Source organism: Schaedlerella arabinosiphila (assembly GCF_003885045.1).
Lineage (GTDB): Bacteria > Bacillota > Clostridia > Lachnospirales > Lachnospiraceae > Schaedlerella > Schaedlerella arabinosiphila.
In genome coordinates, this window is sequence record NZ_RHJS01000002.1 from 2,074,351 (window position 1) to 2,189,693 (window position 115,343).

A 115,343-nucleotide genomic window follows, 5' to 3' on the forward strand; every position below is an offset into this window, starting at 1 on the left:
GCTTTCTGATTTACCAGCTCTTTTAACCGCTTATCTGTTGTATAGATACCTTCAATACGGTTAGATGCTCCTGTACTTTGAATCATAGCCACTTCCAGCAATGTTTTTAATTCGTCCTGATTTGCCTCAAAGAATAACTCCTGTTTTCCTTTATGTTCATGAATACTGGCAATCATTTGGACAATTTCTGGTGTTAATAATTTTTCAGGCGTTTTTCTATAATCAAATATCCTCATATTATTTACCTCATTTCTAAAATATCTGCATCATTTTACCACAAAATGACGGAGATTCCAATACAATGACGGAGATATTTTCTTGTACTTATCCTTTACCACATCACGCAATGCTTCATAGAATTTTCCTCCAATTCTTTTTCAATCTCCTTACTAAGTATTTCCAGTTATTTACTCTTAAATCACAACATGTTATAATGAGTATGCCATTCAACGAGTAGCGAATTGCGATTACAGATGCCTGCATCTGTAATATAAGAAAATTGACCAGACAGGTTAGCTACTCCTATCTGGCCGTTTATGACAGGTATTCAATTATGAATATGTATTTACCGAAACTGCTCCTCCTTTCACTTACATTCACATATCCGCGCAGATACAGTGTCCCATTCTTGGTCAATGAATTAGGATAACCACCAGAAACGCCCTATTTATCAGCATTTCCTGTGTTGTCCTTATTATAACTCACTCACATTCCCTGGATAATCCCTCCTGTTTTGTCGAGCAGTTCCTGATCCGTCACCTGAAATACGATCCCCTTATTGACCTCCTTAGGTTCCGGGTCCACGCCGTTGATCATGACCGAGTATTCCCGGATCTCATCCTCCAGGTAGCAGCGGATCACCGCCTCCCCGGTCCGGATCTCCTCCTTCGAAGCTACCTGCACAGGAATCTGTTCCCGGAACAGGTCGTCGATCTTATCCACGGCCCCGTAGATCCCGGCTTCCGTATTTTTGTCAATGCTGCCCAGACGGTTGAAGGAATTGTATACGATCAGACCTTCCATGCTCCCTGGGATTCCGTATTCGCCCTTGAGTATGGAGCGGATGCTGGTCTTATACAGGCTTCCGTCTTCTATTTCCATCAAAACATTGGTATCCGCGTCATGGATTCCATGCCCCAGTGCCCCGAACCTGCTGTTCTGGTTGAGAAAGGTGATGGTGCCCAGTCCCTGCACGTTGTCCCGGACCCAGATACCCAGCTTATAATCGTTGGGCGCGTTTTCCACCGCCTCCAGACGCACGTCCATGGTCTCATCCTCCCTGCGCAGGGTCAATACCACCTCTCTGTCGGTCAGATTTTTCAGAACCTGGATCAGGTCATCCTTTCCGGTAACATTTTCCTGGTTGATTCCTACGATATAGTCTCCGGATTTTACGAGATTGTTGGCCGGATCATGCTCCTGTCCGTCCACGCCTTCAATGGTCTGCGTATCCAGGACTAAAACGCCGTCCGTTTCCATATAAATGCCCACAGGCATCCCTCCCACCAGGACCGTATCCTCCCCGATCTCAATGGTGCTGACTTCCTCCTGGGGAATATAGCCTGCCGCAGCCCATCCCAGGCACCCGGAAGCCAGCAGCCCGGCGAAAAATACGGCCCCCAGGATCATGCTTTTGATTCCTTTGTTCTTCATGCCGCCATACATCCTTCCTGTTCTCATTTTCTCACGTAAAGATTCCATTTATACCCAAAGCTGAAAAATTTTTGTATCCCTTAAATTATAGGTTTTTGCATACAAAAACGAATACCGCACAGTTTTTGGTATCCGTTTTTCAGCTTTGTCATTATTATATGGACTCAGGAAAGATTTCACACTGGTATTCTTATTCACAGATTTCCTTTTTTTTCAAAAAAAATGAGAACAGCGGCATCTCCCCGCCGGGAAGCGGCGGCGTTTTTTTACATCCCGAAGGGTTATGAAAAGGAGACTGCCGTCTTTCTTTTGATGGCAGTCTCCTTCTGTGCGGAAAAATCCGCACAGTCTGGAATTTTTTTATGCTTCAGCTGCGGCCCGTGCAGCGATCTCTTTTTCCTGTACATCGGACGGAGCCTGCTCATATCTGGCAAATGTATATTCGTAGGTTCCTCTTCCGCCGGTCATGGAGCGCAGGATCGTGCAGTATCCGAACAGTCCGGTCATGGGGATGTCGGCCTCGATCACCTGCTTGCCGCCTGCGATCGGGTTCATGCCCAGTACGCGGCCGCGGCGCTTGTTCAGATCTCCCATGACATCTCCGGTATAGCTGTCCGGAACGGTCACCTTCAGCGATACGATGGGTTCTAAGAGTACCGGCGACGCTTCCATGAAGCCCTTCTTAAATGCCTGGCAGGTAGCGGTCTTGAACGCCATCTCCGAGGAGTCTACCGGATGGTAAGATCCATCGTAGAGAATCGCCTTCACGCCTACAACCGGATATCCGGCCAAGGGACCCTTCACCACGGAATCCTGAAGGCCCTTTTCCACTGCCGGGAAGTAGTTCTTCGGCACTGCGCCGCCGACTACGACCTCTTCAAATACATAAGGCGTCTCCAGATCTCCGGAGGGTTCGAATTTCATCTTCACGTGGCCGTACTGTCCGTGTCCGCCGGACTGCTTCTTATACTTGGTGTCCACGTCGGAATTTTTGCGGATGGTCTCGCGGAAGGCAACCTTCGGTGTCTCCAGGACAATCTCCGCTTTGTATCTGGACAGCAGCTTGCTGACCGCGATCTCTAAGTGCTGGTCGCCCATGCCGTAGAGCAGGGACTGGCGGTTCTCACTGTCGATGACCGCCTTGAGAGTCACGTCCTCCGCCATCATACGCGCCAGGGACTGAGATACCTTATCTTCCTCTCCTTTGTTCTTAACGCGGTATCTCATATATGTATACGGTACGGAATACTCGGTCTTTGTATACAGCACCTGTGTATTCTTCGTGGAAAGCGTATCGCCTGTCTTCGTATTTGCCAGCTTCGCGATCGCGCCGATATCTCCCGCAAACAACTCGCTGACCTCCGTCGGCTTGTTGCCGCTCATGATATACAGCTTGCCCGGCTTCTCCTCTGCCTCGCTGGTTGCATTGAAAAGAACATCATCGCCTTTGAGTACACCGGAGCACACCTTTACGAAGGAATATTTTCCGATAAACGGATCCACCATTGTCTTGAATACATAAGCGGTCTTCGCCTTGGAGAAATCGTAATTGCCTTCGAAGATATCGTTGGTCGTCCGGTTGATTCCCGCACAGCTTCTCTTGTCCGGGCTTGGGAAGAAACGCACGATGTCGGACAGCAGGTTCGCAACGCCCTGGGCCTCAATATTGGAGCCCATTGCTACCGGCACGATGTCTCCGCCCATCACTTCGGTACGCATGGCCGCGCGGATCTCTTCTACGGAAAATTCTTCTCCGCCGAAATACCGCTCCATGAACTCTTCGCTTGTCTCTGCCACCGCTTCCATCAGGGAATCACGCAGGGTCTGGAGGTTCTCCTGGCAGTAATCTGGGATCTCGCATTCCTCTCTCTGGCCGATGCCGGTATATCTTCTTCCCGCGTTCTTGATGATGTTGATATATCCGACCAGCTTCTCGTTCTCACGGATCGGCTGGAAATGGGGCGCGATCTTCTTGCCGTATCTTGCGGTCAAATCTTCCACAACCTGACGGAAGCTGGCATCGTCCACGTCCATCTCTGTCACGTAGATCATACGGGGCAGATGGTACTTCTCGCAGAGTTCCCATGCCTTCTCCGTGCCTACCTGCACCCCGGCCTTGCCGGATACCACGATCACCGCCGCGTCCGCCGCGCTGACTGCTTCCTCTACCTCCCCGACAAAATCGAAGTATCCCGGGGTGTCCAATATATTGATCTTGGCCTTTTCCCACTCAATCGGCACGATGCTTGTGCTGATAGAAAATCCTCGCTTCTGCTCTTCCTTATCAAAATCACTGGTCGTATTGGACTCGGAAACCTTGCCCATACGCTTTGTAGCTCCGGATACATATAACATTGCCTCCACCAGGCTCGTCTTACCGCTGCCCCCGTGTCCAAGCAATACTACGTTTCTGATTTCATCCGTTCTGTAAACCTTCATGCTGCTGCCTCCTTGTTTCTATTTTATGCGCATCTGCCCAAGAATCGTCCAAACCTCCTCTGTACATCCGCTATCCGTACAAATTCATTTTATCTTTTTCTTACCACAGCCGTACACACTCTGTAAATATTGTACTAAACTTCTGCCCTTATTACAACTCTTTTATAAATTTTTCACATATTTTCTACATCTTTTTTCTTTTCCCTCCTTAAAACCCCCTCTTTATCGTACTCCCTTCTCCCCCCACTTCCTCATATGCCGCCCCCCGCCGCCTACATTCCCCACAGCTGCCGCCGTTCCCGGTAAGCCGGAAAACAGCTCCGTCAAAAAGAATGGTCCAAAGGAACCTCTCAAACAACGCCAGCGCTTAACGAGGTCCTTTCGAGTTTAGCACTGCTGCGTTGTTTGCGAAGCGAAAGCGGGGTGACGCGGACCATTCTTTTTGACGGAGCGTCCTCCCCCCGCTCCCCTCAATTCGGCGCAACTCTCCCTTTACTTTTACGATTTAAAATGCTAAAATATTTGTGGTTTTTCATTTCAAAAAAATATAAAGAGAGGATAAAACATGCACGTAAAGAAAACAGGTTTCATCGGCCTGGGCCTGATCGGCGGCTCCATTGCTAAAGCCATCCGCCAGTATCATCCCGACTGTGAGATCCTCGCATTTGATAAAAATAAAGAAACACTGGCCCTGGCCGTACAGGAGGGGATCATCCACACCTCCTGCTCCTCCATTGACGACAATTTCCGGGACTGCGATTATATCTTCCTGTGCGCTCCGGTCTCCTGTAACACAGCCTATCTAAGCCAGGTGAAAAACGTCCTTGGCCCGGACTGCATCCTGACGGACGTGGGAAGCGTCAAGACCTCCATCCATGAGAAGGCGGCCCTTCTGGGGCTGGAAGACCATTTCATCGGGGGGCATCCCATGGCCGGGTCGGAAAAAAACGGATTTGTCAACGCAAAGCCTCATCTGATCGAGAATGCCTACTATATCCTGACCCCTTCCGCAAAGGTGTCCGAGGAAAAGGTGCAGGCTTACCGCGCTTTCGCAGAGTCCTTGAAAGCGCTGCCCATCGTTCTGGACTACCGCCGGCATGATTATGTGACCGGAGCCATCAGTCATCTGCCCCACATCCTGGCGGCAAGCCTGGTGAATTTTGTCCGGGAGCACGACACCCCTGAAGAGCTGATGAAGATGCTGGCAGCTGGCGGCTTCAAGGATATTACCCGCATCGCTTCCTCGTCTCCCGTCATGTGGCAGCAGATCTGCCTGAAAAACAGAGAACATATTTCCCAAATATTGGGGGAATTTATCCGGACTTTGACAGAGGCGAAAGAGGCGGTGGACCAGGGGGCGGAGCAGGCGCTCTATTCCATGTTCGAGACTTCCCGGGATTACCGCAATTCCATGCCTGAGTGTTCCTTCGGGCCGATCAAGAAGCAGTTTGCCGTATACTGCGACATCATCGACGAGGCCGGGGGAATCGCCACCATCGCCACCATCCTGGCCAGCAACATGGTCAATATCAAGAATATCGGCATCATCCACAACCGGGAATTTGAAGAAGGGGTGCTGCGGATTGAATTTTATGATGAGGATGCCTCTGCCAAGGCAACCACGCTGCTGAAAAAACACCGATACATCGTATATGAGGTGTGAATTTAGAAGATCAATACAGAAAGGATCAATGCATTATGGAATTAACGAATATCACCGGTTTAAAAGGAGAAGTCACGGTACCCGGAGACAAATCCATCTCCCACCGAAGCATCATGTTCGGTTCCATCGCGAAAGGCACCACCGAGGTACACAATTTTCTCCAGGGGGCGGACTGCCTGGCCACCATCGACTGTTTCCGCAGGCTGGGAATCGAGATTGAGAACAAAGAGACCTCTATCCTCATACACGGGAAGGGACTGCACGGCTTAAGTGCGCCGGCAAATCTTCTGGATGTGGGGAACAGCGGCACCACCACGCGGCTGATCTCCGGGATTCTGGCCGGACAGCCTTTTGATTCCAAGCTGTCGGGGGATGAATCCCTGAACTCCCGTCCGATGAAGCGGATCATGGACCCTCTGCGGCAGATGGGGGCCAATATCTCCAGTATCCTGCGCAACGACTGCGCGCCGCTCTTCATCACCCCTGCCCGGCTTCACGGAATCCACTACGATTCTCCGGTGGCCTCCGCGCAGGTCAAATCCTGCATCCTGCTTGCCGGACTGTACGCGGACGGGGAAACCTCCGTGACAGAGCCAAGCCTGTCCCGTAACCATACGGAACTGATGCTGCAGGAATTTGGCGCAGACCTGCGCTTGATCCATGCCCTGGACGGCAGCACAAAGGCTACCGCTCTGATCCGGCCCTGTGATGAACTGTATGGGCAGAAAATCACCGTGCCCGGGGATATTTCTTCGGCCGCTTATTTCATTGCCGCTGGGCTTCTCGTTCCGGATTCTGAGATCCTGATCCGAAACATCGGCATCAACCCGACCCGGGCCGGCATTCTGAATGTGTGCGAGGAGATGGGGGCTGATATCTCGCTTCTGAATCAGCGGAAGGAAGGGGGCGAACCGGTTGCCGACATCCTGGTGCGTACAAGTCGGCTGCACGGAATCACGATCAAAGGAGAGATCATCCCTACTTTGATCGACGAGATCCCCATCATTGCGGTCATGGCTGCCCTTGCCGAGGGAACCACCTTCATCCGGGATGCGGAGGAGTTAAAGGTCAAAGAGTCGGACCGCATCGAGACGGTCACCGACAACCTGAAAGCTATGGGATGCGACGCCATCCCCACCGCAGACGGTATGGTGATCCGGGGCGGCAGACCGTTACACGGGGCGGCCATCCACACCCTTTTAGACCACCGGATCGCCATGGCATTCAGCATTGCGGCCCTGACGGCAGAAGGGCATACCAAGATCCTGGACAGCCATTGCGTGGACGTGTCCTTTCCGGGATTTTATGATACATTTGAGAATCTGCTGTAGTGCTTTTGCAGCCTTGAACACCTGCTGCGGACAAGCTTTCCGCATATGACGGTATATAAAAAAACCTGCCGGCGGCAGGTTTTTTTATATATCTTACAGACATCTGCGCAGGGAAGCGAATCTGCTCTTTGCCTTGATATTGTGATCCGCTGACAGCTTCTGCATCCACTGCCTGTCCTCCTCCTTGTACGGTTCCTTCCAGAACCGTTTGATAAACTTGATAACCTGGCTTTTCAACGACCAGTTCAAATCTGACGCAAGGTTCACAGCGTTAAAATCATCTACTGTTTGAAGTTCATCCGCCTCCCCCAATAAATACCGCAAAATCAATAACTCCGCAAATGTAAAAGGCATCACCTCATACTCGAGCTGCAATAAAGACATATAGGGCCCGCCTGGTTTGATATCATCTGTGACAAGGGAATAGGCACCGATTGTCTGCGCAAGGGAAATTGCATATACCTCTCCCAGATCACCAGTTCCGTACAACAGCCGATTTTCATCCACATTGTTTTGAAACATTTTGAGTACCGATTGACTTTCTACGCTTCGAATCTGTTCATAAATAAATACACCCTCTTCAAAAAAATCAAACAATATCTGCTGGCGGCCGGCACGGTAGAGATGAATCATCACATTCGTATCCAACGAGGCTTTCAATCTTCCAGTCCTCCTATCAGTTCATCAAGGTCGTCATCTTTCTGCCTGCGGCAAACCAGTTTGTCACTGATATCTTCCATTGTCAGATGGCAGCAGTCCAAAGCCTTTTCAAGCGTCTCTCTTGGGATGGCATTGTGGTTATAATTATAGATCACATAATCTATATACTCATATGGAATCTCAATTTCCCTGGTGATCTCATTTAAACGTCCATTTCCTCCGACACACCGCAGGAGATTCCCCACACGTGACTGATTTCGCTCATTATCCAGCCTGACTCTTTCATCACAGCCGATCTTCCCCAGGTTCTCCAGACGATTCAATGCCATATCAAAGCTTACATGGAACTCAGACATCATCCTTGCTATGTCCATTGCGGACAATCTGTTTTTCCTGAATTTTTCCACTTCCAGATCCAGGAATTTGTCTACTTCATCTCCTGGCATCAATAAACATGCCGCAAAATAATTGGCCTCCTGTTCGATTTTATCCGTACTTTTTCCCGATATCGTAAATGCATCATCTATACATGACACCGTACTTTCCAGATGGAGAATGGCATGCCCAATCTCGTGTGCCAGTGTGAAAATCTCTCTCGATAAGCGGCTGCATGTATTGGTAAAAATAATCGTATCCGCTTCTCTTTTCAGGACAAAACCAAGATCGGCCTCCCTGCCGAGGGGATATCTCAGCAATTTGCAGCCGAATCGGTCGCATTCTCTGAATAAATTGATAATTCCATAACGGCTGACTTTACATTTTTCACGAAAAGACTCTGCTTTGATCCGTATTTCCCTTTTTCTATGATTTTGCATAACAGCTCCTTCTATATCTCCGTATCATGCTGCAGTTTCATATAGAGATGCTTGTTTGCATAAAACAGGTCCAGCATATCGAATATTTTTTGTGAAGACGAATTTTCAGAGCCCCCTCGATAGGCAACGGCCGGAGGTTCATCCAAAACCCTTGTGATATCTCCAACTGCTGCATCCAAAACCGCTGCAATCCGGGAAAGCAGCTCAAGCGTAATTTGATTCGTTCCTTTCTCAATGCGGGCATACTTCTGCCTGCTGACTCCGATCTGTTCAGCCATCTGCTCCTGTGTGAGATGCTTTGCATGTCTCAATGCCTTGATGCGGCTTCCTAATAATGCATTCATTGGATTCCCTCCATTCTTCCTGTAACCAATTTACATATCATTTTTACCGCCCTCTGTAATTTCATTGTATCACCAGATCGCTCTTTGTCAACCAAAATGTTATAAAACCATAACATTATATTCCATATATGGACTGAATTTAACGCAAAAGTTCTTTTGAGCTACCAGAATCACGTGCATTCCTCCAGCATTTCCTGTACAGTCTTTCCGTAAACCGGATGCCGCCGATAAGGGGCGATTTCGCAGAGAGGCTCCAGTACAAACCGCCGCTTGTGCATCTCCACATGTGGAATGCACAGCTCGTCGGATTCCAGAATCAGGTCATCGTAAAAAATAAGGTCCAGATCCAATGTGCGCGGCCCCCAGTGTATGATCCGCTCTCTCCCCGCCTCCTGCTCGATCCTGTGGAGTTCCTCCAAAAGCTCCTCAGGCGTCAGCAGCGTGCGGAGACTGAGACAGGCATTCAGGAAATCCTCCTGCTCCGTCATACCGTAGGGGGCAGTCTCATAATACTTGGAGACCTGTTCCACCGCCCCCGTACAAGAGGATCTGTCCCCTTCCTCTCCATTGTTCTCCCCCCCTTTGGCCGGAAACAGCGGAAGGGAATCCAGAGCCTTCACCGCCTGATCCAGATACGCCTTCCTGTCTCCCATATTGGAGCCCAGGGCGATATATGCCCTGTGCCACTGCCGCAGGATTTCCACGGAAACCGTTTCCAACGGAAGGCCAATGGGCGCCCAGGGCTTTTTCACCTCCAGCCGCACCTTTTCCAGGCCTGGAATGTGAATCAGCAGTTCTTCCGCCAGGCATTCCGCCGCACGTTCGATCAGCGAGAATGTATGCTCTCTCATGAACATATCTATGAACCGGCAGACCTCCCCGTAATCCGTGGACGCGCTCAACGCATCCGTTTTCCCCGCCCTTCGGGTATCCGTATACAAAACCGCAGACACCAGAAACTTCTGTCCCAGTTTATTTTCCTCCGGAAACACGCCGTGCCTTGCAAATACTTCCAGATTTTCGATTTTTATTTTGTCCATCTTTCCTCTCCCTCCCCCAAATCCTTTCCTGACTCCCTCTGTTTTACAGGTCATGTACCCGCAGGATCGCTTCGGTCATTTTTACCGCCCGGGCATTTGCCTTCACATCATGAACCCTGACAAACGAACAGCCGCTTTGCACGCCCATCACCGTTGTCACCAGAGTTCCCTCTTCCCTCTCATCTGCAGGGAGATCCAGAGTCAGTCCGATGACCGACTTTCTTGAAGTTCCCAAAAGCAGGGGATACCCCAGTCGATTCAATTCCCCCAGGTTTTTCAGCATTTCCAAATTCATTTCATAGGTTTTTCCAAAACCAATGCCCGGGTCCAGGATGATCTGCTCCTCCCGGATGCCTGCTGCCTTCGCCAGATTCACAGATTCCTGCAGATCCTCAAGAACCTCCGGAAGAAACGCCCTGTACTCTGCCTTCTCCCGGTTGTGCATCAGGCAGCAGGGTACGCCGTATTCTGCGATTAACCGGCCCATATCCGGGTCATATTTGAGCCCCCAGACATCGTTGACCAGATCCGCCCCCGCTTCCAGGGCGGCGCGGGCCACCTGGCTTTTGTAGGTATCTACAGAGACCGGCACGTCAAATTCCTGTTTCAGCCTACGGATCACAGGAACCACACGCCGGATCTCTTCCTCCTCTGTGATGCGCACATGTCCCGGCCGTGTGGATTCCCCTCCCACATCCAGAAGATCCGCCCCGTCTTGAAGCATTTCCTCCCCGTGCCGCAGCGCATCGTCCAGATCCTGAAAACGCCCTCCGTCTGAAAAAGAGTCTGGGGTCACATTGAGTATCCCCATAATATAAGTCCTGTGTCCGGTGTCAAATGTTTTTCCGCCTATCTGCATCCTGTTCTCCTTCCGGTATGGTTATCGTGTATTTTTTCACTGCCGATACGATGGAACGCCCCTGTGTATCGAAAACGGTCAGGTTGGTTCATCTTTAAATCAAACCATGGAAATTGGAATTTTTCCTGCCGGCATCCCAGCTGCATTCCTCCTGTGCTTTGCATGCAAAACAATTCCGCGACAGCTTGTCGCTTGTATAGATCAGCTTCTCCAGCGCCTCCATGCCCTCCCGCAGCCTGCGGTGTCCCAGGACGGCCCGGAGTATGGAAGCCTTCTCCCCTTCCGAAAAGGCGTCCCCTGCAGCTTCGTTTAAAATCACCTCCGCGATCTCTGCGGATGCCTTTTCATGAGGAATCCCTTCTGTGTACTGGCGGTATTTTCCGATATCATGCAGAAACGCAGCCCCGTAGATCACCTCTTTGCGGATTCCCAGCTTCTGCTCCAGGTTCTGGATGTAGGCGATCCGGGCCACGTCCAGCAGATGCCCGATCTGGTGGCAGCAGAAGATCCTTTCTTTTTCCGCCTCGGCCAGTTTCTGATAGTATTTTGCATACAGCGGATGGTTCCAGATTTTCTCAATTACATGCATTTTGCAGCCCCCTTTCTCTTTCCTTTACCTGCTGCACCCAAGCATTGCGTAAAATGTATGTACCAGCTCCGGCTCCTCCAGAAAACAGCCTCGTTTTGCAGCTGTCACGGTCCTGCTGCCGGGCTTTTTGATGCCCCGCATGGTCATGCACATATGCTCCGCCTCAACCATCACCATGGCCCCCTTCGGGCGGAGCTCCTGCATCAGCGCATCCGCAATCTGCCCGGTCAGCTGTTCCTGGATCTGGGGCCTCCTGGCATAGACCTCCACAGTCCGGGCCAGCTTGCTTAAGCCCACTACCCGCCCGTTCGGAATATAGGCGATATGCGCCTTCCCGAAAAAGGGCAGCAGGTGGTGTTCGCAGGTCGAGTAAAATACAATATCCTTTTCCAGCACCATCCCCTGCTCCTCAGCCTGAAATGTTTTCTGAAGATGGGTCTGGGCCGTCTCTTCCAGCCCTCCGTAGAGCTCCTCACACATTCTGGCGATCCTCTCGGGCGTTTCTGCCAGCCCTTCCCGCCCGGGGTCCTCTCCGATCCCTTCCAAAAAGAGCCGCACTGCCTGTTTTATCTTCTCCTGATCCATCATGCTTCCTTCCTCTCTCCTTACAGACACTTTGGGAAGAATCTGTAAAAGAATGAATCCTTCACAGTTCCTTCGGAACAATCCTCACTGCACAATTTCCATAATCCTGCCCAGATAGGACAGAGACCCAAACGCCAGGATCACATCTTCATCCCCTGCGTCTTCCATGGCTTTCTCCACCGCCCGGTCTATGTCCTCCATGGCCAGAACCCTTCCTCTGCAATAAGGCTCCGCCGCTTTTTTCAGTTCCTTTGCAGGCAGGGTGCGCCCTTCCTCCGGCAGATCCACCGTGTAGATCCTCTCTGCCAGCGGAGCCATGATTTCCGCAATCTTTTCATACTCTTTGTCCCGAAATACCCCCATAATAAACAGCAGTCTCCGACCGGGAAAATACCGCTCCATGGAGTCTTTAAGCCACCGGGCCCCGTCCGCGTTGTGGGCCCCGTCCACGATCCATACCGGGGCTTCCCTGAGACAGGTAAACCGACCCGGCCACCTGGTTTTCTCAAAACCTCTGCGCAGATCCTCCTCCCGGATCTTGATTCCTTCGGCAGTCTCCACTGCCCGTACGGCTTCCCATGCGGTCACCGCGTTCACCGCCTGACAGGCTCCTGCCATGCGGATGTTCAGATTTTTCAGGCCCCCCAGGGAAAGGGTCTGCCCCCGGTAGCCCTCCTGCGTGACAGCCCCCTCCTCCGGCTTTGCAAAGAAGATCTCACAGCCCTGCAGCGCGGCCTGCTTTTTCAGAACCATTTGTACCTCCGGCTGCTGGGGCGCGGATACCACGATACAGCCGGGCTTGATGATGCCTGCCTTATGCTTTGCGATGGCCTCTGCCGTATCTCCCAGAAAGCCCATATGGTCCCGGCTGATGGATGTGAAAACAGCCACTGCCGTATTCCGGACAATGTTGGTGGCGTCCTCTTCCCCACCCAGCCCGGTCTCCAGCACCACAAACCGGCACCGCTTTTTTCTGAAATACAAAAAAGCTACTGCGGTCTCAATCTCAAACACAGTAGGGCCGGACAGCCCTCTTGCCTCCATACGCACAATAGCTTTCTGAATTTCTTCAACCAGTTCTGCAAATTCCTCTTCCGGAATCCATTGTCCATCTATCTGAATCCGCTCCAGATAGGATACTACAGTCGGTGAAATATATCTCCCGGTCCGAAATCCTGCCTCACTGAGAATCGTAGAAATAAAAGCAAGCACAGACCCTTTTCCGTTCGTCCCCGCAATATGTATGAACCGGAGTTCCTCCTGAGGGTCTCCCAGCTCATGCAGAAGCTCGCGAACCGCATCCAAGCCAAGTACACTTCCGTATTTCGACACTTCGTCCAAATATACCCTTGCTTCTTTATAGGTCACGTTAAAGTCGTTTCCTTTCTTTATGTTTTCCTTGCGGCAGCAGTTTTCATGTCAGAAAAAAAACTGCTGCCGTCAAACATCATATCACTTCCCGGGGAATCCTACAAGTAAAACTTGTTCTCCCTCTACTTTCCGGCTTCCCCTCTCCGCCGTGCCAGCTCCGCTACATTTGCCTCCACCCTCGCCTTATTCAGCGGGTAGATGAACAGCAGTGCAAGGGCCACCGCCCCCAGGCCCACGGCCGGAATGATACAGGAGAGGCTGAAAATCCCTGACGTGACCCTGGGATCAAAGGCGGTTGCCTGGGTGTACCCGATCAGGCTCAGAAGCCCTCCGATCATCCCTGAGGAAAACGCCTGTCCCAGCTTTCTTGCAAAGGAATACACGGAATAGATGGTTCCGTCCTCCCGTACCCCGTTTTTGATCTCCGCATCGTCGATCACATCCGTGATCATGGCCCAGATCACGGTGTTAAAAAATCCAAGCCCCACATAGGCCAGTGTATAAAAGGCCACATATACATAGGGATTCTCAGGTTTAAGCAGGAGGCACAGCAGATACATGGCCGCCCCGAAGGCACAGGATACCACCGACAGCTCTTTTTTGCCGAATCTTGCGGACAGCTTGGAGGCCAGCGGCGCGCAGACTGCCAGCATCACAATGCTGCCCGCCATGGCGGATGCGGACTGGGCGGCGGCGGAGCCGTAATAGTTGGGAAATACATAGCCTGCCATTCCCTGCATGCCCAGCATCCCAAGGAGCAGCAAAACGGCGGCGGCGATGATCCCCAGCAGCGCCCGGTTGGTGACCAGGCTTTTCAGCAGTTTTCCGACCTCCAGCTTCTGGTTGTTGGCCTCCACCGGAATCCGTTCCCTGACCAGCCGGAAGCAAAGCAGATAACAGACAATCGCCAGTATGCTGAACGCCCCCGCAATGATCGTCATCCGCGGGCCGGAAAGGACCGTATTGCCGTTCACCACCACATAGGCCGCCGCCGGAGTCCCTACGCCGATCACCAGGCCGGCAAGCGTGGCGCCGATGGTCCTCCAGGTGGAAAGCTCCGCACGGTGCTTCGGATCCGCGGAAATGGCCGAGGCCATGGAACCGTAGGGAATGTTGATGGATGTGTAGAAAATAGATCCCCACAAGATGTAGGTGATCGCCATCCATACGATCCGAAACCCATAGGACATATCCGCAAATGCGGACTGGTAGATCAGAAAGGACGAGATGGCCACCGGTCCGCACATCCGCTTGATCCATGGCTTGAACTTCCCGTCATTGGTGGGCCGGGACCGGTCCACGATCTGCCCCATCGTCACATCCGTCACCGCGTCCACAAACCGGGCGGCCATCATCAGAAGCCCCACCACTGCGGCCGGCACCCCCATCACATCCGTGTAGAATTTCAGCATAAAGGAGGAGGACAGGATAAAGGTAAAATCATTTCCAAAGTCCCCGAACATATACCCCAGCTTATCCTTCATGCCGAACGGCTCTACCGCCGTATTTACATTCTCCATATCGTTTCCCCTTTTCTCGTGAAATATCGCTTCTATGGCGCATTTCCTATATTCTGTGCAGAATATGCGAAGATATACGCTTTTCTGTTTTGCGTTAAAAAAAGCGCGGGGCCGCGGCAGCAAAAAAGCGCATGGCTTCCATTTTGGTTCCATGCGCTTTTCTGCTGTTACTTCGACTGAAAAATGATTTTGCTGATGATGGGAAATCCCTTACTTTCGGATCTGTCCATTTCCAAAGATAATATATTTCGTGGACGTGAGCGCTTCCAGCCCCATGGGCCCCCTTGCGTGAAGCTTCTGCGTGCTGATCCCGATCTCCGCCCCGAATCCGAACTCAAATCCGTCCGTAAACCGTGTGGAGGCGTTGACGTAAACCGCCGCCGCGTCCACCTCGTCCTGGAATTTTAAGGCATTGTCATAATCCTTTGTAAGGATGGATTCCGAGTGTCCGGTGTTGTACCGGTTGATATGCGCGATGGCCTCCTCCAGGGAATCTACGATCTTCACGGAGATCACCGCGTCCAGATACTCGGTTCCCCAGTCCTCTTCTGTGGCGGGAACAATCCCCGGCAGGATCTCCCTGGCCCTTTCATCTCCCCGGATCTCTACCTGATGTGCGTTCAGGCGTTCCGCGATCAAAGGCAGCGCTTCCTCTGCGGCGGCCGCGTGGATGACCAGGGATTCACAGGCATTGCAGACTCCCATGCGCTGGGTTTTCGCATTTTCGATGATCTCTGCCGCCCTGCCGATATCCGCGCTGGCATCCACGAAAATGTGGCAGTTTCCGGTGCCTGTCTCGATCACCGGCACGGTGCTGTTCTCCACCACATTTGCGATCAGGCCGGCGCCGCCCCTGGGGATTAAGACGTCAATATACTGGTGCAGCTTCATCATCTCACCCACCGTCGCCCTGCTGGTATCCTCCACCAGGAGGATGGCGTCCTGGGGCAGGTTTTCCTTTTCCAGGCCCCCTTTTATGACCTTCGTGACAGCCAGGTTGGAGTGGATGGCGTCGCTTCCGCCCCGCAGGATCACCGCGTTTCCGGTTTTGAAGCAGAGCCCGAAGGCATCCGCCGTCACATTGGGGCGGGATTCATAGATGATCCCCACCACCCCCAGGGGGACTCTCTTTTTTCCAACCCGCAGCCCGTTGGGACGGTTTTTCATGCTCAGTACCTCGCCGATGGGGTCCTCTAAGGCCGCCACCTGCGTAAGCCCCTCCGCCATGTCACTGATCCGCTGTTCAGTCAGCCGGAGACGGTCGATCAAAGACTGCTTCACCCCTTTTTCCTTTGCTGCCTTTAAATCCTTTTCATTTTCTTCCAACAAATACGCGCTCTGTGAACGAAGCTCCCCTGCTACCGCCAGAAGCCCTCTGTTCTTCGCCTCCGTACCCAGCTTCGCGCACAGCCTTGAGGCATCCTTCGCGCGGATTCCAAGTGTCTGAATATAGCTTTCCATCTTTTTGCGTCCTTCCTTTCTCCTGATCCGATGCTTGCTTTTTACAAAAGTATGTCGTCTTAGGATGATCTCTGATTCTCTGATTTTCTGGCTTTTTTGGACTGCCTCCGAAACTGGGCCCGCTCCGGTGACAGCTCGTCTTCCACGGCTTTTCCATGCTCCTTCGATAAAAACAGGGTTCCGATCTTTTTACCGGCCATGATGTCGTTGATGGCGTAAATATTATCCCCGCTTGCGATCACCATATCCGCCCCGGAGCTGGTGACGATCTTGGCCGCGTTGACCTTGGTGGACATACCTCCGGTTCCGAAATCGCTGGAAGCCCCCTTTGCCATGCGCTCCAGCTTCTCGTCGATCCTGACCACCGTATGGATAAAACGGGCACGGGGATTCTGTTTCGGGTCATCGGTATACAGCCCTTCAATATCCGACATCAGGATCAGCAGATCCGCCCCCACCATCTCCGCCACATTGGCCGCCAGCGTATCGTTGTCGCCGAAGTTGCCGTATGCCAGCTCATCCACGGAAATGGCGTCGTTCTCATTGACGATGGGCACCACATTCATGCGGAACAGCTCGTCAAAGGTGCGCTTCGCGTTTTTGCGGCACTCTTCGTTTGTCACCGACTCCTTCGTCAGCAGAACCTGCGCCGTAAGCTGGCTGTATTCGTTAAACAGCTTTTCATAGATCATCATCAGCCTGGCCTGGCCCACCGCCGCGCATGCCTGCTTGGCCGCCTCCGTGTCCGGCCGTTTGCCGAGCCCGAGAGCCGCCCTGCCGACTCCCACCGCGCCGGAGGAGACCACGATCACTTCTTTTCCCTTGTTCCTGAGATTGATCAAGATCCGCACAAATTTTTCCAGCTTCTCCAGATTGATATTTCCCGTTTCCTCATACGTGATCGTGGTAGTACCCACCTTGATCACGATTCGTTTCTTTTGCCGTAAGATTTCTTTTCTGTCCATACTCTCTCCCAATTGCCGCCGTATTTTTTAAACTGCTTATCGCGCGTTCATATAAATCCGAAAGATGTCCTCCTGATCCAGTTTTTTCACGCAGCCGATGGTCCTGCCGCCGTCGAAGCTGCATTTCCTGGCCAGCTCACGCACCTCTTCTTCCGTGGGGTGTACCCCAAGCTCTTCCAGGCTGGTTGGCATCTCTATGGAGCGGTAAAATTCCTCCATGGCCTGTACGCCCTTCTCAGCGGTCTCCATCGCATTCCGGGTATCTTCCACCCCCATGACCTGTACGGCAAACCTGGCAAACCGCTCCGGCCTTGCGTCCATCACATATCTTGCCCAGCTTCCCCATACGGCCGAGAGCCCGGCTCCGTGGGCCACATCGTACATCCCGCCCAGCTCATGCTCCAACTGGTGGGAGGCCCAGTCTCCCCCATCCGTGCCGCAGCCTGTGAGCCCGTTGTGGGACAGGCTTCCCGCCCACATCACTTCCGCCCTGGCTTCGTAATCCTTTGGATTCTCCAGCAGTATTTTCGCGTTTTTCATCACTGTGCGGATCAGGCATTCGCTGATCCCGTCTGTCAGTTCCATATTGTCCGCCTGGTTCAGATAGCGTTCCATGGTATGCATCATGATGTCCACACAGCCGCTTTCCGTCTGATAAGCCGGCAGGGTCATGGTCAGCTCCGGATTCATGACCGCAAACCTGGGCCGCACGTAATTGCTGTTGCAGCCCCTCTTCACCCAGCCCTCCTCCTTTGTGATGACGGAGGAATCGCTCATCTCGGAGCCTGCGGCGGCAATGGTCAGAACCACGCCCAGCGGCAGGCACCCCTGGGGCGCACGTTTCTTGGCATAAAAGTCCCACACGTCCCCCTCATTTGCCATCCCGTATCCGATGGCCTTTGCGGAGTCGATGACGCTGCCCCCGCCTACGGCGAGAATAAAATCTACGGATTCTTCCCTGCAGAGCCGGATTCCCTCATAGACAAGTGAAAGCCTCGGATTGGGCACCACCCCGCCAAGCGTCACGAAGTCCACCTCTGCTTCTTCCAGCGCCGCGCAGATCCTATCTAAGAGACCGCTTTTTTTCACGCTGCCGCTTCCGTAGTGCACCAGCACCTTTTTGCATCCACATTCCTTCACCAGCTGGCCGGTCTGAAGTTCCGTTTCTTTTCCAAATACCACTCTCGTGGGTGTGTAATAATGAAAATTTTCCATCTGTTTTCTCCTGTTCTTTATAATCTCAGATCTGTCCACAGGACAGTATCCGTGCCCCTATTGAACCTCGATCTGGCACATCTTCATGGCACCAAGGGCCTGTGCATGGCTCTCCGGCGTCACCCCGGCGCAGCATGCCTGATCCACAATGACCGGCACCTCCGGCAGATATGCCTTGAAAAGCAGTGCATTGGAGATCACGCAGATATCCGTACAGAGCCCCACCAGGGTAATGCTCTCCACCGGATCACCCGACTCCTGATCTGCTTTTAATCTCTGCCCCAGCTCCACGCTTCCGAATGTAGGCTTGTCTATAGGCTCTTCCGTGAGCAGCTCCCGGATCTCCGGGCAGATCTCCCACCCCTTTGTCCCCTTGATGCAATGACTGACCGGAAGCTTCCTTCCCTCCTGGGTATCCAGATAATTCTCTTCATGGGTGTCCCTGGTGGCGATCACCCGTCCGTCAAAATCCCGGATCTTCCGGGCCACCCGGGGCACGATCTCCACTGCCTCCGGCGTCCCAAGCGCGCCGTCAATAAAATCATTCTGCATATCCACAACTACCAAAATCTTCATGGTTTCCTCCTCTCTTAAAGCCAAACCGTATTCCGGTTTCAGGATCGTCTTTCCTGTTTTTTTGTGCCCAGCCTGACCTCTTCCATCTGTTCTGCCGTCTCCTTGTCCAGCCATTCGAAGAGATAATTCTTGCCCTGTCCCGGCCGCTCCAGGTATTCTCTGCGCAGCTCCCGGTTCACCAGCTCCACCTCCTCCTGCAGCTCCTTTGCGGAGAGCAGGCTGCATCCCTGTCCCCGGATAATGACCTGCTCCGTGCCGTCTGAAGTGGCAACGGTCACATGGTACTTCCTCCCGATCTCATGGGCCGTCTTCTCTATATACTGGTCCGCAGTCTCTGCTTCCTTTGTATATACCACATATATATTATGATACCTCTGCACCTCGCCCGGAAATCCCTCCAGCCTGTATGCGTCGAACACCAGGATTACGGTACACTTTTTCGCTCCCTGGTAATTGGACAGGACATCCATCAGCTTCCCCCTTGCCCCGTCAATGCTGGTTTCGGCCAGCTCCTTAAGATCTTCCCATGCAAAGATGATGTTGTATCCGTCAACAAGAAGGTATTCTTTTTGTTTCTCCTGCTTCTTTTGCGTTGCCCGCCGGCTCTGCGTCCCCGGTGAATCCTTTTTCGCATGTGCAGATGCATGTCTCCCGTGTTCCTTTGCATCCGGGCTTTTCCCTGTCCCGGCATACGAAACTTTCTTCTGTGCCTGGGCCGCTCTTCTTCTGGACGCTTCGGCCAAACGGTCCAGTTCCCGCTCTTCCTCCGGCGACAGAGTCAGCTCCCGCGCCGGCCGCCCTCTGGGAATCCTCTCCACCTCAGTCCCTTTTGGGCCCTCCTCTTTCTGGAGCACGCTTTCCAGATGCATATACTCCTCCACCTGGTCCCATTGTACCACAAATCCGGCTCCATGGGCGCAAAATACGGAACCGGTGGGATTCTCCGTATCCCGTTCCGAATCGTAGCCGATTCTCTCCACTACCGCCTCCTCATCGTGGCAGGGCAGATAGCCCTTCAGGCTGCAGAAAAGCCTTCCCCGTCCCTTCGTATAGGCGGCCAGCTCGGTCTGGTAATCCCGCATACAGACCACCGGGGCAATCCCCTCGATGACCGCCGTCTCCCCGTCCTGTTCCGGCGTGCCGAAGGTGCCGTGCATCCGCTGGAGATCCGACAGCGCGCGTCCCACCGAATCCTGGGGCACCTCCAGCCGGTAGTCGTAACAGGGCTCCAGCAGAATGCTCCTTGCCTTTTTCAGCCCCTGCCGCACCGCCCGGTACGTGGCCTGGCGGAAGTCCCCGCCTTCGGTGTGCTTCTGGTGGGTGCGCCCGGACGCCAGGGTGATCCGCATGTCCGTAATGGCCGAGCCCGTCAGCACGCCTGCATGCTCCCGTTCTTCCAGGTGGGTCAGAATCAATCGCTGCCAGTTCCGGTCCAGCACGTCCTCACTGCAGGCAGAAGCAAACTGCAGGCCGCTCCCCGGCTCTCCCGGTTCCAGCAGCAGATGAACCTCCGCATAATGCCGGAGGGGTTCAAAATGCCCCACGCCTTCCACCCGGTCCGCGATTGTTTCTTTGTATACAATGTTTCCCGACCCAAATTCTACGGGAACATGAAACCTGTCCTGGATCAGGCGTTTCAATATCTCGATCTGCACCTCGCCCATAAGCTGGGCGTGGATCTCTCCCAGCGCCTCATTCCATGCAATATGCAGCATGGGCTCCTCTTCCTCCAGCTGCCGGAGGTTTTTCAGCATCACATGGACGTCGCAGCCCGGCGGAAGCTGAATCTGGTAGGTCAGCACCGGCTCCAGGATGGGCATGCCGGACTCCGCCTCAATTCCCAGTCCCTCCCCGGGGTAGGTCTTTGTCAGACCTGTCACGGCGCAGACGGTACCCGCCTGTACCTCCTCCGCTGCCTCGTACTTCGCGCCGGAATAGATCCGGATCTGGTTGACCTTTTCCTCCCAGAAGCCGGTCTCCTCCGCTGGCCCCGCCGCTTCGGGATACGCTTCCGCTGTCTCTTTCGGCTTTTTCTCCTGGTTCGGCCTGTCCGGCGCGGCAGTGCTTCGGTTGGTCAAAAGATCCTTCACCCGCAGGCTGCCCCCTGTGACCTTCAGATATGTAAGGCGGTTTCCCTGGTCGTCCCTGGATATTTTATAGACCTTTGCCCCAAAAGTGTCCGGATAGGAGCGCGCAGGAACATATCGTTCAAATCCCCTTAAAAATTCCTCCACCCCGGTCAGCTTCAAAGCGGAACCGAAAAAACAGGGAAAGCATTTTCTTTCTAAGATCAGTTTTCTGATCTCTTCATCCGCTACCGTTCCCTGTTCCAGAAACGCGTCCAGCACCGTCTCGCCGCACATGGCGATATTTTCATAAAAGGCTTCCAAGTCCCCGTCCGAAGCTTCACCGGCTCCATCTATCCCCGCTGCCTTTTCATCATGGCTTTCCTTTCTGGTTTGAGGACAGGCGCTGAAATCCACGCAGTTTTCATCCAGCCTTTTTTTCAGTTCTTCCAGAAGCTTCCCTGCGTCTGTCCCTTCCTGATCCATTTTGTTGACAAATACAAATACCGGGACCTGGTACCTGGAAAGCAGCTTCCACAGCGTCTGTGTATGCCCCTGGACGCCGTCCGCCCCGCTGATAACCAGGATCGCCGCGTCCAGCACCTGGAGGGTACGCTCCATCTCCGCGGAAAAATCCACATGGCCCGGCGTATCCAGAAGGGTTGCCTCCATCTCCTCCAGCCCTAAGACCGCCTGTTTGGAGAAGATCGTGATCCCTCTCTCCCGCTCCAGCGGGGAGGTATCCAGAAACGCATCCCTTTTATCCACGCGGCCCAGTCTCCGGATCGCCCCGCTGACGTAGAGCAGCCCCTCCGAGAGGGTCGTCTTGCCTGCGTCCACATGGGCCAGAAGCGCCGCGCATACCCTTCTTTTTGATTGATTATGAGATGGTTCTGCCATCGAAAATACCCCTTTCTGTGGCCTATAATTTAACCGATTGATTCTCCTTTTTGAAAACCAACCGGTTATAGAGCAGCGTTATTTTACCCCTGTATCGGACATTTGCAAAATATCGTTTCTATCATACCACAGGCCCTGCCTTTTTTCCAGTGCTGTTCAAAAGAATCAGGAGTAAATTTTCACTTTTGGAAAAAATTCTGTATATGGTTCGTTTCCTGTTTCCATCCTTCTCACTTTTATGCATTTTCATTGCGCGAATCGTATATTTATACATAATATTGTACATATTATGTATATTTTTATTTTTATTACATTTTCTCTTGCATAATTATAATTCCTGGTGTATAGTATTGGATGTTAATGCAAATGAGATTACATGAAAAAGATAAAAAAGGATCAGGAGGCTGTAAAAATGAGCAAAGAAAAAGTTGTATTGGCATATTCCGGCGGTCTTGACACAACCGCGATCATCCCATGGTTAAAGGAAAACTTCGATTATGAAGTCATCTGCTGCTGCATCGACTGCGGGCAGGGCGAGGAACTGGACGGACTGGAAGAGCGCGCAAAGCTGTCCGGCGCTTCCAAGCTGTATATTGAGAATATCATCGACGAATTCTGCGACGAGTACATCATGCCCTGCGTCAAGGCAGGCGCTGTCTATGAAAATAAATACCTGCTGGGAACCTCTATGGCCCGCCCGGTCATTGCAAAACGTCTGGTAGAAATCGCCCGGAAGGAAAACGCCTCCGCCATCTGCCACGGCGCCACCGGCAAGGGCAATGACCAGATCCGTTTTGAGCTGGGAATCAAAGCGCTGGCTCCGGACCTGAAGATCATCGCTCCATGGCGTATGACAGACGTATGGACCATGCAGTCCCGGGAGGATGAGATCGCGTACTGCCAGCAGCACGGAATCAACCTTCCCTTTGACGCAAAGCACAGCTACAGCCGCGACCGCAACCTGTGGCACATCAGCCACGAAGGTCTGGAGCTGGAGGATCCGGCGCAGGAGCCCAATTATGACGACCTGCTGGTACTCGGCGTGTCTCCGGAAAAAGCGCCGGATGAAGGCGAATACGTGACCATGACCTTTGAAGCCGGCGTTCCGAAGAGCTTAAACGGAAAGGAAATGAAGGTATCCGAGATCATCACCGAACTCAATGCCCTGGGCGGAAAGCACGGAATCGGAATCGTGGATATCGTGGAGAACCGTGTGGTCGGCATGAAGTCCCGGGGGGTTTATGAGACTCCCGGCGGAACCATCCTCATGGAAGCACACCAGCAGCTGGAAGAACTGGTGCTTGACCGCGCCACCTACGAGGCGAAAAAGGATCTTGGAAATAAATTCGCACAGATCGTCTATGAAGGAAAATGGTTCACTCCTCTGCGGGAAGCCATCCAGGCATTTGTGGATGTGACACAGCAGTATGTGACCGGCGAAGTGAAGTTCAAGCTGTACAAGGGCAACATCATCAAGGCAGGCGAGACCTCCCCCTACTCCTTATACAGCGAATCCCTGGCAAGCTTCACCACCGGAGATCTATATGACCACCACGACGCAGACGGATTCATCAACCTGTTCGGACTTCCCTTGAAGGTCCGCGCAATGAAGATGCAGGAAGCACAGAAATAAGGTTCATTCTACAGGACAATTCAGAAACAGAGTCAAAGACCGCTGATTGGGGCGCCCTCCGCAGGGAAGGCGCCCCAAAGTCTGCCCGCGGATCTTTCACCTTGCTTCACAAGACCTCCTTAAGAACCCTGAGCGCATTTTCCGACCAGATCTTATCCATCTGCCGTTCCGTGATCCCCTGCTTTTTCATGGCTTCCCAGACCTGCTCCATGTCCGCTGGGCCCCGGAGGTATCCGGTCACACTGCCGCACACGAATCCGTCAAAGTCCGTTCCGATGGCCGGCAGCTCTTCCCCTGCCGCGTCGATCATATGGGCCGCATGGCATGCGATGTCCTGTACCGTCACATTTTGGATCTCCTCCCTCAGAAATACAGGATAAAAATTCAGCCCTGCCACACCCCCTTTTTCCGCCAGCGCCCTGAGCATATCATCCGTCAGATTCCTGGGGACATTGCACAGCGCCCGGACGTTGGAGTGGGATGCCACCACCGGGGTCCTGCTAACCCGGATACAGTCCCAAAAGCCCCCGTCTGACAGGTGGGATACATCCACAAGCATTCCCAGCGCGTTCATCCGCTCTACCATTTCCAGGCCGAATGCTTTCAGCCCCCGGTTCATCATCTCACTGTCCCTGCTGTTGGGATACCCCAGGCAGTTCTCATAATTCCAGGTCAGGGTGATCAGCCGGATTCCCTCCCGGTACAGTTCCTCCAGCCGTTTCGCCCGGCCGTTGAGCACACCGCCCTCTTCCACCGTCGCAATGGCCGAGATCCGGCCCAGCCTTACGTTTTCCTGGATCTCCTCATAGCTTCGGATGCCCCGAAGCTTCTCATTCTCCTCCCGGCGAATCCGCCGGATCATATCCAGAACCGCCCCGTATGCCAGATCCCACGCCTCCGGGCTGATCTGCCGGTGTCCGGCGTTCCAGACCGGGGGCCCCTCTACATAGTCCTTTCCGTTGGCAAAGCACGCGAAAAACTGGATCATCGTCCCCGCCTTCTCCATGCCTTCCATATGTACGCACAGATGATTTTCCAAAAGGCTTTCCCCGGCTTCGCTTTTCTGAAGTTCGCTGATCGTATCACAGTGCATGTCAATGAATTTTCTCGTCATTTTTTTAATCCCCCTTCATTTCCTGTCTTTTTCCTCATACTTGTCTTACTTCTTTATAGGCTAATCCAGATTATGTATATTTTTTCCCATTTATACATACGCTAAGATACAAAAATATCATCAATCAGTATATCACAAAAAGGAGCGCTTATGAAACCCAAAATCGGAGTCGTTGTCTGCGGCTTTATTGAAAACAAACAATTTGTGACCAATGCGTACATCCAGTCGATCCGCTATTCCGGGGGCATTCCTCTGATCCTCCCCCTCATCCGGTCCGACCAGGTATTGAAGGAATACGCCGCGCTCTGCGACGGGTTCCTGTTCTGCGGCGGAAATGATATCACACCGCTGCTGTTCGGCCAGGAGCCGAAAAAAGGAAACGGGCAGACCAACATTTCCCTGGATCTGTTCCAGATCCGCCTCATGAAGGAGGTGCTGAAAACAAACAAGCCCGTATTCTCCATCTGCCGCGGCATGCAGGTATTCAACGTGGCCTGCGGAGGCACTATTTTCCAGGATATCTCCCTGCAGCCCGGAACCCATCTGGACCATATGCAGCAGTCCGACACGCGAAGCGAGGTCAGCCACAAGATCCACGTCCGGCCCGGAACCCAGTTAAAAAAATATGTGGGGAGCCTGGTGTATGTAAACAGCTATCACCACCAGACTTTAGACCGGATCGGGAAAAACCTGACGGTCTCCGCCGTCGCCACCGACCAGACCGTGGAGGCCATCGAACTGCCTTCCCATCCCTTCGCCATCGGCGTACAGTGGCATCCCGAATGCATGTACCGCACCTCCTCCGATATGCGGGAGCTGTTCGGCAGCTTTATTCTCTGCGCCACCCACGGCGGCGCTGTGTCCGCCGAGTGACCAAAAAAAGAAGAAAGAGGGGTGAACCCATGTCCGAATTATCCGTACTGGATCTGCAGAACCTGTACCATCTGATCGGCGGCTGCGACACTGCCTACAGCAAAATGACCGACTATGCGTCCCAGGCCGAGGACCCGGAGATCAAAAAACTGTTCCAGGACGCCGCAGATTCTGCCATGCAGAACAGACAGGAGCTGATGAAGTTTTTATAAATACAAAAAAAGAGGTGATGCGAATGAATGAAAAAACCATGGTTTCCGACGCCCTGGCCGGAGTAAACGGGGAGTTGAAAACGTTCGGAGACATCATACCCCGGACAGAAAACGCGGAATTGAGGCAATGCCTGAAACAGATACGCAGCCGGTGCGAGCTGTCCCAGGAGAGGCTTTACCAGGCTGCCAGGGAAAAGCACTATTACGGCCCCTCGGCCAAAGCCACACGGGATGAGATCGCCCACGTAAAGTCCCTCCTGACCCGCCCCGGGATGCATTGAACCGGGGCAGAAGCCCCGCCTGTTCTGCACGCGGCGCTTCTCAGAACAAAAAACATCTCCCCCAATGGGACGGTGACGTAAGAAAACATTTATGTGTTTTTCCTCTGGTGCACGGAAAGGCCGATATACAACAAAAACCATCCAATACAATGAACTAAGAGAATCAAAATATCTTTTACCGCTGCTGTCCCGCTGCCTGTTGACAAGTCCATAATCCCCTCGAATGTTGCCTGCGAGGGGACAAGGTAGCAAACTGCCAAAAGAAGCGGCTGACTGATTCCTACAAGAAAGCTCAAGATTGGTACAGCCATAAACAGCAGCATCACGATTTTGATATAAACCACGCCGACCATCAGCCCATTGGAAGCTCTGCCAATGAATAAGCCTATCAATGCTGCCACAAATGCGGAAAGCACAATAAGCACCAGCATAAGAGCCGCATTTTGCAGAGAAAGCCGGAAGCAGATACAGACCGTAATCATGGAGGACAGGCCCCCGCAGATAAATCCAACAAAGAGCTTTTGCATGATATATTGGCTGTGGGTCATCGGCAAAATCTCGTTGATAAACGCAATGCCGTCCTCCTTTTCAGAAATCATGTTCATTGCGTTAAAAGTGCATCCCATAAACATAGCGACAATCAATGTAACGGCAATGAACATATCTTGAAATCCAGCCATCACATCGGGACGCTCTAAAATGTGAACCTTTGTCTGTCCTGCGGTATTTCGCTGTTCGTACAGGTCAGGGAGCGTGTCAGCGGTTTGGCGAAATATATCCAACTCGTCGCCGGAAAGAATTGTCTTGATGCTGCTTCCATCCGTTTCCACACCGATTAGATTTGTAGACGGCTCTTTGACTGCGTCCGTCAGTTCTTCCATCGTCGGATAAGCTGTCACCGTGCCATATTGTTTCAGCCATGTAACGGTTTGTATCGGCAAATCGCCTTTCAGAACCCCAAAATGCAACTCGCCCAGCGTAGAAAAGTCGATTGCACCGACAAAGTTCAAAGCTGCCGCAATGACAATGGGTAAAAGAAAGGTCATCAGGCAAAACTTGTCATGCAACACACTTTTCAGTTGGTAGCGTAAACCTTTCATATTCAGCCCTCCTTTCCCATTTCTCTGAGGAACACGCGCTGTACGCATGCGAATAATACAACAATTGCAGCCAGACACCCCAAATAATAAGCAAGGCTATTCGAGGAAGTTCCAAAGTAAGCGTTTTTCAGGCCCATATAAATATGATAAAATGGATGAACATAAATCCAATCCAGCTTTACCGCCGTATTTGCAGCCAAGAACACAGGCGTTGCAGCAAAAATGGCAATCAGAAGATAGGCCAATGTAAACTGTCGGAAGTCTTTTAGAAGCAGGGCGCAAATCAGACCGGTCAAGGCCATAATCAAGGACAGAAATGCCGTTTGAAGCAGCACCCCAGGCAATATAGATGCGGTATCCAAAACTCCAACATTCAGCACGGTGAGCAGTATTGCAAAGACCAGGTCGGACAGCAGAAAGACTGCCAGTTTGGACAGGATAAACAGATGTTTTCGCAAAGGCAAAATGGCATGAACACGGATAACGCCCATACTTTTTTCCTTAAACAGCACAGCGGCAATCCCTAAAAATCCGACTGCGGCAATTTCAAAAAACAGCAGTTCACAGGTGATCTCTTTCCTTGCCTTTTGCTCCGGCGTATTGGAGCCAATCACCTCGGCGCTGTAATGCCCTGACGGCTGCAGAAGAGAAAGCGCGTAGTCGGCCCGGTGGCGGTCCGCATTCTCTGTCCCCTCATAGAATACAAGCTGCGGCTTTCCGGCGCTGGCATCAATGCCGACACCATTTGTATCATCAAGCAAAACTGCGTCAAGTGTTTCTTTTGAAGAAACTTGCTGAACCAGCGTGGAAACCGTTGTCTGGGTTCCTGCCGGGTCATACAGGTACACGTTGTACAGACTGGCATCCATGAATTTGATATATCCAAAGTTCACATACAGCGTGTAAAGAACCAAAAATCCCAACGACATGAGGAAGAATTTTCCGGAAACCATCATCCGGCAATCCTTTTTGAACAGAGAACAAAGGCTTTTCCACATCAAGACAGCCCCCTTCCCGTATAATGGATAAACATATCCTCCAATGTCGGTTCCTGCGAATGGATACTGATCATCTCGTCATGCGCAAAAGGAATACCCGCTTCTAATTCCGGGGCCTCAATCGTCTTTTCTTCCCGCCTCCCCTGATACAAATAGTCGATTACAACGCGGTGACTGCTGCCTCGCTCTTTCAAATTTTTTGGAGTGTCCAGCGCCTTGATTTCGCCGTCCGCAATAAATGCCACCCGGTCACACAGCAAATCGGCATCCAGCATATTGTGGGTCGTTAGAAATACCGTTGTACCTTTTTTACGTTCCTCCTCAATGATCTTGCGGAACAGGACCGCGCCGGAGGGGTCGAGCCCGCTGGTCGGTTCGTCCAGAAACAGCAGCTTGGGATTGCTGATCAGTGCCCGTGCCATGCTTGCCCTCTGCCGCATCCCCTTTGAGTAAGACGAAACCGGCTTTCTCAAGAAGTCCGGCTTAAATTCCAATTCCTCCAAGACTTCCTCAATACTGCGTATCTGTTCTTTCGGATAGAACGAAGAAAAATATTTGAGATTGTCAACGGCGCTTAAATTGGCATACAGATAGGGAAACTCAAATAAGACGCCGATCTTTTGAAAAAACTCCTGCGTGTGTGCAGACAAAATATCCTGCCCGAACAGCGACACCTTGCCGCCATATCCTTTCAAAATCCCGGTCAGGATTTTTTGGGTCGTTGATTTCCCGGAGCCATTTGGCCCCAGGAAGCCGAATATTTCCCCATCTTCCACAGTGAAGTCCAGGCCGTGCAGAGCCTGTTTGTTTTTGCCGTAGTAGAAAGTCAAATCCTTTACTTCAATCATTCATCATCCCCCCATTTCTCGTGCTGCTCCTTTTTCTTTTCCTGCTCCCGCTTGCTCCACCACTTCATAAACCGGATCTTGAACGGGACAGAGATTGCCAGCGCCGCCGCGATCACAAGCCACCAGTACCATTCCAAACCTAAAAACGCCATAAAAATCACCTCCTTTGTCTGTGAGGACTAACCGCCCTCTTGTTGAGGTAAACTTATAAAAATGCGGTGAAGTCGGTGTGAGGCCGGTGTGAAATCGGCGTGAAATCTTCAAAAACAGCTCTGCCTTTCGCGCTGTGATTCGCCCCCGCTTTCTGCTTTTGGGCGCAAAAAAAGCCGCAGACTTTTTTCAAAATCTGCGGCATAAGCCGGGGCTTCTCTTCTTCAATCTCTCTGTCGATCCTACCGGAAATACGCTACGCCGGATTCAAAGATCTTCATATCCTGTTCCCCGTAAATATTGACAGCAACGGACGGGCCGCGGCGCTCGGAGTGGGCCATCTTGCCCAGCACCCTTCCGTCCGGGCTGGTAATTCCCTCAATGGCCTGATAGGAGCCGTTGACATTCCATTCCTCGTCCATGCTGATGACGCCCTGGGGATCGCAGTACCGGGTGGCAACCTGGCCGTTTTCAAATAATGTTTCCAGCAATGCGTCATTTGCCACAAACCTGCCTTCCCCGTGGGAAGCCGGAATCGTAAATACGCTGCCCGGCTTCACCTGGGCCAGCCATGGGGACTTGCTGCTCACCACCTTGGTATAGACCATCTTGGAGATATGCCGGCCGATGGTGTTGTAAGTCAGGGTCGGGGAATCCTCGGTCTGTCCCACGATCCGTCCATAGGGCACCAGCCCCAGCTTGATCAGCGCCTGGAAACCATTGCAGATGCCCAGCGCCAGACCGTCTCGCTCATGCAGCAGCTTCTCCACCGCTTCTTTGATCCTGGCATTCATAAATGCCGTCGCGAAGAATTTCGCGGAGCCGTCCGGCTCATCCCCGGCGCTGAACCCGCCCGGAAACATGATCATCTGCGCCTGGCCGATGGCCTTTTCAAATTCCTCCACAGATTCCCGGATGCCCTGGGCGTCCAGATTCCTGAACACGCTCGTGATCACCTTCGCGCCTGCCCGCTGGAATGCCTGCCCGCTGTCATATTCGCAGTTCGTCCCGGGAAATACCGGGATAAATACCGTAGGCTGTCCGATCTTATGGCTGCAGATATGAACCTCCCCGGTTCCGTCATAGAGCCGATCTTCCAGCACCCTTTCTTCGGAGGCCGCCGATTTCGTCGCAAATACCGGCTCCAGCGTCCCGCTCCAGGCGCGGACTGCCTCCTCCATGGAAATCTCTGTATTTCCATAGGAGAAGCCGTCTCCTTCGGTGACTTCCCCGATCACCGTATAGGTAATCTGCAGGTTGCCCACCTGACCGTCCTTCACCTCCGCGATCAGATCTCCGAATGCCGGAGCAAAGGCATCCCTGGGGTCCAGGTTATGCTCGATCTTCACGCCCAGCTTATTTCCAAAGGCCATCTTGCTGACTGCCGCAAGGACGCCGTGGCGATCCAGGGCATAGGCGGACACGATCCTGCCGCTGCGGATGTCCTCCGTAAACTTCCCGTACTGTTCCATCACCTGTTCATAGACCGGTAGGTCATACCCGTCCCTCTCAAGCCGCAGCCAGACCAGCTTATTGCCCGGGGTCTTTAGTTCCGGCGTGATGAGATCCGTTTCCACCGCCATATCCACCGCGAAGGACACCAATGTAGGCGGCACGTCAATATCCTGGAAGGTGCCGGACATGCTGTCCTTTCCGCCGATGGACGGCAGGCCGAATCCAAGCTGCGCCCGGTATGCCCCCAAAAGCGCCGCGAATGGCTGGCTCCACCGCTTCGGGTCCTCGGTCATCCTGCGGAAATACTCCTGGAAGGTGAACCGGATCTTCCGGTAATCCCCGCCCGATGCTACGATCTTCGCAATGGACTCCGTCACCGCATAGATGGCCCCGTGATAGGGGCTCCAGCTGGACAGATAGGGGTCAAATCCATAGCTCATCATGGACACGCTGTCCGTGGTTCCGTTCTGTACCGGCACCTTGGCCGCCATGGCCTGGGTCTCGGTCATCTGATACTTTCCGCCGTGGGGCATGAACACCGACGCCGCGCCGATGGAGCCGTCGAACATCTCCACCAGCCCCTTCTGGGAGCACACGTTTAAGTCGGCCAGCATGGACAGCCATTTTTCCCGCACATCCGCCACCTCTTCCCGGACGAAGAGGGAGCCTTCCTTTCCCGGAATCTCCACTTCCACGTCGGTCTCCTGATGGGCTCCGTTGGTATCCAGAAAGGCCCGGGAGAGGTTGACGATCTCCGTTCCCCTCCAGACCAGCACCAGCCGCGGAGCCTCGGTCACCACGGCTACCTCGGTGGCCTCCAGGTTTTCCTCCCCGGCATAGGCCAGGAATTGTTCTGCATCCTTGGGATCTACGACCACAGCCATCCGTTCCTGGGATTCGGAAATGGCGATCTCCGTTCCGTCCAGGCCCGCGTATTTTTTCGGCACCTTGTCCAGATCCACCCGCAGTCCTTCCGCCAGCTCCCCGATGGCAACCGACACGCCGCCTGCCCCGAAATCGTTGCACTTCTTGATCAGACGGCTGACCTCCTCCCTGCGGAAGAGACGCTGGATCTTGCGCTCTGTAGGAGGATTGCCCTTTTGTACCTCCGCGCCGCAGGTCTCGATAGACTCCTCGGTATGGACCTTGGAGGAACCGGTCGCTCCGCCGCAGCCGTCCCGCCCGGTGCGCCCGCCCAGAAGGATGATGATATCTCCCGGATCCGAGGTCTCACGGATCACCGCCCGTCTCGGCGCCGCCCCCATGACCGCGCCGATCTCCATACGCTTCGCCACATAATCCGGATGGTAGATCTCCTTGACCGTTCCCGTGGCCAGGCCGATCTGGTTTCCATAGGAGCTGTATCCTCTGGCCGCCCCCTGGACCAGCTTCTTCTGGGGAAGCTTGCCCTTAAGCGTATCCCCGGCCGACACCGTAGGATCTGCCGCCCCGGTCACACGCATGGCCTGGTATACATAGGTCCTTCCGGAAAGCGGGTCGCGGATGGCGCCGCCCAGGCAGGTGGCCGCCCCTCCGAAGGGCTCAATCTCCGTGGGATGGTTGTGGGTCTCATTCTTAAAGTTGATGAGCCACTCCTCCTCCACGCCGTCCACCTTGATGGGAACCACGATGCTGCATGCGTTGATCTCGTCAGACTCCTCCTGATCGGCCAGCTTCCCTTCCTTTTTCAGCTTCCTCATGGCCATCAGCGCCAGATCCATCAGGCAGTGGAACTTATCCTCCCTGCCGGCAAAAATCTCGCTGTGATCCTTTACATATTGCCTGTAGGTATCCTCAATGGGCTCCCTGTAATCCCCTTCGCCGAAGGATACGTTCTTTAACTCCGTGGAAAATGTAGTATGGCGGCAATGGTCGGACCAGTAGGTATCCAGCACGCGGATCTCGGTCATGGACGGATCGCGGCGCTCCTCTCCGAGGAAATAGGTCCGGATATGGAGAAAGTCCTGAAAGGTCATGGCCAGCCCCAGAGAATCGTAGAGCGTCCTCAGTTCCTCCTCCTGCATGTCCCGAAAGCCCGAAAGGATCTTCACATCCTCCGGCTCCTCAAAAACCGCAACCAGCGTGTCCGGCTTCTCCAGGCCGGTCTCCCGGGAATCCACGGGGTTGATGCAGTGGTTTTTGATAGCCGCAAATTCTTCGTCCGTCACCGTCCCCTGGATCACATAAGTGACGGCCGTGCGGATGACCGGTTTTTCATCCTCTTTGATAAACTGGATGCACTGCTCCGCGGAATCCGCCCTCTGGTCGAACTGCCCCGGAAGATACTCTACGGAAAATACCCGGTCTTCCTCCCCCACCGGAATCTCCTCCCGGTACAGCAGATCCACCGGCGGCTCCGCAAAGACTCCTCTGCACGCTTTTTCAAAGGATTCCTCTGAAACATTTTCCACATCATAACGGATCAGCACCCGCACCCCTGTCACCGTGCGGATTCCGAGATAATGCCGGATTTCATGCTTTAACTCCTTCGCCTGCACGGCAAAATCCGCCTTTTTCTCCACATATACACGCTTTACATTCCCCATATCGTTTCTCCTCCTTCATTTTTCACAAATTCTGCCTGAACGTTTCCTTTTTTCCTGCCCTGAAGGCTGCTGCTCTTACCTTGCAGCGCTTTGTTTTCTGACCCTGACCATACAGAAGATGCTCAACGCCAGACAAATGCCCAGCCCTGTCAGAAAGAAGCCCCCGATCCGAAGCACCATGTCAAAAAACAGGCCCTCCGGCAGCATCCGGATCATGTAGTCCGTGGCCGGGTCAAACAGCCACAGGTCATTGTCAAAAAAGATCTCATGGAACTTCGTAAACACCGCGTTGAAATCCCTTGCCACGGCGATTCCCAAAAGCAGGATGCACACTGCCAGAACCCCCAGCGTCGCCTGAAAACTTCCCGCCAGGGTCTTCCACATGTCTTTTCTGCATACAAATGCCAGCAGCGCCAGAGCCGCCGCCAGCACGGCCGACGCCCATCTGCGCAGGGAGAGGCCGCCGAGAAAGAGCACCTGCACGTCCTCCATGTGCAGCCGGTCCTGTTCATTGAAAAAATCCTGCCGGACACCTTCCACCGTGGTCACCACGCTTAAGCGCTCCCTGTCCCCTTTGAGATATGCCATCATCTCCCGGGTCACATACATGGCGTCCTCCATCTCCATATCCAGAGCTTTCAGCACCTGGTATTTTGTGTACTCCCGTTCGTAAACGCCGAAGTCCAGATACATTGCCGCCTGGAAGCTGCTGATCAGCAAAATGACCACCGCGGCGGCAGAAGCCGCCACCCCTGAAATCCACCGTAATCCGTTCATGTCCTGCCTCATTTCCTGTGTTCTGCCGTGTGTTCCAAATCCTGTGCCTTATAAAACGGCCGCATGGCCATAATGGGATGCCCTTGGGGTATACCTTATAAAACGGCTGCATGGCCATAATGGGGTGCCCCCGAGTATGAGATACAAAACGTATGCCGCCCCCGCAGCGGTACGCAAAATCCTCTGAATATCCCGCCAAACGGGGCATTCAGAGGATTTTTCCTGCCGTTACTCTATCGTGGCAATCCGCATCATGTTGCTTACCCCGCCGATCTCTTCCCGTACATTCGGTGACGGCATCCCTGCCGTAAGGACTACGATATCTCCCGTGTCCACAAACTGTTTTACCTGCGCAAGCTCTATCGCACCGTTACATACATCATCTGTTGTGCTGAATTCCAGAGATTTCAGCGGAGTGACCCCCCAGTAAATGGACATCCTGCGCAGCGCCCTGTCGCTGGGCGTCACCCCAAGGATCTCCTGCCTGGGTTTCATGTTGGATACATACCGTGTTGTGGCTCCGGACACCGACGGCGTAATGATACATTTTGCATTCAGGTTTGCCGCCGCCAGCACGGAGGAATACCCGATTGCCGTGGAAACGCTGGATTTAAGGTGGTCTCCCGCCTGGGCCAGCAAAATGTCATAATCCAGATGTTCTTCCGCGTTCTTTACGATGTGGACCATCATCTTCAATGCCTCCAGCGGATATTTTCCCGCAGCCGTCTCGCCGGAGAGCATCACCGCGTCGGTGCCGTCATAGACCGCATTGGCAACGTCCGTCACCTCCGCACGGGTGGGACGTGGATTGCGGATCATGGAATCCAGCATCTGGGTCGCCGTGATCACGGTCTTGAAGTTATTTTTACACTTCTGAATGAGCATCTTCTGCAGATAGGGAAGCTCTTCCGCGGGAATCTCCACCCCTAAGTCTCCCCTGGCTACCATGATCCCGTCCGCAGCCCGGAGGATCTCATCAATGTTGCGGATGCCCTCCGCGTTCTCAATCTTGGCAATGATCGGAATATACTGTGCGTGGAGGGACTTGAGATAAGCCTTGATCTCCAGGATGCATTCCGCGTTGCGCACAAAAGAAGCCGCAATGAAATCAATATCCTGCTCCACGCCAAATTTGATATCTTCCTTGTCCTTCTCCGTAATGGCCGGAAGCCGTACCGGCACGTTGGGGACATTGATTCCTTTGCGCTCTCCTAACTCCCCTCCGTTGAGGATGCGGCAGACAATGTCCTTCCCGTCCTTTTTCACCACTTCCAGCTCGATCAGACCGTCGTCAATCAGTATCTTCTTTCCCCGGTCCACATCCTCTGCCAGACCATCGTATGTGATGGATACCTTCTGGGCGTCCCCAGGGATATCCTCGGGGGTCAGCGTGATCATAGCGCCGGCCTCCAGCTTTACCTTTTTTGCGTCCTTCAATACACCTGTACGGATCTCCGGTCCCTTTGTATCCAACAGGATCGCCGTATTCGAATGTTCCTCCTCCCGGATCATCTTGAGCATGTCCATCCTGGCCTTCTGTTCCGGATGGGTTCCATGTGAAAAATTAAAACGTGCCACATCCATCCCGCCCCGGATGATGCTGCGCAATACTTCCTTGTCGTCCGTACTCGGACCCATAGTACATACAATTTTTGTCTTTTTCATTTCAATCTGTCTCCCTCTTATTCCAAGTGTATTCTGCCGGATCGGCTGCACCGGGCCGCGGGTTCACTGCCGAAAACACCGCAGACGCGAACCGCGCCGCGGCTTTTTTAGTACCGCAGTACGCCCTGGCCGCCAAGACAGCCTTCCCCGGATTGGCTGACATCCTGATTCTGTCCGCCGGAATCAGCCGGTTCTTCATAAACCGGCTCTTCATAGACCGGCTCCTGGTATACCGGCTCTTCATAGACTGGCTCCTGGTATACCGGCTGCTCATAGTACTGCTGTTCGTACTGTGTCTGAGCCGCCGTCTCTGCCTGGGCCTGGGCCGCCGCGGCCGCCTGGGCATCTTTTTTCGCCTGCTCCGCCGCTGCCTCCGCTTCCGCTTTCTTTTGCTTTTCCGCAGCCGCCTTTGCCTGCTGCTGCGCTCTCAGCGCAAGCGCCGTCTCTTTCGTGCTGATCTCTTTTCCTGAATCCGCACTCGTATATTTTACAAATCCTACTTCTTCTTCAAAACACAGCTCTGCCTTTTCCATATCATCCAGTTCAAGACCTGTGATTTCGACAACCCGGCCGTCCTCATAGGACAGGCTGATATCATACGTTGTCCTGGCTTTTTCGCCCTGTTCGGAATCCGCTTTTCCGGGAGTATAATACATGCATATTGTTTCCTCTATGCCGATCTTCATATCTTCCCCCAGAAGATTCTCAGACGCCTCCTCCCCGGAAGATGCCTTCACCGACAGGCCGGTGATCTCACTGCCGGTCTGGTTGGTCAGCAATAACCGAAGGGCGTCCCCGGACTCCTCTCCGATGGTCCTGTACTCTGACTTTTCTTCCTGTTCCACCTCCTTACCGTCATTTATCTCAGTTTCCGGTCCTTCTGTTTTCTGCGTTCCATCTTCCTTTTTTCCGCATCCAAGGACCAGGCAGGCTGCCGCAATTACCAAAATTTTTGTAAATATCCTTTTCTTCATTTGTTCCTCCGAAATTCTCATTCCCTTTTTATAATACAGCCATGACCGGACATCCCGCCTGCTTTAGCGGCTCCGGATTGGGGCTGAAATTTTATCCTTTTAGTTCTTCTGTCCCTACGATCGTCTGGGTACTGCCGTTTACCAGGATGATGTCCAGATTCACCTTCCCCCTAGGCAGGGACGCCTGTCTTAAGTATAGCTGATATCCGTCGTCATTCCAGCCCTCTTCTTCCCTGGAGGAAGTAAGAAACGCCTCATAGGTCACAGACTCCCCGTTCTCCGGCCGGACAGACACATAGACCCGGGAGTCTTTCTGTGTATATTCCGAATCCAGCGTCCCCTCCACCACATACCAGGAGCCGTCTTCCCGGACGGACACCGTCGTATCTGTGGCCGCTGCCCTGAGCTCCTCCAGAACTCTGACCGGCCCCTCCATGACAGGGGGCTGCTCCGCAAAAAACGAAAGCCTTCTCTCCACCCGTTCCACCACCACATATTCCGGATGGTACTTGTCCAGGTTGCTCAGGTTGTAGGGAACCAGACGGGAAAAATATCCGTATTCAAATTCATTTGCCAGAATGGGGAGCATGGAATTTCCGAATGAATCCCGGAACATCAAAAGCCTCCCCTGCCCGTTCGGGTTGATCGTCTCGATCCAGTCCTCCTCTGTATCCTCCACGTCATTGACATAGGCATAGATGGGAATCCGGTCATAATATACATTGTCCTCCGGCTTTGCGGCCACAGAGTAAAGCATCTCCGCCAGATCTCCTGTGTGCTCCTTTCTGACCTCCCAGGAGTCGTAAGCAGAACCGTCGTACTCCCTGTCAAGCCCGTCCAGCAGCTTTCTGCAGACAAGCAGCGCCCCCTTGTTGTTCCAGTGGGAATCCCCCTGCAGATACAGGCATTCGCCGGATTCTTCAAAGATCTCATGGAGATCCGCATAATGAATCCCCGCCTGCTTTAGGAGGGGCGTCAGACGGGTATGGTTATTCTCCCCGCTGCGCAGGTAATTTGACGGCATATGGCTGTCATACACGGAATTTTTATTGGGGGCGATGGTGATGAGAAACCGGCTTCCCCTGTCCTCCACATACTGCTGCATCAGGCCGATATTGTGAACCGCGTTGGCAAGTCCCTTTTCCGACATCTGGTTTCTGCCCAGGTAATCGTCCAATGTTCCGGTATAGTAAAGCCAGCCGTCCTTCCCCACCAGCACCTGGTCCGAGGCCGATACGCCCAGCAGCCTGCCCCGGATCAGTGCGTTGGCTGCCACCAGCTCCTGCCGGAACGCGAAATGATCTTCAAAATAGCCTCCCATCTGGGACAAATAGCGGACGTTCCATGTTCCGTCGGACCGAAGCCTGGGAAACCTGGCCAGCTCTTTATTCTCTGTTGTCTCATTCGAAGCCGCCACGCTCATCCCCACAAAGGGAAACGCCGCAAGCATAAGGACGGCCGCTATATAGATCAGATACCATCTCTTCTTTTTCATCGTCTCATACACTTTCTGCCTGATTCTAAAACCGGAAGTAGATAAACGGATTGTAGGTGCCCCCGGACAGGCTCAGCATACAGAGCACAAGGAGGGCAATGCTGCATACATAAGCGCTGGGATTCCCCACTCTGGCCAGGATTTTCTCCCAGCGCCCGGGCAGCCTGCTTCTCAGGCTTTTCAGCGGGCAGGAGGCAAACAGGCAGATCACCAGTACAAGCACAAGCAGCGGGTTGATCTGCTGCAGGGCAAAGCCCATGGTATCCCTGCCGGCCGGCAGTCCGGTGAACATCTTCCCGATCAGGGCCGCTCCCTGGGACAGGGTATCCGCCCGGAAGATCACGAACCCGGCGCAGACTACCAGCATGGTATAGACATGTCCCAGCGCCCTGGGCAGTCTTTTCACCGGAAGTATCCCTTCCAGCAGCAAAAACAGGCCGTGATACAGCCCCCATATGACAAAGGTCCAGTCCGCCCCGTGCCACAATCCGGTACAGAAGAACACGAACAGCTTATTCACATACGTCCGCGCCCTCCCTTTTCTGTTGCCGCCAAGGGGGATATACAAATATTCTTTAAACCAGGTGGACAGCGAAATATGCCATCTGCGCCAAAATTCCTGGACACTGCAGGAAATATACGGATAGTTGAAATTCTCCTGAAACGTAAATCCGAACATGCGGCCCAGCCCGATGGCCATATCGCTGTAACCCGAAAAGTCAAAATAAATCTGAAACAGATAGGAGACCGCTCCGATCCACGCGGCCAGAGCGCCGACCTGCGCCAGCTCTGCCGCAAACACCGCGTCCGCGGCCAGGGCGGCCGTATTGGACAAAAGCACCTTCTTAGACAGCCCCACGATGAACCTGCGAAATCCCTCTGCAGTCTCCTCCAGGTCAAACGTCCTGTTTGAGATCTGCCGCTCGATGTCATGATATTTTACAATCGGCCCGGCGATCAGCTGCGGGAAAAAGGAAATATAGAGCAGCATATGGGCGTAGTTCTTCTGCGCCTTCACCTGCCCCCGGTATACATCGATCAGATAGGACAGCGCCTGGAATGTAAAAAACGAAATCCCGATGGGCAGACTGACCCGAATCAGGGGAAACTGCGCCCCTGTCAGGCGGTTGCAGGTATCGATCAGCATATCGGCATATTTAAAAATGCCGAGAATCAGAAAATTGGTACCCACGGCCAGGGCCAGAACCGGCTTTTTCTTCCCTGCCCTCCCGATCCACAGGCCGTAGAGATAATTCAGGCTCGCGCTGCCCGCCATCAAAAGGACGTAGACAGGCTCGCCGTATGCATAAAACAGTAAACTGCTGATGATCAGCAGCGTATTCTTTGCGGGCATGGACGGCAGCAGGTAATACAGCAGAAACACCGCCGGAAAAAACACGCAGAGAAATGTCAATGAACTGAAAACCATAGCCGCTTCTCCAAAAAGTCCCTCCCAGAGGGCCTCCCCGCTCTGAGGAACCCTCCTCTTCTCACTTTACATGCTCATGTGTAAACAGATGCTCCTGGCAGTACTCATAATTCCCGTTGCATTTGGAACAGAACCGAAATTCCAGCCCGGGGTCGTCCAACTCCGTCTTCCCGCACACCGCGCACCTGTGCATGGCCCCGCCCGCATAGGTCATATGGGGACGCGCCTGCTTCTTGAACTTCCGCTTTCTCGCCTGCTCCTTCGGCGTGTAGGGACGCATGTTCCTGCCGGACAGGAAAAACAGGATAAAGTTCAGAAGGGATGCCACGATGGCCGTCCTTGTCATCCAGTTGCCTCTCACCAGATCATACAGGATATAGGCCACATACACGTAGGCCATCCACTTGATTTTGATCGGCAGCACGAAGTACAGCATAAGCTCCATCTCCGGATAGCTTGCCGCAAATGCAAGGAAAATGGACATATTGATATAATACGTACTGAAAAAAACGCCGTATCCTACCAGATCCGTACCGAAAAATACGGCCAGGATAAACGCGCCCAGCACGGTAAACAAAATACCGGAAAAAATATAGACATTGTAACGGAAAGTCCCCCAGGTCCTCTCCAGGGCCGTGCCGAGCTGATAGTAAAGCAGCATCATGATCACGATCGTCAGAAGGCTGCCGCTCGGCGGCACCAGCACCCAGGACAAAAGCCTCCAGACCTGTCCCCTTAAAATATAGGCCGGCTCGAGAGTCAGCCACGAAAGCAGCGCGGGCTGCATGAGTGAAGTCATATACCCGATCACATAGCCACCGATCAGATACATGGTCAGGTTTGGAATTGCATATCTGCCGAATTTTCTTTCTAACTTATCCAACCAATTCAAAAGTCTTCTTCTCCTCTTTTCTATTCTTCGAATCCATCATGTATAATTCTACCGTCAGGAGGCGTTTTTGTCAAATATATGTTATGCTTTTTCTGTTAATTTTGTATAAAACTCCCAAATAGTTTATATGATTTTTCAAAAAAATTCAATTCCTGCCGAAAACGTTCATCACTTTTACGATTGTGTTTTTTTTCAACATGTCGTATAATGTAGGTTGTTGTCGTGTAAAAAGCAACATTTAATAGGAAATAACTGACATAAAATCTTTATAAAAGAGGATGTGGAAATTATATGAATTTGAATGACTTATACAGCTTGGGGATCGATATCGGTTCCACCACCGTCAAGATCGCGGTACTCAACAGCAGCCGGGAAATCCTGTTTTCCGATTACGAACGGCATTTTGCCAATATCCAGGAGACCCTGTCCGACCTGCTTGGGCGGGCCCTGTACGCCTTAGGCTCCATCCGGGTGTCCCCGGTCATCACCGGAAGCGGCGGACTGACCCTCGCCACCCATCTTGGGGTACCCTTTGTGCAGGAGGTCATCGCCGTTTCTTCCGCGCTGCAGGACTATGCGCCCCAGACCGACGTAGCCATCGAACTGGGCGGGGAGGATGCGAAGATCATCTATTTTGAGGGCGGCAACGTGGAACAGCGCATGAACGGCGTCTGCGCCGGGGGTACGGGTTCCTTCATCGACCAGATGGCGTCCCTCCTGCAGACCGATGCGTCCGGCCTCAATGCCTATGCGAAAAATTACAAAGCCCTCTACTCCATCGCGGCCCGCTGCGGCGTATTTGCCAAATCGGACATTCAGCCGCTGATCAACGAGGGCGCCTCCAAGGAAGACCTGGCGGCCTCCATCTTCCAGGCCGTAGTCAACCAGACCATCAGCGGCCTGGCCTGCGGCAAGCCGATCCGGGGGCATGTGGCCTTTTTAGGAGGCCCGCTGCACTTTTTATCGGAACTGCGGGAGGCTTTTGTGCGCACCTTGAAGCTGGACGACGAGCATACCATCGTCCCCTACCAGTCCCACCTGTTTGCCGCCATCGGCTCCGCCCTTAACGCAAAGCCCGAATCTGCAAAGGTTCCCTTGCGTGAGCTGCAGGAACGGCTGGCAGGCAAGATCCAGATGGAATTTGAAGTGGACCGGATGGAACCGCTGTTTGCATCCACCAAAGAATACGAGGCGTTTATCAGCCGCCACAACCGGCACCAGGTTCCCATCAAGGACCTTTCCTCTTATAAAGGAAACGCCTTTTTGGGTATCGACGCCGGCTCCACCACTACAAAAGCCGCGCTGGTGGGCGAGGACGGGACCCTTTTGTATTCCTTTTATCACAACAATGAGGGAGATCCCTTAGGCACCACCATCCGGGCCGTCAAGGACATCTACAGCCAGCTTCCAGAAGATGTCCGGATCGTCCACTCCTGCTCCACCGGCTACGGGGAGGCGCTGATCAAAGCCGCCCTTCTGCTGGACGAAGGGGAGGTGGAGACCGTTTCCCATTACTACGCGGCGTCCTATTTTGAGCCGGACGTGGACTGCATCTTAGACATCGGCGGCCAGGACATGAAGTGCATCAAGATCAAGAACCAGACCGTGGACAGCGTGCAGCTCAACGAAGCCTGCTCCTCGGGCTGCGGCTCCTTTATTGAGACTTTCGCAAAATCCCTCAATTATACGGTGGAGGATTTTGCCCATGAGGCCCTGTATGCCCGCAACCCCATTGACCTGGGAACCCGCTGTACCGTATTTATGAATTCCAAAGTCAAGCAGGCCCAGAAGGAAGGGGCCGAGGTTGCGGATATCTCCGCCGGGCTTGCCTATTCCGTCATCAAAAACGCCCTGTTCAAAGTCATTAAGGTGTCCGACGCGTCCGAACTGGGATCCCATATCGTGGTCCAGGGAGGAACCTTTTACAACAACGCGGTCCTTCGAAGCTTCGAGAAGATCGCGGACTGCGAAGCCATCCGCCCGGATATCGCCGGCATCATGGGCGCTTTCGGAGCCGCTCTGATCGCCAGGGAGCGTTATACGGAATGCGAAGGCACCACCATGCTCTCCATCGAGGAGATCCAGGCGCTGGAGTACTCCACCACCATGACCAAGTGCAGGGGCTGCACCAACAACTGCCGCCTCACGGTCAGCCATTTCAGCGGAGGAAGACGGTTTATCACCGGAAACCGCTGCGAGCGCGGGCTTGGCAAGGAAAAGCCGGTGAACCAGATGCCCAATCTCTTTGACTACAAGATGAAGCGCTATTTCGGATATACCCCGCTGGAAAAAGAGGAAGCCGTACACGGCGCCATCGGGATTCCGCGGGTGCTCAACATATATGAAAACTATCCCTTCTGGTTTACGTTTTTTACAAAACTGAAGTTCCGGGTGGTGCTCTCCCCGGCTTCCACCAGAAAGATTTATGAGCTTGGGATCGAGTCCATCCCCAGCGAATCCGAATGTTATCCGGCAAAGCTGGCCCACGGGCATATCCAGTGGCTGATCAACGAAGGCGTAAGGCATATCTTCTATCCTTCCGTTCCCTTTGAGCGAAACGAATTTGAGGACGCCAACAACCACTACAACTGCCCCATCGTCACCTCCTACCCGGAGAACATCAAGAACAATATGGACCCCATCGTAAAGGGAGAGGTGGATTTTATCCATCCGTTTCTGAGCCTGAAAGACGAGGAGACCATCTCCTACCGTCTGGTGGAAGAGCTGGCAAAGAAGTTCTCCCTCTCCGAGGAGGAGATCCGCGCTGCCGTGCATGACGCATGGACAGAGCTCTCGGCGTGCCGGGAGGATATGCGCAAAAAAGGGGAAGAGACGGTTCAATTCCTCAAAGACACCGGCAATCGGGGCATCGTGCTTGCCGGCCGGCCCTACCACATCGACCCGGAGGTCAACCACGGGCTGCCGGAGCTGATTACCTCCTACAACATTGCGGTGCTGACCGAGGATTCCGTGTCCCACCTGCATGCGGTGGAGCGTCCCTTAAATGTGATGGACCAGTGGATGTACCATTCCCGACTGTATGCGGCGGCAAATTATGTAAAGACAACGGACAATCTGGATCTGATCCAGTTAAATTCCTTCGGATGCGGGCTGGATGCGGTCACCACGGATCAGGTGGCGGAGATCCTCACCAACTCCGACAAGATTTACACCTCGCTGAAAATCGATGAGGTCAACAACTTAGGAGCCGCCAGAATCCGCGTCCGCTCCCTGTTAGCCGCGATCCGCGTCAGGGAACAGCGCAATACAAAGCGGAACATCTGTCCGGCTTCCATTGAGAAGGTGCCCTTCACCAAGGAGATGCGCAGGACTTATACGATCCTCTGCCCCCAGATGTCGCCCATGCATTTTGAACTGCTGGAGCCGGCGTTCCGGGCGTCCGGATACAACATCGCGGTGCTGCCCAACGACAACAAGCAGGCTGTGGATGTGGGATTAAAGTATGTTAACAACGATGCCTGCTACCCCTCCCTGATGGTGGTGGGACAGATCATGGAGGCCATCCTGTCCGGCAGGTATGACACCGACCACCTGGCCGTGATCATTACCCAGACCGGAGGCGGCTGCCGTGCGTCGAATTATATCGGATTTATCCGCAGGGCGCTGAAAAAAGCCGGATACTCGCATATTCCGGTGATTTCCCTGAACCTGAGCGGGCTGGAGGAGAATCCCGGCTTCAAGCTGACGCCTGTCCTGGTACTGCGCGGAATCTATGCGCTGGTATTGGGGGACATCTTCATGAAATGCGTCTACCGGATGCGCCCCTATGAGACGGTACCCGGAAGCACCAATGCCATGCACCGGAAATGGGCGGACACGGCCAAACAGTATCTGGCCCAGGCTTACCCTTCCCGGAGCGGCTTCAAGAAGCTCTGCCGGGATATCATCCGGGATTTTGACAGCCTGGAGGTTTTGGATACTCAGAAGCCCCGTGTAGGCGTGGTGGGCGAGATCCTGGTGAAATTCCTTCCCGCCGCGAACAACTACCTGGTGGAGCTTTTGGAAAGCGAAGGGGCCGAAGCCGTTGTCCCGGATCTGCTGGATTTCCTGATGTACTGCTTCTACAACCAGAATTTCAAAGTATCCCATCTGGGAATGGAGAAGTCCAAAGCGAAAATCGGAAATCTCGGAATCAAGGCGCTGGAGTGGTTCCGCGCCCCTGCCACAAAGGCATTTGAGGAGAGCGTTCACTTCGCGCCTCCCACTCCCATCGAAAAGCTGGCCGAGATGGCTTCGGGGATCGTCTCCCTGGGCAACCAGACCGGGGAAGGATGGTTTTTGACCGGGGAAATGCTGGAACTGATACATAGCGGTACGGAAAATATCGTGTGCACCCAGCCCTTTGCCTGCCTGCCCAACCACGTGGTGGGAAAAGGGGTCATCAAGGAGCTTCGCAGGCTCTATCCCCAGTCCAATGTGGTGGCCATCGATTTTGACCCGGGCGCAAGCGAAGTAAACCAGCTCAACCGGATCAAGCTGATGCTGTCCACGGCAAACAAAAACCTGGAGATCGACTCCGGCAGCCGCAGTGAGGAAGGCGGACCCGCAAAAGACGCGGACCTCTCTTCTTTTCCGCTGAAGAAAAATTATAATTACGGAAGGCTGTAGGATATAAGAAAAGAGTTTAGCCGAAAGAGAAAAACTGCCGGGAAATCACACTTGCATCCATGTGTTGATTTTCCGGCAGCTTTTTAATAGCTTCGTATATGGTCCGACTCTTCCTCCTGGGTATTTTCAATCTTTTTGATCACGGCATAGTATCCATAATCGTCATTGACCCTGATGTATACCCTGTCATTCACCTTATGCCCGATGATGGCTTTTCCCAGCGGGGATTCGATGCTGATCAGCCCATTCAGGGAACTGCCCCGGATGGAGGTCACCAGCCGGTAGACTTCCGTCTCGTCATCCTCCTCGATATAGAGCTCTACCGTATTGTTGATTCCCACCTCGTCCTCCCTGGAGCTGTCATCCACGATCACCGCGTTTTTCAGCATCCGCTCCAGATAGCGGATTCTGCTCTCGTTCTGGTTCTTGTCCTTTTTGGCCGCGTGGTACTCAAAATTCTCGCTCAGATCGCCGTGCGCCCGCGCTTCCTTCACCGCTTCAATGGCGGTCTTTCTGACCACGAGCTTCCGGTGCTCTATCTCCTCTTCAATCTTCTTTACATCGCTTTTTGTCAGTCTGTCCTTCACATTCTTCTCCATTCTGCTGAATCACTGATTGTTTCCTGCACTTCTTTCTAAGTATAACCCATAAAAACCGTTCCGGGCAAGTTTTTCAGGAAAAAAAGTGCGCCGTATAAAAATCGGGAATCCCGGGCATCTTTTATTTTAGAGTTCCCGCTGTGATTGTTACAGTTCACGGCCCAACCGGCCGCGAACTGTAACGCATCCAGCCCATTGAAAGGTCGCCTGACGGCGAGGGGCTGGATGCCCGCCCCATCACTGAATTGGCCGGATGCCGTGCAGCAGGTGCACGACACCGTATGAACAGTAACCTGTGATTCGCATTGCCTTACAGTTTATACCCTGTCAGACCCTGAATCGCACCGGGTTCACATTTTATTCACATATTATTAGCACTCACCTATTGACAGTGCTAATAATATGTGCTATAGTTCTTATAGAACAAAGATAACAATCATTTTCAAATTACACATGGAGGGATGACATATGTTACTGCCAAGCAGAAATTTTATCGACAACTTTTTCAACGATCCGTTTTTTGAGAGACCTTTCGAACATGCCGCGTCACAGATCATGAAGGCAGACATTCATGAGAATGACAACAGCTACCTGGTAGAGATGGAGCTTCCGGGATATAAGAAGGAAGATATCAAGGCGGATCTCAAAGACGGCTATCTCACCGTCACCGCTTCGAAAAACGAGACCAAGGAAGAACATGATTCCAGAGGAAAGTGCATCCGCAAGGAGCGTTATACCGGCTCCTGCAACCGCAGCTTCTATGTCGGCAAGGAGCTGACACAGGAGGACATCAAGGCCGCATTCTCCGACGGAGTCCTTCACTTAAGCATTCCAAAGGAAGTTCCGAAAGCCATCGAAGAACAGCCAAGATATATCGCAATCGAGTAATACAAAAAGTGACTGCCGGGAAACAGGTTGTGTATAGATTCCCGGCAGTCACTTTTTGAATGCAATGTATGAAAAAAACGGAAGGGAGCGCTGTGTCTCCATTCCGTTTTTTTGTACATTTCTGACCATACTTTCTTTCGTATGTATTATTTCTCCACACCTGCGTTCTTATAATATTCTTCGAACATTCCATTGATCGCGCTGTGCGTATCATCGCAGATACCCGGAAGAGCCTTGCCCCAGGAAGCTGTTGCCTGCTCAAAGCCTTTTTCTACCGCATCCTGCATCTTTTTCATCTTAGCGGGATCGTCTCCTGCAAGCGCCTTCGCCATATCGAAAATTCTCTGGGAGGTCTGCTTTACTCCCCAGTAACCATCCTCGGAAATCGCCTGCTGAGCCTCTGCCTTTGTCTGTGCATCTACGGTAAAGTTGCCGCTTGCGATCTGACGCCAGAATGCGTCGCTGCCTGCTGTAAGGCCGGTGATCCCCTGCTTGTTGAATGTCTGCATCATCATATTGGTGAAGCGTGACATCTGGTTGTCCAGATCTGACTTTAAGCTTTCTACCAGAGCTGCCCTTTCGGAATCGCTCATCTTGCTTGTAACCTTTGTATCAGCGCTGAACTCTGCACGGTCTGTATTCGGAGCTGCCGCACCTACTGCCGAAGCATCTGCTGATCCATCCTTCTTCTCTGCAGCAACCTTGGAAGCTGCAGCTACATTATTGGCATTCACATACGCGTAATTATTCTGGATATTCTGATAATTCTCACCGATTTTCACTTTATTTCCTCCTTTTCTTTTATTAGGAAAACCAATTATTATCCTCTGTTAGATATATCGGCGCAACCCCTGAAAAGTTAAGAAAAATCTGGTATTTCGGCTAAATCCTTCCGTTTCCCCAGAAATATTTTAGTTTCTCCTCCAGGTTTCCCAGCCTGCAGGTCTGTATCCTGCTCCATTCTCTCGGAAATGTGCCCTGGTACTGGGCTCCCAAAAACCGCTCATCCAGCAGAAGGATCACCCCCCGGTCCTCCTCCGTGCGGATCACCCGCCCGGCAGACTGCAGGACTTTATTCATACCGGGATACAGGTAAGCATAATCAAAGCCGGACAGCTTCCTGCTGTCAAAGCAGGCACGCAGGATCTCCCGGTCGTTGCAGACCTGGGGCAGCCCCGTCCCTACGATCACGGCTCCGATCAGGCGGTCTTTGGTCAGGTCGATCCCCTCCGAAAAAATCCCGCCCATCACGCAGAAACCGGCCAGGGAGTTGTCCCGTTCCTCCTCAAAGGTCTCCAGGAAGATCTCCCTCGCCTCCTCCCCCATGTACTGGGACTGCAGGACACATTCGATGTCGTCCTCCTCCGCCGCTTCGCCCCGGAATGCTTCATACACATCCTCCATGAAACGGTAGGACGGGAAAAAAATCATGTAATTGCCCCTTTTCGCCCGGATCGTCTCCAGAATATACCGGGCGATCCTGCAGTACATCTCCTTTCCCCGCAGGGTGTATCTGGTGCTCACGTCGGTTCCTAAAAGGAGCAGCCTGTTTTTTTCAGGAAACGTGGATTCTGCATAGACCGCGTAATCGTCCGTTTCCACGCTCAGCAGCTTTTTATAATAATGAATGGGAAGCAGTGTGGCGGAAAAAAATACCGTGCTGTTCCCCTGTTCCAGATACTTCTGAAGGTTCGCCGCAGGGTTCACGCACAAGAGCTTTAGCTTGAAGTGCCCCTGCCGTTCCAGTTCCGCATAAACCGTGTAATTTTCATCCAGTATCTCATAGATATTGAGAAAATCACGGACCTGGAAATAGAAATCCAGCACTTCCTCCCGCTTCCCCTGATCCTGGCATTCCTCCAGATAACGCTCCAGTTCGGCGAAAACGTTCATCAATTTTAAAGAGACATGGGACACACTGTCCACAACCTGACAGCCGCCTTCCCCTTTTGCGAATCCGGGATTCTCCTGCAATCCGGCGGCTTCCTTCATCAGAATGGTATAATTTTCACATTCCCGCTTCATCTCCAGAAGCTGCCTGTTGCACTCTTCCAGACGTTTTGCCAGCACGGGGGCCTCTGTTTTCACAAGCCGCTTGATCCTTAAGACCTCCTCTTTATAGATCTCGGCGCTGTACATCTCCCGCCCCCGCTCCACCAGATTGTGGGCCTCGTCGATCAAAAAGAGATAACCGCCCTTGTTTCCTTCCGAGAAAAACCGTTTCAGATGGGCATTGGGGTCAAATACATAATTATAGTCACAGATCACCGCATCTACCCAGAGAGACACATCCAATGCCATCTCAAAGGGACAGACCTGATACTCCTTTGCCTGGGCTTCCAGCACGCCGCGGGTCAGCTCGCAGCCCTTATTGATCAGGTCGAACACCGCGTCGTTGACCCGGTCATAGTGCCCCTTTGCGTAAGGGCATGCGTCCGGGTTGCACTCCGTTTCCTCGCAAAAACAGATTTTTTCCTTGGCGGTGAGCGTGATCACCTTAAACTGCAGTCCCCGGCTGCGCAGCGTCTGAAATGCCTGCTCCGCCACGGTTCGGGTGATGGTTTTCGCCGTCAGATAGAAGATCTTCTCCCCCAGCTCCTCCCCCATGGCCCGCACAGCAGGAAACAGGACCGCCATCGTCTTTCCCACCCCGGTGGGCGCCTGGATGAACAGCTTTTTCTGACGCAGGATCGTGCGGTAAACGGAAGCCGCCAAATCCCTCTGCCCCGCACGGTAGGGAAAGGGAAATTCCGTCCTGCGGATGGACGCATTTCGTTCTTTTTTCCAGGCGATCTGAAATCCGGCCCATTTTTCATAGGCATGAACCAGATCCCCAAACCATCCTTCCAGCTCTTTCAGCCCGTATTGCTGCCGAAACCGTTTGATTTCTTCGGTCTCCAGGTTGCAGTAGGTCATCTGCACGCCGACCGCGTCCAGTCCGTTCTGGGAGGCGTATATGTATGCGTAGCACTTCGCCTGGGCCAGATGGACTCCCACCGGCTCCCGCACCAGCTCCAGATCCCGCATGACGCCTTTGATCTCGTCAATGACCGTCTGCCCCTCTTCCGTCAGTATCCCGTCCGCACGCCCCTCCACCTGCAGAATAAAGCCCTCGCAGGGGCATTGTATTTTCAGCAGAACCTCCGCACGATAAGCAGAACCCATCCGCCTCTGGATCTTGCGGTGAATCCTGCTCCCCTGCTGCATGGCGTCGCGTTCCATGCTGCCGGCCATACGGTTGTCAATGTCCCCCTCCCGCAGAATAAATTCCACCAGGTTCCGGACTGAAATTTTCACTGTCTGTTCCATGTTTTTTTCCCGCGTTTTCGTCTCTTAAGATTCCTTCTTCCTTCTTTCTGCATTATACCACAACTGTGATATGGATGTAATTTTTTTCTTCGATCATTTCCTGGGCAACCGTGATCTCCCCATCCGCTTTTTGGATCAGGGACTTAACGCGCGCAAGGCCCGCCCCCCGCCTGCCGGTTTTCGAATCCTTGGTGGTATAGCCGTTTTCAAAAAAACGTCCCAGCTCTTCGAAGGGAAGCCTCCGGTATTCATTGAGAATCTCGAATACCGCCTTGTCCTCCCGGGAATCCAGGAAGATTTTCACCCGGCCGCCCGCTTCCGATGCCGCCTCGTAGGCATTGTCCACCAGCACCCCCACGATCTCGATCAGGCTGTGCTCCGACGTTCTGGATAAAATCTGCCAGTTGCGCACCTCCGCATCGGTATCCACATTTTCCGGCGCGCTGACGATCTTACTGTACAAAAATCCGGCCAGCACCTTGTCGCTGATCCGCAGAAGCGGCAGAAACTTGCTGGCGCTGTCCCGGCGGATCTCCAGGATATACTGGGACTGCTTTTCCACCAGTTCCTCGTAGTTGTCCACCGTCAGATGCATATTCAGGATCGCGTTGATATGGTTGTCAAATTCATGCTGCCTGGCACGGATCTCCTTCACCAGCTCTTCCAGCGGCTGAATATAGAGACGGTACATCTTCAGTTCCTGTTCCTGGTTCCGGATCAGGTCGCTGCTCAGCTTCCAGTCCACGGCCCCCCAGATGATCCCGGTCATGACCAGGATAAACACGATGATCATTTTCACATTCAGGGTGCCGCTGAACATCAGGTCCGTCACCAAATACAGACCGATCACGAGAGATATGGTGCACAACGTCCTGTATAAAAGCTTACTTCTGTTTTTCCCCATATAAGATCCTCCTGACTTCCGGCTTGAAGGTAACTCCGATATCAATCCATTCTGAAGATCCCTCCACCTGGATCACCTGGTTGACCAGATCATAATACTTTACGGCGCTGCGGTTCACCACAAAGGTCCTGTGGCATTGAAAAAACATCCCCTCCGGCAGTTTTTCCAGCAGCTTGTGGATGGACAGGTAGGGAACCTCGATCTGTTCGTTTTTCAATTGGAGGCACACCCCTCTCGGAATGGCCCGGCAGAACATGATCTCGTCGCAGAAAATCTTATAATTGACCCCGTTTCTCTTTACCATGATGGAAGGCCGCATTCCCGCATGCAGATGGAACAGAACCTTTCTGACGATCTCCTCCACCTCCGACTGGACATAGGGCTTTACCACATATTGGTAGCAGTGCAGCCTCCGGTATGCCTCCATCTCCAATCCGGCTACGGAGGTGATCATGACCAGAGGCGTAAACTCATACTGCCGCATGCTTCGGATCTCCTCCGCAAACCGGATGCCGGAGGTATCCCCGTCTTTTTCCGGTTCCAGATTCACGTCCAGAAAGAATAAATCAAAAGAAACGGTGCTGCCAAGCAGCAGCCTGGCTTTTGCCAGGTCTGCCGCCGCATCCACCGTTATTTCCGCGGATATGTTCTGCAGCATTTTTTTCAATGCCGTCCGGCTGGTGTTCTCATCTTCCAGTATCAGTATTCTTGCCATGCTAACTGTCACTCCGGTTTTGCAGCGTCGATGTGGGCGACTTCTGCGATAGTCTTCGTCAGTCCCGCGATTCCCTGCAGTTCAGAGGGGATGATGATCTTCGTTGCCTGGCCGTCGGCCGCCTTCACAAATGCTTCCAGGCTCTTGAGTGTCAAAACCGCCTGGTCCGCACCCGCTGCCTTCACAAATTCGATACCTTCTGCGGTGGCCTTCTGCACCGTGCGGATTGCTTCCGCCTGACCTTCCGCCTCCCTGATCCGTTTCTGTTTCTCTGCCTCTGCCTTTAAGATCGCAGCTTCCTTGGATGCCTCTGCTTCCAGGATCACAGATTCCTTCTCACCTTCCGCAACCAGGATGGTAGACTTCTTCTCACCTTCGGCGCGTAAGATAGCTTCTCTTCGTTCACGCTCTGCCTTCATCTGCTTCTCCATGGCATCCTGGATGGCTTTCGGCGGCATGATGTTCTTCAATTCCACACGGTTGACCTTGATTCCCCATTCATCTGTCGCAATATCCAGGATCGTCCGCATCTTGGTATTGATGGTCTCCCTGGATGTCAGTGTCTCATCCAGCTCCAGGTCGCCGATGATGTTACGCAGGGTCGTGGCCGTCAGATTTTCGATGGCAGAGATCGGGCTTTCCACCCCGTATGCATATTTCTTCGGGTCTGTAATCTGGAAAAATACAACCGTATCAATCTGCATGGTTACGTTATCCTTTGTGATCACGGCCTGGGGATCAAAATCTACCACCTGCTCTTTCAAAGAAACCTTCTTGGCAACCTTATCCAGGATCGGCATTTTAAAATGCAGCCCCACGCTCCAGGTCTCCTTGTATCCGCCCAGACGTTCCAGAATATAGGCATACGCCTGGGGCACGATCTTGATGTTGGAAATGATGATTAAAAGGACAATGACTAACATGATAATGACGATAACTAATCCGAGATTCATACTCTATTCCTCCTCATACTTTTTTACAATCAGCTTTACTCCTGAGATGTTGACGACCTTTGCCAGATCCCCCGGATTCAAAACCTCCCCGTCATCCTCTGTCCTGGCCGTCCAGTCCATCCCGTTCACAACCGCGGTTCCCGTCTCCTGCCGATTATTGACCGTCTCTGTTATTCTAACCACTTTTCCGATAATTCCCTCATAATTTGTCTTTTCGTGATGGGAATTTATGTATTTTACCGCAAACGGACGGGTAAAAAACAGTAATAAGAATGATACGGCCAGAAATGCGCCTGTCTGCCACCAGATATCCAGACCGGCTATATTGAAGAGCAATGCCGCCACTGCGCCTCCGGCCAGCCAGATCGACGTCAGACCGACAGTCGCGATCTCAACAACAAGAAACACGATCAACAATCCAAGCCAAATAAAAACCTCTTTCTCCATGCGCCCTCCTTCTTTCTGTATAGTTTCATCTGGTGTACTGTAATGAATGTGATCCGTTCATTACTTCCTGATGTTGATTCTATCTTAAACCGCTTACTCGGATTATACAATACCTTTTGCGTGAATGCAGTGTTTTTATGTCTCAATGCATTATTATCTAACCGACCGTTCATAGTAACGACATCCAGCTCTTTGAAAGCCGTCTGACGGCGAAGCACCAGCGCTGCTTGTTTAGGATGGATCAAAACGGGGCAGATTCCCGCCCTATCACTGTACAGCCCCTCAATGGGTTACTGTCAGCGTGCTTCTCTTATGGGAAGAAATTCCGTCATATCCTGCCGGAAATGGAGCGGCAGATGGGTTCTCTGGCAGATCGGGTTCTTCCGTTCTTTTATGGCTATGGACTGGAAAAAGCCCTGCCACAGCCTCTCAAACTCCGTCTCCGCCATGGAAATCTTCTCCGCTTCTTCCTGGTTAAGGCACTCGCCGCTTACTAAAGCCCACCGGCATCTCATAGGATGTACAAGGAACTCCCGGTAGGTTTTGTCATAGATCATCCAGTTTTCCAGAGGGAAGCGATCCGCGAAATGATCTGCAATACATGTCAGCACCCGGTTCTTTGGGGTGATTTCTGAAAAGAGGACTCCGTTCTCCAACTCCCGGAACCGGATAAACTCCATAAACTGATGCGCCTCGTTGGCCACTTTCCTGCTCAGTTCGAACACGCAGGCCACATCCGGATCGGACAAATGCTCCATGATCCGCTTGCTGTTGCCCACCGTCCGCGCAGTCTGCATCACATGGAATACGGCTTCTGCCTTTTTCGGATGGGCGGACAAAAGTGCGTGGTATATGTCCCAATACGTATTATATCCCAGATGGTTCTGGATCAGCTTCTCCACGGCCGCCGCCTTGCGCTCCTCCTCCGTCACTTCCGCGTATTCACAGAATAGCTGTGTATCCATCATTCCCCGCAGCTCGATCCCCGCCTCCCGATCCCGGCTTTCTTTCCACGCGTCATAAATGGCAGAAAATATCCCGGTGATCGTGTCGCTGCAGATATAGACTTTTTTCATGCTGAATCCACCTCCATCTCATTTATTCACCAAAGCAAATTATATTCAAGCAAATTTTAGCGATGCTAAAAATGATAGGGAATAACGTATAAAATCAATATCCAAATCCTGTGTAGCACGGCGGACATTCCCTGTTTTGCTTCGCATGACAACGCCCCCCTTTATTGTAACATTTCTATTTAGAGGGCCTGAGGCTAATGCCCGAAGCACCAAATCCTGACAGATTTTCGCACTTGCATTTGCCGCGCTGTAACCATTTGCCTGTTCTTGCTCTATTAATTCCAGAATATTGATCATTATAGTACCTCCAGTTGTAATGTTTCCATTATCATGTTTGTCTTTGGAAGAATATATGCATATTCCTGAATTGCCTGAATATCCAATGTATCAATCTGATTTCTGTAGCTGCCAATAATCTCTTTATAATAATCAAAGGGCAGCTTATTTTTACTGCGTATCAATTCTACAAACATTCGTTCTTTATTATAAATAGAAATCTTTGTACCGTTGTAAGGCATTTCAATCTTACCGAGTTCAACTTCCAAGCTGTTCTCGAAAATCTGTCTTACCCTTAAATCCCTGATTTTTGCTGCTCCTCTAGGGGTCTGCAAATAATAATACTCTGGAATTACATCTGTCATTCCATGATAATAAAATGCACTGTTTAATGTAATAATTGCTTTTGAATATTTCCATGAAATAATTTCCAATTCAGCTACATATTTTTCATCAGAATAGACTCCCTTTTCTCTTCTATATAGATTTCCATCTGCAATTGCTTTTTTTATCTGATAGTCAGAACCAAGTTTTAACTTACATTCTTCATAAGAATAGAGCATAAAATCATCCTTCACTAAATATCTGTATATTTTTAATTTTTACAGACTTTTAGTTTAATTATATAACTTAAAATGATTTTGTCAAGAACAAAGGACGAGATAAAATATCGCTTTGTTACTATTCACAGTCATTTCACTCACATGCGCAAAAACAGCCAGCAAAGCTGTCTGCCGATGCTACTGCAGTTCACAGTCTAATGCACGCAAACTATAATTCATACTTCTATGCCTGCAGAATCTGCACTGCCCCGCTGTCCGTATAATTCACATCATCAAACAAGGACAGCTGCCTGTAAGTGATGCCGGACACCGTATCCGGCAGCCGTTCCTTCGTATTGAGCAAATTTCTGGTGATATAGTCCTCATCCAGCTTGGTACGGTACATCATCTTCCCGCTGCAGGTCAGAAAATACAGCGCCCGCTTTAAGACCACACCCATGTTCTTCAGATCCTCGAACTTAAGGTTCCCCATCTGCCTTGCCTTCACAATCCGCATGGCAGACTTGACGCCGATGCCCGGAACCCGAAGGAGCATATTGTAATCCGCCCGGTTCACTTCCACCGGAAACTGTTCCAGGTGCTTCAATGCCCAATTGCACTTGGGGTCCAGAAAGATATTGAAATTCGGGTGCTCCTCGTCCAGCAGCTCCTTCGCCTCGAAGCGGTAAAATCGCAGCAGCCAGTCTGCCTGGTACAGCCGGTGCTCCCGCAGAAGCGGCGGCCCCTCCCCGGTCCTGGCAGGCAGGGCCGAATCCTCATTGACAGCCACAAAGGCAGAGTAAAACACTCTTCTCAGTCCGAACTTCTGATACAATGACTCGGCCACATTGAGAATCTGGTAGTCCGTTTCCGGAGTCGCCCCGATGATCATCTGGGTGCTCTGCCCTGCTGGCACAAATCGGGGCGCGTTCTTATACAGGACAATCTCCTGCTTATTCTCCTGCATACGGTTCTGCACCATGCGCATCGGCGCCAGGATGTTCTTCCGGCTCTTATGGGGCGCCAGAAGACGCAGCCCCTCCGCGGTGGGAAGCTCTAAGTTCACGCTCATCCGATCCGCCAGAAATCCCACCCTCTCAAGCAGCTGTGCATCCGTCCCCGGAATCGCCTTCACATGGATATATCCTTGAAAATTGCATACATTCCGCAATCTGTACAAGGTCGCATAGATCAACTCCATCGTATAATTCGGACTCTTCAGAATCCCCGAGCTTAAAAACAGGCCCTCAATATAATTCCTCCGATAGAATTCCATCGTCAGAGTACAGACCTCCTCCGGTGTAAAAGAAGTCCTGACCACATCATTGGATGAACGGTTGATGCAATACTTGCAGTCATAAATACACTCATTGGTAAATAAGATCTTCAGCAGACAGATACATCTGCCGTCCGAAGAAAAACTGTGGCAGAGCCCCGCCGCCCGGCAGTTCCCCATGCCCGTCCCATCCCCCTTGCGGTCCACCCCGCTGGACGTACAGGCCACATCATACTTCGCTGCATCCGATAAAATCTGCAGCTTATCATACACGGACATCTGAACCTGAATCTTCTCCAACAACTTCCTCACACCTTCTCTTCCGACAGAACTTCCATCACTCAAACCCAAAACGTTTGTTCTTTTTTATAATAACACAACCCTCTGACGATTGCAAGCATTTTTTCGAACTTACGTTCTTTATTTCTGCCGCCCAGAGGGCCGGGGAACTCATGCCTGTATGGAAGACAAGCATTGCGGAAATGTACATACAGGCTATGGAATCCCTCTGTTACTGTGAGCACCCGGCCAGGGGGTGAACAGTAACAGAGGGATTCCTATTTCTTCCTATTTCCGTGTTTTTAGTTCGACAAAATACAGGAAATATGTTATACTTGTATCTGCTGAATCATAATAACGGCAAGGAAAGGCGGCAGCCATTGTCAAAAAATAACTATTCTTTTTTTGGGAAATGGATCTACCAAAAACGATAAGTTAATATTTGAGGAGGGTGATTCCAATGGATAATCATAGTGAAACTTTTGAAAAAATAAAAGCACAATTACATGAACAGGGTTATCGTGAAAAAGATGTTACAATTACTTCCGGAAAGGCAATGATTTTAGGTGTTTTGTATGCACTTCCATTTGTAATAGTTTTTGGCTTGCTGTATCGCTTTTTGCTAATTAAAAGAGCACATTTGTTAGATGTAAGCGGTCTTTCATTTTATATCCTATTTATAGCGATTATTGCAATTTCAGTTGTTATACATGAATTATTACATGGTGTAGGTTGGGCGGTTGCAAGCGGAAAAGGCTGGAATGTGGTTCGCTTTAATATGAACGCAATGATGCCAAGCTGTGCCTGCAAAGTGGCATTGGAAAAGAAAGCCTATTTATTTGGCGTTTTAACTCCTTTTGCAGTATTAGGTTTTGGCAGCGTATGTTTTATTTTTATATATCCGGGTACAGTGTCTTTCCTTACTATGGTTGTTAATTTTGTTTCCGCAGGAGCTGATTTAATGATTGCATGTAATGTGTTAAAGGAGAGGGATGTCCTGATTGCAGACCACCCGAAAGAAGCTGGTTATATTGCATTTTATAGATAAATTTGCTCAAAATGTCCCTCTCCAAACTATTTTGCTTTTTGTTTTTTTAAAGCGATTCCACATACAATTACCGCTGCAAAAAAGCTAACAAAGAGATACCATAGATTTTCAAAGCAAAATCCATGATCCAACATCAATCGGTATCCCCAATAAGCAGGAAAAATACGCCCTATGGATTCAAGAAAATCGGGCAGCAAGTCGATCGGGAACATAATTCCTGAAAGCATAATTGAGGGCAAAAACAATAATTGTGCTATCATCGCCAGTTTCGCTTGATTTTTTACCGTCAGTCCTAAAACACTTCCAATGCTTAACGACACAAGAATGTATATAGCAAGTGCAAGAAAGAAAAACGGAAGTTGTGTCGGCAACGTTGCTTCAAATAGAATAGGGGCAAGCAGCATGATCACAATACAGCTGATCATCAAATGAACAAATGCCGAAAGGAACATTGTAACAAGTCCTAAACAGATCGGTACCCCGTTTGCTTTATAAACCTTTTTTATGTCACTTCCGTACGTTTCAATCAACGACGGCGGTAATCCGATCAGTGCCCCCATTGAAACACTCATTACAATCATAGATTGTATCAGTGTACTTCCCATTTCGGGCATAACGGAAGTAAAAATACCGCCCATAAGAAGAAAGAAAATAAGCGGAACGATATAGCAGGTAACTAAGAGGGACTTACTTCGTATATCCAATTTCCACTGTAACGCCACACCATATAAAAAACCGTTCATTTTGTTTCCCTCCTTGCCATTTCGATAAAATGTTGTTCAAGTGTACCACGGTCAACTTGAATATCCAATATATGAATTTCTTTTTGCTTCAAATCATTCAGCAGTGAAATCAAAGTATCTTCAATATGATCTGTTTCAAAAGTGCTGTTTCCTTGCTGCGTTTTGATATGGATAAAATACGTCTCCCCAATCTTGTCTGTCAATTCTGCTGCTGTGCCGCAAAAGGCAATATTCCCGGTATTCAAAATTGCAATGCGGTCACATAAACTTTCCACTTCTGCCATATCGTGACTTGCCAAAACTATCGTTTTTCCTTGTAGTTTCAGTTTGCGGATTTGTTCGTGAAGCGAAACCCTGCCCATGGTATCAAGCCCCGCAGTCGGCTCGTCGAGAAAAATAATATCTGGATTGCCGATCAGTGCAAGCGCAAGATGTAATCGCCTTTTTTGTCCTGTGGATAGTTGGATGTACTGTTTCTTCTCAATTTCTTTCATGCCAAGAGCGTTAAGCATCGTGAAATCCATCTTTGCCCTGTTCCATTTTGAAAATAATCTTACAGCCTCCATCGGTTTGATATGGGCTGGCAAAGAGGATGACTGCAGCTGAATGCCCATTTTCCCGTTTACCGTAATTGTACCGCTGTCATATTTTCTCAGGCCCTCAATACATTCAAGGGCCGTCGTTTTTCCTGCACCATTTACACCGAGCAGCGCGAACGTTTCTCCCTTTTCAATGTCAAAATCAAGTCCATTGAGAACCTTGTTATTGTCATAGCTTTTCTTTAATCCACAAACTTGTATTGCACTGTTCATCATTCCACCTCCTCAAACGGATTTTCTCCAAGTCTTGAAAAGTAGATTTGCAAAGCTGGCTCTAAATAGCCGTTTACAATTTTTTGTCTTTCTTCCCAAGCATTTGCAGCGGTATCAATATTGCCGATCTCCATCAGTTTCTGAAGCATGCTCATATCACCGTTGGTAAATTCCGTAATCAATCCCCAATACTCTTTTACAATTCGCTGGCATTTCTCACTTTCAGGGGACACACCCGCCTTTTGAAGTTCTATAATTTCATCACTCAAACGATTGAATTTATCTATAAAATTCAAACCGCTTTCCTTATCAAACCGATTACGGATATGATCCAGCGTATCGTCATCAAAACGCTTAATGAGATAGTAAGAGTTGTTTTTCATTTGCAGGTTGACAATGATATCTGCATACTTCTTAAAATTGACTGTCTGCATTTGTAACACTTCTTCTTTTAACTGTTCGATTGCTGTCAGAGAAGCCGTTAGCTGTTCTATCTTCTCCCGTATGCTATCTGCCTGTTCGGTAAGGGCCGCTGCCACATCTGCCGGTGTTTCTAAAGAAATTAAGCGGCCCTTTATATCATCCAAAGAAAAACCCAGTGATTTCAAAGATACAATTTGATGGAGCATAACTAAGTCTTTATCTGTATAAAGCCTGCGTCCGCCTTCACTCTCTGCCGAAGGGGATAACAAGCCTTCTTTGTCATAATATTGCAATGTACGTACAGTAACTCCTATTTTCTTTGCAGCCTCTCCAACTGTCATAAACCCAAGCGGTATTGCTCTGTGCTTTGCCATAATTGCCTACCTCCTATGATAGATTATACATCATTACGCCGCGTCATAAACAAGACCTTTTTTTAAAAAATTGATGGAATGTCGAGGAAATGAATTTTTTATAAAGTCTATTCCCTCTGGAAAAATATTGCGGTATAATGAAGCCATCAATCTGGATTTAAAGGAGACATAGTATATGAATATTGTTAATTATAAGAAGTATATTTCAGCGGAAACTATGATGGGTCCCAATAGCGTAAGGATATTAGCAGAGCTACTTGATAAATACCCTCTGCAGCTAGTTTCCAATGATATGGTTCTCGACTTAGGATGTGGAACGGGGCTGACAAGTCTCGTCATTGCGAAAGAGACCGGAGCAAGGGTTTTTGCAAATGATTTATGGATCAGTGCAGAAGAAAACGGGAAACGGTTTGCGAAATGGGGTGTTGGGGAACAGATCACGCCCATTTGTGAAGATGCAAGCAATCTTCATTTTGCAAAAAAGCAATTCCGTGCTCTGATCAGTATTGACTCTTATCATTATTTTGCGGGAAGTATGGGATTTTTTCAGGAAAAGATTTTGCCATTTATAAAAGATGCCGGAGAAGTTTTGATTGGAATACCCGGTCTGAAAGATGAATATACAGGGCGTGCAGAGGAACTTCTATCCGATTGGCTCGGTGATAATGCCTATATGTTCAAAAATCCAAAACTCTGGAAAGAACTTATTGGTGACAACGACAGGATTGAGTCGGTGACAACATGGGAAATGGATTGTTTCAACGGAGCCTGGGATGATTGGCTTGCAGCAAATAAAAAATTCGCTCTTGACGATAGGAAGCACTTTGAGACTATCATTAAACCATATACTTGTTTTGTGGGCATTTATGTCAAAATAGCGGGCGGTAACATGGCATAAAAAAGCGGCGTTTTCTTCTCCCTGTTTTGGGATAGGAAAACGCCGCGTCTGTGTTGTATTCAGTTATCAATATTTCCAAGCAATCTAATCTGTTGTGAGCATTTCTTCTCAACTATTTCGCCACAATATTAATAATTTTCCCCGGAACATAAATCTCCTTCACAATATTCCCGCTCAATTTATCCCCCAGAGCTTCCTTCCCTGCCGCAATGGCAGCATCCTTATCCGCGTCCGCCGGAATGGACACAACCACCTTCGTCTTCCCGTTCACCTGAACCGGAATCTCGATCTCGTCATCTTTCATGTGTGCTTCGTCATAGCTGGGCCAGCCTGCGCTGAACACAGTCTCGGCGTGCCCCAGCTGCTCCCACATCTCCTCTGCGAAGTGAGGTGCAAACGGGGAGAGCAGAACCGCAACCGTCTCCAGCGTCTCATGGTCGATCCCGCCGGTCTTCTTCGCCAGTTCCATGAACTTGTTGTTATACTCCATAAATCCGGAAATCACCGTATTCAGGCTGAAGCTTTCCAGACGCGTGGTGATATCGTAGATCATCTTATTGCGCAGCTTGAGCATCTCCTTCGTGGGCTTTACGTCCGCATCCTTGCTCTCCATCACCAGGTTCCAGAGCCGCTTTAAGTAACGGTTGACCCCGTCGATGCCGCGGTCGTCCCACTCTGCGTCCAGCTCCGGAGGACCTACGAACAGTTCGTACATCCGCAGGGAATCACAGCCGTAATCCCGCACCAGGTCATCCGGCGACACTACATTTCCCTTGGACTTGCTCATCTTGATCCCGTTCTTTCCGGTGATCATTCCCTGGTTGAACAGCTTCTGGAACGGCTCGTCAAAATCCACCACCCCGATATCATGCAGGAACTTGGTATAGAACCTGGAATACAGAAGATGCAGTACCGCATGCTCCACGCCGCCGATATACATATCCACCGGAAGCATGGTATCCGCCTTCTCCCTGGACACCAGTTCCTTGTCGTTGTGGTTGTCCACATAGCGCAGGAAATACCAGGAGGAGCCTGCCCACTGTGGCATGGTGTTGGTCTCACGCTTCGCAGCCTTGCCGCAGACCGGGCAGGTGCAGTTCACCCATTCCTCAATGCCTGCAAGGGGAGATTCCCCGGTACCGGTGGGCTCATAGGATTCCACCTCGGGCAGGGTCAGAGGCAGCTCTTCCTCCGGCACCGGCACGTTGCCGCAGTCCGGGCAGTGGATGATCGGGATGGGTTCGCCCCAGTAACGCTGGCGGGAAAATACCCAGTCGCGCAGCTTGAAGTTCACGGTTGCTTTTCCGATGCCCCGCTTCTCGATGATATGGGGAGCCTCCTTTTTCAGTACCGCAGACTCCATGCCGTTCCATTCCCCGGAATTGATCATAGTTCCGGACGCCTCGGTATAAGCCTGGGTCATATTTTCAATCTCTTTTCCGTCCTTGGCAATGACCTGTACGATGGGGATGTCAAATTTTTTCGCAAACTCAAAGTCACGGTCATCGTGGGCCGGCACGCACATGATGGCGCCCGTTCCATAGTCCGCCAGTACATAGTCTGACAGCCAGATAGGCGTCTTCGCCCCGTTCAGCGGATTGACGGCATAGCTTCCGGTAAACACGCCGGTCTTTTCCTTATCCTGGAGACGGTCCACGTTGGACTTCATGGATGCGTCGTAAATGTATTTTTCCACCGCTTCCTTTGTCTCCGGCGTGGCAAGGCTTGCCGCCAGGGCGTGCTCCGGAGCCAGCACCATGAAGGTAGCGCCGTAGAGCGTATCCGGGCGGGTGGTATAGACCGTGATCTTCTCCTCCCGGCCGTCCACCGGGAAATCCACTTCCGCGCCGTAGGATTTTCCGATCCAGTCGCTCTGCATCTTCTTCACCTTTTCCGGCCAGTCCAGCTTGTCCAGATCCCCCAGCAGGCGGTCCGCATAGGCGGTGATCTTAAGCATCCACTGGCGCAGGTTCTTCTTCGTCACCTCCGCGCCGCACCGCTCGCAGGTTCCGTTTACCACTTCCTCATTGGCAAGCCCGGTCTTGCAGGACGGACACCAGTTGATGGGAAATTCCTTCTCGTAAGCCAGCCCTTCCTTGAACATTTTCACAAAAATCCACTGGGTCCATTTGTAAAAATCCGGATCTGTGGTGTTGACTTCCATATCCCAGTCATAGAGGGCCGCGATCTGGTTGATCTGCTTCTTGATATTTGCCACATTCTCCGCCGTGGACACCGCCGGATGGATTCCCATCTTGATGGCGTAGTTTTCCGCCGGAAGGCCGAAAGCGTCCCAGCCCATGGGATGTACGATATAATGCCCGTGCTGCAGCTTGTAGCGGCTCCATACGTCGGAGATCACGTACCCTCTCCAGTGCCCCACGTGAAGCCCGTTTCCGGACGGGTAGGGGAACATGTCCAGGCAGTAATACTTCTGCTTCGGATTGCCGGAAGCGTCCGTCTTCGGATTCACCGGATTCTTTTCCCAGTTTTCCTGCCATTTCTTTTCGATTGCCTTATGGTTGTAGACAATTTTCTGTGCCATTTAAAAATCCTTCCTTTCATTGAAATACTCAAGGGCTGCCGCCTGTCCTGTCCAAATTGCGCCCCGTTCCATAACAGCGCCCTCAAAAAAAGCCCTTTCATCTTCATTTAAGAGACGAAAGGGCTTTGTTTTTCCGTGGTACCACTCTTATTCATCCCGCAGTCCCCCTGCCGGATGCACTCATTGCTTCTGTAACGGGAAGGCCCGCTTCTGCTTACTGCCACGAAAATATACCGGTATCCGTCTGCAGCCGCCCTCCCGGCCAAATCCGTTTTGCGTCTGGCACGATGACAGGGCGCGGCAGAGTCCGTCATTTCTGCGCTTCGGCAGAAGGACTCCAAGGCGAGTTCGGAAACCTCCGCTTAGAAACCATGAAAAAAATACTGCCCATACTTTTTTCAAGTCCCCTTACTGCCTCACACCAGCCGGCAGTTCTCTGAAAAGCATCCGTTTCTTACTGCTCCTCTTCAGCGTCTCTTCAATATACGTTGTTATTATAAGAAGAATGTTAAAATAAGTCAAGTCATTTTTACTCATTTCCCCTCATTTTCCCTGGATTTCTTCCGGCTTTGCAGAGAAACCTCAGCCCAGGGCCACATCCAATATCATCATCAGTGTAAAGCCTAAGGCCACCCCGATGGTTCCGATGCTGGAATGCTTTCCCGCCTGGGATTCGGGCACCAGTTCTTCCACCACCACATAGATCATGGCTCCCGCCGCAAAAGCCAGCAGGTACGGGAGCACCGGAAGCACCAGCCTGGTAAGGAGGATGGTGATCCACGCCGCCACCGGCTCCACGGCTCCGGACGCGGTTCCGTACAGAAAGGCCCGCCCTCTCGACATCCCTTTCGCCCGCAGGGGCATGGAGATGATCGCCCCCTCCGGAAAATTCTGCACCGCGATTCCCACGGCCAGCACAAAGGCTCCTGCCAGCGAGATCATCGCATGTTCATTTAAAACACCGGCAAAGGTCACCCCCACCGCCATTCCCTCGGGGATATTATGCAGGGTAACGGCGAGGACGAGCATGTTTGTTTTTTTTTGGCCCCCGCAGCAGGCCGGAGGACAGCAGGGATTCGTGCAGCCGCATCTGCTCTCCGCTTCCTCCTCCGCCTGGTAGATATGGGGCGTCAGAGAATCCAGCAGCAGCAAAAATCCCATTCCCATCAAAAATCCCACCGTTGCCGGAACCCATGCAATCCCGCCCTGCTCCCCGGACATTTCGATGGCGGGAATCAGAAGGGACCAGACCGACGCCGCGATCATCACCCCGGACGCAAACCCCAGCAGCGCTTTATGAAAACGCTCGTTCATTTCCCCCCGCAGAAAAAATACCATAGCCGCCCCCAGCGTGGTGCCGGCAAAGGGAATCAGCGTTCCAAGCAGTATATTACAATCCATATCCGATTATTCCCCCATTCGTATCAAATCTCTCGTCATCTTATGATATGCACGAACGGCGGATTTGCCACCTGCCCTTTCCTGCCAAGACTTCCCTCTATTCCTCTTTTCCGAGAATCTCCCGCAGGGACTTTCCGGATAAAAATTCATTGACCGCATATTGTTTGGCCTCGTCGTAAGTGTGAAACGTCCTTGCGGCGCAAGGCATATCATGGTACACCTTCCAGTACCCCACCGCCAGGCAATGGCTCCCCCCGGTCCGTATAAATCCTTCCACATCCGCCGCCGGATAGCCCAGAAAGGCCCCGATCTCATGGGGAAATCCCTTGTCCTCCCGGTTTGCCGCATGAATCCGTCCCGCCAGAAGGTCCAGCATCTCCTCCAGCTCCATCCCCCGGTATCCGAAACGCCCCAGGATTCCGCGGATTTCCGGGCGGCTTACGTATTCCTCCAGTTCTTCCCTGCGGTAAAGGAACACAAGCCCTTTCCCCCTTTTTTCTCCAAGGATCTTAAGGTCCACCCCGGTCCCGCAAAAAAACTCCGGGATTCCTCTGCACGCTCCTTCGTCCAGCGTGATCAGGCAGGACGCCTTTAAGCCTTTTAAAAACGGCGCACACTGCAGCACGATCTGAAATTCCAGGCGCAGCCGCAAATCTCCATGTTTCAAAAAATAGGCCGTAACCTCTGCAGGCATCATTTTGCTTACTACCTCCCGTCCCCTTCGTCTGCAGTATCTATTTTTTTCGTTTTTCTCCGCATTATCCCTTTTTTGGCTTTCTTGTTTTTTTACCCTTTTTTTAGTTGTCCCTTTCCTCACTTTAGTGTATAATAGATGTAAGAGATTTGAGCAGTGACAATTACTCAAAAATACATCTACATAAAGGAGAGATTCGTCATGGTATACTTAATAACAGGCCCAAGGGGCAGCGGAAAGACTCAGCAGATCATCGAGCTTGCGAATGAGAAGGTAAAGACAACCAACGGGAATGTGGTGCTGATCAAGAAGAGCCACCGCGACACATCCAGCGTCAATTTTAATATCCGCGCAATCTGTATGGCTGATTACAGCGATATCACAACTTTAGAGGAACTGGTCGGATTCTTATACGGCATGGTAGCAGGCAATCACGACATTGAGACCATCTTCATAGACGGCGTATTGAAGCAGGTTGATATTTCGGTCGATAATCTGCCTGTATTTTTGCAGAAGATCAACAAAATCTCCAAGGATAACAGCATAGAATTTTATATCAGCGTAAGCTTAGAGAAGGATAAGATTCCGGAGATCGACAGCCCGGATTACAAGGTTCTCAGCTAAGCAGTGCCTATTTATGCACTGATCAATGACTGCTTACGCGGTTTTTGTTCATTGAATTTAATCCTGTTTACTCCAAAAAAAGAAAACCTGCATGCAGCGGGTTTTCTTTTTTTGCTCTCTGAACTCTATTCTTCCGATCCGTCGTCCGTTTCCTTCTGAACCCGGGCTTTCTCCTCTCCATCCAGCGAAAGAACCGTGTTGGTCTCCTCTCCCGCCTTATACTCGATGGTCACTTTGTCCCCCACGTCATATCCGATGATGCTGATATACTCCGCGATGGAAATGTCAAAGATGTCGTCGGAGCCCTCAAGCATCACAAAATAATGTGAATTGCCGTCGATGACACCCTGGACGATCCTGCTGATCTTCGCGGTCACCGTCTGGATCTCCCGTGTATCCTCGGCCACGGCCTTGATCCCGTTTTCATACATGAGATCCGTATAGGCGGCCTCACAGGAGCTGACCGTATCCCCGATGGCCACGATCTGGTACTTCTGCACATTGACCATGGCATATTTTTTCACCAGCCCCGCGTCGTCCTTGAGGGCGATAAAATACGTGGGTTCCCCGGATATATTCAGCAGCAGCGGGAAGGTGGCCTGGTATTTCAGGTTCTGCACCTGCCCTTCAGCGGAGGACATGGCGGACGTCTCCGTGGCGCCCTCAATGGCATAGAATTTTGTCTCCATGGTCCGCTGGTTCATCAGCACAAAGCCCACGTTGGACTGGTCGCCGCTGACCGAGGTCACGCCGGTATACACCCATACGTCGTCGTCGATGGCCAGGTAGTTATAGCCGTTGGTGGTGATCAGGCAGTCTTTCTGCCCCAGCACGCTGTTGAAATAGCCGTGCTTGAGGGTGCCGTAATAATCATACAGCTCCACCAGAAGGTCCGCGGAATAGGCCCTGTCGATCCACTCCGGCACCTCGTCGATGGCATAGTCCGCAGTCTCTCCGGTGACGGCGTTGCACAGCACCACCCTTCCCACCGTGATGCCCCCGAACAGGCCGATGTTGTACTTGCGCACCGGACAGATCCAGTAGGGCACCCCGTCGTCGTCGATCTCAAAGCTCAGCTCATTGAAGATATACGTGGGATACCGAAACCGCAGATGCCGGTAGATATTCCGGTTAAAATGGTCGCTGGTGGTATATTTCATCCCTTCGCTCAATTTGACCAGTTCCGTATTCTGGGTGGCCATATCGATCCGAATATAGGCCGGAATCCCTTCCCGCAGGTTGGTAAACCATTTGATCAGGCTGGCATAGCGCAGTGGGGACACCCGCACCGGCTGATCCTGGTAATTGATCTGGCTGTACAGGTCGTCCACCTCAAACTGGGACACCATATCCACCATGCTCCCCATCTTCCGGTTTCCAAGAATCTGGGCGGAATCCCGGTCCAGCAGGGGGATCTGGTCAAAGGAAAGCTCCTCGATATCCTTGGTAAACTCCCCTTCCTGCACCTTGAGAAGCTTCTGGTACTTCTTCGCGTTCACGATAGGCGAGGACAGCAGGGAACCGATCAGGTAAGCGCCCACCAGAAGCACCAGAACCGCTTCAATGACCTTAAAGCCTTTCAGCTTTTTCAGTTCATAGCGCGTAGGCCGCTTTTTCATGATATAGGCGGCGGCCACGGCCAGCACCAGCAGGATCAGAAACATCCACAGATCCGCGGAATGCAGGTTCAATGCCGGCAGCGCCGCATAATAATACCCTGCCGCCAGGATCAGCACGGCCAGGACCGCCAGGACTTTCAGTTTCGTTTTTTTCATAAATCTCTCCAATCCGCCGCCGGATTCCGGCGGCTATCTAAAACTTTCTCCTCCACAGCTCCGGAGACAGTAAGAGCAGGTATGGGAAGATCTCCAGCCTTCCCACCAGCATGTCCACGCAGAATATGACCTTGGACAGACCGGAAAACTGCGAAAAGTTCTCCACCGGCCCTACCCCCGAGATCCCGGGCCCCACGTTGTTCAACGTGGTCAGCACGGCGCTGAACGAGGTCCCGAAGTCAAAATCATTGACCGATACCAGAAGCACGGACACCAGCAGAATCATGACATAGCAGATGAAATAAATGTATACGCCGTTCATGGTTTCTCCGCTGACCTTTCTTCCGTTCACCCGGACCAGGGTCACCGCCTTGGGGTGCAGCATCCGCTTGATCTCCTGCTTGATGCTTTTCAAAAGGATCATCAGACGGGACACCTTGATCCCCCCTCCGGTGGACCCGGCGCAGGCCCCCACCACCATCAGGGAGAGGAGAATGGCTTTGGAAAATTCCGGCCACAGGTTCCAGTCCGCCGTGCAGAACCCGGTTGTGGTGATGATGGCCGCCACCTGGAAGGAGGCGTACCTGAATGCGTGCAGCACACTGCCGTACTGATGCAGGATATCTACGGTGATCAGCGCCACTGCTCCGGCAATGATCCCCATATAGATATGCAGTTCCTCATTTTTGAGCGCTTCCTTCCACTTGCGCATGCAGACCAGGAAGTAGAGGTTGAAATTCACGCCGAACAGGATCATAAATACCGTGATCACGCCGTCGATATAAGCGCTGTCATAATGGGCCACGCTGGCGTTCATATTGGAAAAGCCCCCGGTTCCCGCCGTACTGAACGCATGGAGCAGGGAATCGTAAAAATTCATCCCCCCAAAGAGCAAAAGCACCACCTCCACAGCGGTCAGTACAAAGTACATGGCATAGAGGATCTGCGCCGTGGTCCTGGCCCTGGGCACCAGCTTGTCTGCCTCCGGCCCGGGCACCTCCGCCCGCATCAGATGCATGGAATTTTCATCGTCTAAGGAGGTCAGCATCATGACAAATACCAGCACTCCCATCCCGCCGATCCAGTGGGTCAGGCTCCGCCAGAAGGCCATGCCCCTGGGAAGCGCCTCGATATCGGTCAGGATCGTAGACCCGGTTGTGGTAAAGCCGGACACGGTCTCGAAAAAGGCGTCCAGGTAGCTGGGGATACTGCCCGAGAGAAAAAACGGGAGCGCCCCGAACAAAGACCACAGAATCCAGGCTGAACCGACGATGATGAGCCCCTCTTTTTTATAGATCCTCCGTTTTCCCGGTTTCTTCCTGCCCGCCAGCAGAAAGATGAGAAACAAAAACCCGCTGACCACCGCGAAGTGCAGCGCGCTCTCCTCCCTGTAAAGCAATGCTACAAAGGCCGGGATCAGGAGAAGCGCCCCTTCCACTCCCAGCATTTTACTTATGATAAACACTGTCATCCTAATATTCATGTCCGCACCTACAGCAAAATATCCTCAATATCCTGAATCTGTTTTTTCATTGTGATCACAATTACATTATCCCCCACCTGAATGCTGTCATCCCCGTTTGGAATGATGATCTTCCACTTTCTTGCGATACACGCGATCAGGTTGTTGGGTTTCAGGGATAAGTCCTTCAATGGGATATCCGTATACCTTGTCTCTGCCTTGACAATAAATTCCAGTGCTTCCACCCGTTCGTCCACAAGCTGGTACATGGTTTCCACGTTGGCGCTGCCCTGGGAGTTTCTTCTGGCCCGCACATAGCTTAATATGGCATCCGCGGTGACGGTCTTTGCGGACACCACGCTGTCCAGTCCGAAGTCCTCGATCATCCGCACCCGCTGGTCCTCGTTGACCTTCAGAATGATCTTGGGCACGCCCTGGCTCTTGGCAAACATGGACATGATGATGTTCTCCTCATCCATGCCCGTCAGTGCGATAAATGCGTCCGCATCCTGAATGCCCTCCTCGATGAGCAGGTCGTGGTTGGTGGCGTCCCCGCAGATCACCGTCGCCTTGGGCAGCATCTCGCACAGCCCTTCGGATTTTTCCTTGTTCTTCTCAATGATCTTGACCTGCATCCCGATATTCGCCAGTTGGAGCGCCAGGTAGAAGCTGGACTTTCCGCCGCCGCAGATCATCACGTTTTTCATCTTGATCTTCCGGTAGCCCAGAAGCTTGAAAAACCGGCTGATGTCCTTATGGGACGCCGCCACGTGCAGCCGGTCTCCTGCCTGCACGACATAATCGCCGTCCGGGATCACCACGTCCTCCCCCCGTTCCGCGGCGCAGACCAGCACCTTGATCTGGAAGCGGTTGTACATCTCTGCCAGCGACATGCCCTGGAGCTTGCTTTCCTCTGACACCGGAAATTCGATCAGCTCCACCCTGCCTTTGACAAAGGTCTCGATCTTGCTTGCATTGGGAAAGAGGACCAGCCTGGAAATCTCCTCCGCCATGGTCAATTCCGGGTTCACCGCCATGCTCAGGTGCAGGTCTTCCTTCAAAATATCGATCTGCCTGTAGTAGATCGGGTTCCGTACCCGGGCGATGGTATGCAGCGCCCCGATCCGCTTCGCGATCAGGCAGCTCAGCATATTGCATTCGTCCGTGGAGGTGCAGGCGATGACCAGATCCGCCTCCGGCACCCCGGCGCTTTTCTGCACTTCTACGTTTCCGCCTTCCCCGTGAACACAGATGATGTCCATTCGGTTCATGGCATCCATCAGCTTTTCCTCATTATTATCGATCAAAACAACATCATAATCTTCTGCGGAGAGCTGCCTTGTCAGCTTATACCCGACTTTGCCGTCTCCTATAATCACGATCTTCATTTTATCTTTTCATTTCCCTCGCACTTTCTAATATACTTGCAGTCACCTTTGCCCCGCCCAGAAGCCTTGCCAGCTCCTGCACGGACTCTTCCTCCTCCAGGCCGAAGATCTCGGTCTGGGCGCCGTTGTTCTTTGCGCGTTTCTGAATCAGGTAGTGGGCGTCGGCCTGGGCTGCGATCTGGGCCAGATGGGTGATGCACAATACCTGCCTGGATTCCCCGATGATGTGCATCTTTTCCGCCACTTTTCCTGCCGTAATGCCGCTGATCCCCGTATCGATCTCGTCAAAGATCAGCGTGGGAGTATCCTCCCGGTCCGCCAGCACGGTCTTGATGGCCAGCATGATCCTGGAAAGCTCTCCTCCCGATGCCACATTTCCCATGGGCCGCAGGTCTTCCCCGGGATTGGTGGAAATGTAGAACTCCGCTTCATCCATGCCGTCCGACGTGTAGTCCGGCAGCTCCAGAAAGCGCATTTCAAAGCGCACGTCCAGGAAATTCATATCCGAAAGCCCTTTTTTGATCTCCTTGACAAAAGAAACCGCCGCCTTTTTCCTGGCTTTTCGAAGGGCGAGCGCATGCTTCTCATAGTCCTGCCGGGATGCTTTTAATTGTTCTTCCAGCTCCTGCATATACTGCTCGTAATCTTCCAGCTCTTTTAGTCTTTGCTTTCTCTCCTCGCAATATTCCAGGACCTGGGCAGCCGAATTGCCATATTTTGTTTTCAAACGGTTCAGTTCATTGAGCCGGTTCTCTGTCCCGTAAAATTCCTCCTCGGAAAAATCCAGGCTCTTCGCGTACTCGGACAGCTCCCGGTTGAAGTCGTTGAGCAGGCTGTCGATCTCGATCAGCTGCCCGTAGAGCCCCGCCCCCTGTTCATCCACGGACTCCACGTCTGAGAGGGCGTGGATGGCGCGGCTTAAAAGCTCGCTGGCATTGCCGGACTCGTCCTCGCTGGTGTAGTGGTACGCTTCCGCGATCCGCTGGGCCACCTTTTTGCCTGCGGACATCCTGCGGTAAAGGGCCTCCACTTCCTCGTCCTCCCCCTCAAAGAGCCCCGCCTCCTCAATCTCGTTGACTTCAAATTCCGCCAGGGAGATCTCTTTTTGGCGTTCCCGCTCGTCCATCCCCGATTCATCCAGCTTTTTTCTGCATCCGTGATAGGTTCGAAATGCCTTTGCTGTGTCCTTTTTCAGCTTCTCCACCTGGTCTTTGGCATACAGATCCAGAAATGCCAGATGGTTCTTCTTATGCAGCAGGGACTGGTGCTCGTGCTGCCCGTGGATATCGATCAGCATGCTGGCCACGTCCTTTAACGCCGCCATACTGACCGTTTCCCCGTTGATCTTGCTCACGCTGCGCCCCGGCATCAGCTTCCGGCTCAGTACGATCCTTCCGTCCTCCGGAAAAATGTCCATGGCTGTCAGCTGTTCCTCAAGAGAGGGGCTGTCTATGGTAAAGGTCAGCTCCACCAGGCCGAATTTGGCCCCCGTGCGCAGCATGTCCGCATGAAACCTGCCGCCCAGCGCCAGATTTACCGAACCCAGCAGAATGGATTTTCCCGCGCCGGTCTCCCCGGTGAGGATATTGAGCCCAGGCTGGAAATCCACTTCGATCTCGTCGATCAATGCCAGATTTTTTACGTGCAGATTTTCTAACATGTATTTTTCTCCTTCACTGTTTCCCTTTTGTCACGATCTTTTGGATGTTCTCCATCACAGCGGCCGTATCCTCCGCACTGCGGATCGCGCACATGATCGTGTCGTCCCCGGCGATACACCCTACCACTTCGTTCCACTTCATCGCGTCAATGGCCGCTGCCACTGCCATGGCCATTCCCGAAACCGTCTTGACTACCAGGATGTTCTGGGCCATGTCCATGGAAGCATACCCGTCCTGCAGCACCCGGATGTATTTTTCACTCATGCCCTCTTCCGGTTTTAAGATGACATACTTCTGCCGGCCTCCGTCCACGGACATCTTCGTCAGCTTCAGATCCCGGATATCCCTGGAAACGGTCGCCTGCGTCACCTTAAAGCCTGCATCCTCAAGATATTCGGCCAGCTCCTCCTGCGTCTCAATATCATGCTGTGTGATCAGTTCAATAATTTTTGCATGACGGCTGACTTTCATACGCTTAATTTCCTTTCATCTTTTCTCTCATGATCTTCATAAAGCTTTCCCGGCTCAATTTTACCAGCCTGGTGGTCTCCTTGGCCCTGCGGATCTGCACCCGGTCCCCGGTGGACACCGCCGCCGTCTCCGCCCCGTCGAAGGTCACCAGGGCGTGCTCCGTGCGTCCGTACCTGCCCTCGCAGATCTCCACCTCAATGACATCCTCCGCAGAGAGAACCACGCTGCTGGCGTTCAGTGCATGGCTGCAGATAGGGGTGATGACGAACATCCGGGCCGTAGGCTCCACCACCGGCCCCCCTGCGGACAGGTTGTACCCGGTTGAGCCTGTGGGCGTGGATATGATCACCCCGTCGGCCAGATAGCTGTTCAAAAGAGCCCCGTTGACGTAGACGTTGAAATGCACCACCCGCAGATTCCCTTCCCGGGTCACCACCACGTCGTTCATGGCCATATACTCGTGCCGGCCGTCTATCGTCCCCCGCATCATCATCCGTTCCTCAATATCCGGCCGTCCTGCAAACAGCTTGTCCAAAGCCTCCCTAAACTGGGGCAGCTCCACCTCCGTCAGATAGCCCAAGGTTCCCATATTGATTCCCAAAAGCGGAATATTCTGTCCGCCCAGCTCCCTGGCCGCCCGGATCAGCGTTCCGTCGCCGCCCAGCACCAGGGCGCAGTCCATCCCCTCCGGCACGGTGCCCGGGACAATATGGCCTTCCTCATCCTTTTCGGACAGGACACAGCGCTTTCCATGTTCTTCTATGTAATTTCGGATTTCCTCTGTGATCCGGAAATCCTGATCCTTTAACCGATTCGTAATGATATAAAATGTTTCCATTTCCCGTCCTGTGCCTCAGATTCTACAATTCCCTTTCCTGGCCCGCCTTCGCGGAATTTCCCAGCGCCGCGAACGCCTCGTCCACAACCGTCTGCAGATCCACGGCGATGTCAGGCGGCATTCCCTGGGGGCTTTTTTTCAGATGGATCAGATATTCAATATTGCCCTCCGGCCCCTTGATCGGGGAAAAGTCGATGTTTTTGACCTCAAACCCGATGGAATGGGCAAAGCCGGCCACCTTTTCGATCACCTCATGGTGGGTGTCTTTATCCCGCACCACGCCCTTCTTGCCCACCTTCTCCCGTCCGGCCTCAAACTGGGGCTTGATGAGGGCCGCGATCTCCCCCTCCGGCGTCAGGTAGTCCCGGATGGGCTCCAGCACCTTGGTGAGGGAGATAAAGGAAACGTCAATGGAGGAAAACTGGATGGGCTCTCCCAGATCCTCCGGCTTCACGTAGCGGATGTTGGTCTTTTCCATGCAGACCACCCGCTCGTCCTGCCGCAGCTTCCAGTCCAGCTGTCCCCGTCCCACGTCTATGGCGAATACCTTTTTTGCGCCGTTTTGCAGCATGCAGTCGGTAAACCCTCCTGTGGAGGAACCTACGTCCGTGCAGACCTTCCCCTCCACGGTCACGTCAAATTGTTTCATGGCCTTTTCCAGCTTTAAGCCGCCCCGGCTCACATAGGGCAGAGACGGCCCCCGCACTTCGATCTGCACATCCTCCGAAAACGCGGTTCCCGCCTTGTCCTCCCTCTGCCCGTTTACGAATACGTTTCCCGCCATGATCACTGCCTTGGCTTTTTCACGGGAGGGGGAGAGATTCCGCTTTACAAGCAATACGTCCAGACGTTCTTTCATAATTCTCCTCATTCCGCTGCATTGCAGCATTTCCCATACGCTTTCAGGATTCGTTTGACAGCCGATCCCTTTTCCAGCCCGGTCTCCTTCCGGAGCACGTCCACGCTGCCGTGCTCCACATAGGTGTCCTTGATTCCGATACAGCACACCTGCATGGACAGTCCCTTTCTCAAAACATAATCCCGCACCTGGGAGCCAAATCCGCCTGTCAGCACATTCTCTTCGATGGTGGCAAGCAGACGGTGTCCTTTGGAAAGCTCCCGCAGCAGTTCTTTGTCCAGAGGCTTTACAAACCGCGCGTTTACCAGGGTGCAGCCAAGCCCCGCCTTTTTCAGTTCCATGCGGACCTCCTCTGCCAGGGAAGACATATGGCCCACAAACAGCACCGCGATGTCCTCCTCCCGGTATAAAACCTCGCTCTTTCCGTATACCACGGGGGCGCGGAACTCCTGGAGTCCCTCGTAGGCCCCTCCTCTGGGATAGCGGACGGCAACGGGGCCTGCAAAGTCCACCGCGAACCGGATCATGTCCGCCATCTCCCAGCGGTTTTTGGGGGACATGACCGTCATATTCGGGATGCTGCTCAGATAGGACAAATCAAAGATCCCCTGGTGTGTCTCTCCGTCGCAGCCCACCAGCCCCGCCCGGTCAATGGCCAGGGTCACCGGAAGGTTCTGCAGGCATACGTCGTGGATGACCTGGTCGTAGGCCCTCTGGAGGAAGGAGGAATACAGCGCCACCACCGGCTTCATTCCGCCCGCCGCCAGTCCCGCGGCAAATGTCACGGCATGTTCCTCGGCGATCCCCACGTCAAAAAAGCGCTGGGGAAAATACTTTGCGAACCGGTTCAGCCCAGTCCCGTCGGCCATGGCCGCGGTAATCGCCACAACCGTTTCATCCTTTTTTCCGATGTCACAGATCACCTTGGAAAATACGTCCGTGTAGGAGTCCGTCCCGGACGCCTTTTTCGGCCTGCCCGTGGCGACCTCAAAGGGCCCGGTCCCATGGAACCCGGAAGGATTGCACTCCGCCGGCCCGTACCCCTTGCCCTTCTTCGTGATCACATGAACCAGCACCGCATGATCCACCCGCTTTGCCTCCCGAAAGGTCTTATACAGGGACTTGATATCATGCCCGTCCACCGGTCCTAAATAGGTGATCCCCATATTTTCAAACAGCATCCCCGGTACAAGGAGCTGCTTGATCCCGCTCTTGGTCTTCCGGATCTTGTATACGATCTGCTCGCCCTTCACAGGGATCTTTTTCAGTGTGTCCTCCACGCCCTTTTTCAGGCCCATATAGGCTTCCGCCGTCCGAAGCCCGTTCAGATAATTGGACATGCCCCCTACGTTTTCCGAGATGGACATGTTGTTGTCATTGAGCACAATGATAAAATTGCTCTTGAGCCGCGCCGCGTTGTTCAAAGCCTCGTAGGCCATGCCGCCGGTCATGGAGCCGTCCCCGATGACCGCCGCCACATGATAGTCCTCCCCCCGGATATCCCGGGCCGCCGCGTAGCCCAGCCCTGCGGAAATGGAGGTGGAGCTGTGGCCCGTGTCAAAGGCGTCGCAGTCGCTCTCCTTCCGCTTCGGAAACCCGCTCATCCCGCCGTAGGACCGTAAATTTTCGAACCCGCTTTTACGCCCGGTAAGCAGCTTATGGGTATAAGACTGATGCCCTACGTCCCAGATCAGCTTGTCCTCGGGCAGGTGAAACGCCAGATGCAGCGCTATGGTCAGCTCCACGACTCCAAGGTTGGAGGCCAAGTGCCCGCCGGTCATACTGATCTTCTCCACCAGAAAATCCCGGATCTCCTGGGCCAGCGGCTCCAGTTCTTCCGGCGCCAGATTCTGTATATCGTTTTCGCCCTGAATCTTATCCAAAATCATACTGATTTCCCCTTTGTAATCCGTTTGCCCAGCAAACCGGCCGCCTGCTGCCGCCTGTCCGCGAAGCAAATAGATACCTGCACTATATTCCTGTTTATTTCTTTCGATGGATCAGGGATTCCAGCAGCATTTCCAGAAACGTATCCTGCGGCTTTAGAGCCCTCAGCTCCCGGATTGCCTCCCGGGAGAGCCGCTCAGTCTCTTCTTTTGCGCGTTCCAACCCTTTCCACGTCACATACGTGGTCTTCTGATTCTTTTCGTCGCTGTGGGTGGGCTTGCCCAGCACCTCCTGAGTGCTCTCCACATCCAGAATATCGTCCTGGATCTGGAAGGCCATGCCGATCTTTGCGGCAATGGACTCCAGCCCATCCACCTGCTTTTCATCCGCCCCCGCAAGCACCGCCCCCACCATCAGGGACGCCTCAATGAGGGCGCCTGTTTTCAGGCGGTAGATAAAGTCCAGGGTTTCCCCGGAGATCTCCATCCCGGTGGACTGCACGTCTACCACCTGGCCTCCCACCATCCCGAAGATTCCGGATTTTCCTGCCAGGATTCCCAGCGCCTTCCCTACCCCCGCCGGATCGGCCCCTTCCGTCTCAAAGGCCCTGCAGGCCGTCTCAAAGGCATAATTCAGCAGGGCGTCTCCTGCCAGGATTCCCATGTCCTCCCCGTATACGATATGTGTTGTCTTACGGTTCCTGCGGTACTCATCGTCATCCATAGCCGGCAGGTCGTCGTGGACCAGGGAATAGGTGTGGATCATCTCAATGGCCGCCATGAAGGGCTCCACCACCTTCCCCCTTCCGCCGCACAGCCGGTAAGCCTCCTGCATCAGCATGGGGCGCAGCCTTTTGCCGCCTGCCATCAGGCTGTACTCCATGGCTTCCATGATCACCTTCTGAGGACCCTCCGCCTTCGGAAGAAATGCCCTAAGAAGCGTTTCGATCTGCCGGGTCCGCTCCCCAAGCCCCTCCTGAAACAGGGCTTCGTCTTTTTCCATATTCTTATCCCAATTCATTGTCTTCTCCATCCTGAAATTGATGTGTATCCCCGTTCTCATCCAGTATGAGCACCTTCTTCTCCACCCTGTCAATGGCGCTGTTGCACCGGTTTAAAAGGGTCATGCCTTCCTGATAGAGCCGGAAGGATTCCTCCAGGTTGACATCCTCCCCCTCCAGTTTTCCGATCACTTCCTCCAGATGGCCGAACAGGGTTTCCAACGGAACCTGTCCCTTTTCCAACTCCTTCTTTTCTTCTTCCATGGTACCGACACACCTCCCCTGGCTTTATATTTCCGCGGACCCTGACAGGTCTTCCCGGGCTTTTGCAGCCTCCACCCGCGCCTCCACGGTGCCGTCGGATACATAGATCCGAAGCCGGTCCCCTGTCTGCGCCTGAGAAACGGATCTGAACGTCCGGCCTGCCTGGTCCTCCACATACGCATATCCCTGGTTTAATTTTTTCAGCGGCGACAGCCCGTTCATCTTTTCGATGTAGATCGCAAGCTTGTGCCTGCTTTTATCCAGCCGCCTTTCCATCTGCCCCCGAAGCCTGGTCTCCAGATCGGCCGCATACTGCCGCCGGTCGTTCAGCTTCTGCCGGGGATGGGCCGCTTTCAGCCGCATCGCCAGCCGTTCCAGGCTGTACCTCTTTTCCCGGACCTTCTGGAGCAGCTGACGCTTCAGGCGCAGCTCATACTCCTTCTGCCTGGTCTCAAAGGCCGCGTACTCATATACCGCAAGCTCCGCCGCCGCGGAAGGGGTGGGCGCCCTCAAATCCGCCACAAAGTCCGAGATGAGGGTATCCGTCTCATGCCCTACCGCCGAGATGACGGGCACCCGGCACTCAAAGATCGCACGGGCCACCGCTTCCTCGTTGAAGGCCCACAGATCCTCCATGGAACCGCCGCCCCTGCCCGCAATGATTACGTCCACCTGCTGCTCTTCCAGCATCCGGATTCCCCTGACGATGCTTGCGGCCGCACCCTCCCCCTGGACCAGGGCCGGGTACAGAATCAACTGCACATAGGGGTTGCGCCGCCCGGCAATGTTCATAATATCCCGCACCGCCGCACCTGTAGGCGCCGTCACGATGCCCACCCGGCGTACATAGGCGGGAATGGGCCTTTTATATTCCGGGGCAAACATCCCCATCTCTTCCAGTTCCCGCTTAAGCGCTTCAAACCGCTCGTAGAGAAGCCCCGCGCCGTCCAGCAGGATTTCTTTCGCGTAAAGCTGGTATTTTCCGTCCCGCTCGTATACGCTGACGGACCCCAGCACGATCACGGTCTGGCCGCTCTGCATGCGGAAAGAAAGCCCCGACCTGGAGCCTGCGAACATGACGCAGGCGATGGTCCCGGACTCGTCCTTTAAAGAAAAATAAATGTGTCCCGAGGTGTGGTACTTGCAGTTCGAAACCTCCCCCCGGACGTAAATACGGTTCAGCATAAAGTCCTGGGTAAACATGTTTTTGATGTAGGCATTGACCTGCCTGACCGTATAGACACTGCGCATCTCTCACGCCTCCTGTTTTGGTCCGTCCGCTCCGGCCGCCAGCCGTCCCAGCACCCCGTTGACAAAAGCCGGGCTCTCTCCCCCGCTGAAGCGCTTTGCCAGCTCCACGGCTTCATTGATGGCTACCCCGGTGGGGATGTCCTCGTCCCACTTCATCTCGTACACGGCAAGACGCAGGATCGCAAGATCCACCTTGTTCATCCGCTTCGTCTTCCAGTCTGTGCTCTTTTCATTGATCAGCGCGTCGATCTCGGGCACATGGGGCAGGATCTTTTCATACTTGGTCCTGATATATGCCTGATCCTGTTCGGACGCCTGCTCCAGGCTCTCAAAATAGAGCCCCGGGTGCTCCGCCATCTCCTCCGGCTGATAAAATTCAATCTGAAACAGCAGCTTAAACACATGCTCGCGAAGTTCTGTCCTTACCATAAAAAAGCTCCTTTCTGCATGTATGTGAAAAAGGATGTCTGATGACATCCTTTAGTATACATCGCCCTCTCCCGGCTCTGCAACGAAAGCCTAATCATCCATCTCCACACCGGCAACACGGATATTGATATCGGCGACTTCAAGCCCGGTCATATTCTCAATCGCACTCTTTACTTTTTCCTGTACCTTAGCCGTCACGTCCACGATACTGTAGTTATACTTCAGATTCAGGGCAAGCGATACGGTGACGACCCCTTCCAGCACGTCCACCTTCACCCCTCTGGACAGCTTCTTCATGCCCAGCTTGCTGATCAGCTCGTTGGTGATATTCCCCGCCATGGAGGACACGCCCTCCACCTCTGTCGCGGCAAGCCCGGCAATGATGGCCACCACCTCGTCGGCAATCTTCACATCCCCGAGACCTGCGTCATTCTGTATGTCATACGTGATTTTTTCGTCCTTTGCCATTTTTTTAACCTCCTGTCTGGTCTGCAGCCTGTTTTTATTATATCAAATATCCTTCCGTTTGCAAACAAAAACTGTCATATCCTGAAAAAAGAGTGAACCGTAACCGCTGTCCCGTTACTGTTTCCCCCACAGGACTTTACGACCTTCCAAATTCCGACAGCCGCAGCCCGTCGTTTCGCTCCAGCGTCATGCGGATGCTCCATTCATGGATAAACAGAAGCAGCGGGCGGTCTTTCAGGTCCTTGATCTTCTTCATATCCGAAGTCCCGCTCAGCCGGTCCATATCGATCTCTTCATTCTCAATCCAGCGGATATGCTCATAAGGCAGGTTTTCCAGAAGGATCTCCACGTTGTATTCATTCTCCAGGCGGTACTTGAGCACGTCAAACTGAAGGACACCCACCACGCCTACGATGATCTCCTCCATCCCGGTGTTGTACTCCTGGAAAATCTGGATGGCGCCCTCCTGGGCGATCTGGTTGATCCCCTTGACGAACTGCTTCCGCTTCATGGTATCCATCTGGCGCACCCGTGCAAAATGCTCCGGCGCAAAGGTGGGGATCCCTTCGTAGACATACCGGTCCTTGGCGTTGGTCAGTGTATCGCCGATGGAGAAGATGCCCGGGTCGAAGATCCCGATGATGTCTCCCCCGTAAGCGCTGTCGATCATCTTCCGCTCGCTGGCCATCATCTGCTGGGGCTGGGAAAGGCGCACTTCCTTCCCCCCCTGTACATGGTAGACGGACATCCCCGCCGTAAACGCCCCCGAGCAGATGCGCATGAACGCGATCCGGTCCCGGTGCGCTTTGTTCATATTTGCCTGGATCTTGAACACAAAGGCGGAAAAATCCGGCTCTGTCATGGGGTCGATCTCCCCTTTGTCGGACATCCTGGGCAGAGGGGACGTGGTCATATCCAGGAAATGCCGCAGAAAGGTCTCCACTCCGAAATTGGTCAAAGCGGAGCCGAAAAATACGGGTGAAAGCTCCCCCTTGGATACCAGCTCCTGGTCAAACTCGGCCGCCGCCCCGTCCAGCAGCTCAATCTCCTCGTCCAGCTTTGTCCTGGCCTCTTCCCCCAGAATCCCGTCCAGCTCCCCGGTATCGATGGAAAGCTTCTGCACTTCCCCCATCCGGGTTCCCTTCTGGGTATCCGAGAACAGCTCCACCTCCCGGCTGTTCCGGTCGTAGACTCCTTGAAACGCCTTCCCGGAACCAATGGGCCAGTTCACCGGGCAGGTAGCGATGCCCAATTCCTTTTCGATATCGTCCAGCAGTTCAAAGGTATCCATGGCATCCCGGTCCATCTTGTTGATAAATGTAAAGATCGGAATATGGCGCATGACGCACACCTTGAACAGCTTCCTGGTCTGCGCCTCCACGCCCTTGGATCCGTCAATGACCATGACGGCGGAATCCGCGGCCATCAGGGTTCGGTAGGTATCCTCCGAGAAATCCTGGTGCCCCGGGGTATCCAGGATATTGATGCAGAACCCGCCGTACTCAAACTGCAGCACCGAGGAGGTCACCGAGATCCCCCTCTCCTTCTCAATCTCCATCCAGTCCGATACGGCGTGCCTTGCGGTGGCCTTCCCCTTTACGGAGCCTGCCTGGTTGATGGCTCCCCCGTAGAGCAGAAACTTCTCCGTCAGCGTGGTCTTCCCCGCGTCCGGATGGGATATGATGGCAAATGTTCTTCGTCTCTCTATTTCCTTCGTAATCTCAGACATATTGACAACTCCTAAATAAAAAATATCAGGACTCCTGAAAAATCAGGAGTCCGCCCGGCGCCATACGGGCCTGATACCCGGCGCCGGGCGAAACAGTACTCTAAGTTTACCACAAGAACAGTTTGCCTGCAACGCCTGTTTTTTATGAAAATGAAAAAAGAAATCCCGGCGGCCTGCCCCTGACAGGTCCCCGGGATTTCCAAACGTATAGAAAACGCTAAGGGATACAGCGTTTTTGGGATTTCAATCGTGGATGGGGGTGATCACAATATTTTCCGGCGCGATCTCGGTTTTTCTCGTTACGATGTCTTCGATCTGGGCACGGTTGGCGTCTGTGAGCTCCGCCGCATCCACCACCACGTCCACCGAATCGTTGGTCAGGCTGACCACCGCTTCGGAAAAGCCTTTGGATGCCATCAGTGTTTCAATCGCCATTTCCTGCTCCGCAAACTGGGTCATCTGGACCATCTGGGCCACCGCCCCCTGCTTTTCTTCTTCGCTGATGTTGGTGTTGTCGATGATGGCCTGCAGCGTTTCTTTATTCTGCGCGCGCACCTGCTCCCGGGAGACTTTTGCCTCCGCCACCGTGGTGTTGGCTGCGCTGTTGGTCAGCACCGCTTCCCCGGGCGTGCCTTCCACCTCGGAATCCGTGCTGGCGATCTCCATATTGCCTGTTTCGATGTCCTCCTCGGAGATGTCCAGCAGTTCCTGGTTGACCAGCTCCGCATTGGCCTCTGCAGCCCCCTTGTCGGTGTCTGAAAACAGTTTTCCCGAGTAGTTCAGATACCCCGCGATTGCGATCATGACCGCCAGTGTTGTAATAATGATCTGGTTTTTCTTAAATAAATGCTTCACTTAAAATCCTCCTTTTTATGTATCTGTCCTTTTCATTATTTTTATTTTATGCGCCTCCACACCGAATAATGCCTGAATTGCTTCCGTGATATTCTGAACTACCACCGCATTTTCCCCTCCCTGTGCAATGACAAGCACGCCCTCGATCTCCGGCGTCATCTCCTTGCTGATATAAGGCGTCTGGGAACCGTCCGAGCCCTGGGTGTAGACGCTGCTCTTATCCGAAGCGGTGTTTTTGGTCTCCCTGGTCCCGCCGTTTTGGTCTTCCTCGGAAGACGCCTGGCTGCTGGACGACTGGTCTTTCTCCACGATCTTCTGCCCCGACGACTTCAAAGTGATCACCACCTCCGCCTGCCCCACGCCCTCCACGTATTCCAGCGCTTTCGAAAGGCGCCGCTCCAGATATTCCCCATAGGCTTCCAGGGAATCCCCGGAGTACCCCTGGTTTTGGGAAACGGCTTCCCCGGGAGCCTCCATAGTCTCCCCCTTTCCCGGCAGCAGCCCATGTTCCGTTCCAAAATCTGTCGTTTCCTTAGGGTCGGACACCGGCCAGACGATCACAAGCAGCAGAAGCCCGCACAAAAAGATCAGGAGCAGTTGGTTTTTGTTGGGAAATTTTTGATGGTTTTTCATCTGTTCCAGAAATTCATTCCACTTCTTCTCCAATTCTGACCTCCTCTATTTTGATTTCACCGCCCCCGATCCCGTCCGGATTCCCATCCCCCTCTTCCGTGGAGAAGCCGTTCTCCTCCTGTCCCTGCGGCTGCGGCAGGATGCCGCCGCTTTCGGTGAGGGCATATTCCTCCGGCAGAAAATCCAGCAGGTCCAGGTCCTGAAAATATGCCTCCTGCTCCTGAAGCTCCCGCTTGTACTGCTCCTGCTCATAGCCATGGTACAGCTCCTGAAAAATCTCCCCGGAACCGGTCAGGCTCAGAAAGGGCGTCAGCAAAAGCAGCATCAGGATCAGCCCGGTAAAAAAACGGATATATTTCTGGTAGGACGTTCCCGGAAGGACCTCCAAGACCGCGGTGACGATCACCAGAAAAAATACGATATTCTGCATCCAGGTATAGATTGCCTCGATCATGCCCTGTTCCTCCTTTTACAAGGTAATGCCCCCTCACTGTGTTCGAGGGCAGCTCGTCGGAAGCATGAAAAAAATGCTTCGCATTTGCTTCCTCCTGTTATATACCCCTCACTGCGTTCGAGGGCAATTCGTCGGAAGCATGAAAAAAATGCTTCCCGCTTCAATTTGTGGATGCTGCCACGACCGCGATGGTGATCAGAAAAAGGATCAGCGTGGTATACAATACTTTCAGCATCAGCCGGTATCCCTCGCTGACGCTGCGGATGCATCCGGTGATGCGCTTGTCCGAGACCGGCTGGACCATGGCGGCCGCAAATTTATATAGAAACGTCATGGCGGCCATCTGGATGACCGGGACGCTGCAGATGAGGATCAGGATCACGGCCCCCGCCATCCCGATTCCGTTTTTGATCAACACCGCCGTCCCCAGCAGTACGTCCGTCACGCCGCCGAACAGGCTGCCGATGCCGGGAACCGCCTCCACCGCTTTGGTCAATGTACTCCTCTTTAGCGTATCGATGGTAGGTGACAAAAGCCCCTGGATTACATTCAGCCCGATCACGCACCCCAGGAGGGAGCGCAGAATCCAGGTGATCAGCTTCCGGATCAGATCGGCCAGCTCCGAGAGGACATGTTCTCCCACCAGGTAATTCATGACCTGGATCATAATGTAAACGTTGATCAGGGGCAAAAGCAGCCTCAGCACCAGCATTTCCACCACATAGATCAAAAGCAGGACCATCCCGTAAAACATCATGGAGCTGCTGCTTCCCGATGCCAGCGACACGGCCATGAAGTATCCCGGGCACATCAGCCTCATAAAGTCCAGCAGGGCAAGAAGTTTCCCCTCCAGCCCTTCCATGGCCACCCGGAAGGTTGTCAGGCACATCGTGATCAGCAGCATATACAGCACATAGAAGCTGATCTCCGACACCTGCCTGCTCTGAAAGGCGCCGGAAAAATTCGTAAAGATAGCCGCGATTACCGCGATCAGCAGCATATATACCAGATTTTTGCGGTTGGTCTGAAATTCATAGGTCAGCTGATCCCCCGCATATTGGAGCAGAAGCTTCCCGGTCTCTTCCAGATTCCCGCTCATCATGGCGGCGGTCACATCCCCAAAGCGCAGCTTTTCCCTGGGAAACAGGCTGCGGAGGCTATCGTCCAGTTCGGAAAAATCAAATTCCCCCAGCATGTTTGCCTCCGTCTGATCCCGGATCTCTGCCATCTTTTCCGGGTTCATTTCCAAATCCTCTTCTCTGCCTGTTTCCCGGATTGTTTCCTGCTCCTTTTCCCATCCGGTCTCCAGGCCCTCCGTTCCGGCAGCCCCGGCCGTGAATCCGGCAGAACCGGCAAGAACCACGGCCCCCAGTACGCACAAAAACCATTTTCCCAAAAATATACTTTTTTTCATGATAAAAACACCCGGATCGTTTCCAGCAGTGCAAGAAGCACAGGCATCCCCAGCATCAGGATGGTCAGCTTGCCGAATATCTCCACCTGTACGGCAATGGTCTGATATCCGCTGTCCTTGCATATGGCAGAGCAGAACTCCGCAATATAGGTGACCCCGATCATTTTCAGCATAGTGGCGATGTATCCGGTATCAATGCTGATATACCCGCTCATCTGCTCCACCGCGTCCACAAAGATCTCCAGCCGGTCGATCATACACGCGAACAGAAGGATGCTGACCGCCGCGCACATATAGATCCCATATTCCGGCTTTCCCCCTTTGAACTGCACGGCCAGCAGCGCTCCCACCACGCCGATGATCCCAATCTGAAACATATTCATACATTCACGCCCCCATTCCATACACAAACATAGTTCCTGTGGGAAATACAGAACCCCTGCCACTGCTTATACAGCCCTTTTTTTCCGGCTCCGGACAAATCCTACAGGGAAAAGAGCTGCCGGATCGACAGAAACAGGTCATAGATAAACGGCAGTATCCAGGAGAGAACCAGTATCAGCCCCGCCAGGCTTACGATGAATGCCTGCTCGTCCCTTCCGCTGTGTTTGAGCACCTGACATAAGATCGAAACCAGGACCCCCACCGCCGCTATTTTAAAAATCAGATTGATCGTCATGGCACCCTCCCATCAGATTAATACCACCACCAGAAAGATTCCGCCCATCACTCCGAGACAGTTCCCGATCCGCTTCTTTGCCGCCATCCCCTCCCGCACCTTTTCGATCTCCAGCTCCAGCCTGCCGAGATAAAGCTGCAGATTTCTGCTCTCCGACGCGCCGTCCATCTGCCCCAGACAGGTTCCCAGTTCTTTGAGCTGGATGGAATGCGCGCTTTTCAGATGCAGCTCTTTGAGATGTTTATCCACGGAACGCATCCAGATCTTGAGGAACGCGTCCTCCTCCCGGTTCTCCACCTGCTTCTCCATAGCGGAAAGCCAGCATTTGTAGGGCTCCTTGACACGCAGCGAGAGCCTCCCGAAGATCTCACTGAGGGGCGCCGAGGAATAGTCCATTTCCCCCTTGAGCATATAAAGGATATGCCGGATGTACAGAAGCTTTTCCAGGTAGCCCTGCAGTTCCATGCCGTAGAGTATCCCTGCCCCTGTCGTTGCAATAATGATCAGAATACCGCCTATAAACCGCAGCATAACAGACTCCCCCTCTGGTCAAAGACTGCCCGGATCTCCCCCGGGCGCTTCCGGTTTTCCAGCACTACATAGCGCTCAAATCTTTTCCTGCGCACCAACTCCGAGAGCACCGGTTTTTCAGAGACCTCCTCCATGTCTCTCCCATGCACGCTGGCGATCAGCGTACACCCGCACTGCATGGCGTATTCCATGGCGCGGATGTCCTCCGGGGCGCCGATCTCATCCACGGCGATCACCTGGGGAGCCATTGACCGGATCAGCATGAGCATCCCTTGGGCTTTGGGGCATCCGTCCAGAATATCCGTACGCATCCCCAGTTCATTCTGGGCCACGCCCAGATAACACCCTCCCAGCTCCGAACGCTCATCCACCACTCCCACGGAGCACCCCTTGACATAGGCGTTTCCGTCGGAAACCTGCCGGATCAGGTCGCGGATCAGGGTTGTTTTTCCGCAGCAGGGCGGGGAAATGATCAGCGTATGGCAGATCTGCCGGTTCTTTGTAATATATGGAAACACCTTGTCCGCACAGCCGATCACCTCATGGGCCACCCTGATATTGACCGAAGATATGTACTGCAGATTTTTTACCCTGTCCTGCTCCAGGATCGCTTTTCCTATCACACCCACACGATGTCCTCCTTCAATCGTAATAAACCCCTGTCTCATCTCCTGTTCATAGGCATAGAGGGAATAATGGCTCACGTATTCCAGAGTTTCCCTCATTTCCTCCCTGGTCACGATATGCCGCTCCTTCCCGTCCCCGGGCAGCAGCCTCTCCTCATTGCCGTATACCACGATCAGCGGCTTTGCGATCCGCATCCGGATCTCCCGGACCTGTCCGAAATCCAGGCCCGCGCCCTCCACAACCGCCCGGACAGGGCGCGCCAGGACAGAAAGGATCTGCCGCTGTTTCCTGTTTACATCCATCTTGTCCACCTCTTTTAAACAATATATGAGTGTATGGAAAAAATATGCAGAAATTTATATCGAAAGCAACACATTTGTTAACATAATCGTAAAAGGTCGGTAAAATATTCCTTTTAAGGGCTTGCGCATTTTCGAAATTCACTATATAATATACAGACAAGATACTCTGCGCACACGACAGAGTACGGATCATTAAGAAAGGAATTGATTTGTGATTGCGTATGAAACGAAAAGTACAAGCTTTGACAGCCTTTCTTCTCACTTCTGCCATGTTATTGTTATCCATAACGGCATATGCGGAGGATATTGAGAGCCTGGAGAGCAAAACAAGTGATCTGCAGAACCAGTTGAATGATATCAATCAGGATCTGCTCAGCATCAGTGATGAGATCGCTTCTACTGAAACTGCGATTCAAGATGCCAACAACGAGATGTTTCGTATACAGGATTCGCTTGCAATCTCCCGCGAAAACGAGATGAGACAGTACGAAGACATGAAGACGCGTATCCGGTATATGTATGAAAACGGCAACGACAACCTTTTGGAACTGCTGTTCTCTGCCGAGAATATGTCGGATTTTCTAAGCCGTGCGGAGTTTATACAGAACATCAGCAGCTACGACCGTGAAAAGCTTGAGAACCTGCAGAGTATCCAGAAGGGGATCGAACAGCAGGAAGCAGATTTGACGGCAAAGCAAAATTCTCTGACCACCCTGCAGACACAGCTGGTGAGCCAGCAGGAGGCGCTCAATCAAAAAGCGGCTGAGACTTCTACGGATCTGGCCGTATTCAACCAAAAGCTCCAGGTCCTTCGCGCGGAGCAGGCACGTATTGCCGAAGAAGCCAGAAAAGCGGCTGAGGCGCAGAAAGCCGCGGAAGCACAAAAAGCGGCTGAAGCCAAAAAAGCAGCCGAAGCACAGAAGCCGGTTTCCACAGTTCCATCCGGAAACGGAACGCAGACAGAGCCGGCCCCTGGCACCGACGACAGTACACAGGAGGAGGACATCGAAGAGACCCCCTCCCAGGAGACCACTTACATTTACAGTGACAGCGGAGGCGCTCTGACCCCCTCAAAAGGTGTGGTCTATTATAACGGACACCGTGAGACTTATTATTCCCAGAAAGTCCTTCCCGGAGGCGGTCTGAATATTCCGGGACGCCATGTAGCGGCAGACGGTACGATCCGGGACGCGGACGGGTATATCTGCGTTGCCAGCAGTGATCTTCCGTGGGGAACCGTTGTAGAGACTTCCCTGGGTACCGGCAAGGTATACGACTGTGGCTGTGCCAGCGGCACCATCGACATCTATACAGACTGGTAATTTAACAGACGATTTTACAAAAAGAGACGGTTTGGATTGATATCCAAACCGCCTTTTATTTTTACTCTGCTACATCACGCATACTGAAACTGAATCGGCCCATCTTGTCCTTTCCAAGGCAGACCGCCTTTACCACGTCTCCCATCTTCAGCACGTCCTCTACCTTGTTCACCCGGTGCTTTGCAATCTTGGAAATGTGCACCATGCCTTCCTTGCCCGGAGCAAATTCCAGGAATACCCCGAAGTCCTTGATGCTGACTACCTTTCCTTCGAATACCTGTCCGGCTTCAAATTCCGTCACAATGGTGGAGATCAGTTTTGCCGCTTTATCCATGCCCTCCTGCTCTGTTCCGCAGATGGATACCGCTCCGTCGTCCTCGATATCAATCTTCACGCCGGTCTCCTCAATGATGGCGTTGATGGTCTTTCCTCTCTGTCCAACCACGTCCCCGATCTTCTGGGGATCAATCTGCATCTGAATGATCTTCGGCGCATACTCTCCCACCTCCGGCCTGGGCTCTGCAATCGCCGGATTCATCACTTCATCCAGGATATAAGTCCTTGCCTTCTTGGTCGCCGCGATGGCTTCCTCAATGATGGGACGGGTCAGGCCGTGGATCTTGATATCCATCTGGATCGCGGTAATTCCCTTGTGGGTACCCGCCACCTTAAAGTCCATATCTCCGAAGAAATCCTCCAGTCCCTGGATATCGGTCAGAACCAGGTAATCCTCATCCGTGTCGCCTGTCACCAGTCCTGCGGAGATTCCCGCAACCGCCGCCTTGATCGGCACGCCTGCCGTCATCAGGGACATACTGGACGCGCACACGCTTGCCTGGGATGTGGAGCCGTTGGACTCAAATGTCTCCGATACCGTACGGATCGCATAGGGAAATTCCGCTTCGCTTGGCAGCACCGGAAGCAGCGCCCTCTCTGCCAGCGCCCCATGCCCGATCTCACGTCTTCCCGGTCCTCTGGAGGGCTTCGTCTCTCCTACGGAGTAGGACGGGAAATTATAATGATGCATATAGCGCTTGGAGGTCTCGGACTCATCCAGCCCGTCCAGCCTCTGCGCCTCGGATAACGGCGCCAGTGTGGTCACCGTGCAGATCTGAGTCTGTCCCCTGGTAAACATTGCGGACCCGTGGACTCTCGGGATCAGATCCACCTCAGCCGCCAGCGGCCGGATCTGGTCAATGGCACGTCCGTCGGGACGCTTATGGTCTTTGAGGATCATCTTTCTGACGGTCTTCTTCTGATACTGGTATACCGCCTCGCCCAGCACTTCCAGCCACTCTTCCTTCTCTGCAAATGCTTCCTCCAGCTTCTCTTTGATCACGCGGATATTCTCCTCCCGCGTCTGCTTGTCGTCTGTAAATACCGCCTCTTCCATCTCTGTGGGCGGCACGATCTCTTTGATGGCTTCAAACAGCTCTTCCGGCACCGCGCAGCTCTCGTACGTGTGCTTTTGCTTGCCGCACTCCGCCACGATGGTATCGATAAACGCGATGACCTTCTGATTCACTTCATGGGCCGCGAAAATCGCTTCGATCATCTGTGCCTCCGGCACTTCCTCCGCTCCGGCTTCGATCATGATCACCTTTTCCCTGGTGGACGCCACGGTCAGAGCCATCCTGGAAGCTTCCTTCTGCTCTGCAGTGGGATTGAATACGAACTGATCCTCAATGAGTCCCACCTGGGTGGTGGAAATCGGGCCGTCAAAAGGAATATCCGAGATGCTCACCGCAATGGCCGCTCCCAGCATGGCCGTCAGCTCCGGACTGCAGTCCGGATCCACGGACATCACCAGGTTCTCTAACGTCACGTCATTCCTGTAATCCTTGGGGAACAGAGGACGCATGGGACGGTCGATGACACGGTCTGTCAGAACCGCATTCTCCGATGCCTTTCCCTCCCTTTTGTTAAATCCGCCCGGGATCTTGCCTACGGAATACATCCGCTCATTGTACTCCACGCTCAGAGGGAAGAAGTCAATCCCGTCCCTCGGCTTCTCGGACGCCGTAGCCGTACACAGCACCGTCGTCTCTCCATAATGCATCAGAACCGCGCCGTTGGCCTGCTTGGCAACCCGGTTCACATCCACCCGCAGGATCCTCCCTGCAAGTTCCATTTCATACTTGTTATACATGGTACTCTCCTTTTCGTCATGGTTTCGTATGCCGGCAGAAGAGTCCGAAACTACTGAAAAACACACCTGGAATCCGCCCTTTGGCTAACCCCCTTTGGCAGATGTACTTTTCAGTGGTCTCGGGAACTAAACAACTGCCCGCAGACTTAGTTATTATACCATACTCTGCTAACCAGCGCAATTGAATTTTTGCATCATGCTTCTTTTTGAGGATTCTTGGGTTGCTGTTCACACGGTGTCGTGCACTTGCTGCACGGCATCCGGCCAATTCAGTGATGGGGCGGGCATCCAGCCTGCATACGATGGCATCAAAAAAGGATGCCGCTTTTTTCCGGGCATCCTTTACAATCCTCATTCTTTTTCCAGGTCTTCCAGCCACCCTGACGCCCAGGCGTCGCTTGGCATCCTCCAGTCCCCCCTGGGTGAGAGCGCCACCGTCCCCACCTTGGGACCGTCCGGCAGACAGGACCGCTTGAACTGCTGGCTGAAAAATCTCCGGCAGAAGGTCTCCAGCCATTTCCGGATCACAGCCCGTTCGTACTTTCCTGCAAAGGTCTGCCGCGCAAGCCTGTAGATCTTCCCCGGCTCATATCCGAAACGAACCATATAGTACAGGAAGAAGTCGTGCAGCTCATAGGGCCCCACCAGGTCTTCCGTCTTCTGCGCAATGTTCCCTTCCCTGGGCGGCAGAAGCTCCGGACTCACCGGCGTATCCAGGACATCATAGAGCACCATTTTAAGCTCCTCATCCCTGGCCGTATCCGCCGCATACTTCACCAGATGGCGCACCAGGGTCTTGGGCACGGAAGCGTTGACACCGTACATGGACATATGATCCCCGTTGTAGGTGGCCCACCCCAGCGCCAGCTCCGACATATCCCCGGTTCCGATGACCAGCCCTCCGTCCCGGTTGGCAAGATCCATCAGAACCTGGGTGCGCTCCCTGGCCTGGCTGTTCTCATAGGTCACGCTGTGATCTGCGGGGTCATGGCCGATATCCCGGAAATGCACGTTCACCGCCTCCCCGATGGGCACCTCCCGCAGCGTCGCCCCCAGCTTCACCGCCATCCGGCAGGCATTGTTGTACGTCCTGTCGGTGGTTCCAAAGCAGGGCATGGTGACCGCCAGAATCTCCTTCTTATCCCTTTCCAGTAGGTCAAAGGCCCTGGCCGCGACCAGAAGGGCCAGGGTGGAGTCCAGTCCTCCGGAGATTCCCACCACAGCGGTTTTTGCATGGGTATGCGCCAACCGCTTTTTCAGCCCCATGGCCTGGATCATCAGAATCTCCTCACAGCGCTTTGCCCGTACTCCATCATCCTGGGGTACAAAGGGCTGCCTGGGAAACTTCCGGGTCAGCTCTGTGTCCTCCACATCCAGACAGAAAGGCACCCTGAAAAGCGTCCTTTCCTCCGTTCCGCCGAAGGTGGTATTTTTCCTCCGTTCGCCGGAGAGCCTTCGAACGTCGATTTCCGAACAGATGATGTCATTCTCATACCGCTGCGCCTCCTCCAGGACAGCGCCGTTCTCCGCAATGATATTGTGTCCGCCGAACACCAGGTCCGTGGTGGACTCCCCTTCCCCCGCATTTGCATACACGTATCCCGCGATCAGGCGGGCGGACTGCCCCCGGATCAGCTCCCTGCGGTAGACGTCCTTTCCGATGGTCTCATCGCTGGCGGAACAGTTTACGATCACCGTCGCCCCTTCCAGCGCCGCCTGGATGCTGGGCGGAACAGGGGACCACACGTCCTCGCAGATCTCCGCAGATACCACCAGTTCCTCCATATTCCGGCACGGAAACAAAAGCTGAGGCCCAAAGGGGATCTGCGCCCCCTCAAATTCGATCATCCTTGCAGTCCGCGGGCCCGGCGTAAACTGCCGCATCTCATAAAATTCTCCGTAATTGGGCAGGAATGTCTTCGTCGTAAAGCCCAGGATCTCTCCCCGGTTCAAAGCCGCCGCCACATTATAGAGCTTTCCCTCCACGCACAGCGGCAGGCCCACAAACACAAGCATGTCCTTTTCCTTCGTAAACTCCGCGATATGCAGCAGAGCCTGTCTCGCATTTCTCAAAAGTACATCCTGTGTAAACAGGTCGCCGCAGGTATATCCCGTGACGCACAATTCCGGAAATACCAGGATCTTCGCCCGGAGCTTTTCCGCCTCCAGGATACACTCACAGATTTTTTCCTGATTATACGCCGTATCGGCAACCCGGATGTCCGGCGTGGCCGCCGCCGTCTTCACAAACCCATGTTTCATTTTCTTCCACCCTTCCGTTCCATTTTTTTCATGCTATGCTTTACACTACCCCAGTACTGCATTCTGTTTTTCCAGGATCTGCCCAAGCTTCTCCACCGAAAACGTATACGCCGTATTGCAGAAATGGCATTTCACTTCAATGGGCTTTCCATCCCGGATCATATCCTCAATCTCACTTTTCCCGATGCTGATCAGCGCCTTCTCGATCCGCCCTTCGGAACAGTTGCAGGCAAATCCGGCAGGCATCGTATCCGTGATCTCCACCTCCATGCCGGAAAGCACCCCGGACAGCATTTCCTCCGGCGAATGCCCGCCGTCCAGCATATCCGTCACCGACCTCATGGCCCCAATGTTCTCCTCCAATTGCCTCAGCACCCGCTCCTCCACAAAGGGCATCACCTGTACAATAAAGCCCCCGGCGCAGCGTACCGTATTGTCCCGGTTCATCAAAACGCCCAGCCCCACCGACGAGGGAACCTGCTCCGAAGCCGCAAAATAATAGGTCAGGTCTTCCGCGATCTCTCCGGTCTGCAGAATCGTCTGCCCGGAATAGGGCTCTTTGAGTCCCATATCCTTGATCACGTTCAAAATCCCCTGGCCCAGTGCGCCGCCCACATCCAGCTTTCCGTTTTTCGGCGGCAGCATCACCTCCGGATGGTTTACATAGCCCTTCACATGTCCCATGGCATCCGCCGTCACCGTCAGGCCGCCGATGGGCCCGCCGCATTTGATCTGCAGCGTCAGTACATCCTCCGGGTTCTTCATCATGCTTCCCATCAGCACGCCCCCTGTAAGCAGCCTGCCAAGGGCCGCCGTTGCCACAGGGCTGGTTTCGTGCCGTGTCCGCGCCTCCTCCGTCAGACCGGTAGTAACGGCCGCAAATGCACGGATCTGTGCGTCCGCGGCCGTCGCCCTAACGATATAATCTTTCATAGTCGTCCTCCCATCACATATGCTCTGTTGTCTTTCCCCGCTCCCGCGCCGCCGCATAGATCCGTTCGCTTGCACCATGGGGTTCCCCCTTTGTATCCGCATCCCATGCGCCAAGAAACTCCATCCCGGCATGCTGAAGCGCCGCCTGGATCTCCTCCAGCGTATATCCCTTTTGGTAATGGGTCTCCTGAAACCGCCAGAAAGGCCCGTCCCCGGACAGAGATTCCCCCTGCCCCGACGGGCCGCCCTCTGCTCCCCTGCGGATGAACAGCGTCAGGCCGTACTCATTGATCCTCTCCTCTTCATCGTAAAAGTTGTCCCATATAAAGGCGCAGTCCTCCCGATCCTCGGCAATGGTACGGTCTCCCAGGATTTCCCGGTACTTGTAGTCCGTATTAAAATCAAAAAGAAAGATGCCCCCCGGATCCAGATAATTGTTGACCAGGGCGAACATCTGGCAAAGCTCCTGCTCCTCCAGAATATAGTTGACGGAATCGCAGACACTGACCACAGCCCGCACCGTGCCGTACAGCTCAAACTCCCGCATGTCCTGCAGAAGATAGAGGATCTCATGGCCGGACGCCTCCCGCTTTTCCATCGCCGCGTCCAGCATCTCCTCCGAACAGTCCACGCCGATCATGTCATACCCGTATCCCGCCAGTAGCTCCGTCATAGTGCCTGTCCCGCATCCAAGCTCTAAGACCAGGCCGTCCCTAATCCCGTATCCCTCCAGCAGTTCCCGCACATATTCTGCCCATTCTGCATATGGTACATTGTCCATAAACCGGTCATAAACCGCCGCAAACCCTGTATATGCCTCCAATTCCGATTCCCCCTGCCGTCTGTTTTTGACTGATTATAACTGCTCGCCGTACATGGCCCGGATCTGCTGCCGTATCCGCTGGCGCTCCCGCCTGGCCTTCTCCAGCATACGCTTCCGTTTTCTCCGGACGGCCAGAACCTTGAGGTAGACCACCAGCACGATATCCAGGGCAAAGAAAATAATCAGCGCAGTCTTCATGATATTCTTCATGGAATAGGTGGTCTTCATCAGATTTCGGACTCTCTCTGTGAGAGAGGGCTTCTCATCCTCTTCCTTCTGATCGCCCCCGCCTTCCTGCTCCCGGGCGGACGTTTCCTCTGCCTGTTCTTCCTCCTTCGGCTCCTCCTCCGCCTGTTCTTCTTCCTTCGGCTCCTCCTCCGTCTTCACCGCCGGAAAATTATACGGAACCATCGTTTTATAGACCGAAAAGGTCCGGCTTCCGTCCTCATGGTATACATTTACCACCGCGGCAAATACTCCCGGCTCCAGCTCACAGATGGATTCCGGCTCATCGACGGTGCCAGTCTCCAGGCCGAAGTCCATCTGCGGGCAGGATACCAGTTCCTTCCGTGAGATGGAATAGACATTCAGGAAATCACCGATCCCCAGCCCCAGCGTCAGAGGGAAATTGATGATATAGTCCCCGCTGACACACAGATCCTGAAAATTATTTCCCTTGGAAGAGCCCTCATATTTTCCCAGATCCTCTGTCACCTGGAACTGGCTGTCCAGAATCTTGAAGCTGTATCCCCCGTCCACATTCGTCTGGATGATATACCGATCCAGCGCCTCATCATAGCCGATCCCCAGGATATTATAATCGTCCGCAATCTTTACCTTCTTCTTGAAGGACAGCGTATCCGCGTCTATGAGGAAGATACACCCTCTGTTCTCCGGGTTCAGATGGGTATACAAAGCCACCGCAATCTCCCGGGTATTCGGATTGTAAGCCATCCCGTTGCCGTGCTCATAATTCCGTTCCACCACCCGCTTTGCCTGCGTATACTTCTCCACTCGTTTTCCATGGGCATCCGTGTCATTCCTGTAATATGCCTTGATGATATCCGACCGATCCGCAGTGTCGTCATAATTCTCGATCAGGATGATATAATCATCCGTCACGCACATCGACTGCACCACCCCTTTCGGAGACTCAATATCGCCTTCTATGATCTTTTCCCATGTAACTCCCTCAAACGCATCGTCTGATGCAATCTCCGCATGGACTTCCAGCGGCTCCCAAATCCAGATGCACCAAAATAAAACAATACCAATGAGACCAGTGACGAGCACTTCCCATTTCATTCAACATACTCCCTTAGCTGTGCCGCGCTCACCCGCGCGTCCTCTTTCTGCATACGATGGTATTCAAAATTTCCCTTGCTCTATCATAGCATTCTGCCAAATCATTGTAAACAGGTTTATAAAAAAGATGCCAACTTTTCGAAGCCGGCATCCCATAATTTTCCATTATTTGGTTACATTGATTCGATAACATGTATCCAGCCCTTCGGAGCTTCGATCTGTCCCATCTGAATACCGGTCAGCGTCTCGTACAGCTTCCGGGTCGTTTCGCCCATCTGCTCCATACCGCTGGGGAAGCAGATCTCCTGCCCGTGATCCACGATCTTTCCCACCGGGGAGATCACCGCCGCGGTTCCGCAGAGCCCGCATTCCGCAAAATCTTTCAATTCATCCAGGTACACGTCCCTCTCTTCCACTTCCAGCCCCAGGTAATGCTCTGCTACATACATCAGAGAACGCCTGGTGATGGACGGAAGGATCGTCTCGGAATGGGGCGTCACCACTTTCCCCTCCTTTGTCACAAAAAGGAAATTGGCCCCGCCGGTCTCCTCCACCTTGGTCCTTGTGGCCGAATCCGGGTACAGGTTCTCGTCAAACCCGTTGGCATGGGCGGACACGATGGCATGAAGGCTCATGGCATAATTCAGTCCCGCCTTGATGTGTCCGGTTCCCCGGGGCGCGGCCCGGTCAAAATCCGACACGCAGATGGTCAGCGGTTTTACCCCACCCTTAAAATACGGGCCTACCGGGGTCGTAAAGATACGGAACTGATACTCGTCCGCAGGCTTTACGCCGATAACCGGGTTGATGCCGAACATATAGGGACGGATATATAAGCTGGCCCCGGAACCATAGGGCGGCACATACCCTGCATTTGCCCGGACAGTCTGGGTCACCGCGTCCACAAACCGGCCCGCGTCAAATTGGGGCATCTCCATCCTGGCCGCGGAATCCATCATACGCTGGCCGTTCAGATCCGGCCGGAAGGTCACGATCCGCCCGTCCTCAGTGGTATAGGCTTTCAGACCTTCAAAGATGGTCTGGGCGTACTGCAGAACGCCCGCGCATTCGTTCATGGTGATGTCCGCGTCCTCAATGAGAGCTCCCTCGTCCCATGCACCGTCTTTATAATTGGAAACATACCGCTTATCCGTTTTTATATAGGCAAAGCCCAGATTTTCCCAGTCAATATTCTTTTTCTCCATCCGTATCTCCTCCATTCCACTGTGGTCATGCTGATTAACAGTATTTATTATAATACCATCCCGGATAAAATTCAAGAGTGCGCTCTGTTTTTTTTGATTCATTGATACTGCTCACAGCCATATAAAAAGAGTCATTTCCGGCTCAAAGCCGTCATTTTTACCGCTCCATCATACTGATGGATTCGATTCCTACGCTTCCCCCTCTGACCACTTCAATATTTTTAAACTCCTCTTTGAGAAGCTTCACCACCGCGTCATTCTTGGTGGCCGTCTGCACAAATTCCAGCAGCAGGCTGTCTTTCCCGTAATCGATCACCCTTGCCTTGAATGTATCCGCGATCTGGAACAGCTCCGCCTTGTCGTCCCTGGTGCACTTTTTCACTTTGACATAGAGGATCTCCTTCATCCGCACGAAAACATCTGTAAAATCAATGACCTTGATGACTTCCACCATCCGGTTAAGCTGCTTTTTGATCTGCTCAAAGGTCTCGTCATCGCTGACCGTGGCAATGGTCATCCTGGACACCGTGGGATCTTCCGTGGTTCCTACCGTCAGGCTGTCCAGGTTATAGGATTTTCCGGAAAACAGCCCGGAGATCTTAGACAGAACACCTACCTGATTTTCCACGTACAACGAAATCCATCTCTTTTTGATACTATTATCCATATCTGTCCTCGCTCCTCTCATCTAAAACGGACGCGCCGCCCGACAGCCTTACGGCCGCCGGCTTTGCCCGTGTCCCTCCTGAGCCTGCCCGATCTAGCAGTCCAGGATCATCTCCTCCAAGGTTCCTCCCGGCTGGATCATGGGATATACCATCTCCTCCGGATCTATGATAAATTCGATCAGGGTGGGAACGTTCGTATTCTTCTTCGCCTCTTCAAACGCCGCCGGCACCTCTTCCCTGGACGTCACCCGGATGCCCTTCGCCCCGTAGCTTTCCGCCAGCTTCACGAAGTCCGGCGTATAGACCGGCTTTTCCTCGCCGCCGGTCCTGCGGGTGAGCGCGCCGGCGCGCAGATCCGTCATGCCGTAGCGCTTTCCGTAAAACAGTTTCTGCCACTGCCGCACCATTCCCAGGTAGGTGTTGTTAAACACGCACACAATGACCGGCAGCTCCTCCAGCACCGCGGTGGCAAATTCCTGGATGTTCATCTGCATCCCGCCGTCGCCGGAGATCGCGATGACCGGCGTATCCGGGTTGCCCAGCTTCGCCCCGATGGCTCCCGGGAAGCCGTAGCCCATGGTTCCCAGGCCGCCGGACATGATCAGCTTCTTATGCTCCGTGATCTCCGTATACTGGGCGGCAAACATCTGGTGCTGCCCCACGTCCGTCACCACGATGGCTTCCTCAAACTGACGGTTGATTTCTTCCAGGATATCCGTGGGCCCCAGGCTCTTATGGGGACGCATGGCCAGCGGGTGCTCCTGCTTCCAGGCTTCGATCTCCTTAAGCCACTTTTTGGTATTGCAGGCTTCCACGTACTCTTTCATCTTCATGACCGCCTCTTTCGCATCCGCCACGATGGGGATGTCCACGGAAATATTTCTGGAAATGGAGGCGGTATCAATGTCAATATGAACGATTTTTGCATTGGGCGCAAAGGCGTGGAGCTTTCCCGTGATCCGGTCGTTGAACCTGGTTCCGATGGAAAACAGCAGGTCGCACTCGCTGACCGCCATATTGGCCGCGTAGGCGCCGTGCATCCCCAGATTGCCGATAAACATGGGATGGTTCGTAGGGATCGCCCCCCGGCCCATAACCGTAGTGATCACCGGAACGCCGGTCTTTTCTACTACCTCCGTGAACACCTGGTTGGCATCCGCAATGTTCACGCCGCCCCCCGCCAGAAACAGGGGCCGCTTCGCCTTATGCAGCATCTTCAGGGCACGCTTGAGCTGTCCGATGTGGACGCTGGTGTTGGGCTTATAGCCGCGGATATTCACGTCCTTTGGATAGTCCGCGCTTCCCAGCTCCGCCATCACGTCCTTGGGCAGGTCGATCAGCACCGGCCCCGGACGGCCTGTCCGCGCAATATAAAATGCTTCCTTGATGATTCTGCCCAGATCCGCCCGGCTGCGGACCGTCACGCCGTACTTCGTGATGCTTCTTGTGATCCCCACAATATCCACTTCCTGAAAGGCGTCGTTTCCGATCAGATGCCGGGCCACCTGCCCGGTAAAGCATACCAGGGGCACGCTGTCATAATTTGCCGTTGCCAGCCCTGTCACCAGGTTGGTTGCTCCCGGCCCGCTGGTGACCAGACAGACTCCCGTCCTTCCCGTAGTCCTCGCATAAGCGTCCGCTTCGTGCACCAGCGCCTGCTCATGCCGGGGCAGGATCACCCGGATATCGCTCTGCCTGTATAGTTCGTCGCTGATGTCGATCGTACAGGCTCCCGGATAGCCGAACAGAGTATCCACGCCTTCTTCTTTTAAAGCTTTCACCAATAACTTGTTTCCAGAAATCTGTCTCATCACTTGTCCTCCTTCATAAAAACTGTATTCAGAAGTTTCCCATAGTACAAAAACAGCCCTAAGCTGCGATGCTTAGGGCATGTCTACCAGCTATACAATTGTACGGAACATTATTGTTGTCGTTCACGGCCTGGCCGCCGCGAACCGCAAGCGCATTATTTTCTCAATCCGAGTCTCTCGATCAGAGAACGGTATCTCTCAATGTCGATCTTCTTCAGATATGCCAGCAGGCCCCTTCTCTGGCCTACCATCTTCAGAAGCCCTCTTCTGGAATGATGATCCTTCGGATTCGCCTTGAAATGTTCTGTCAGCTCATTGATCCTTGCTGTCAGGATCGCTACCTGAACCTCCGGTGATCCGGTGTCTCCTTCGCTTCTTCCGTATTCTTTGATGATTGCCTGTTTTTTCTCTCCTGAGATCATGTTTGTCTTCCTCCTTGAAAATCTGATTCTGAACGCCAGGTATTAGGTAACGGTTGGAGTCCTCCGATTACTGAACACCGGCTGAATGATACCCGTATACTATAACATACAATCCCTCAGGCTGTAAAGGGATTTTTTTATCCATTCCATCCATTCTCAGTCGTCTTCCTCTTCCAGCTCCTCCAGTTCATCCTGGTTTTCCGGGCGCAGGGCGAAGGCAATGTTGGTCGCATGATCCCCCACACGTTCCAGCCCGGAGATCACGTCGGAATACAGTACGCCGGCCTCGGGCGTACATTTTCCCTTGGTCAGGCGCTTCACATGGGCTTTTCTAAGCCGCTTCTCCTTCTCGTCCACAGCGTCCTCCAGACGGAGGATCTCCCGCATATGCTCCAGGCTCTGGCTGGAGAACATATTCAGCGCGTAATCCAACTGCCTGAGAACCATTTCGGTCATCTCCTGCATCTGCTTGAGCGCTTTGTCGCTGAAGGGGATCTGCTTTTCGGCCCGGCGCTTTGCAAAATCCGCAAAATTTTCCGCATGGTCTCCGATCCGCTCGATGTCGTTGACCACATGGAACAGGCCGCCCACCATCTTGCCGTCTGCCATCGGAATATCCAGCCCGTTGATCTGCACAAGATACGCCGTAATCTCCTGGTTCAGGTAATCGATGTATTTTTCCTGCTCGTAGACCGCTTCGATCTTCTCCTGATCCGGGCTGCACAGCGCCTCCATGCTTTTCTGCAGGTTCTCCTTTGCCAACTCTCCCATATACTGCATCTCATGGATCGCGTCGATCACGGCAGTGGCCGCGGAGATGGACTTGTTGATATACTTCGGCCTGTGGGCCTCCTCCTGGACCGCATCCTCACCCGGGATGAGCACATATGTAAATTTCACGATCCAGCCCATAAACGGGAACAGCAGACCCACTTCAAACACCTTGATCAGCGTATTGGCGTTGGCCACCGCCCGCCCCACGTCATTTCCGGAAATCCGCATAAAGAGACTGCAGATCGGTCCCAGAGCCACCATCAGCATGACGAACACGATGAGGGAACCGATGATGTTGAACAGCAGGTGAATCCACGCGGCGCGCTTCGCGTCCTTATTTCCGTTCAGGCTGACCAGCAGCGCGGAAATACAGCAGCCCATATTGCACCCCAGGATCAGGAAAAAGCAGATCTCAAATGCCAGCAGCCCCTGTGCCGCCATCAGGATGATGATTCCCACCGAGGCGGACGCGCTCTGCAGGACGGCCGTCACCACAAATCCCAGCAGGATCGCCACCAGCGGGTTCTGCATGGACTGCAGCAGATGCACGATCTGTGGGGAATCCTGCAGACCGGTCATCTTTTCCCCCATGGTGCTCAGCCCCATAAACAAAATACCGAATCCCAGCAGCACGATCCCGATCTTTTTCACATTCTGGTTCTCAAAAAACATATACATCACCGCGCCGATGATCACAAACAGCGGCGCGATCTCCGCCAGGTTAAACGCGATTAGCTGGCCGGTCACCGTGGTGCCAATATTGGCCCCCAGAATCGGCCCCGTAGCCTGGTGAAGCTGCATCAGCCCCGAATTGACAAAACTGACCACCATCACCGTAGTTGCATTGGAGGACTGTATGATCCCGGTAAAAACCAGTCCCACGATCATCCCGATAAACCGGTTCTGGGTAAAAAATTCCAGGATGGACCGCATCCTTGCTCCTGCCACCTGTTCCAGCCCGTCGCTCATCAGCTTCATACCGAACAGGAACATTCCGAGCCCGCCAAACAACGAAATGATATTTGTAACACTCATTTGTATTTCCCCAACACTTTCTCTGTGTAAACATCTGCTTCCGTAAAAAATATTCTTTGCTTCCTTTTTATGCCAGCCCGGTCCTGGAAAAGTATTCCCGGCAGTAGCGGATGTTCGCGTCCACCCGTTCCTTTAATTCCTCCACGGAGGCAAACTTCTGCTCCGGGCGCACAAAGGTATAAAATTCCACCGTGACCTCTTCCCCGTATACGTCTCCATCAAAGTCAAACGCATAGGCTTCTATCAGAACCTTCGGCTCCTCCGCCACGGTGGGCTTCACCCCGACATTCCCGATGCCCGGGTACCATGCCTGTCCCACCTGAATCCGGCAGGCGTAGACGCCGAATCGGGGCAGGACCTTCTCCGGCGGGGGCGCCACATTCATGGTCGGAAAGCCCAGCGTCCGGCCCAGCCGCTTTCCATGCTCCACCCTGCCGGAGACTTGGTAGGTGTAGCCCAGAAGGGCGTTCGCAAGCTCTGCGTCGCCTTCCCTCAATGCCTCCCGCACATAGGTGCTGCTGATGACCCGGTCTTTGTACCGTTCCTTCTCCACCACGTCCAGACGATACCCGCAGGTTCCCGCGTATCTGGCAAGCATATCCACGTCCCCGCGTTTCCCGTGGCCGAACCGAAAATCCGTCCCCACCACCACATAGGCGGCCCGAAACCGCTTAGAAAGGATCTTCTTGATAAAGTCTTCTGCCTCCATCTCCCGCAGCTCCTTCGTAAAGGGGCAGGCGATCATGGTATCCACCCGGGATTCCAGACGTTCTCTTTTTTCCCGGGCCGTCAGAAGGGTCGCCTTGCCCATATCAAACGCGCAGACAACGCTTTTTACATCCTCTGACGCATATTCCCTGACTTTGCCGATCAGCTTCTGGTGCCCTCTGTGAAGGCCTTCGAACTTTCCTAACGTCACCGCCGTGGGCTTTTCGCTCTGATAAGAATGAATCTCCGTTATATACTGCATGTCAATCCTCCGCTGCCTCCCTGTCCAGAAACATCTTCTCAACACGGAACTCCTGCCGTCCTCCGTGATACCGGTAGATCCCGATGAACCGCCCTTTGGCATCATAGACCCGAACCTGTTCTCCCTCCGAAAACCGGCTTTTCCCGTCGCCGGACTCCATCCGGGAAGCCTGATCTTCCTCCGGCTTTTGCTCCCCGGCCTTCTGGATCTCTTCCATCTGCCGCAGGGAAAAGGGGTTGCCGTTGTAAGCCAGGTTCCGGTAGGGTTCCAGAATCTCCACCGCTCTGAGGTGTTCAAACACCCAGTCCGCCGGACGCAATATTTTGTCCAGGTTTCCGGCGGCGCAGGCCGCTTCCACGTCCCCAAGCCGGACACTGTCTCTCAGTTCAAAACAGCCCGCCCGGATCCGCAGGAGGGATTCCATACATCCGCCGCATCCAAGCTTTCTGCCGATATCATGGCACAGTGTCCGGATATAGGTCCCTTTGGAACAGTGCACCTTCATCCGAACCCGGGGGAGGGAGATCTCCTGTATGGAAATCTCGTGAATCCTCACCTTTCGTTTTTTTCTCTCCACCTCAATCCCCTGGCGGGCCAGCTCATAGAGCTTCTTCCCGTTCACCTTCAAGGCGGAATACATGGGCGGAAGCTGTTCATAGTCTCCCGCAAAGCCCGCGATGCAGCTTCTCACTTCTTCCTCTGTCAGCCCTTGTGTTTCTCTTTCCTCCAGAACCCGGCCGGTCAGATCCTGGGTATCCGTCACCTTCCCAAGCAAAAGCACTGTCTCGTAGATTTTGCTCTGATCCGTCAGCATGCCGCACAGACTGGTCGCCTTTCCCAGGCAGACAGGGAGCACCCCTTCCGCATCCGGGTCCAGGGTTCCGGTATGGCCGATGCGCTTCTGCCGGACAATCCCCCGAAGCTTTGCCACCACATCATGGGAAGTGTATCCTTTTTCTTTGTAAATATTCAAAATTCCGTTTCGCATCAGCAGGCTCCGTCTAACTGCAGGGCAATCTGGTGGCTCACATTGTTGACCACGTCATGAACCGTCCCCGCCATTGTAAATCCGGCCGCCCGTACATGGCCGCCTCCTCCGAAATATGTAGCGATCTTGCTGACATCCACCTTATCCCTGGAGCGGAGGCTGACTTTAAAAAGCTGGGTTTCCGTCTCATACAGAAACAGCGCCACCTCCATGTCCTTGGTCTGTTTCAGTTGGTTGACGATGCCGTCCATGTCCGACGGGAGTGCCTTAAAAAATGCCATGTTCTTTTTGGTGATCCAGGTAACGATGCAGCGCTTGTCAAGGATCAGGATGCTCTCCAGCAATGCCAGCCCCAGAAGCTGGTTCTGTACATAGGTCTTTTCATAAAATGTCTTTTCGATGATCTCGCTGCCGTTGATCCCTTTGCGCAGCAGCTCCGCCGCCGCTTCCATGGTTTCCGGCCTGGTGCAGGAATACCGGAATACGCCGGTGTCATGTGCGATCCCCATATAGAGGGCCTCCGCGCAGGACCTGCTGATCTTTTCTTTGTCCAGCAGATGATACACCAATTCTGACGTAGAGCTGGCGTCGGCCACGATCTCATTGTAATCCGCAAAAGACCGGTTGCTGGCATGATGGTCTATGCAGCAGGTCTGCAGGGCATCCGCAAACAGCGGGGCCGAAAAGCCGAGCCGTTCTTCATCTCCACAGTCCAGACAGATGAACAGGTCATATACCTGCCCCGGACGGATCTCACTGCGGACGTCCTCTGTATTCCGGATGAAACGGTAGGACTGCGGAATGTATTCCAGATACACATCCGTTTCGATCTGCGGGTATTGTTCTCTCAGATACAGATACAATCCCATGCAGGAGCCTACGCAGTCGCCGTCCGGGCGGATATGCCCGCCCAGGGCGACTGACTTCTTTCCATTTAAAAGCTCTGATAAACTTATATTCATTCTTCTTCCCCATCTTTCATATCTCTGGTCAGCTCATCAATTTTTCTGCTCATATTCACCCCGTACTCGATCGACTGATCCAGTACAAACTGAATTTCCGGAGTATTTCTCATGTTGATCGTCCTCGCCAGTTCACGGCGGATATACCGCTCCGCGCTTTGGAGACCCTTAAGCGTGTCTTCCTGCGCTTTGCGGTCTCCGAATACGCTGATATATGCTTTGCAGGTTTTCAGGTCGGGAGCCACTTCAACAGCCACCACGGAAGTCATGGGTGCGACCCTTGGATCTTTGATGCCTCCGCGCAGTATTTGACTCAGTTCCCGCTGGACCTCTGCATTGACTCTCGTATTTTTAATACTGTTTTTTCTCATAACTGCTCCTTATTCTTCCCTATTCCGTTTCTGATCGTTCGCATCTGCTGCCTGTTTTCCCGAAGGCCGCACATCCGGCCCGGGCCAAAATTTATTTTCTCTCCACTTCCACCATCTTGTAGGCTTCCACGGAATCCCCTTCCTGGATATCGTTGTAATTTTCAAATACAAATCCGCATTCGTATCCGGCGCGGACTTCCTTCACGTCATCCTTGAACCGTCTCAAAGATGCCAGCGGGCCGTCGAACATCACCACGTTGTCGCGGGTGAGCCGTACGGAACAGTTCCGCTCAAAGATACCGTCCTGCACATACGCGCCTGCGATGGTTCCGATTCCGGAAGCCTTGAAGGTCTGGCGTACTTCCGCGTGTCCCAGTACCTTTTCCTCGAAGATCGGATCCAGCATGCCCTTCATGGCCGCTTCCACATCCTCGATGGCATTGTAGATGACCCTGTACAGACGCAGATCCACGCCCTCATGGTCCGCGATCTCCTTGGCCGTCGCGTCGGGACGCACATTGAATCCGATGATGATGGCGTTGGACGCGGACGCAAGGGTGACATCGGACTCGTTGATGGCTCCCACGCCGCCGTGGATGATCTTGATAACCACCTCATCATTGGACAGCTTGAGAAGGCTTTGCTTCAACGCTTCCACAGAGCCCTGCACATCCGCCTTGACCACGATATTGAGTTCCTTCAGATTGCCCTCCTTGATCTGGGAGAACAGATCATCCAGAGACATCTTGGACTTGGTCTCTTCCAGAAGCTTCATCTTATTCTGGGAAATGAAGGTCTCCGCGAAGTTACGCGCTTCTTTTTCCGTTGCGCATCCCACGAAGATCTCCCCGGCCTTGGGTACGTCGTTGAGACCCAGGATCTCCACCGGTTTGGAGGGGCCTGCCTCCTTCACGCGCCTTCCCTTGTCGTCCATCATCGCACGGACTTTTCCGTGGGCGGAGCCTGCCGCGATGGCGTCTCCCACATGAAGGGTTCCTTTTTGTACAAGGACCGTCGCCACAGAACCCTTGCCCTTATCCAACTGGGCCTCAATCACAAGTCCTCTGGCCTCACGTTTCGGATTGGCTTTGAGCTCCAGCACCTCAGCCGTCAGAAGGATCATTTCCAGCAGGTCGGAGATTCCCTCTCCGGTGTGCGCAGATACCGGTACAAAGACCGTACTTCCGCCCCAGTCCTCGGCGATCAGTTCGTATTCCGTCAGTTCCTGTTTTACACGCTCTACATTGGCGCTTGGCTTATCGATCTTATTAATCGCTACAATGATCTCGATCCCCGCCGCTTTGGCATGGTTGATGGCCTCTACGGTCTGGGGCATCACGCCATCGTCCGCAGCCACCACAAGGATCGCGATATCTGTAGAATTGGCGCCCCGCATACGCATGGCGGTAAACGCCTCGTGTCCCGGCGTATCTAAAAATGTGATCTTCTCTCCGTTGACATCCACCACGTACGCGCCGATATGCTGCGTGATGCCGCCTGCTTCCCGGTCGATCACGTTGGTATGGCGGATGGCGTCGAGAAGGGACGTCTTACCATGGTCAACGTGGCCCATAACGCAGACAACCGGAGGACGTTTTTCCATGGTGTTTTCATCTTCCTCTTCCTCTTTGAGAAGCTCCTCGATCACATCCACCACTTCTTCCTTTTCACACAGAACGTCAAATTCCATTGCGATCTCTTCCGCCGTATCATAGTCGATCTCCTGATTTACGGTTACGACCTTTCCCTGCATAAAGAGTTTCTTCACGATCACGGAGGGAACGATCTTCATCTTATCCGCAAGTTCTTTGATGGTCAGAGAAACCGGAAGGATGATCTGTTTGATCTCCTCCACAGGCGTAGCCTTCTGCTGTGGCTTTTTCGTTTCCGTAAGGGGTTTCTGCTTCTTGCCCTTCTTACCCTTGTTTTCAAATTCCGAATCCCGGAGTTCTTTTTTCTTATAATCTTTTTCTTTGTCTTTTCCTTTATTGCGCTGGTTCTTCTGCTGCTCTACCATTGGTGTGGGGATTGCATCCCGGTCATCCCTGCGCGCTCCCGGCCTTCCTGCCGGACGCTGTCCGCCGCCGAAACGGTCTCCCTGACCTCCCTGAGAGCGTCCGCCGAAGCGGTCTCCCTGGCCGCCCTGGGAACGTCCGCCGAAACGGTCTCCCTGGGGACCTCCCTGAGAGCGTCCGCCGAAGCGGTCTCCCTGAGAACCTCCCTGGGAACGTCCGCCGAAACGATCTCCCTGAGGCCCTCCCTGGGAGCGTCCGCCGAAGCGGTCTCCCTGGGGGCCTCCCTGGGAACGTCCGCCGAAGCGGTCTCCCTGAGAACCTCCCTGGGAACGTCCGCCAAAGCGGTCTCCCTGAGAACCTCCCTGGGAACGTCCGCCGAAGCGATCTCCCTGGGGACGGGAACCATCCCTTCTTCCCGGGCGTCCGCCCTGGCCGTCCCGGTTCATGCGGCCGTTGTCCTGGGAACGTCCGCCCTGGCTGTTTCCATAGCGTCCTCCCTCTCTGCTGCCCTGGGAATGGGCTCCCTGTTCTGCATCCTGCCTTGGACGCTGATTCTGCATATTGCCGCGTGCATTTGCATTCTGGCTGCTTTCCTGTACGTTGCTTTCCTGCGAACGTCTATTTTTCATCTGTTCTTCCCCTGCATTTCCTCTTACTTCCTGCATTCCTTCCTTTTGTACCTGAACCTCCTGAGCACTGCGGACAGCCTGGCCCTGTACCTGCGAATCCGGAGCAGCCTGGGGCTGTACTGCCTTTGTTCCCTGTTCCTCAGAAACCAGATCCGGACGGCCGGATGCTGCCTCCTGCTTCCGCATCGAAGCCTCCCGTGCCTGCAGGGAATCCCCTCCCTGGGGACGTACGCCTGCTGCCTGCTGCCCCTGAGGACGCCCTCCTGCTGACGGGGTGCCCTGAGGACGCGCACCCGCTGACGGTGCACCCTGCAGACGCCGTTCTCCCGGTCCTCCCTGGGGACGTCTCTCTGCACCCGGCGCTCCCTGGGGGCGTCTCTCTGTCCCCTGCTGCCGTCCCTGGGGACGGGCCCCCTGCCGGCCGCCGGACATCCGTCCTGGGTTCTTCGCGTTCTGGGGGCGGAAGATCTGAACGATCTTTTTCTTTTTCGGCGCCTCTTCCTTTGCCTCTGCCTCTTCCTTTGCCTCTGCCGCATCCTCCGGCTTTTCCGACAGGGGCCTATCCGGCCGTGCCGAAGACTCCGGCTTAACCGACGCTTCGGCGGCGCTCTCCGGCGTCCCGCTCTTTACAGCCGTCTCTGCCTGGCCCGCCATACGCCCTCTCCCGGCTGTCTCCGGCTCCGCTTTTTCAGCGGGCCTCACCGGAGTTTTGGGGGTGGACGCCGCAGGTTTTCCCTCCCCGGCTTTTCGTCCGAACTCCCGGCGGATATCCGAAACCACGGATTCCTCCAGTGAATTCATATGGTTTTTTACCTCTACCCTTTTCTTCGCCAGTATATCCAGTAACGCTCTATTCTCTAATCCCAGCTCCTTTGCCAGCTCATGTACTCTCATTTTTCCCATAGTCAAATACTACCTCCTTTATGCAATTGTCTATCGTTCATGTTCAACTGTTTTTGAATCCCGTCCGCAAATCCTTCGTCCAATATCGCCAGAGATGCACGGAATTCTTTTCCCATTGCATGCCCTAAGGTATCTTTATCTCCGTAAATATAAATTGGCACTTCATAATATTCGCACATATTGCAAAATTTTTTCCTGGTATTTTCCGATGAATCCTCTGCCAGGATGACCAATGCGGCCCGACCGGATTTTACTTCCCGCTCCGTCATAAACTCGCCGCTGACCGCTCTTCCCGCTTTGGTAGCCAGGCCGACCAGCGACAGCACTTTATCCTGTTTCAATCTCTTCCATCTCCTTCTCCAGATGTCCATATACTTCCGCAGGGACCGCCTGCTTAAAGGAACGCTCCAGCCCTTTGTTCTTCACTGCCTTCTGAAAACAGTCCCTGGAATAACAAATATATGCCCCCCGGCCGTTTTTCTTTCCGGTGGTATCCAGAACAAAGCCTTCGTCCTCTGTCCTGAGTATCCTCAGCAGCTCCTTTTTCGGTTTCATCTCTCCGCAGCCGACGCATTTGCGCATCGGTATTTTGCGTTTATTCGCCAATCATATCACCTCTCAGACGGATGCAGCTTTCTGTCAAGATCATTGCTCCGTTTCCACAAATTCAATTTCCGGAACTTCCTCCTCGTATTCCCTCTCTGTCTCTTCTATATCCGCTTCTGCCCCGGCGGAAGCTTCTTCTTCGTAACTGTCTTCGTAGCCGGCGGGAGCTTCTTCATATCCTGCAGACGCCTCGTCTCCGTAGCCGTCCCCGTATCCGGCAGAAATGTCCTCATATCCGGTGCCGCCTTCTCCGTAATCCGCGCCGTTTCCGTCGTCCTCATATTCGTCATAGGGCTCATATTCCCCCACATAGCCGTCTTCATCCATCATTTCCATCTGATCCATGTAATCCGCCGGCAGTTCTCCCGACTCGATGGCCTGCGTCTCGCTCTTGATGTCGATCTTATATCCGGTCAGCCTTGCCGCCAGCCTTGCGTTCTGCCCCTCCTTGCCGATGGCCAGGGAGAGCTGATAGTCCGGCACGATGACGCTGGCCGCCTTCTCGTCCGGGTCGGCCATAACGGAGATGACCTTGGCCGGGCTTAAGGCGTTCTCAATCAGAAGCGCTGGGTTGTCGCTCCAGTTGATGATGTCGATCTTTTCCCCCCGCAGCTCACTGACCACCGCGTTGACACGGGAACCGTTCAGACCTACGCAGGCGCCCACCGGATCTACCTTGTCGTCGTTGGACCAGACGGCCATCTTGGTACGGGAGCCTGCCTCCCTGGCAATGCTCTTGATCTCCACCGTCCCGTCGCTAACCTCTGTCACCTCCGCCTCGAACAGGCGCTTCACCAGCTCCGGATGGGTACGGGACACCAGGATCTTGGGCCCCTTGGGCGTATTCTTCACTTCCACGATGTAGAGCTTGATGCGCTCCGTGGGCTGGAATACTTCTCCCTTGACCTGCTCGTTTTCCGTCAGCATGGCGTCCGCCCTGCCCAGGTTGATACTGATATTCTTTCCGACATATCTCTGGACGATACCGGTCACGATATCCCGCTCTTTTTCAAAATACTGGTCAAAGACCACTTTGCGTTCTTCCTCGCGGATCTTCTGCAGGATCAGGTTCTTGGCATTCTGGGTGGCGATTCTGCCGAAGGACTTGGACTCCACCCGGATCTGCGCCACATCTCCAAGCTGCAGGCTGGAATCAATCTGCTCCGCTTCCTCCAGGCTGATCTCCAGCGCCGGGTCCATCACCTCATCCACCACTTCCTTTTCCGCAAATACAGCGTAGTCGCAGGTCTCCCTGTTCATAATGACCTTGATATTATCGGAGGTCCCAAAGTGGTTCTTGCACGCACTGATCAGAGAATTTTCAATGGCATCCATCATGGTATCTTTACTGATATTCTTTTCCTGTTCAAGAATTGTCAACGCTTCCAGTAGCTCTGTGTTCATTTTCTTTACTTCCTTTCTATCACAATGTATCGTCCTCTGCCCCAGTCCGTTCTCAGAAATCCAGCGCAAGACGGATCAATGCGATCTCGCTCCTTTGGAATATCTGCTCTGCGTCATCCTCGTAGGCAATGGTCACGGTATTTTTATCAAATGCTTTTAGGGCCCCTTCAAATTCCTTCTGTCCGTCGATGGGCCGGTAGGTGCGGATCTCCACGTCCTCCCCCAGGCTCCTCTGGAAATCCTTCTCTTTCTTTAAAGGCCTCCCCAGCCCCGGAGAGCTCACCTCAAAGATATAACTGTCCTCAATATAATCTTTTTCATCCAGAATATCCGAGAACCTCCGGCTGACTGCCTCGCAGTCGTCCACCGTGATTCCCCCCGGCTTGTCGATATAAGCCCTCAGATACCAGGTTCCGGCTTCTTTTACATATTCCACATCCACCAGCTCAAATCCGGCTTCCGACACGATCGGCTCCAAAAGCTCTTCTGTCCTGCTCTCATACTCTTCTCGTCTTGACACGCTGTAACTTCCTTTCCTGCAAAATGGTTTTCTCCAACAAAGAAGAGTGAACTTTCGTCCACTCTTCCGCCGGGTTCCTTATGTAACTGTCGTCAAGTATACCACTATTTCCCGGTAAAATCAACCTTTTTCTCAAATAATGCGCATTGCTGCATTATTTCGGCTCTGATTTTTTCCTTATATTCAAGAAGATAAAAAGGGCCGCCAGAACCAGATTGACAATAAAAACAATCACGCTTCCTTCTATCCCGCAAACTCCGCCGGATAAAAGTTCGTTTCCGGTAAAAGTCGTAATCAGCAGGCTTGGATAGTCATCGGCAAGCGATACGCCGCCTAAAATCAATGCGCCAATTCCATTCCATAAAAAATGCATGACAATGGGCGCTATAATAGAACCGCTGTATTCAAGGACCGCCGTCATGAGCAGGCTCATCGTAAGAACATTGAATACGGGAATGATACCCGCTTCAAATGCCCAGCCGTGCAGCGCTGTGAAAATACCTGTTGTAACAACCGCGGCGGCAGCTATATTGTGTTTTTGCCTGAGCATTTGATACAGATAGCCCCGAACAAGAAGCTCCTGCATAATGACATTCAAAAATGCCGCGAGCATCCAGACAGAGAACCATTTTATCGAGTTCATTCCTCCAAAGTGGATGCACTTTGCCATGTACATGATCCAAACAGGAACCGCAAGCCAAACAACCCCTGTGACAGTTCCCAGCAGGATTCCTTTGACGGGATGATCTAATAAATGTAATTTTACCTGTTTCTTTTCCACAAACCAGAAAATGAACGTAAAAACGAGAATCGCCAATAACGGCATAATTTCTGCCCACAATCTCCAAACAGCAGGTTCCTCCGAAGAGGATAACGGCAGTATCGAAGCTATGATTACCCAACCCAGAAAGAAGCCCGCGGACTTTATCACTGTAATTCCAATTTTTTTCAAAATGAATCCCTCCCGAAATTCTGATTGTCTCATTGTCAACAGCTCCTATTATATGCTTTCAAAACTCGAAATGCAATAGCTTTGGCTTTGTGCTTTCCTTGCACCCTGCTGCAAGGCATCCGGCCAGTAAAATAGCGGTTGCGTGCATCCAGCCCCTCGCCGTCAGGCGACTTTTCAATGGGCTGGATGCGTTACAGTTCGCGGCCGGTTGGGCCGTGAACTGTAACACGCCGAGGACGGGGTTTTTGACCTTTCATGAAAAACTGCTTTACAAGAAGGCAAAACTGCGCCATAATATAGCAAGGCAAAAACGCTGTTTTTGCGCATTTGTGTGAAGTGACTGTGAATACTCACATTGTTCTGAAAGGGATGGTGCAGCATATGATAAAATTAGTGGCAAGTGATCTGGACGGGACTCTGCTTCAGAACGGAGCTCAGGAACTGACTCCCCGCGCCCTGGATCTGGTTCGGAGACTGACGGAAAAAGGCATTGTGTTCGTCGCTTCCAGCGGACGCCAGTATGATAATGAAGTAAATCTTTTTAAGCCTGTGAAGGATCAGATCTCTTATATCGCGGAAAACGGCTCGATCTGCATTCACAAAGGAAATGTAATCTCCCGTACAGTGATCGCCCCGGAGCTGATCCGCCGGATCATCGACGAAGTGAAAAAGGACGGGAAGTTTGAGATCGTAGTGTCCCGGGAAGACGCCTGCTTTATCGAGAACCATGACCCGGACTTTGTAAACCATATTGTCCATGTCATGAAAAATACAACGCAGATCGTGGAGGATGTCCGGAACGTGGAGGGGCCGATCTTAAAGATCGCCATCTGCAATATGAAGGACGGCCCCCACATCATAGACAAATATCTCCACCATCTGAAGGCAAAGTTCAGCTCGGAGATCAAAGTGGTGACTTCCGGAAATATCTGGATTGATTTTATTGCTCCCGGAACCAACAAGGGAACCGCCCTGTTGAAGCTCCTGGATGTGCTGCAGATCCGGCCCGAGGAATGTATGGCGTTCGGCGACCAGTACAACGATGTGGAGATGCTGCAGACCGTGGGAACCAGCTATGCCATGTCCAACTCTGCGCCGGGTATCTCTTACTATTCCACCTATGTGACGGACTCCGTGGAGGATGTGCTCGAAGACCTGCTCGCAGCTCAGGAATAAGCGAAAAAGGAACTGCTCCAACGCAGGACATATCCTGTGCTTGGAGCAGTTGAAACGTAAGAAGGGGGCTGTCGTGAAATCCACTTTTTTCTAATATGTTCCATTCCAAATAGCCTGAAACCCTGCCTTGGAATTTCTCTCTTTCTCATACACATAAGAACTTGCGTAGCCCGGCTCCTGTCTTGCTACATAGCCTGCAAAAGTCTCCTCCCATGGCCGCATAATCTCCTGAAATCTTTCCACTGCCGCATCATAAGTACTTTTATCATTCGGATCAATCTTAGAAAATGCCTCTGTAATCTCGGAAATCATCTTCGTATTGGAAGCAACCGGCTGCGTTCTGGTTCCGCCAATATAATACCCTTCCCACATGGGATTTTGTTTATCCGCCGCTGCCAGATCTAAAAGGAGCTTTGAATTTTCCAGCTTCCTGTCTATCTTCTTTTCTACCGCTTCACTTAAAACCTTTACCTGATCTTCCGTCAGGCCCAGACCTGATTTATGTACATAGGCCCTCGCAATCCCTATGTTGGCATAAGTATTATAGGTACCCGAACCTCCGGCATCTAAAAAATTGTCGATGTACTCTCCCGTCTTCTGCATATTCATCAATTCTTTCCACGTCACTTCTATTCCGCCTGCGAAAAGTTTTGTTTTCAGATTATCAGGAGTATTGGCGATTCCCTTCGAAATATTCTCCTTCATCTCGTTCACAAGGGCGTTCAGTCCCCCTACCGTACTCCGATCCGTGTGCAGAGTGGTTCGAATTTTACTTCCAAATGCAGCAGAATATGCCGTGAATTCATCTTCACTGATCTGCCTCTTTGCATATTGTTCAAACACTCCGAAATACTGTTCCGTATTTCTCAAATAATGCCTATCTTCTGTATGCACCACCTTAATGCCGCCTGGTTGGTATGTGTTTGCCAATGAAACAGCATCTTCACTTTGCACATATGTAATTTCCCAACCGTCTAATCTTTTTCCTTCTGACAGCTTCACCCCCGTCAGCGCTCCCTTGCTTCCCTCATCTTGTAATGGTTGAATGGATTGCCGCTCTGCCTTTTCCGCTGTCTCCCCTATATTTTCTCCGATGTCTGAGAGAAGTTCATTGGATTTCTGCTCTAAATCAGCAAGCTGACCTTCCTTCCCCGTAATCATTTCCTTACTTGTCTCTTCAGATGGATCATGCAGCTGATCCAGTTCAATCTCCGATTTCAAAACACGCGCTTCCCCATCGACCCTTGCCTTGACGGAACTAACCATCTCTGCTTTCTGCAAGCCTGAGGATAACTCCATTACATTTGCAAGCCTTTCATTTTCAAGCTCCTGTTCTGTCTTCGGTTCGTCTTTCTTTTTCTTCTCAGCCTGCTTCTCCATTTCCTTGGTCATAGCTTTGGAAATCTGATCCTCTATATCTTTAAGCTGTTTTTCATAGACCTCTAACTGGGATTGAATGGACTCCATCGACTTTCCCTCTTTTTTAGCAGAACTGATCAGAGAATCCTTCTGTTCCATGATATTCATTTTCTGTTTCATAAGCGTCTCAATGAGACTTTCCCTCTTTCCCTGGGGTGAGATAAAAGCCATATCCTTATGTCCTTTCTCTGCCGAAGCATCCCAAACCTTCCCAGTTTTCTGTACAGCACTTTGATTCATACGGTATACGTTAAAAATTTGGTTTTGTACTATGGGGTTCAAATTCAGTTTCATAATCATAGTCTCCTTCCTTGAATGACCAACTTATGACATCATGGCATCTGTTTCACAAGTGCGATCCAAAAATTATTTTCGCTGTTACTATAAGGTATCTGTAAAATTTCTTCTTTTCCACGGTAATCCACTTCCACGCAGTTTCCTCCTGAACCCATTTTCGGAATTTTAGAATATCCACCAAATCCAAGCCAGAACTGTTTTCCCTCTACTCCATATTTCTCCAGAAGCCGGTCCATGGCCACCCTATGAATCAAAACACGTGAATCATCCCATGATAATGCATGGGCATATTCCTCACTGTCCAGAATGACGATGGGGTCTTTGTTATTCTCTTTCACTACGATATAATTCTCTTCCACATAACGCGGATAAGAGCTATGTATGACCAGAAAGAACACCCCGGCAAGCATCATGATGCCAGCGACGCCCCATGCCACTACTGCCGGCTTTGGATACGGCCGAAAGGCGGAAACCTTTAAAATCCGCTGCCGCAGCT

106 protein-coding genes (2 of these 106 only partly in view) are annotated in these 115,343 nt (G+C 52.7%); 13 read left to right on the forward strand and 93 right to left on the reverse strand.

Going from position 1 to position 115,343, the window contains the following annotated elements; translation table 11 throughout:
* From EBB54_RS10255 to EBB54_RS10265, 3 genes are all read right to left on the reverse strand, one after another.
* A protein-coding gene (locus tag EBB54_RS10255) for a Fic family protein (RefSeq protein WP_125127361.1) crosses the window boundary here: on the reverse strand, positions 1-236 show its start. The gene continues 811 nt to the left of window position 1, outside the view; the window shows 236 of its 1,047 coding nt (coding positions 1-236); it begins with the start codon at positions 234-236; the stop codon falls past the left edge of the window.
* Between the two features lie 469 nt (positions 237-705).
* Positions 706-1,653, reverse strand: a complete 948-nt coding sequence (locus tag EBB54_RS10260; RefSeq protein WP_243127619.1) for a SpoIVB peptidase S55 domain-containing protein — start codon at positions 1,651-1,653, stop codon at positions 706-708.
* Between the two features lie 360 nt (positions 1,654-2,013).
* A complete protein-coding gene (locus EBB54_RS10265; RefSeq protein WP_004078343.1) occupies positions 2,014-4,092 on the reverse strand; it encodes an elongation factor G in 2,079 nt (692 codons plus the stop codon).
* Positions 4,093-4,657: 565 nt separating this feature from the next.
* Between EBB54_RS10265 and EBB54_RS10270 the strand changes: the two genes are divergently transcribed.
* A complete protein-coding gene (locus tag EBB54_RS10270; RefSeq protein WP_125127362.1) occupies positions 4,658-5,755 on the forward strand; it encodes a prephenate dehydrogenase in 1,098 nt (365 codons plus the stop codon).
* A gap of 35 nt (positions 5,756-5,790) precedes the next feature.
* Positions 5,791-7,086, forward strand: a complete 1,296-nt coding sequence (gene aroA / locus EBB54_RS10275) for a 3-phosphoshikimate 1-carboxyvinyltransferase (protein WP_004078339.1) — start codon at positions 5,791-5,793, stop codon at positions 7,084-7,086.
* A gap of 93 nt (positions 7,087-7,179) precedes the next feature.
* Here the strand turns inward: aroA and EBB54_RS10280 are convergent, their stop codons facing one another.
* The 14 genes from EBB54_RS10280 to EBB54_RS10345 all read right to left on the reverse strand — a co-directional run bounded on the left by EBB54_RS10280 (position 7,180) and on the right by EBB54_RS10345 (position 22,052).
* Positions 7,180-7,746 (reverse strand): PIN domain-containing protein, encoded by a 567-nt coding sequence (locus EBB54_RS10280; protein WP_125127363.1) that lies wholly within the window; start codon positions 7,744-7,746, stop codon positions 7,180-7,182.
* A complete protein-coding gene (locus tag EBB54_RS10285; RefSeq protein WP_004078336.1) occupies positions 7,743-8,561 on the reverse strand; it encodes an ImmA/IrrE family metallo-endopeptidase in 819 nt (272 codons plus the stop codon). Before EBB54_RS10285 ends, EBB54_RS10280 begins: the two co-directional genes overlap by 4 nt.
* Positions 8,562-8,572: 11 nt before the next feature.
* Positions 8,573-8,905: a helix-turn-helix transcriptional regulator gene (locus EBB54_RS10290; RefSeq protein WP_004078335.1), complete on the reverse strand. Its 333-nt coding sequence runs from the start codon at positions 8,903-8,905 to the stop codon at positions 8,573-8,575.
* A 170-nt stretch (positions 8,906-9,075) separates the two neighbouring features.
* On the reverse strand, positions 9,076-9,945 hold the full coding sequence (folK, locus tag EBB54_RS10295; protein ID WP_004078332.1) for a 2-amino-4-hydroxy-6-hydroxymethyldihydropteridine diphosphokinase: 870 nt from the start codon (positions 9,943-9,945) through the stop codon (positions 9,076-9,078).
* 43 nt (positions 9,946-9,988) lie between these two features.
* A complete protein-coding gene (gene folP, locus EBB54_RS10300; RefSeq protein WP_125127364.1) occupies positions 9,989-10,804 on the reverse strand; it encodes a dihydropteroate synthase in 816 nt (271 codons plus the stop codon).
* Between the two features lie 94 nt (positions 10,805-10,898).
* On the reverse strand, positions 10,899-11,393 hold the full coding sequence (locus tag EBB54_RS10305; protein WP_125127365.1) for an HD domain-containing protein: 495 nt from the start codon (positions 11,391-11,393) through the stop codon (positions 10,899-10,901).
* 24 nt (positions 11,394-11,417) lie between these two features.
* Positions 11,418-11,981: a GTP cyclohydrolase I FolE gene (gene folE / locus EBB54_RS10310; protein ID WP_004078326.1), complete on the reverse strand. Its 564-nt coding sequence runs from the start codon at positions 11,979-11,981 to the stop codon at positions 11,418-11,420.
* A gap of 81 nt (positions 11,982-12,062) precedes the next feature.
* Positions 12,063-13,346, reverse strand: a complete 1,284-nt coding sequence (locus EBB54_RS10315; RefSeq protein WP_125127366.1) for a bifunctional folylpolyglutamate synthase/dihydrofolate synthase — start codon at positions 13,344-13,346, stop codon at positions 12,063-12,065.
* A gap of 125 nt (positions 13,347-13,471) precedes the next feature.
* Positions 13,472-14,869 carry an MFS transporter gene (locus tag EBB54_RS10320; RefSeq protein WP_044990587.1) on the reverse strand — a complete coding sequence of 466 codons (1,398 nt, stop codon included), beginning with the start codon at positions 14,867-14,869 and terminating at the stop codon, positions 13,472-13,474.
* Between the two features lie 210 nt (positions 14,870-15,079).
* The gene (locus EBB54_RS10325) at positions 15,080-16,330 is read right to left on the reverse strand and encodes a glutamate-5-semialdehyde dehydrogenase (RefSeq protein ID WP_004078320.1); all 1,251 of its coding nucleotides are present in this window, start codon (positions 16,328-16,330) and stop codon (positions 15,080-15,082) included.
* Positions 16,331-16,389: 59 nt separating this feature from the next.
* Positions 16,390-17,295, reverse strand: a complete 906-nt coding sequence (proB, locus tag EBB54_RS10330) for a glutamate 5-kinase (protein WP_125127367.1) — start codon at positions 17,293-17,295, stop codon at positions 16,390-16,392.
* 36 nt (positions 17,296-17,331) lie between these two features.
* Entirely contained in the window at positions 17,332-18,510 is a 1,179-nt protein-coding gene (locus EBB54_RS10335) for an iron-containing alcohol dehydrogenase (RefSeq protein ID WP_125127368.1), read from the reverse strand.
* A 57-nt stretch (positions 18,511-18,567) separates the two neighbouring features.
* Positions 18,568-19,086: a cysteine hydrolase family protein gene (locus EBB54_RS10340; RefSeq protein WP_004078314.1), complete on the reverse strand. Its 519-nt coding sequence runs from the start codon at positions 19,084-19,086 to the stop codon at positions 18,568-18,570.
* 38 nt (positions 19,087-19,124) lie between these two features.
* Positions 19,125-22,052, reverse strand: coding sequence for a translation factor GTPase family protein (locus EBB54_RS10345; RefSeq protein ID WP_125127369.1), 2,928 nt, complete (start codon positions 22,050-22,052; stop codon positions 19,125-19,127).
* Between the two features lie 412 nt (positions 22,053-22,464).
* Between EBB54_RS10345 and EBB54_RS10350 the strand changes: the two genes are divergently transcribed.
* Positions 22,465-23,685: an argininosuccinate synthase gene (locus EBB54_RS10350; RefSeq protein WP_004078311.1), complete on the forward strand. Its 1,221-nt coding sequence runs from the start codon at positions 22,465-22,467 to the stop codon at positions 23,683-23,685.
* 106 nt (positions 23,686-23,791) lie between these two features.
* Here the strand turns inward: EBB54_RS10350 and EBB54_RS10355 are convergent, their stop codons facing one another.
* Positions 23,792-24,799 (reverse strand): dipeptidase, encoded by a 1,008-nt coding sequence (locus EBB54_RS10355; RefSeq protein WP_125127370.1) that lies wholly within the window; start codon positions 24,797-24,799, stop codon positions 23,792-23,794.
* Between the two features lie 150 nt (positions 24,800-24,949).
* Here EBB54_RS10355 and EBB54_RS10360 point away from each other — a divergent pair, with 150 nt between their 5' ends.
* The 3 genes from EBB54_RS10360 to EBB54_RS10370 are packed head-to-tail and all read left to right on the forward strand — an operon-like array spanning position 24,950 to position 26,165.
* Positions 24,950-25,672, forward strand: coding sequence for a gamma-glutamyl-gamma-aminobutyrate hydrolase family protein (locus EBB54_RS10360; RefSeq protein WP_125127371.1), 723 nt, complete (start codon positions 24,950-24,952; stop codon positions 25,670-25,672).
* A gap of 29 nt (positions 25,673-25,701) precedes the next feature.
* Positions 25,702-25,884, forward strand: coding sequence for a hypothetical protein (locus EBB54_RS10365; protein WP_004078305.1), 183 nt, complete (start codon positions 25,702-25,704; stop codon positions 25,882-25,884).
* Between the two features lie 23 nt (positions 25,885-25,907).
* A complete protein-coding gene (locus EBB54_RS10370; protein WP_004078304.1) occupies positions 25,908-26,165 on the forward strand; it encodes a spore coat protein in 258 nt (85 codons plus the stop codon).
* 89 nt (positions 26,166-26,254) lie between these two features.
* Here EBB54_RS10370 and EBB54_RS10375 read toward each other — a convergent pair whose 3' ends face one another.
* The 12 genes from EBB54_RS10375 to EBB54_RS10420 all read right to left on the reverse strand — a co-directional run bounded on the left by EBB54_RS10375 (position 26,255) and on the right by EBB54_RS10420 (position 40,494).
* Positions 26,255-27,265: an ABC transporter permease gene (locus EBB54_RS10375; RefSeq protein ID WP_125127372.1), complete on the reverse strand. Its 1,011-nt coding sequence runs from the start codon at positions 27,263-27,265 to the stop codon at positions 26,255-26,257.
* Positions 27,266-27,267: 2 nt separating this feature from the next.
* A complete protein-coding gene (locus EBB54_RS10380) occupies positions 27,268-28,263 on the reverse strand; it encodes an ABC transporter permease (protein ID WP_125127373.1) in 996 nt (331 codons plus the stop codon).
* A complete protein-coding gene (locus EBB54_RS10385; RefSeq protein WP_004078299.1) occupies positions 28,263-29,111 on the reverse strand; it encodes an ABC transporter ATP-binding protein in 849 nt (282 codons plus the stop codon). Before EBB54_RS10385 ends, EBB54_RS10380 begins: the two co-directional genes overlap by 1 nt.
* Positions 29,108-29,263 carry a hypothetical protein gene (locus EBB54_RS30530; RefSeq protein WP_004078298.1) on the reverse strand — a complete coding sequence of 52 codons (156 nt, stop codon included), beginning with the start codon at positions 29,261-29,263 and terminating at the stop codon, positions 29,108-29,110. The genes EBB54_RS10385 and EBB54_RS30530 overlap by 4 nt, the downstream gene beginning before the upstream one ends.
* A gap of 53 nt (positions 29,264-29,316) precedes the next feature.
* Positions 29,317-29,466, reverse strand: a complete 150-nt coding sequence (locus EBB54_RS30130) for a hypothetical protein (protein ID WP_154677784.1) — start codon at positions 29,464-29,466, stop codon at positions 29,317-29,319.
* 37 nt (positions 29,467-29,503) lie between these two features.
* Positions 29,504-33,262, reverse strand: a complete 3,759-nt coding sequence (locus EBB54_RS10390) for a phosphoribosylformylglycinamidine synthase (RefSeq protein WP_125127374.1) — start codon at positions 33,260-33,262, stop codon at positions 29,504-29,506.
* A 75-nt stretch (positions 33,263-33,337) separates the two neighbouring features.
* Positions 33,338-34,039, reverse strand: coding sequence for a TIGR01906 family membrane protein (locus tag EBB54_RS10395; protein WP_004078296.1), 702 nt, complete (start codon positions 34,037-34,039; stop codon positions 33,338-33,340).
* A gap of 228 nt (positions 34,040-34,267) precedes the next feature.
* Positions 34,268-35,704 (reverse strand): pyruvate kinase, encoded by a 1,437-nt coding sequence (pyk, locus tag EBB54_RS10400; RefSeq protein WP_125127375.1) that lies wholly within the window; start codon positions 35,702-35,704, stop codon positions 34,268-34,270.
* A 107-nt stretch (positions 35,705-35,811) separates the two neighbouring features.
* Positions 35,812-36,678 carry a hypothetical protein gene (locus EBB54_RS10405; RefSeq protein WP_125127376.1) on the reverse strand — a complete coding sequence of 289 codons (867 nt, stop codon included), beginning with the start codon at positions 36,676-36,678 and terminating at the stop codon, positions 35,812-35,814.
* Positions 36,679-36,769: 91 nt separating this feature from the next.
* Positions 36,770-38,173 carry an alginate O-acetyltransferase AlgX-related protein gene (locus tag EBB54_RS10410; RefSeq protein WP_125127377.1) on the reverse strand — a complete coding sequence of 468 codons (1,404 nt, stop codon included), beginning with the start codon at positions 38,171-38,173 and terminating at the stop codon, positions 36,770-36,772.
* Positions 38,174-38,198: 25 nt separating this feature from the next.
* Positions 38,199-39,602: an MBOAT family O-acyltransferase gene (locus EBB54_RS10415; RefSeq protein ID WP_125127378.1), complete on the reverse strand. Its 1,404-nt coding sequence runs from the start codon at positions 39,600-39,602 to the stop codon at positions 38,199-38,201.
* Between the two features lie 61 nt (positions 39,603-39,663).
* Positions 39,664-40,494, reverse strand: coding sequence for a rhomboid family intramembrane serine protease (locus EBB54_RS10420; RefSeq protein WP_125127379.1), 831 nt, complete (start codon positions 40,492-40,494; stop codon positions 39,664-39,666).
* A gap of 291 nt (positions 40,495-40,785) precedes the next feature.
* Between EBB54_RS10420 and EBB54_RS10425 the strand changes: the two genes are divergently transcribed.
* Positions 40,786-45,123 carry a 2-hydroxyacyl-CoA dehydratase gene (locus EBB54_RS10425; RefSeq protein WP_125127380.1) on the forward strand — a complete coding sequence of 1,446 codons (4,338 nt, stop codon included), beginning with the start codon at positions 40,786-40,788 and terminating at the stop codon, positions 45,121-45,123.
* A gap of 83 nt (positions 45,124-45,206) precedes the next feature.
* On the opposite strand, the gene EBB54_RS10430 is transcribed toward EBB54_RS10425, so the two are convergent.
* Positions 45,207-45,722 (reverse strand): GreA/GreB family elongation factor, encoded by a 516-nt coding sequence (locus EBB54_RS10430; protein WP_330554460.1) that lies wholly within the window; start codon positions 45,720-45,722, stop codon positions 45,207-45,209.
* Positions 45,723-46,190: 468 nt separating this feature from the next.
* Here EBB54_RS10430 and EBB54_RS10435 point away from each other — a divergent pair, with 468 nt between their 5' ends.
* A complete protein-coding gene (locus EBB54_RS10435) occupies positions 46,191-46,610 on the forward strand; it encodes an Hsp20/alpha crystallin family protein (protein WP_125127381.1) in 420 nt (139 codons plus the stop codon).
* A 146-nt stretch (positions 46,611-46,756) separates the two neighbouring features.
* On the opposite strand, the gene EBB54_RS10440 is transcribed toward EBB54_RS10435, so the two are convergent.
* The 10 genes from EBB54_RS10440 to EBB54_RS10485 all read right to left on the reverse strand — a co-directional run bounded on the left by EBB54_RS10440 (position 46,757) and on the right by EBB54_RS10485 (position 56,387).
* Positions 46,757-47,392, reverse strand: coding sequence for a hypothetical protein (locus EBB54_RS10440; protein WP_004078278.1), 636 nt, complete (start codon positions 47,390-47,392; stop codon positions 46,757-46,759).
* A 100-nt stretch (positions 47,393-47,492) separates the two neighbouring features.
* Positions 47,493-49,919, reverse strand: a complete 2,427-nt coding sequence (locus EBB54_RS10445) for an ATP-dependent DNA helicase (RefSeq protein WP_125127382.1) — start codon at positions 49,917-49,919, stop codon at positions 47,493-47,495.
* Between the two features lie 52 nt (positions 49,920-49,971).
* Positions 49,972-50,823 (reverse strand): sensor histidine kinase, encoded by an 852-nt coding sequence (locus EBB54_RS10450; RefSeq protein ID WP_004078276.1) that lies wholly within the window; start codon positions 50,821-50,823, stop codon positions 49,972-49,974.
* Positions 50,804-51,538 carry a LytR/AlgR family response regulator transcription factor gene (locus EBB54_RS10455; RefSeq protein ID WP_125127383.1) on the reverse strand — a complete coding sequence of 245 codons (735 nt, stop codon included), beginning with the start codon at positions 51,536-51,538 and terminating at the stop codon, positions 50,804-50,806. Before EBB54_RS10455 ends, EBB54_RS10450 begins: the two co-directional genes overlap by 20 nt.
* Before the next feature lie 8 nt (positions 51,539-51,546).
* On the reverse strand, positions 51,547-52,491 hold the full coding sequence (locus EBB54_RS10460; RefSeq protein WP_004078274.1) for an SPFH domain-containing protein: 945 nt from the start codon (positions 52,489-52,491) through the stop codon (positions 51,547-51,549).
* 3 nt (positions 52,492-52,494) lie between these two features.
* Positions 52,495-52,938, reverse strand: coding sequence for an NfeD family protein (locus tag EBB54_RS10465; protein ID WP_004078273.1), 444 nt, complete (start codon positions 52,936-52,938; stop codon positions 52,495-52,497).
* Between the two features lie 296 nt (positions 52,939-53,234).
* Positions 53,235-54,014: a TIGR03915 family putative DNA repair protein gene (locus tag EBB54_RS10470; protein WP_004078272.1), complete on the reverse strand. Its 780-nt coding sequence runs from the start codon at positions 54,012-54,014 to the stop codon at positions 53,235-53,237.
* 45 nt (positions 54,015-54,059) lie between these two features.
* Positions 54,060-54,311: a nucleotidyl transferase AbiEii/AbiGii toxin family protein gene (locus EBB54_RS10475; RefSeq protein ID WP_243127620.1), complete on the reverse strand. Its 252-nt coding sequence runs from the start codon at positions 54,309-54,311 to the stop codon at positions 54,060-54,062.
* Positions 54,311-54,853, reverse strand: coding sequence for a type IV toxin-antitoxin system AbiEi family antitoxin domain-containing protein (locus EBB54_RS10480; RefSeq protein ID WP_004078269.1), 543 nt, complete (start codon positions 54,851-54,853; stop codon positions 54,311-54,313). The genes EBB54_RS10475 and EBB54_RS10480 overlap by 1 nt, the downstream gene beginning before the upstream one ends.
* 223 nt (positions 54,854-55,076) lie before the next feature.
* Positions 55,077-56,387: a putative DNA modification/repair radical SAM protein gene (locus tag EBB54_RS10485; RefSeq protein ID WP_334295300.1), complete on the reverse strand. Its 1,311-nt coding sequence runs from the start codon at positions 56,385-56,387 to the stop codon at positions 55,077-55,079.
* A 460-nt stretch (positions 56,388-56,847) separates the two neighbouring features.
* Between EBB54_RS10485 and EBB54_RS10490 the strand changes: the two genes are divergently transcribed.
* Complete coding sequence (locus tag EBB54_RS10490) at positions 56,848-57,435, forward strand: DUF3267 domain-containing protein (protein WP_125127384.1); 588 nt, start codon at positions 56,848-56,850, stop codon at positions 57,433-57,435.
* A 26-nt stretch (positions 57,436-57,461) separates the two neighbouring features.
* On the opposite strand, the gene EBB54_RS10495 is transcribed toward EBB54_RS10490, so the two are convergent.
* Genes EBB54_RS10495 through EBB54_RS10505 form a run of 3 tightly spaced genes read right to left on the reverse strand, consistent with a single transcriptional unit; the run spans position 57,462 to position 59,787 of the window.
* Positions 57,462-58,178 carry an ABC transporter permease gene (locus EBB54_RS10495; protein ID WP_125127385.1) on the reverse strand — a complete coding sequence of 239 codons (717 nt, stop codon included), beginning with the start codon at positions 58,176-58,178 and terminating at the stop codon, positions 57,462-57,464.
* Positions 58,175-58,990, reverse strand: a complete 816-nt coding sequence (locus EBB54_RS10500) for an ABC transporter ATP-binding protein (protein WP_125130725.1) — start codon at positions 58,988-58,990, stop codon at positions 58,175-58,177. Before EBB54_RS10500 ends, EBB54_RS10495 begins: the two co-directional genes overlap by 4 nt.
* A complete protein-coding gene (locus tag EBB54_RS10505; RefSeq protein WP_125127386.1) occupies positions 58,990-59,787 on the reverse strand; it encodes a MerR family transcriptional regulator in 798 nt (265 codons plus the stop codon). The genes EBB54_RS10500 and EBB54_RS10505 overlap by 1 nt, the downstream gene beginning before the upstream one ends.
* Before the next feature lie 175 nt (positions 59,788-59,962).
* Here EBB54_RS10505 and EBB54_RS10510 point away from each other — a divergent pair, with 175 nt between their 5' ends.
* Positions 59,963-60,685: an SAM-dependent methyltransferase gene (locus EBB54_RS10510; protein WP_125127387.1), complete on the forward strand. Its 723-nt coding sequence runs from the start codon at positions 59,963-59,965 to the stop codon at positions 60,683-60,685.
* 112 nt (positions 60,686-60,797) lie between these two features.
* Here the strand turns inward: EBB54_RS10510 and leuS are convergent, their stop codons facing one another.
* The 4 genes from leuS to EBB54_RS10525 form a co-directional block, all read right to left on the reverse strand.
* Complete coding sequence (gene leuS, locus EBB54_RS10515) at positions 60,798-63,230, reverse strand: leucine--tRNA ligase (RefSeq protein ID WP_125127388.1); 2,433 nt, start codon at positions 63,228-63,230, stop codon at positions 60,798-60,800.
* Positions 63,231-63,638: 408 nt separating this feature from the next.
* Entirely contained in the window at positions 63,639-63,767 is a 129-nt protein-coding gene (locus EBB54_RS31590) for a hypothetical protein (RefSeq protein WP_279229964.1), read from the reverse strand.
* A 45-nt stretch (positions 63,768-63,812) separates the two neighbouring features.
* Positions 63,813-64,631 (reverse strand): ZIP family metal transporter, encoded by an 819-nt coding sequence (locus EBB54_RS10520; protein ID WP_004078870.1) that lies wholly within the window; start codon positions 64,629-64,631, stop codon positions 63,813-63,815.
* A 97-nt stretch (positions 64,632-64,728) separates the two neighbouring features.
* Positions 64,729-65,328: a DUF3793 family protein gene (locus EBB54_RS10525; RefSeq protein ID WP_125127389.1), complete on the reverse strand. Its 600-nt coding sequence runs from the start codon at positions 65,326-65,328 to the stop codon at positions 64,729-64,731.
* A gap of 198 nt (positions 65,329-65,526) precedes the next feature.
* Between EBB54_RS10525 and EBB54_RS10530 the strand changes: the two genes are divergently transcribed.
* Positions 65,527-65,949, forward strand: a complete 423-nt coding sequence (locus EBB54_RS10530; protein WP_004078867.1) for a hypothetical protein — start codon at positions 65,527-65,529, stop codon at positions 65,947-65,949.
* 125 nt (positions 65,950-66,074) lie between these two features.
* On the opposite strand, the gene EBB54_RS10535 is transcribed toward EBB54_RS10530, so the two are convergent.
* The 22 genes from EBB54_RS10535 to spoIIIAA form a co-directional block, all read right to left on the reverse strand.
* Positions 66,075-67,724 carry a CvpA family protein gene (locus EBB54_RS10535; RefSeq protein WP_125127390.1) on the reverse strand — a complete coding sequence of 550 codons (1,650 nt, stop codon included), beginning with the start codon at positions 67,722-67,724 and terminating at the stop codon, positions 66,075-66,077.
* 37 nt (positions 67,725-67,761) lie between these two features.
* Positions 67,762-69,207, reverse strand: coding sequence for a TrkH family potassium uptake protein (locus tag EBB54_RS10540; protein ID WP_125127391.1), 1,446 nt, complete (start codon positions 69,205-69,207; stop codon positions 67,762-67,764).
* Positions 69,208-69,215: 8 nt separating this feature from the next.
* The gene (trkA, locus tag EBB54_RS10545; protein WP_125127392.1) at positions 69,216-70,574 is read right to left on the reverse strand and encodes a Trk system potassium transporter TrkA; all 1,359 of its coding nucleotides are present in this window, start codon (positions 70,572-70,574) and stop codon (positions 69,216-69,218) included.
* A 1-nt stretch (position 70,575) separates the two neighbouring features.
* On the reverse strand, positions 70,576-72,234 hold the full coding sequence (gene recN, locus EBB54_RS10550; protein ID WP_125127393.1) for a DNA repair protein RecN: 1,659 nt from the start codon (positions 72,232-72,234) through the stop codon (positions 70,576-70,578).
* Positions 72,235-72,247: 13 nt separating this feature from the next.
* Positions 72,248-72,706, reverse strand: coding sequence for an arginine repressor (gene argR / locus EBB54_RS10555; protein ID WP_004078851.1), 459 nt, complete (start codon positions 72,704-72,706; stop codon positions 72,248-72,250).
* A gap of 4 nt (positions 72,707-72,710) precedes the next feature.
* Complete coding sequence (locus EBB54_RS10560; RefSeq protein WP_125127394.1) at positions 72,711-73,544, reverse strand: NAD(+)/NADH kinase; 834 nt, start codon at positions 73,542-73,544, stop codon at positions 72,711-72,713.
* 22 nt (positions 73,545-73,566) lie between these two features.
* Positions 73,567-74,403, reverse strand: a complete 837-nt coding sequence (locus EBB54_RS10565; protein WP_125127395.1) for a TlyA family RNA methyltransferase — start codon at positions 74,401-74,403, stop codon at positions 73,567-73,569.
* A gap of 8 nt (positions 74,404-74,411) precedes the next feature.
* Positions 74,412-76,292, reverse strand: a complete 1,881-nt coding sequence (gene dxs / locus EBB54_RS10570) for a 1-deoxy-D-xylulose-5-phosphate synthase (RefSeq protein WP_125127396.1) — start codon at positions 76,290-76,292, stop codon at positions 74,412-74,414.
* A 94-nt stretch (positions 76,293-76,386) separates the two neighbouring features.
* The gene (locus EBB54_RS10575) at positions 76,387-77,310 is read right to left on the reverse strand and encodes a polyprenyl synthetase family protein (RefSeq protein ID WP_125127397.1); all 924 of its coding nucleotides are present in this window, start codon (positions 77,308-77,310) and stop codon (positions 76,387-76,389) included.
* Positions 77,297-77,554, reverse strand: a complete 258-nt coding sequence (gene xseB / locus EBB54_RS10580; protein WP_004078843.1) for an exodeoxyribonuclease VII small subunit — start codon at positions 77,552-77,554, stop codon at positions 77,297-77,299. Before xseB ends, EBB54_RS10575 begins: the two co-directional genes overlap by 14 nt.
* A gap of 24 nt (positions 77,555-77,578) precedes the next feature.
* The gene (gene xseA, locus EBB54_RS10585) at positions 77,579-78,805 is read right to left on the reverse strand and encodes an exodeoxyribonuclease VII large subunit (protein ID WP_125127398.1); all 1,227 of its coding nucleotides are present in this window, start codon (positions 78,803-78,805) and stop codon (positions 77,579-77,581) included.
* Positions 78,806-78,808: 3 nt separating this feature from the next.
* Complete coding sequence (gene nusB / locus EBB54_RS10590) at positions 78,809-79,234, reverse strand: transcription antitermination factor NusB (protein WP_125127399.1); 426 nt, start codon at positions 79,232-79,234, stop codon at positions 78,809-78,811.
* A gap of 90 nt (positions 79,235-79,324) precedes the next feature.
* Positions 79,325-79,702 carry an Asp23/Gls24 family envelope stress response protein gene (locus tag EBB54_RS10595; protein WP_004078838.1) on the reverse strand — a complete coding sequence of 126 codons (378 nt, stop codon included), beginning with the start codon at positions 79,700-79,702 and terminating at the stop codon, positions 79,325-79,327.
* Positions 79,703-79,838: 136 nt separating this feature from the next.
* Positions 79,839-81,431, reverse strand: coding sequence for a peptide chain release factor 3 (locus EBB54_RS10600; RefSeq protein ID WP_125127400.1), 1,593 nt, complete (start codon positions 81,429-81,431; stop codon positions 79,839-79,841).
* A 243-nt stretch (positions 81,432-81,674) separates the two neighbouring features.
* Positions 81,675-82,286, reverse strand: a complete 612-nt coding sequence (locus EBB54_RS10605) for a SpoIIIAH-like family protein (protein ID WP_125127401.1) — start codon at positions 82,284-82,286, stop codon at positions 81,675-81,677.
* Positions 82,287-82,301: 15 nt separating this feature from the next.
* The gene (locus tag EBB54_RS10610; RefSeq protein WP_125127402.1) at positions 82,302-82,952 is read right to left on the reverse strand and encodes a stage III sporulation protein AG; all 651 of its coding nucleotides are present in this window, start codon (positions 82,950-82,952) and stop codon (positions 82,302-82,304) included.
* Complete coding sequence (locus EBB54_RS10615; protein ID WP_125127403.1) at positions 82,933-83,373, reverse strand: stage III sporulation protein AF; 441 nt, start codon at positions 83,371-83,373, stop codon at positions 82,933-82,935. The genes EBB54_RS10610 and EBB54_RS10615 overlap by 20 nt, the downstream gene beginning before the upstream one ends.
* 160 nt (positions 83,374-83,533) lie before the next feature.
* A complete protein-coding gene (locus EBB54_RS10620) occupies positions 83,534-84,787 on the reverse strand; it encodes a stage III sporulation protein AE (RefSeq protein WP_125127404.1) in 1,254 nt (417 codons plus the stop codon).
* Positions 84,784-85,170 carry a SpoIIIAC/SpoIIIAD family protein gene (locus EBB54_RS10625; RefSeq protein ID WP_004078831.1) on the reverse strand — a complete coding sequence of 129 codons (387 nt, stop codon included), beginning with the start codon at positions 85,168-85,170 and terminating at the stop codon, positions 84,784-84,786. Before EBB54_RS10625 ends, EBB54_RS10620 begins: the two co-directional genes overlap by 4 nt.
* A gap of 101 nt (positions 85,171-85,271) precedes the next feature.
* Complete coding sequence (spoIIIAC, locus tag EBB54_RS10630) at positions 85,272-85,466, reverse strand: stage III sporulation protein AC (RefSeq protein ID WP_004078830.1); 195 nt, start codon at positions 85,464-85,466, stop codon at positions 85,272-85,274.
* A 12-nt stretch (positions 85,467-85,478) separates the two neighbouring features.
* Positions 85,479-85,997, reverse strand: a complete 519-nt coding sequence (locus tag EBB54_RS10635) for a stage III sporulation protein AB (RefSeq protein WP_004078829.1) — start codon at positions 85,995-85,997, stop codon at positions 85,479-85,481.
* On the reverse strand, positions 85,982-86,926 hold the full coding sequence (gene spoIIIAA / locus EBB54_RS10640; RefSeq protein WP_125127405.1) for a stage III sporulation protein AA: 945 nt from the start codon (positions 86,924-86,926) through the stop codon (positions 85,982-85,984). Before spoIIIAA ends, EBB54_RS10635 begins: the two co-directional genes overlap by 16 nt.
* 221 nt (positions 86,927-87,147) lie before the next feature.
* Here spoIIIAA and EBB54_RS10645 point away from each other — a divergent pair, with 221 nt between their 5' ends.
* Positions 87,148-88,248 (forward strand): coiled-coil domain-containing protein, encoded by a 1,101-nt coding sequence (locus tag EBB54_RS10645; protein ID WP_243127621.1) that lies wholly within the window; start codon positions 87,148-87,150, stop codon positions 88,246-88,248.
* Positions 88,249-88,309: 61 nt separating this feature from the next.
* Here EBB54_RS10645 and EBB54_RS10650 read toward each other — a convergent pair whose 3' ends face one another.
* The 21 genes from EBB54_RS10650 to EBB54_RS10745 all read right to left on the reverse strand — a co-directional run bounded on the left by EBB54_RS10650 (position 88,310) and on the right by EBB54_RS10745 (position 111,955).
* A complete protein-coding gene (locus tag EBB54_RS10650) occupies positions 88,310-90,397 on the reverse strand; it encodes a polyribonucleotide nucleotidyltransferase (RefSeq protein WP_125127407.1) in 2,088 nt (695 codons plus the stop codon).
* Between the two features lie 16 nt (positions 90,398-90,413).
* Positions 90,414-90,752, reverse strand: a complete 339-nt coding sequence (locus tag EBB54_RS29910; protein WP_148099354.1) for a hypothetical protein — start codon at positions 90,750-90,752, stop codon at positions 90,414-90,416.
* Positions 90,749-92,659: an NAD(+) synthase gene (locus EBB54_RS10655; RefSeq protein WP_125127408.1), complete on the reverse strand. Its 1,911-nt coding sequence runs from the start codon at positions 92,657-92,659 to the stop codon at positions 90,749-90,751. Before EBB54_RS10655 ends, EBB54_RS29910 begins: the two co-directional genes overlap by 4 nt.
* Before the next feature lie 45 nt (positions 92,660-92,704).
* On the reverse strand, positions 92,705-93,592 hold the full coding sequence (hslO, locus tag EBB54_RS10660; RefSeq protein ID WP_125127409.1) for an Hsp33 family molecular chaperone HslO: 888 nt from the start codon (positions 93,590-93,592) through the stop codon (positions 92,705-92,707).
* Positions 93,593-93,605: 13 nt separating this feature from the next.
* Positions 93,606-94,415, reverse strand: coding sequence for a class I SAM-dependent DNA methyltransferase (locus EBB54_RS10665; RefSeq protein WP_125127410.1), 810 nt, complete (start codon positions 94,413-94,415; stop codon positions 93,606-93,608).
* Between the two features lie 33 nt (positions 94,416-94,448).
* Positions 94,449-95,720, reverse strand: coding sequence for a hypothetical protein (locus tag EBB54_RS10670; protein ID WP_125127411.1), 1,272 nt, complete (start codon positions 95,718-95,720; stop codon positions 94,449-94,451).
* 173 nt (positions 95,721-95,893) lie between these two features.
* On the reverse strand, positions 95,894-96,925 hold the full coding sequence (locus tag EBB54_RS10675) for a branched-chain amino acid aminotransferase (RefSeq protein WP_125127412.1): 1,032 nt from the start codon (positions 96,923-96,925) through the stop codon (positions 95,894-95,896).
* A gap of 157 nt (positions 96,926-97,082) precedes the next feature.
* Positions 97,083-97,592: an acetolactate synthase small subunit gene (gene ilvN / locus EBB54_RS10680; protein ID WP_004078804.1), complete on the reverse strand. Its 510-nt coding sequence runs from the start codon at positions 97,590-97,592 to the stop codon at positions 97,083-97,085.
* A gap of 93 nt (positions 97,593-97,685) precedes the next feature.
* Positions 97,686-99,404: a biosynthetic-type acetolactate synthase large subunit gene (gene ilvB / locus EBB54_RS10685; RefSeq protein ID WP_125127413.1), complete on the reverse strand. Its 1,719-nt coding sequence runs from the start codon at positions 99,402-99,404 to the stop codon at positions 97,686-97,688.
* 155 nt (positions 99,405-99,559) lie between these two features.
* Complete coding sequence (gene rpsO / locus EBB54_RS10690) at positions 99,560-99,826, reverse strand: 30S ribosomal protein S15 (RefSeq protein ID WP_004078786.1); 267 nt, start codon at positions 99,824-99,826, stop codon at positions 99,560-99,562.
* 156 nt (positions 99,827-99,982) lie between these two features.
* Positions 99,983-101,635, reverse strand: coding sequence for a Na/Pi cotransporter family protein (locus tag EBB54_RS10695; protein ID WP_125127414.1), 1,653 nt, complete (start codon positions 101,633-101,635; stop codon positions 99,983-99,985).
* A gap of 67 nt (positions 101,636-101,702) precedes the next feature.
* The gene (locus EBB54_RS10700; RefSeq protein WP_125127415.1) at positions 101,703-102,605 is read right to left on the reverse strand and encodes a bifunctional riboflavin kinase/FAD synthetase; all 903 of its coding nucleotides are present in this window, start codon (positions 102,603-102,605) and stop codon (positions 101,703-101,705) included.
* Position 102,606: 1 nt separating this feature from the next.
* Positions 102,607-103,593, reverse strand: a complete 987-nt coding sequence (gene truB / locus EBB54_RS10705; RefSeq protein WP_125127416.1) for a tRNA pseudouridine(55) synthase TruB — start codon at positions 103,591-103,593, stop codon at positions 102,607-102,609.
* Positions 103,593-104,555 carry a DHH family phosphoesterase gene (locus EBB54_RS10710; RefSeq protein ID WP_125127417.1) on the reverse strand — a complete coding sequence of 321 codons (963 nt, stop codon included), beginning with the start codon at positions 104,553-104,555 and terminating at the stop codon, positions 103,593-103,595. Before EBB54_RS10710 ends, truB begins: the two co-directional genes overlap by 1 nt.
* Positions 104,552-104,926 (reverse strand): 30S ribosome-binding factor RbfA, encoded by a 375-nt coding sequence (rbfA, locus tag EBB54_RS10715; protein ID WP_125127418.1) that lies wholly within the window; start codon positions 104,924-104,926, stop codon positions 104,552-104,554. Before rbfA ends, EBB54_RS10710 begins: the two co-directional genes overlap by 4 nt.
* A gap of 91 nt (positions 104,927-105,017) precedes the next feature.
* Positions 105,018-108,473 carry a translation initiation factor IF-2 gene (gene infB / locus EBB54_RS10720; protein ID WP_125127419.1) on the reverse strand — a complete coding sequence of 1,152 codons (3,456 nt, stop codon included), beginning with the start codon at positions 108,471-108,473 and terminating at the stop codon, positions 105,018-105,020.
* Positions 108,474-108,475: 2 nt separating this feature from the next.
* Positions 108,476-108,814, reverse strand: a complete 339-nt coding sequence (locus EBB54_RS10725) for a L7Ae/L30e/S12e/Gadd45 family ribosomal protein (RefSeq protein ID WP_004078778.1) — start codon at positions 108,812-108,814, stop codon at positions 108,476-108,478.
* Positions 108,801-109,079 carry an RNase P modulator RnpM gene (gene rnpM / locus EBB54_RS10730; protein ID WP_004078777.1) on the reverse strand — a complete coding sequence of 93 codons (279 nt, stop codon included), beginning with the start codon at positions 109,077-109,079 and terminating at the stop codon, positions 108,801-108,803. Before rnpM ends, EBB54_RS10725 begins: the two co-directional genes overlap by 14 nt.
* A 39-nt stretch (positions 109,080-109,118) precedes the next feature.
* Positions 109,119-110,483, reverse strand: a complete 1,365-nt coding sequence (gene nusA, locus EBB54_RS10735; RefSeq protein WP_125127420.1) for a transcription termination factor NusA — start codon at positions 110,481-110,483, stop codon at positions 109,119-109,121.
* 52 nt (positions 110,484-110,535) lie between these two features.
* A complete protein-coding gene (rimP, locus tag EBB54_RS10740) occupies positions 110,536-111,003 on the reverse strand; it encodes a ribosome maturation factor RimP (protein WP_125127421.1) in 468 nt (155 codons plus the stop codon).
* A 154-nt stretch (positions 111,004-111,157) separates the two neighbouring features.
* Positions 111,158-111,955, reverse strand: coding sequence for a CPBP family intramembrane glutamic endopeptidase (locus tag EBB54_RS10745; RefSeq protein ID WP_125127422.1), 798 nt, complete (start codon positions 111,953-111,955; stop codon positions 111,158-111,160).
* A gap of 381 nt (positions 111,956-112,336) precedes the next feature.
* On the opposite strand from EBB54_RS10745, the gene EBB54_RS10750 reads away from it, so the two are divergent.
* A complete protein-coding gene (locus EBB54_RS10750; RefSeq protein WP_125127423.1) occupies positions 112,337-113,131 on the forward strand; it encodes an HAD family hydrolase in 795 nt (264 codons plus the stop codon).
* A gap of 90 nt (positions 113,132-113,221) precedes the next feature.
* Here the strand turns inward: EBB54_RS10750 and EBB54_RS31140 are convergent, their stop codons facing one another.
* Positions 113,222-114,844, reverse strand: a complete 1,623-nt coding sequence (locus EBB54_RS31140; RefSeq protein ID WP_243127622.1) for a hypothetical protein — start codon at positions 114,842-114,844, stop codon at positions 113,222-113,224.
* Positions 114,845-114,882: 38 nt separating this feature from the next.
* Positions 114,883-115,343: the end of a M56 family metallopeptidase gene (locus EBB54_RS10760; RefSeq protein WP_125127424.1), read on the reverse strand. The gene runs 793 nt beyond the window's last position; only the last 461 of its 1,254 coding nucleotides appear in the window; its start codon lies off the right edge, out of view — the gene reads right to left on this strand; its stop codon occupies positions 114,883-114,885.

Bases quoted from the DNA above. Each gene is read 5' to 3' on its own strand.
- xseA (WP_125127398.1), bottom strand. From the start codon at position 78,805: ATGCGCAGTGTCTATACGGTCAGGCAGGTCAATGCCTACATCAAAAAC.
- leuS (WP_125127388.1), bottom strand. From the start codon at position 63,230: ATGGCACAGAAAATTGTCTACAACCATAAGGCAATCGAAAAGAAATGG.
- EBB54_RS10525 (WP_125127389.1), bottom strand. From the start codon at position 65,328: ATGATGCCTGCAGAGGTTACGGCCTATTTTTTGAAACATGGAGATTTG.
- EBB54_RS10345 (WP_125127369.1), bottom strand. From the start codon at position 22,052: ATGGCAGAACCATCTCATAATCAATCAAAAAGAAGGGTATGCGCGGCG.
- EBB54_RS10470 (WP_004078272.1), bottom strand. From the start codon at position 54,014: ATGAAAAAAGTCTATATCTGCAGCGACACGATCACCGGGATATTTTCT.
- EBB54_RS10325 (WP_004078320.1), bottom strand. From the start codon at position 16,330: ATGGAAAGCTATATTCAGACACTTGGAATCCGCGCGAAGGATGCCTCA.
- EBB54_RS10645 (WP_243127621.1), top strand. From the start codon at position 87,148: ATGAAACGAAAAGTACAAGCTTTGACAGCCTTTCTTCTCACTTCTGCC.
- EBB54_RS10600 (WP_125127400.1), bottom strand. From the start codon at position 81,431: ATGTCTGAGATTACGAAGGAAATAGAGAGACGAAGAACATTTGCCATC.
- EBB54_RS10370 (WP_004078304.1), top strand. From the start codon at position 25,908: ATGAATGAAAAAACCATGGTTTCCGACGCCCTGGCCGGAGTAAACGGG.
- EBB54_RS10625 (WP_004078831.1), bottom strand. From the start codon at position 85,170: ATGAATATGTTTCAGATTGGGATCATCGGCGTGGTGGGAGCGCTGCTG.
- nusB (WP_125127399.1), bottom strand. From the start codon at position 79,234: ATGGTAAGGACAGAACTTCGCGAGCATGTGTTTAAGCTGCTGTTTCAG.
- EBB54_RS10505 (WP_125127386.1), bottom strand. From the start codon at position 59,787: ATGGCAAAGCACAGAGCAATACCGCTTGGGTTTATGACAGTTGGAGAG.
- EBB54_RS10510 (WP_125127387.1), top strand. From the start codon at position 59,963: ATGAATATTGTTAATTATAAGAAGTATATTTCAGCGGAAACTATGATG.
- rpsO (WP_004078786.1), bottom strand. From the start codon at position 99,826: ATGATCTCAGGAGAGAAAAAACAGGCAATCATCAAAGAATACGGAAGA.
- EBB54_RS10405 (WP_125127376.1), bottom strand. From the start codon at position 36,678: ATGAAGAAAAGGATATTTACAAAAATTTTGGTAATTGCGGCAGCCTGC.
- EBB54_RS10495 (WP_125127385.1), bottom strand. From the start codon at position 58,178: ATGAACGGTTTTTTATATGGTGTGGCGTTACAGTGGAAATTGGATATA.
- EBB54_RS10595 (WP_004078838.1), bottom strand. From the start codon at position 79,702: ATGGCAAAGGACGAAAAAATCACGTATGACATACAGAATGACGCAGGT.
- EBB54_RS10450 (WP_004078276.1), bottom strand. From the start codon at position 50,823: ATGGGGAAAAACAGAAGTAAGCTTTTATACAGGACGTTGTGCACCATA.
- EBB54_RS10305 (WP_125127365.1), bottom strand. From the start codon at position 11,393: ATGCATGTAATTGAGAAAATCTGGAACCATCCGCTGTATGCAAAATAC.
- EBB54_RS10655 (WP_125127408.1), bottom strand. From the start codon at position 92,659: ATGAAACATGGGTTTGTGAAGACGGCGGCGGCCACGCCGGACATCCGG.
- EBB54_RS10430 (WP_330554460.1), bottom strand. From the start codon at position 45,722: ATGGAGAAGAATGTGAAGGACAGACTGACAAAAAGCGATGTAAAGAAG.
- EBB54_RS10265 (WP_004078343.1), bottom strand. From the start codon at position 4,092: ATGAAGGTTTACAGAACGGATGAAATCAGAAACGTAGTATTGCTTGGA.
- ilvB (WP_125127413.1), bottom strand. From the start codon at position 99,404: ATGAGACAGATTTCTGGAAACAAGTTATTGGTGAAAGCTTTAAAAGAA.
- EBB54_RS10465 (WP_004078273.1), bottom strand. From the start codon at position 52,938: ATGGAGAAAGAGGTTTTTATTTGGCTTGGATTGTTGATCGTGTTTCTT.
- EBB54_RS10395 (WP_004078296.1), bottom strand. From the start codon at position 34,039: ATGAACGGATTACGGTGGATTTCAGGGGTGGCGGCTTCTGCCGCCGCG.
- EBB54_RS10520 (WP_004078870.1), bottom strand. From the start codon at position 64,631: ATGGATTGTAATATACTGCTTGGAACGCTGATTCCCTTTGCCGGCACC.
- EBB54_RS10355 (WP_125127370.1), bottom strand. From the start codon at position 24,799: ATGACGAGAAAATTCATTGACATGCACTGTGATACGATCAGCGAACTT.
- EBB54_RS10445 (WP_125127382.1), bottom strand. From the start codon at position 49,919: ATGGAACAGACAGTGAAAATTTCAGTCCGGAACCTGGTGGAATTTATT.
- spoIIIAA (WP_125127405.1), bottom strand. From the start codon at position 86,926: ATGGATGTAAACAGGAAACAGCGGCAGATCCTTTCTGTCCTGGCGCGC.
- EBB54_RS10425 (WP_125127380.1), top strand. From the start codon at position 40,786: ATGAATTTGAATGACTTATACAGCTTGGGGATCGATATCGGTTCCACC.
- EBB54_RS10340 (WP_004078314.1), bottom strand. From the start codon at position 19,086: ATGAAGATTTTGGTAGTTGTGGATATGCAGAATGATTTTATTGACGGC.
- EBB54_RS10750 (WP_125127423.1), top strand. From the start codon at position 112,337: ATGATAAAATTAGTGGCAAGTGATCTGGACGGGACTCTGCTTCAGAAC.
- rbfA (WP_125127418.1), bottom strand. From the start codon at position 104,926: ATGAGAAAAAACAGTATTAAAAATACGAGAGTCAATGCAGAGGTCCAG.
- EBB54_RS10385 (WP_004078299.1), bottom strand. From the start codon at position 29,111: ATGATTGAAGTAAAGGATTTGACTTTCTACTACGGCAAAAACAAACAG.
- EBB54_RS10270 (WP_125127362.1), top strand. From the start codon at position 4,658: ATGCACGTAAAGAAAACAGGTTTCATCGGCCTGGGCCTGATCGGCGGC.
- EBB54_RS10650 (WP_125127407.1), bottom strand. From the start codon at position 90,397: ATGTATAACAAGTATGAAATGGAACTTGCAGGGAGGATCCTGCGGGTG.
- EBB54_RS10535 (WP_125127390.1), bottom strand. From the start codon at position 67,724: ATGAAAAAAACGAAACTGAAAGTCCTGGCGGTCCTGGCCGTGCTGATC.
- spoIIIAC (WP_004078830.1), bottom strand. From the start codon at position 85,466: ATGACGATCAATCTGATTTTTAAAATAGCGGCGGTGGGGGTCCTGGTT.
- dxs (WP_125127396.1), bottom strand. From the start codon at position 76,292: ATGATTTTGGATAAGATTCAGGGCGAAAACGATATACAGAATCTGGCG.
- trkA (WP_125127392.1), bottom strand. From the start codon at position 70,574: ATGAAGATCGTGATTATAGGAGACGGCAAAGTCGGGTATAAGCTGACA.
- EBB54_RS10475 (WP_243127620.1), bottom strand. From the start codon at position 54,311: ATGATCAATATTCTGGAATTAATAGAGCAAGAACAGGCAAATGGTTAC.
- EBB54_RS10485 (WP_334295300.1), bottom strand. From the start codon at position 56,387: ATGTCCGTGTATGATAAGCTGCAGATTTTATCGGATGCAGCGAAGTAT.
- pyk (WP_125127375.1), bottom strand. From the start codon at position 35,704: ATGAAAAAGACAAAAATTGTATGTACTATGGGTCCGAGTACGGACGAC.
- EBB54_RS10620 (WP_125127404.1), bottom strand. From the start codon at position 84,787: ATGAAAAAAAGTATATTTTTGGGAAAATGGTTTTTGTGCGTACTGGGG.
- EBB54_RS10575 (WP_125127397.1), bottom strand. From the start codon at position 77,310: ATGAATTGGGATAAGAATATGGAAAAAGACGAAGCCCTGTTTCAGGAG.
- EBB54_RS10615 (WP_125127403.1), bottom strand. From the start codon at position 83,373: ATGATCGAGGCAATCTATACCTGGATGCAGAATATCGTATTTTTTCTG.
- EBB54_RS10530 (WP_004078867.1), top strand. From the start codon at position 65,527: ATGGTATACTTAATAACAGGCCCAAGGGGCAGCGGAAAGACTCAGCAG.
- argR (WP_004078851.1), bottom strand. From the start codon at position 72,706: ATGAAAGTCAGCCGTCATGCAAAAATTATTGAACTGATCACACAGCAT.
- EBB54_RS10335 (WP_125127368.1), bottom strand. From the start codon at position 18,510: ATGGAAAATTTTCATTATTACACACCCACGAGAGTGGTATTTGGAAAA.
- EBB54_RS10635 (WP_004078829.1), bottom strand. From the start codon at position 85,997: ATGCTGCGGTTTATAGGCGGTATTCTGATCATTATTGCAACGACAGGG.
- recN (WP_125127393.1), bottom strand. From the start codon at position 72,234: ATGTTAGAAAATCTGCACGTAAAAAATCTGGCATTGATCGACGAGATC.
- ilvN (WP_004078804.1), bottom strand. From the start codon at position 97,592: ATGGATAATAGTATCAAAAAGAGATGGATTTCGTTGTACGTGGAAAAT.
- infB (WP_125127419.1), bottom strand. From the start codon at position 108,473: ATGGGAAAAATGAGAGTACATGAGCTGGCAAAGGAGCTGGGATTAGAG.
- xseB (WP_004078843.1), bottom strand. From the start codon at position 77,554: ATGGAAGAAGAAAAGAAGGAGTTGGAAAAGGGACAGGTTCCGTTGGAA.
- EBB54_RS10350 (WP_004078311.1), top strand. From the start codon at position 22,465: ATGAGCAAAGAAAAAGTTGTATTGGCATATTCCGGCGGTCTTGACACA.
- folE (WP_004078326.1), bottom strand. From the start codon at position 11,981: ATGATGGATCAGGAGAAGATAAAACAGGCAGTGCGGCTCTTTTTGGAA.
- proB (WP_125127367.1), bottom strand. From the start codon at position 17,295: ATGGACAGAAAAGAAATCTTACGGCAAAAGAAACGAATCGTGATCAAG.
- EBB54_RS10480 (WP_004078269.1), bottom strand. From the start codon at position 54,853: ATGCTCTATTCTTATGAAGAATGTAAGTTAAAACTTGGTTCTGACTAT.
- EBB54_RS29910 (WP_148099354.1), bottom strand. From the start codon at position 90,752: ATGAGGATTGTAAAGGATGCCCGGAAAAAAGCGGCATCCTTTTTTGAT.
- EBB54_RS10565 (WP_125127395.1), bottom strand. From the start codon at position 74,403: ATGAAAGAACGTCTGGACGTATTGCTTGTAAAGCGGAATCTCTCCCCC.
- EBB54_RS10695 (WP_125127414.1), bottom strand. From the start codon at position 101,635: ATGAGTGTTACAAATATCATTTCGTTGTTTGGCGGGCTCGGAATGTTC.
- aroA (WP_004078339.1), top strand. From the start codon at position 5,791: ATGGAATTAACGAATATCACCGGTTTAAAAGGAGAAGTCACGGTACCC.
- EBB54_RS30530 (WP_004078298.1), bottom strand. From the start codon at position 29,263: ATGGCGTTTTTAGGTTTGGAATGGTACTGGTGGCTTGTGATCGCGGCG.
- EBB54_RS10560 (WP_125127394.1), bottom strand. From the start codon at position 73,544: ATGGAAACATTTTATATCATTACGAATCGGTTAAAGGATCAGGATTTC.
- EBB54_RS10490 (WP_125127384.1), top strand. From the start codon at position 56,848: ATGGATAATCATAGTGAAACTTTTGAAAAAATAAAAGCACAATTACAT.
- EBB54_RS31590 (WP_279229964.1), bottom strand. From the start codon at position 63,767: ATGAGTAAAAATGACTTGACTTATTTTAACATTCTTCTTATAATAACA.
- EBB54_RS10290 (WP_004078335.1), bottom strand. From the start codon at position 8,905: ATGAATGCATTATTAGGAAGCCGCATCAAGGCATTGAGACATGCAAAG.
- EBB54_RS10260 (WP_243127619.1), bottom strand. From the start codon at position 1,653: ATGAAGAACAAAGGAATCAAAAGCATGATCCTGGGGGCCGTATTTTTC.
- EBB54_RS10460 (WP_004078274.1), bottom strand. From the start codon at position 52,491: ATGAATCTCGGATTAGTTATCGTCATTATCATGTTAGTCATTGTCCTT.
- EBB54_RS10500 (WP_125130725.1), bottom strand. From the start codon at position 58,990: ATGAACAGTGCAATACAAGTTTGTGGATTAAAGAAAAGCTATGACAAT.
- EBB54_RS10415 (WP_125127378.1), bottom strand. From the start codon at position 39,602: ATGGTTTTCAGTTCATTGACATTTCTCTGCGTGTTTTTTCCGGCGGTG.
- EBB54_RS30130 (WP_154677784.1), bottom strand. From the start codon at position 29,466: ATGCCGCAGATTTTGAAAAAAGTCTGCGGCTTTTTTTGCGCCCAAAAG.
- folP (WP_125127364.1), bottom strand. From the start codon at position 10,804: ATGCAGATAGGCGGAAAAACATTTGACACCGGACACAGGACTTATATT.
- EBB54_RS10365 (WP_004078305.1), top strand. From the start codon at position 25,702: ATGTCCGAATTATCCGTACTGGATCTGCAGAACCTGTACCATCTGATC.
- EBB54_RS10320 (WP_044990587.1), bottom strand. From the start codon at position 14,869: ATGGAGAATGTAAATACGGCGGTAGAGCCGTTCGGCATGAAGGATAAG.
- EBB54_RS10360 (WP_125127371.1), top strand. From the start codon at position 24,950: ATGAAACCCAAAATCGGAGTCGTTGTCTGCGGCTTTATTGAAAACAAA.
- nusA (WP_125127420.1), bottom strand. From the start codon at position 110,483: ATGAACACAGAGCTACTGGAAGCGTTGACAATTCTTGAACAGGAAAAG.
- EBB54_RS10700 (WP_125127415.1), bottom strand. From the start codon at position 102,605: ATGCAGTATATAACGGAGATTCATTCTTATCAGAGCGAAAAGCCCACG.
- EBB54_RS10285 (WP_004078336.1), bottom strand. From the start codon at position 8,561: ATGCAAAATCATAGAAAAAGGGAAATACGGATCAAAGCAGAGTCTTTT.
- EBB54_RS10375 (WP_125127372.1), bottom strand. From the start codon at position 27,265: ATGAAAGGTTTACGCTACCAACTGAAAAGTGTGTTGCATGACAAGTTT.
- EBB54_RS10670 (WP_125127411.1), bottom strand. From the start codon at position 95,720: ATGAAATGGGAAGTGCTCGTCACTGGTCTCATTGGTATTGTTTTATTT.
- EBB54_RS31140 (WP_243127622.1), bottom strand. From the start codon at position 114,844: ATGAAACTGAATTTGAACCCCATAGTACAAAACCAAATTTTTAACGTA.
- EBB54_RS10455 (WP_125127383.1), bottom strand. From the start codon at position 51,538: ATGGCAAGAATACTGATACTGGAAGATGAGAACACCAGCCGGACGGCA.
- EBB54_RS10540 (WP_125127391.1), bottom strand. From the start codon at position 69,207: ATGAATATTAGGATGACAGTGTTTATCATAAGTAAAATGCTGGGAGTG.
- EBB54_RS10390 (WP_125127374.1), bottom strand. From the start codon at position 33,262: ATGGGGAATGTAAAGCGTGTATATGTGGAGAAAAAGGCGGATTTTGCC.
- hslO (WP_125127409.1), bottom strand. From the start codon at position 93,592: ATGAAAGATTATATCGTTAGGGCGACGGCCGCGGACGCACAGATCCGT.
- EBB54_RS10435 (WP_125127381.1), top strand. From the start codon at position 46,191: ATGTTACTGCCAAGCAGAAATTTTATCGACAACTTTTTCAACGATCCG.
- EBB54_RS10675 (WP_125127412.1), bottom strand. From the start codon at position 96,925: ATGGAGAAAAAGAATATTGACTGGGAAAATCTGGGCTTTGCCTATATA.
- EBB54_RS10410 (WP_125127377.1), bottom strand. From the start codon at position 38,173: ATGAAAAAGAAGAGATGGTATCTGATCTATATAGCGGCCGTCCTTATG.
- EBB54_RS10710 (WP_125127417.1), bottom strand. From the start codon at position 104,555: ATGAATATAAGTTTATCAGAGCTTTTAAATGGAAAGAAGTCAGTCGCC.
- folK (WP_004078332.1), bottom strand. From the start codon at position 9,945: ATGGACAAAATAAAAATCGAAAATCTGGAAGTATTTGCAAGGCACGGC.
- truB (WP_125127416.1), bottom strand. From the start codon at position 103,593: ATGCGAAACGGAATTTTGAATATTTACAAAGAAAAAGGATACACTTCC.
- EBB54_RS10380 (WP_125127373.1), bottom strand. From the start codon at position 28,263: ATGTGGAAAAGCCTTTGTTCTCTGTTCAAAAAGGATTGCCGGATGATG.